The following is a 111,759-nucleotide window of genomic DNA, read 5'->3' on the forward strand; positions in this document are numbered from 1 at the left end:
AAACGGCTGAAAGCCTCGGGCTTCAGACCGTTCGGGCAGAACAGTCGCCCGGCGGTGAAGACTTTGCATTATATCAAGAAAAAATCCCCGGCTTCTTCGTCTGGATGGGAACAAACGGAACAGAAGAATGGCACCATCCCGCCTTCACACTCGACGAAAAAGCGCTCCCGGCAGCGGCTGAGTTTTTCGCCCGGCTTGCCGTCAATGTATTGGAGCAGACGGAATGAATACGGAAAATCTGACGGCCGGACTTGCTCAGGCCGTCATGTCGTCTGTGCCGGAAACATCCGCTGAAGCGATGAAAGAAGCGCGCAAAGGACTGCTTGATTTTACAGCGGCAGCTTTTGCGGGGAGACGGGATAAAGGAGTTGAAAAGCTGGTAAAACTGGCCGAAGAAGAAGGCGGGGTGCCGATAGCGCCGCTTATCGGCAGAAATCAAAAAACCACGCCGTCCCAATCCGCGCTCATTAACGGATTCATCGCACATGCGCTTGATTTTGACGACGTTCATTCTGATGTAAGAGGACATCCGAGCGCAGTCATCCTTCCGGCTTTGATTGCAGCCGCATCAGCCGGCCGTATAGACAAAAGCCGTTTTCTCGGTGCTTATGTGACGGGAATTGAAGTGATGGCGCGGCTCGGCGAGTCAGCTGGAAGGCATCATTACGAGAAAGGCTGGCACAATACAGGAACGTTAGGTGCCATTGCGGCCGCATGCGCCGTCGGATTCGCGGAGAATCTGAATCAAACCCAATTGCAGAAAGCAATCGGGTTTGCGGCTGCCCGTTCCGGAGGCATGAGAGTGCAATTCGGGACAGAAATGAAGCCGCTCCACGCCGGACTGGCCGCTCAAGCCGGATTGTTCGCCGTGCAGCTTGCCAAGGCCGGTTTCGGCGGCTCAGTTCATGCGCTCGACGGGGAGAAAGGTTTTTTCGGACTGTACGGCGATCTTGAACGGGCAGAAACCCTGCTTGTAAACGGGTGGGGAACACCTTGGCGGATTGTGAGCCCGGGACTTTGGTTTAAGGTTTATCCGTTTTGCTCGGCGGCTCATCATGCGGCGGACGCCATTCTCAAGCTGAAGGCCGAACATGGTCTCACTTTCGGCCAAACGGAACGGATCGACGTGATTTATCCGCCGGGCGGTGACGCTGCATTGACAGAACGGCGTCCGAAAACAGGCGAAGCGGGAAGATTCAGCGTGGAATATGTGATCACCTTAGCTTTGCACGGTAAGGATTTTTCAGTTGAACATTTCACATCCGAGCCGATTCCGGAATCCCTTCAAAAAGGATTTGAGCGGATTCACCGCAGCTGCGATGATCAAATTCAGCCGGCTGACAACGCCGTTCCGAAGGGCCGTTTTACAATTGTACGGGTCACGGCTTCCAGCGGTCATGTTTATGAAACACGTATCGACTGTCCGAAGGGAGCGCCGGGAAACGGTCTTTCTGAAAAAGACATTGAAGACAAACTCCGGCTCGCTTTACCGGGAGAAGAGAAAAAGGCGGAAGAATTGATCAAAGCAGCCGGACAATCAAATATGGACCGTTATTTACAGCTGATATAAATAAAAAGAGCGGGGGGATGCAGCCCTCGCTCTTTTTACGTTCACTTCTATTGAATAGGGGGATATAGGGTGCGCCCCTGTCTGCGCTGGCAGGGGCGCGGTATCAGGAAACGGCCGTGCCGTTTTCTTTAACCGTGAAACTTCCTCTTGATAAGCGGATGTTGATATCCGAAACTTTGGCAATTTGTTCGTCGTGCGTAACCATGATGACGCATTTGCCGTCTTTATGCGCCAGATCCTGAAAGAGCCGGACGATTTCCTTTGACGTATCCTCGTCGAGATTTCCCGTCGGCTCGTCCGCGCAAATCAAATCCGTGTTACAGCAGAAAGCCCGCGCAATTGAAACGCGCTGCTGCTGTCCGCCGCTTAATGTCAGCACCCGCTGACGGGCCTGCTGTTCGGTGATGCCGACTTTTTTCAGCATGCTGAGCGCGAACGCATCTTTGTTGTTCTCCTTAGAGTCGGTGATCTCCATCGCCGTTGTGACATTCTGGAGCGCCGTCATATACGGGATCAGATGATAAGATTGAAAGACGATAGAGACATATTGATTTCTGAATTTGGTTAATCCGATTTTGGAGATGTCTTTTCCGTTATAAAGGATGCTTCCCTCTTTAGGTGTGTCAAGGCCGCCAGCCAGAGACAGAAACGTTGTTTTTCCCGTTCCGGAGGCGCCGACAATTGTATAAAACTTCCCTTTTTCAAAGCTGATCGTTATATCCTGAAACAGCGGCTGTGATTTATCTTGGTACCAGTAGCCGGTCTGTTGAAAGGTTAATAGGCTCATTATGCTGCCTCCTCTTACTCCTGCTTGGTCAGGATCGTTTTAGGGTGAAGCCGCATGACTGATACAGACGGCAGTAATGTGGCGATGACGGCAATTGCGACGCCGATCCCGCCAAGAATCAGAAGGTCATTCAGTGAGACGTTTACCTGCATTGTACTGATGACATCCGCGCCGGATGAATGCTGACCGAACAAGCCGCCTCCCCGCGGCATTTCTCCTCCGCCCCAGCCGCTTGTTTGCTGCTGTGAATCATCGGCTGAGCTGACCTGCTGGGAAAGAAGCTGATTTCCGAGCTGATTCGCCACAAGGCTGCCCGTGACGGATGCGATCCCGATGGCAATAACGGCGACAACCAGAATTTCCGTTAAGAATTGTCCGATGAGCTTCCAGCGCTTTTCGCCGATCGCCATCAAGACACCCATTTCATACTTGCGTTCCCTGATCGACATCATCACGATCAACCCGAGAATGACCGCGCCCGCGATGGATACAAGGTATACCACGTTTTTAGAAAATGACGCGACATTTTCAATCGGGCCGGCCATTTGCTGATACACCTGATCATTTGTCGTCAGCGTGTAGGTTTTATCAACTATGGATGTTTTTTTCGCAGCCGCAACGAATGAGTCAATATATTTTGCATCATCCATATAATAAACGGCTGAGCTGATTTTGTTTTTGTAATCAGACCCTTTTAACGCCGCCGCGGCGGTGTAAGGCGTATAGATTTTATTGTCAGGATTTAAGAATGAAAAATGCTGTGCCTGATCGTCTCCTGATGATGTTGTTTTATAGATTCCCACAATTTTAAGCTTCGTTTTCACAGAATCATCCGCTGCTGAGGAAACGGTAATGGAGCCGCCGACCTTCAGCTTGTTTTGATCTGCCAGCGTTTCATTAATCACGGCGACTTTTGCGTCCGCATCTGTCTTTGTGATGGCGCGGCCGTCAGTGATTTTTGAGCTCCCGCCTGTGAAATCATCAAGCAATGCCGTAGAGAGCACGCCTTCGATCGAGATATCAGCTGAAATCATCTGTCTTCCGCCGCCTTGAAAACGGCCGGCGCCGGAACTGTTATCGGCTGATTCGCCTGAGCTTTTTATCGCATCAAAGCTTTCTGCATTTGCTGACGCTGTCGTGAGGAAGTTGTAATTTTTAACATGCTGTAAAGATGTAAGCTTCTTGGCATCTGAGACGGAAATCGGCGTTGATTCAAACGTCCTCTTTTCACCGTCTTTTTGCTGCTGCGCCATTTGCTTTTGGCGGTCAGCCTGGAGTGTGACGCTCCCGCCGAGCTGCTGCCTTGCCAGTTCGCTTGATTTCTTTGCTGCTGACTGGATCGTAAGACCGGACAGGACAAAAATGCAAATCACTGAAAACACAACCAGCTGCAAAAATGTTTTTCCCTTTTTTGCCTTCATGCTCCAAAAGGCTCTTTTTATAAAGTTCATGTCTGTTCCTCCGTGTGGGTGTCAGATCTTGTAAAACCGGCCTTCTTTAGCACCGGCCATCCGATATGTATATAGTAGGAGAAATGTATGAAAAAAATATGAACAAACTATTTCCGGATGATGAAATAAAAACTAACAATTGTGAAACCCGAAAACACCCGGGTAAAATGGTGCTATTATAAGAAAAAGCGTGAAGATAAGCGGAGGAACCAATGAAGATATTAATGATAGAAGACAATATAAGCGTATGCACCATGACGGAAATGTTCTTTTTTAAAGAAGGATTTGAAGCCGAATTTGTCCATGACGGAGTGGAAGGCTATCAGCGTTTCACGGAAGAGGACTGGGATTTGGTCATTCTGGACATTATGCTTCCATCAATGGACGGAGTGACGATCTGCCGGAAAATAAGAGAGACGAGCAGTGTGCCGATTATTATGCTGACCGCAAAGGACACGGAGTCTGATCAGGTGATCGGGTTTGAAATGGGAGCCGACGACTATGTCACCAAGCCGTTCAGCCCGCTGACACTAGTAGCGCGGATTAAAGCGGTGATCAGAAGATACCGGGCGACGGGGCAGGCCGTTAAAAGCGACGACTTGATCGAAACGGCGTGTTTTTCAATCAATAAGAAGACGCGGGAAGTGTTTCTGCACGGAAAACCTGTCGAGAATCTGACGCCGAAGGAATTCGATCTGCTCTTTTATCTCGCACAAAACCCGCGCCAGGTTTTTTCGAGAGAGCAGCTGCTTGAGCAGGTGTGGGGCTATCAATTTTACGGCGATGAACGTACGGTTGATGTTCATATTAAACGGCTGCGCAAAAAACTGTCCAGTGAGGAAAAACCGTTTTTATACACGGTGTGGGGGGTAGGATACAAATTTGATGAGGATTAAATACTTATATCAGCTGCTGTTAAGCCATGTCAGCATTTTGATTTTGGCCTTTTTCATCATCATTTCCCTGTTTTCGCACTTTGTGAAAGATTTTGCGTATCAAAATAAAGTGGATGAGCTGTCTTCTTACGCGCAGCAGATCACTAGTGAGCTGAACGGCCGCGATCTTGATCTGCGCCGCCTGTATCCGTATCAGGACATGTTAAAAACGCGCGAGACCAGGTTTATTATTTTTGATGAACATCAGCGCCCTTACTTTTTTCCTGACGATATGCCGCCGCGCGAGAAGCTGAAAAGTAAAGAGTGGCACATGCTGAAGCAAGGGAAAACCGTTCAGATCAGAGCGGAGATGAACCGTTTTAATACGGAAGGCTTGGAAGTATCGCTTGTCGCAAAACCGCTTTTTATCAACGATCAATTTAAAGGCGCGGTGCTGCTCGTGTCTCCCGTCAGAGGGGTCGAGCAGATGATCAGCCAGGTCAACCGCTATATGATTTACGCGATCATCAGCACCCTTATCATCACGATTCTGCTGAGCTGGCTTTTATCTAAATTTCACGTCAAGCGGATTCAGACATTGCGGGATGCGACCGGAAAAGTGGCATCCGGTGATTACGATATTTCGCTCAAGAACAGCGGCGGCGATGAAATCGGCATGCTGGCGTCCGATTTCAACATCATGGCCAAAAATCTGAAGCAATCGAGAGAGCAGATTGACCGCCTTGAAAAACGGAGGCGCCAATTTATCGCCGATGTCTCCCATGAGCTGAGAACGCCTTTGACGACCATTAACGGACTTGTGGAGGGGCTTAACAGCAACACCATCCCGGAAAAAGATAAAGAGAAATGCTTCTCGCTGATCAGCGAAGAAACGAAGCGGATGCTCAGGCTCGTGAAAGAAAACCTGGATTATGAAAAAATCAGATCCCAGCAAATCAAACTGGACAAGCTCAGCCTGCCGCTCATCGAGGTGTTTGAAATTATTAAAGAGCATCTCAATCAGCAGGCGGAGGAAAAACAAAATCAGCTGCGGATTCAAGTGGAGGACGGCGTCAAAGTGTTCGCCGATTATGACAGGCTGATCCAGATTCTCGTCAACATCACGAAAAACAGCATTCAATTTACGCAAAAGGGAGACATCACACTGCGCGGGTATGAAGGCTATAAAGAAACGGTGATTGAAATCGAAGACACCGGGATCGGCATCTCCAAAGAGGAAATTGAGCATATATGGGAGCGGTTTTATAAGGCGGACGTGTCCCGGACGAATACGGCATACGGCGAATACGGACTCGGCCTGTCCATCGTCAGGCAGCTCGTCGAAATGCACAGGGGTACGATAGATATTGACAGCGAAAAAGGAAAAGGCACGACCTTTACAATCCGCCTTCCGCTGAATACGAAAAATGAATCATCTTGAAACCGGCGGTCCCGTCTGGCCGCCGTCTGTTTTATCTCCACTCGGAAAATTGCGCTCTGCCGAAACAAAGTTTGCGTGTTTTTCGGGATGGAAAGAGACGGAAACGTGATAAAATAACTGGTAAACAGGTCTTGGATGGGGAGGGTGAAGGAATGAAGAGCGGGTTAATTCCTTCTTCAGCAGTCGGGCAGAAAATTAACGAGTGGTATCGATACATCAGAACATTCAGCGTGCCGGATGCGGAGATCTTGAAGGCCGAGATCAAACAAGAGCTTGACCATATGGAGCCTGATTCGAACTTAGTGCTTTATTATTCCCTCATGGAATTTCGCCATCAGCTGATGCTGGACTACTTGGAGCCGCTGGAAAAACTGAAGATAGAAGACCAGCCGACCCTGTCGGAAATTCTTGATAACATTGATAACAGCCAGGCCGGCCTCAAAGGGCTTCTCGATTATTACGTCAACTTTTTCAAAGGCATGTTTGAATTTGATAAAAGAGAATTTATCTCAGCGATTACATATTATAAACAAGCTGAGAAAAAACTGGCCTTCGTATCGGACCACGTGGAACGGGCGGAGTTTTATTTTAAAGTGGCCGAAGCTTATTATCATATGAAACAAACGTATTTTTCTTTGATACATATAAAAAACGCTTATGAAATTTACGTAGAGCAGGACACATATAACGTCCGGATCATTCAATGCCATTTTGTATTCGGCGTCAATTTAATGGATGAAAGGCGCTTTGAACAGGCGGCCAAACATTTTCAGCACGCTCTGCAAATGGCCGAAAAAGAACAAAAAGCGCAGCTTGTCGGGAGGGCGCTGTATAACCTCGGACTGTGCTACTACAATCAGGACCGCATCGGCGAAGCGATTCCATACTTTGAACGGGCGGTCGATACATTTGAATCACAAAGAATCGTCAATTCTCTTCCTCAAGCATATTTTCTAATCACACTCATTTACTTTAAACTCGGAAAAAAAGAAAAAGCGTCGGAATATCACAAGCGGGGATATGAATATGCTAAAGAAACAGACGATCCCGTTTACACGGTAAAATTCGAATGGCTGCAGGCTCTGTATCAGGCGAAACCGGATGAGGAAACAATCAGTGCGTGTTTCCGTTACCTGGAAGATAAAAATTTATACGCCGATATAGAGGATTTAGCACTAGAAGCAGCTAAATATTACTATGAACAAAATTGCTTTAAAATTTCTTCTGACTATTTTCTGAAAGTCGAAGAGGCAAGGAAACAAATACAAAGGAGTGAGGGTTTGTATGAAATTGAAATCTAAATGGTTTGTTATTTGTTTAGCAGCCGCCGCGATTTTTACAGTGACAGGTGCAGGCCAGACAGATCAGGCTGACTTCCATGTAGCTGAAAGAGGAATGACGTGAGAAGAAAATAGCCTGAATAAAGGAAAAGACTGCATGGGAATGTTCCCGGCAGTCTTTTTTTGCGCGGCCGGACTCGGACAGCGGCGGAAAACAAAAGAAAACGCCGCAGGTCAAAACCCGCAGCGTCCTCATATAGACGGAGTGATGCTTAGAAGCCGCCAACATAGGCAGTACCTACAATAACCAACAGGATAAATAAAACAACGATCAAAGCGAAAGAGCTGATTCCAGAATATCCTGACATGAGCTTCACCTCCATATTGTCTATACCATACAATATGTAAAAGAAGCTGCTTTGTAAGGGATATTAGTGGACAAGAGAAAAAAGAGGCGGTGTCCTATGAGAGTAAGACTCCGGCGAAAAATTCGTCATACAGTGCCCGCACCGCGTGTCTTTCCTGTTCTTCTTTCACTCCGAACATCATGCTGACTTCCGATGACCCTTGATTGATCATCTCGATGTTGACGCCGGCTTCCGACAGTGCTTTGGATGCCCTGGCGGTTGTGCCGACATTATGGCGCATCGCTTCCCCGACGACCATAATCAGCGCCAGATTGTGCCTGACTGTGACTTCATCTGCTTGAAGTTCCTGCTTCAGACGGGTGACGAGCCTGTGTTCCAGTTCTGAGTCCATCTGATTGTGCCGAAGGATGATCGTGATGTCGTCAATGCCGGATGGAACGTGTTCATACGTCAATCCTTCTTCCTCCAAAATGTGAAGGGCTTTGCGGCCGAAACCGATTTCCCGGTTCATTAAATATTTGCTTATGTAAATGCTGCAAAAGCCCGTGTCGCTTGCGATGCCGATGACTGGCCCGTTCGTATTGTCACGGCTGCTGACGACGCGTGTTCCTTTCGCATCCGGATTATTCGTATTCTTAATCTGAACGGGGATGCCGGCCCGAAATGCGGGAATCAGCGCTTCATCATGAAAAACGGAAAATCCGGCATAGGAGAGCTCACGCATTTCCCGATACGTCAGTTCGTTAATTTCTTTCGGATGCCGCACGATTGACGGGTTGACGGAATAGACGGCGTCCACATCAGTAAAGTTTTCGTACAGGTCGGCTTTTAAGCCGCTGGCGAGGATGGAGCCGGTAATATCAGAACCGCTCCGGGAAAACGTCACAATCTCATGCTCCTTCGTGTAACCGAAAAATCCCGGAAAAATGATCAAGCCTTCACGGTTTCTCAGACGGTACAAATGACCATAAGACTCAGGGAGCACCTGCGCGCTTCCGGGTTCATTCGTCACAAACAGCCCCGCTTCTTTCGGACTTACGTATTCCGCTTTCACGCCCTGCCGTCGGAAGTAGGCTGCGATCAGCTTCGCGTTGTTGTCCTCGCCGCTCGCCTTCACCGCATCCATATATTGTTCGGGATTGGTTTTACAGCTGTTTAAAAGAGCGAATAGGTCACTGCGGATTCTTTCTATAATAGAGAAATCCAGGTTCAGCTCACGCGCGATGGCGGCGTACCGTTCAATGACCGTTTCGGCAAGCTCGGGCGCTGCACCTTTTTGCAAATAATGCTCCGCACAGCGGATTAACAGATCCGTCACCTTTGTATCGTCCGAGAAGCGTTTTCCCGGTGCCGATACGACGACGGCTTTCCGCGCGGGATCAGCCGTCACGATTTGAAACACTTTCTCAAGCTGGGCTCCTGACGCAAGAGAGCTGCCTCCGAATTTTACAACTTTCATGATTTACATCCCCTAATATTTAAATTTTCTCACAAATTTAATTTTTATTATCTCTCTTTCAAACATGTAAATCAAGGATTTTTTCTACGTGGGAAGAACATTTGTATTTTCGTGGAGGAATTTTGCCGCTGTTTGTCAGATTTGTTTCCCTCAAGCGTGTCATCATGTGCAAAAAATGATAAGCAGCCAAATGTAGGTTATAGAAAATCCTGCAAATTCTTGATAGACTGATTGTAAGACAATTTAGTGTACGGCCCGCGGATGACCGCTTTTGAAAGCAAAACTGTATTGACTGCGCTTGGAAAGATGATAAGATTATAATTGTCGTTGATAATGATAATCATTACGAGTGGGATATATGGGAGTTGTTTGGCAATCAGTCATACCGTTTGTGATGGGTGCAGGGAGGCAGCATGAAGCTACGTTACTTACTTTTGCTACTGGCGGTTTTGGCGTGTACTTCTATATTTATCGGTGTAGAAGATTTGTCGCCGCTGGATATTTTTCATTTAAATAAAGAACAGGCGGGTACATTGTTTGACAGCCGGCTGCCGCGTTTGGTGAGCATTATCATCGCCGGCATGAGCCTGAGCATCTGCGGATTAATCATGCAGCAGATCAGCCGGAATAAATTTGTATCGCCGACGACTGCGGGAACGATGGATTGGGCAAGGCTCGGAATCTTGATTTCATTAATGCTTTTTACGTCAGCGAGTCCGCTTGTGAAAATGTCTATCGCTTTCGTTTTCGCGTTGGCGGGAAATTTCCTTTTCATGAAAATCCTCGAGAGAATCAAGTTCAATGATGCGATTTTTATTCCTCTCGTCGGTTTAATGCTTGGGAACATCGTCAGCTCAATCGCCACGTTTATCGCATATAAATATGACCTGATCCAAAACCTGTCGTCTTGGCTGCAGGGAGATTTCTCACTGGTCGTCAAAGGCCGGTATGAGCTTTTATATCTGAGTATCCCGCTTTTGATCATCGCTTATGTGTATGCGGATAAATTTACGGTGGCGGGAATGGGAGAGAGCTTTTCCGTCAATCTCGGCCTGAAATACAAACGCGTCGTCAATATCGGTCTGATTATCGTGTCGCTCATCGCTTCACTGGTGATCCTGACCGTCGGGATGCTGCCGTTTCTCGGTTTGATCATTCCCAATATGGTGTCGATTTACAAAGGGGACAACCTGAGGAGCAGCCTGCCTCACACCGCTCTGCTGGGCGCTGTTTTTGTGCTGTTTTGCGACATTTTGGGAAGGGTGATCATCTTCCCGTACGAAATTTCCATCGGCCTGATGGTCGGTGTTATCGGCAGCGGCATCTTCCTGTATATGCTGTTAAGGAGAAAAGCATATGAGTCATAATAAAAAAATTACGCTGCTGGCGGCGCTCGCCATGATATGTATCGGATTCTTCCTGTTCTACGGACTGGGCAATTGGGAATACTCCCTGCCGAGACGATGCTTCAAAGTGCTTGCCATGATGCTCACCGGAGGAGCGATCGCGTTTTCAACGGTCATCTTCCAGACGATTACAAATAACCGCATACTGACACCGGGCATTTTAGGCCTCGATTCCCTGTATATGCTCATTCAGACCGTCATCGTGTTCCTGTTCGGTTCAATGAATATCGTCATGATGAACAAAAATCTTAATTTCGTCATCTCCGTCGGGCTGATGGTGCTCTTGTCACTCGTTTTGTATCAGCTCATGTTTAAAGGCGAGGGGCGGAACGTGTTTTTCCTTCTGCTTGTCGGCGTCGTGTTCGGCACGCTGTTCAACAGTCTGTCATCCTTTATGCAGATGCTGATTGATCCGAATGAGTTCCAGGTTGTTCAGGACAAAATGTTTGCCAGTTTTAACAATATCAATACCGATCTTTTAGGGTTTGCCGGTGCTGTCTTTCTTCTGACGGGCATTTATGTCTGGCGGTTCACGCGGTTTTTTGACGTGCTGTCGCTCGGCAGGGAGCACGCCGTCAACCTGGGGATTGATTACGATAAGCTTGTGAAACAGATGCTCATTGTCGTTGCCATTCTTGTGTCTGTCTCTACGGCTCTTGTCGGGCCGATTATGTTTTTAGGACTGCTTGTCGTCAATCTGGCGAGAGAGTTTTTAAAAACCTACAGGCACACGTATTTAATCGCGGGTTCTGTCCTGATCAGCATCGTCGCGCTCGTCGGGGGCCAGTTCGTCGTGGAGAAAGTGTTCACGTTTTCCACGACGCTGAGCGTCATCATTAATTTTGCCGGCGGGATTTATTTTATCTATCTGCTGTTAAAGGAGAATAAATCATGGTAGAGGTCAAAAATGTAAGCAAACAATACGGAGGGAAAACCGTCCTTGAGAAAACGTCTCTATCCATTCAAAAGGGCAGGCTCACCTCATTTATCGGTCCGAACGGCGCGGGAAAAAGCACGCTGCTGTCTATCATGAGCCGGCTGATTAAGACGGATTCCGGGGAAATTACGGTCGACGGGCAAGAGATCGGGGCCTGCAAAAGCAACGATCTGGCAAAAAAAATCAGCATCCTGAAGCAGACGAACCAAATCAATATCAGGCTGACGATTAAAGACCTGGTCAGCTTCGGCAGATTTCCGTATTCCCAGGGGAAACTGACGGATGAAGATTGGGTGCATATCAACCAGGCACTCAGTTATATGAAGCTGGATGACTTAAAGGATAAATATCTCGATCAGCTCAGCGGAGGCCAGTGCCAGAGGGCGTTTATCGCGATGATCATCGCTCAGGATACGGACTATATTTTTCTCGATGAGCCGCTGAACAATTTAGATATGAAGCATTCCGTTGAAATGATGAAGCTGTTGAAGCGGCTTGTGGAAGACTTCGGAAAAACGGTCGTCGTAGTGATTCACGATATCAACTTCGCATCCGTATATTCAGACCATATCGTCGCACTGAAAAACGGCCGGATCGTCAAAGAAGGGCCGGCGGAGGAGATCATTGAAACCTCCGTGCTTGAAGATATTTATGATATGACCATCCCGATTCAAGAGATTGACAGTCAGCGGATCGGTGTGTACTTTTCTTAAAAACCAGATGAGGTGAAAGTCATGAAAAAATTCGCATTGCTAATCATTGCACTCGTTACGATTTTTGTTGTTTCTGCATGCGGAAACGGGGACAAAACATCAGGCAAATCAAAAGAAACAATCACAATCAAAGATGACCTGAACAAAGAAGGCGTCAAAGTGCCGAAGAATCCGAAAAAAGTCGTCGTATTCAACTTCGGAATGCTGGACACGATGGATGAACTCGGTTTACAGGATCATGTGGCGGGACTTCCGAAACAAAACCTTCCAAAATACTTATCTTCATATAAAAGTGATAAATACGCCAATACAGGCGGTTTAAAAGAACCGGATTTTGAAAAAGTCGCGGATATTGATCCGGATTTAATCATTATCGCCCACAGACAATCTGATTCTTTTAAAGAGTTCTCAAAAATCGCTCCGACGATTTATCTTGATGATGACTATACAAACTACGTTGACAGATTCAAGCACAACACCGAAGTGATCGGCAAAATCTTTAACAAAGAAAATGAAGTGAAAGATAAGCTTGCGAAAATTGACAAATCCATTGCGGATCTGAAGAAAAAGACAAGCAGCACGGATAAAAACGGGTTAGTGGTGATGGCGAACGACGGCAAAATCAGCGCGTTCGGATCTAAATCAAGATACGGCTTCATTCATGATGTGTTCGGCGTCAAACCGGCTGACAAAAACATCGAAGCCTCATTGCACGGACAAAGCATTTCCTATGAATATATCGCCAAAACAAACCCTGATTACATGTTTGTCGTTGACCGCGGAACAGCGATCGGCACAAAATCTTCAACAAAACAAGTGGTTGAAAATGATTATGTAAAATCGGTGAAAGCCGTGAAAAACAACCATGTTGTCTACCTTGATTCAGCTACATGGTATTTATCAGGAGGCGGCCTGGAATCCATGGCGCAAATGGTGAAAGAAGTAAAAGACGGAATCGAGAAGTAAAAAAAGAACCCGGTCACATACGTGATCGGGTTCTTTTTGGTTTACCGCGTAACGGCCTGCTGCTGCTCGGGCTGACGCGGTTTTTTCTTCAATATAAAAGATAGGAGGAAGCCGGCCAGCGCGATGCAGGCGGCTACGACAAATGCCGCATTCATGCCGTGCAGGGCGGCGTTTGCCGGAGTTGTCGCATTTGCGTGCGCGGCCTGGCTGCTCATCACGGAAACTAGCAGCGCCGTACCGATAGAACCGCCGACTTGGCGGACGGTATTGTTCATGGCTGTGCCGTGCGGAATTAAGTGGCGCGGCAGGGCGTTGATTCCCGCTGTCGTCACCGGCATCATAATCATGGCTGTTCCCAAAAGCCGCGCGGTATAAACGACGACAATCCAAATGAGAGACGTCGAGTCCGTCAGATTCATAAACGGCAGGGACGTGAGCAGGATGATGAAGAATCCGGTCATCGCAAGGCCCTTTCCGCCGATTTTGTCAAACACCCGGCCGATAAACGGAGACATCATCCCCATCACAATCGCGCCCGGCAAAAGCATTAATCCGGTATCAAACGCGGATACGCCCCGGACTTTTTGCGTGTAAAGCGGGAGAATGGTTTCCGTTCCGATCAGCAGCGCGAAAACAAGCGTTCCGAGCAGGGTGGTCAGGCTGAAAATCCCGAAAGAAAACACGCGGAATTCCAGCATCGGTTTTTTGAGCTTCATCTGTCTTGCGATAAAGAAAATCAGCGCGACCGCTCCGACAAGCAGCGAAGTCAGCACTTCAGCACTGGTCCACCCTGATGAACCGGCGCTTGAGAAGCCGTAAAGCAGACCGCCGAATCCGAGGGTCGATAAGACCACGGATAAAATATCAATCTGTGTTTCTCGTAATGTCGTGACGTTTTTCATCAGAATAATCGCTAAAAGCAAATCGATGACTGCGATCGGGAAGATGATATAAAACAAAGACCGCCAAGAGAATGCTTCGACCGCCCATCCGGAAAGCGTCGGGCCGATCGCCGGCGCGAACGAAATAACTAAGCCGACCATACCCATGGCGCGGCCGCGCTTTTCCATCGGGAAAATCGTGAGAAATACCGTCTGCATGAGCGGCAGCATAATTCCGGCACCGGCCGCCTGGATAATCCGGGCCGTCAAGAGCACCGGAAAGTTCGGTGCGAATGCGCCGACAATGGTGCCCGCCGTGAAAATACTCATGGCGGAAATCAAGAGGGTGCGGCTTGTGAATTTCTCTATTAAAAACGCGGTAATCGGAATCAAAATCCCGTTCGTCAGCATAAACGATGTTGTCAGCCATTGCGCTTTGTTGGCGTCTATATTGAAGTCATTCATAATGTGCGGCAGCGCCGTGATAAGCAGTGTCTGGTTCAAAATGGCGACGAACGCTCCCGCCAAAAGAATCCCGACAATGACAGAGCGGTTGTATGGTGCAGTTTTAATACTCTTATTCAAGCTGATTCCTTCTTTCTTTATAGTTTGAGCAATGTTTTAACGGCTGCAAGCGGCTGGTGCAGCGGTCCGGCCTGCTCCAAATAACCGATGAGCGCTTTGATGAGAAAATCCCGCGGCTGTTTGTCCGCTGATTCTTTCTCCAGCATAGCCGCCGCGGAAGCGAGTCCTGCGGCGTCATATTTTTCCTCCGGAAGGGCTGAGACGGCTTCTTTCAGTTCCTTCAGGCTTTCAGCCAGCAATACGGTTTTGTCTTTCGGCTCAAATGAGGAAGCGGAGACGATATAAAGGTCAATCATCTCCTGAGGCAAAGCGGTTTCGGTTGTCCTGTTTTCGACGATGAGATTGAGGTGGCGGATGATAAACTCCGTGAGCGGCTCCAGGGCGAGCGGTTCTTTTTCCAGCTTAATCAGCGTGATGCATTCTCTCAGGAGCCCTTGCAGGACGATCACCAGCTCCCATACATAAGGAATAATGTCTTCGCCGTACGTCTGAATCAGTGAATCGCGATGCCAGCAGATAAAGGTGGAGCGGGCCCTGTGAATATGCCGTTTTACCCGCTCATTAATGGAAGAGGGGCTTCCGTACATCAGCATATTAAAAAACTGCTGATTGCGCCTGAAGCCTTCAAGCTCAGCCATCAGTTTTTTGGCAAACCGTTCCTCAGGGGAGAGGCTTGTTTCTTCATTCAATAATGAAGCGGCGGCTACCATCTGTTTCTGGTTAAAGTCGAGCAGCTCCAACAGCAGGTCTTCCTTTGATTCAAACAGCTTATATAAAGATGCTTTGGAGACTTTGCACTCCTCTGCGATCGCCTGCATCGAAACCGACGAAAAGCTTTTCCCGGAAAAAAGCTTCCTTGCCGCCAGCAGAATATCCGTTTTCTTATCATTCATAAGCCCAGATTCCTTCTTTCGTCACAATAGAAAACCCATCGGTTCACAGAAAACCAATGAGTATATGATGAAAATATTAACAAAAATTTTTACATAGTGTCAACGCTTTTGTTTGAGGAACAGAAAAAACCTGCCGGAGTGTTCCGGCAGGCTGATCCGCTTATTTATCCGTCTTAAACCCTTGTTTTTCAAGCATTTCACGAATGTGAGGATAATAAAGCTGCTTATAGTAGGAGGTGATGCCTTGTGACCAGTTTCTCGTTTCCTGTCCGTCGGTGCGTTTTTTCATGTATTCGGACATCTGCTTGTCATAGGCCTCGATATGTGTTCTTACATCTTCTTCTTGATACGTTTCATGATGCAGAACGGCTGCTTGCGGCAGACGCGGTTTTTTCGCGGAGCGGTCTGCCGGATGGCCGATGACGAGACCGGAAACCGGGAAAACGTATTTCGGAAGTTTCAGCAATTCAATGAGTTCGTCCGGCTTGCCGCGCACGGCGCCGATCGGCACAGTGCCGAGTCCCATTGATTCAGCCGCAGCCGTTGCCGTACCCAGCGCAATCCCGACATCTACGGCTCCGACTAGAACGGACTCTAAACCGTTCGTGATCTCAAGCGGTGTATCATTATATTCTTCAAGCGCAATTTTGGCGCGGTTAAAATCAGCGCAGAATAAAAGGAAAACCGGCGCTTGGTCAATCCACGGCTGGCCGCCAGCCAATTCGGATATTTTTTTCTTCCGCTCCTTATCTTTCACCGCAATAACGGTAAATTGCTGGCCGTTAATGGAAGTGGGCGCTGCCTGAGCGGCTTGGATGATAAGGTCCAGCTGTTCATCCGATACGGGTTCATCTGTGTAGCTGCGGATGGAACGGTGGTCTGTTAATAATTGAAGGACTTCGTTCATGTCATTCATCCTTTCGTTACTCTGACAGTTCTGTGCGGACGACGTCAAGCGGCGCACTCAGCACTTCTTTTGCTTTTGCCACGAATCCTTGGAAATGGTCAGTTGCGTTGTGGAATTTCATCGCTTCTTCATCTTTCCATTGTTCAAGCATGACGAATGTATTTTCCTCACCGACTTTTTCGAAAAGGTCGTATTGCACATTTCCTTCTTCTGCGCGTGAATGCTGAACAAGTGATTGCGCTTCTCCTAAAAATTCCTCGCGTTTATCCGCTTTTACTTTCATGTAAGCCTGTAAGACGATCATGGTTATTCCTCCTGATTGGGTTAATTTGTTATAGTTCGAATATTATCGAACTAACTGTAACATGTTTCGCTGCGAATGGTAAAGGAAAAACCCTCACCGCCTAAATTGTCACCCGCCGATGATCTGTGTTACATTTGACTCATGAACATTCCAAACCATCCTGAAACCGAACGCTTACAGCTGACAAAGGTTCTTCATGCTCTGAGTGATCCGCTCCGCTTAGAGCTGGTCAAACAATTGGCGGAAACAACAGAAAAAACGTGCGGAACCTGCGCTGATGTCCGGGTCGCTAAATCAACGCTGTCCCATCACTTCAAAGTGCTGCGGGAAGCGGGGGTCGCCCAAGTGCGCATAGACGGGAAGCACCGTTATTATTCCCTGCGCAAAGATGATTTACATGAGGCGTTTCCCGGCCTGCTGGAGGCGATTTTGCAGACAGAACCGGACCGCTGGTAAATAAGTCCCCGAATTCCGGGGGTTTTTTTATGCGCCGAAAACCGCCCGGTAAAGCCTGTGGACGCCTTCTTGAATATCGCTCTCCTTCAGGCGGGCGAACCCCAGAATGAGCTGCGGTTTGTTTGAATCGCCTCCCGCTTTCAGACGGAACCGGCTCATCGCAAACAGATCGAGCTGTTCTGCATCCGCCCGTGCCAATATCTCTTTTTCTGAACGGGCGCAGTCAAACTCAGTGACAAAATGAAGTCCCGCATTGGCGCCCTTTACACTGATTCTTTCTCCGAATGTTTCTTCCAAAGCCGAAATGAGGCGTTCCCGCATGTTCTTATAATGCTGCTTCATCTTTTTAATATGTTTCTGATATTCACCGGATTCGATAAATTCTTTCAGCGCGAGCTGGGCAAGCGTGCTGCACGTATGCAGGTCATACGTTCTCTCTTTGAACGTCCGCAAAAGCCCGGGCGGCAGAACCATATAGCTGATGCGCAGACCTGGGAAAAGGGATTTTGAAAAGGTCCCCATGTAGATGACATTTTGAAACCGGTCAAGGCTTTGAAGCGCCGGTATCGTATCGGCGTCATATTTAAATTCACTGTCATAATCATCTTCAATGATGAAGCGGCCGTTCTGTTCGGCGGCCCAGTTTAAAAGCTGAATCCGCCGGGAAGCCGGCATGATCACGCCTGCGGGGAATTGATGGGAAGGCGTGGTGATCAATACAGAGGGCCGGCGTTTTTCGATTTCGTTCATGGACATGCCTTTTTCATCAAGGCTGATCGTCGCCGTCTTTTTCCCGAGGTTTTGCAGCAGCCGGTACATCCTCATATATCCCGGGTTCTCCATGGCGTAGAGCGCGTCTTTTGGCAGCAGTTCCGTCAGCAGCTGCACCAGCAATTGCGTGCCCGCTCCGAGCACGATTTGTTCCGGGCGGCATGTAACGCCCCTTGTCAGGGAAATAAGCCGCGAAATTGTTTCACGGACTTCATATAAACCTTGCGGATGGACGAGTTCTCCGAGTGTATGAAATGAACGGGCGGCTGCTTTCTGCTCACAGCGGAACCAGCTTTTCAGGGGGAAATGCGCCGTATCCACGCTCATATGAGAAAACGAAATCCAGCCGCTTTTATCCGTCTCCCGCTCTTTCAAATTATCAGGCAATGAGAGCGAAGGCGTTTCTTCATGATAAACCGTATCAATTTCCTCCACGAAAAAACCTTTTCTTTCGACTGCATATAAATAACCTTCTGAAAGCAGCTGCTGATAAGCTGAATTCACTGAATTCACGCTGACCTTGAGTGTCTCGGCAAGCTCCCGTTTAGACGGCACCTTTGTATGAGGCATCAGGCTGCGCTTCAAAACGGCCGCTTTTATGTGCTGATAGATCTGCTGATAGATATAATCCGCCGTTTCCGAATGGTCAATGGAAATCGTCAGCATCCAGACTCTGCCCCTTTCTGATACCATGGATAAATTGATTTTGGTACTTTTCATCATACCAAAAAGAAGTCAGAATGATAAGAAAACAATGCAGGGGGATGGAATCTATGAGTCGAACAGCATCATCGGAAGTGACAACTGCCCAGTGGCAGCAAAAACGGGATCAATTCGTTTCCAAGGGGGTCGGCAACGGAAACCGCAGCATGGCGGTAAAAGGGGAAGGGGCGCTTTTGTACGATTTGGACGGCAGACGATTCATTGATTTTGCCGGAGCGATCGGAACGCTGAATGTCGGCCATTCCCATCCGAAAGTGGTGGAGGCCGTGAAGAAACAGGCGGAGGATCTGATTCACCCGGGATTTAACGTCATGATGTATCCGTCTTATATTGAGCTGGCCGAAAAACTTTGCGCCCTTGCGCCGGGAGATCATGCGAAAAAAGCGATTTTTCTCAATTCGGGGGCGGAAGCGGTGGAAAACGCCGTGAAAATCGCCAGAAAATATACGAAGCGCCAGGCTGTCGTGTCATTTACAAGAGGGTTCCACGGCCGCACGAACATGACGATGAGCATGACGAGCAAGGTGAAGCCTTATAAATTCGGTTTCGGCCCGTTTGCCTCAGAGGTGTATCAGGCGCCGTTTCCTTACTATTATCAAAAGCCGGCCGGCATGAGCGACGAGCAGTATGACGACTTTATCATCAGCGCTTTTGAGGATTTCTTTATCGCCGCAGTTGCACCGGAAACCGTCGCCTGTGTCGTCATGGAGCCGGTTCAGGGAGAAGGCGGCTTCATCATTCCGTCAAAACGTTTCGTCCAGCACGTCGCCGCTTTTTGTCAAAAACACGGCATTGTTTTTGTAGCGGATGAGATTCAGACCGGTTTTGCCAGAACGGGAACGTATTTTGCGATTGAGCATTTCGGAGCCGTTCCGGATTTGATCACCGTATCCAAATCACTTGCGGCCGGATTGCCGCTGAGCGGCGTCATCGGCCGGGCGGAAATGCTTGATGCCGCCGCGCCGGGGGAACTCGGGGGCACATATGCGGGAAGCCCGCTCGGCTGTGCGGCTGCGCTTGCGGTCTTGGATATTATTGAAGAAGAAGGGCTGAATCAGCGTTCCGAGGAGATCGGCCGGATCATCGAGCATCAAGCGCTCGAGTGGAAAAAAGAGCATGCCTGTATCGGAGAAGTGCGCAGACTCGGCGCGATGGCGGCCATCGAAATTGTCAAAGATCCGGACACGCGGGAACCGGACAAAGCAAAAGCCGCGGCGATCGCCAAAACGGCGAACGAGAACGGACTGCTGCTGCTGACGGCCGGCATTAACGGCAACATTATCAGATTCCTGACGCCGCTTGTCGTGACGGATGAGCAGCTCAAAGAAGGCCTTTCCATTATCGAAGCAGCTCTGTGAGTTCAATTATTGGAATGCCGGCGGATGTGTCTGCTATCATGAAAGTGTAAGATACATCAACCAGCATTCAATGGCTTTACTATAGCAGAGAAAGGAATGTTCAATATGCCAGAACAATTAACAGTGTACAACCCGGCAACGGGAGAGGCGATCGAAAGCATCCCCCAGCAGACGGCCGAAGATGTTGAAAAAGCGATTGAACGTTCACATCAAGCGTTTCAATCATGGTCCAAAACATCAGCGGGAGAACGTGCCTCACTTTTGAGAAAATGGTATGAGCTGATTGTTGAAAATAAAGAAGAACTTGCGGAATTAATTACGAAAGAAAACGGCAAACCGTACGAAGAAGCGGTCGGAGAAGTTTTATACGGCGCCGGCTATATTGAATGGTTCGCCGAAGAAGCAAAACGGATTTACGGCAGAACAGTACCTGCGCCGACAACGGGCAAACGGATTGTCGTCACCCGTCAGGCGGTCGGCCCGGTAGCCGCGATCACGCCGTGGAATTTCCCGAATGCGATGATTACAAGAAAAGCCGCGCCCGCTTTGGCGGCAGGCTGTACGTTCATCATCAAACCGGCGGAGGATACGCCGCTTTCCGCTTACGCCCTTGCGCGTCTCGCATATGAAGCGGGAATTCCGAAGGACGTGCTGCAAGTGGTAATCGGTGACGGAGCCGAAATCGGAAACGTCTTCACCAGCAGCCCGAAAATCCGCAAAATTACCTTTACCGGCTCAACGCCTGTCGGCAAAATCCTGATGAAAAACAGCGCCGACACCGTAAAACATATGTCAATGGAGCTTGGCGGACATGCGCCGCTGATCGTGGATGAAGACGCTGATCTTGATCTGGCAGTAGCCCAAACAATGGCCTCTAAATTCAGAAATGCCGGCCAAACCTGCGTCTGTGCGAACCGGCTGATCGTACACGAATCCGTAAAAGACGAGTTTGCGAAAAAACTGAGTGAAGAAGCTGCGAAACTCAAAGTCGGAAACGGTCTTGAAAAAGGCGTAAACGTCGGCCCTGTCATCAACAAAAAAGGCTTCGATAAAATCGTCGGCCAAATTAATGACGCCGTGGAAAAAGGCGCAAAAGTGCTCACGGGCGGAACGTATGACCAAAACGATGAAAAAGGATGCTATTTCGTGACACCGACCGTGCTGTCAAATGTAGATACATCCATGAACATCATGCATGAAGAAACATTCGGCCCGGTTGCGCCGATCGTTACGTTCTCAGATATTGATGAAGCGATCAAGCTTGCGAACGATACGCCGTTCGGGCTTGCGGCTTATTTCTTCACAGAAAACTACCGCCGCGGCATCTATATTTCTGAACAGCTTGAATACGGCATCATCGGCTGGAATGACGGCGGTCCGTCCGCGGTTCAAGCGCCGTTCGGAGGAATGAAAGAAAGCGGCATCGGCCGTGAAGGCGGTACGGAAGGCATTGAGCCGTACCTGGAAACCAAATACATGTCTATCGGACTTTAATGAGCCGAAAAGAAAGCCCCGCTTCTAAGCGGGGCTGTTTTTATTGAGCAGTCTGCCGGTGAATATCGCCGGCAGGCTTTTTTGATCTTGCGGGAATAATCGGTTCGATTCCAGACAAAATAACAGCAAATACGATTGAAAGAAGGTCGCCATCATGGATATATTACTGGCTCTTCTCCCGGCTTTATTTTGGGGGAGCATCGTGTTATTTAACGTCAAATTAGGCGGCGGGCCTTACAGCCAGACGCTGGGAACGACAATCGGGGCGCTCATCGTTTCGTTTGTGTTGTATCTGTTTGTCCACCCGGTGCTTTCTGGCCGCATTTTTATTGTCGGCATCATCTCGGGGCTGTTTTGGTCGCTCGGCCAAAGCAATCAGCTTAAAAGCATACAGCTGATGGGCGTTTCAAAAACGATGCCGATATCTACGGGAATGCAGCTCGTCTCGACTTCTTTGTTCGGTGTGATCGTATTCAAAGAATGGTCAACCCCGATCGCGATTACGCTGGGTATTCTCGCCCTTATTTTTATCATCATCGGGATTGTGCTCACATCTTTAGAAGATAAAAAGGGGCGGGCGGACGGAGAACCGGGAAACTTAAAAAAAGGCATTGTCATCCTGCTGATCTCCACGCTCGGTTATTTGGTCTATGTCGTTGTGGCCCGGCTGTTCGGCGTATCCGGATGGTCAGCGCTCCTGCCGCAGGCGATCGGGATGGTCATCGGCGGACTGCTCCTGACGTACAAGCATAAACCGTTTAATAAGTACGCCCTCAAGAACATTCTGCCGGGAATCATCTGGGCGCTCGGGAATATGTTTCTGTTCATCTCACAGCCGCGCGTTGGAGTTGCGACAAGTTTTTCCCTCTCTCAAATGGGGATCGTCATCAGCACGCTCGGCGGAATCTTCATTCTCCGTGAGAGCAAAACGAAGCGTCAGCTGGTCGCCATTGCCATCGGGATTATCCTGATCATTGTGGCCGCGGTATTCTTAGGCGTTGCGAAATCAAATTCATAACAAATGCAGGAGGTTTGAACATGTACACGGATTTAAAAGGAAAAGTCGTTGCCATTACGGGAGCTTCATCAGGATTAGGAAAAGCGATGGCGATCCGCTTCGGACAGGAGCAGGCGAAAGTCGTGGTTAACTACTATAGTAATGAAAAAGACGCCCAAACCGTTAAAGAAGAGATTCAAAAAGCGGGAGGCGAAGCGGTCATCGTTCAAGGAGACGTCACAAAAGAAGAAGATGTCAAAAACATCGTGCAGACCGCGGTGAAGGAATTCGGGACATTGGATGTCATGATCAATAACGCCGGCATGGAAAATCCGGTTCAGTCACATGAAATGCCGCTTAAAGACTGGAACAAAGTCATCAATACCAATCTGACCGGCGCTTTCTTAGGAAGCCGCGAAGCCATTAAATATTACGTAGAGAATGATATTCAAGGAAACGTCATTAACATGTCAAGCGTACATGAAATGATTCCATGGCCTCTGTTTGTTCACTACGCGGCGAGTAAAGGCGGCATCAAATTGATGACGGAAACGCTGGCGCTTGAGTACGCGCCGAAGCGCATCCGTGTCAACAACATCGGGCCGGGAGCCATCAATACGCCGATCAACGCGGAAAAATTTGCGGATCCCGTTCAGAAAAAAGATGTGGAAAGCATGATTCCGATGGGATATATCGGTGAGCCGGAAGAAATCGCGGCTGTCGCCGTCTGGCTTGCTTCAAAGGAATCAAGCTACGTAACCGGCATTACGCTGTTTGCTGACGGGGGAATGACCAAATATCCGTCATTCCAGGCAGGCCGCGGATAAGAAAAAAAGCGATCGCAGGCTCTTTAGAGCCGGATCGCTTTTTGCTTACGCGCGTTTTTTCTTTACAAGCGCCGCGATGGAAAGGATAATCGCCGCAGCTGACAGAACGATGGCTGCAATATCAAGCGCTGATACGCCGGATTTGCTTTCTTCGTTTGACTGTTCAGCTCCGTGCGCATCCGTCACGCTGGCCGATTTCGTGATTTTCGTAATCGAGTGAGGCGTGTCGGCTTTCTCATCACCCGTCCATTCTACAATGCTGCCGTCTTTGTAATATTGGTAAGCGTCCCAAGCGGCATCTCCGCTCTTTTCAGGATTTTTCGCAACGAACGTGAACTGCTGGAATTGGCCGGGCTGGATGCCGCCGTCCTTTGCTTCCCAAGTGACGGAGACCGCTTTGTCATCATGTTTGGATACGGATGTTTTCCAGCCCGGAATCGGCTGATATTGCTGAAATTCAACGCCGGCGGGCATTTTCAGCACGACTTTCGTTGTCGGCTCATTCTTTTCCACAGGCACTTTCATCGTGTACGTTTCCCAAGAACCGGCCGCGGATTCCGCGGGTTTGACTGAGACGTGGGCGCTTGCTGCCGCCGTAAAACCGACGAGTGACAGGGTCACGGCGGATATGAATAATAAAGCCTTTTTTTTCAACATGAGATACACTCCTTAGTTTGTCGTTGAGAATATTTGGTTGATTTCATTAAAATCGTTTGTCAGCCCGTGGACTTTGATCTTCCAGTTTCCCTTTTCGGTGATGGACAGGTTGGCGGCTTCGAATGTGCCTTCCTTCGTCTTCTTCAAATCAAAGGTGCTTTCATGCTGTTTGCCGCTGAAGCCCGTCTGGTAAACAGTGACCGTAAATTGCTGAATGTCTTTTACCAAGCTGCCGTTGTGATCGGTGACAATGACTTGAAATTCATTTTTACCCGGCTGGTTCGGCGTAATGTGCAAGGACAGGGTTTCCCCGTTTCCGATCGTTTCTGAACCGTTAAAAGGCAATGGCGCAGGCGGCGGCGGGCTGGGCAGGCTTGTGAAGACGGCGGTTGTAAATAACACCGCAATGCCTAGTGCCCATTCGGCCTTTATCGTTGCGCTGATGCTCCTTTTTCTGCTGAACTTCGTTATCCATACGTGAACGGCGCCGAGCACAAGCATGATGACAAACAGTCCGATTTTCAAAAGGAGCGTCTTACCGTAAGCGGTGTGAAAGAGTGAATCAAACGTGCGGATAATGAAAAATCCGTTCAGCACACCTGAAAATAACAGCACACCGACAGAGGCGAACGCCCAAGGAGAAAACCGTCTGACCGTTTCCCAAGCGATGGTTTTATCGGGTTTTCTCCACTCTGATGAAAGCAGCAGCACAAGCGCGGCGATACCGCCCATCCATACAGACGCGGCCGATAAATGGAGAAAGTCCATCGCGATGCCGACCGCTTTTTCGTCGATAACCGCCGCATGCCCGGCGAATGCTTTTGCCAAAAGCGAAGCGAAGAAGAACAACAGCGGCGCCGTCCAGTACGCAAATGACCGGAATGCTTTCTTCTTCAACAGCGGGATCATGGACAGGGCGAGCAGGATAAATAAGCTGATCTGGATCATCCAGACGTACCCGCCTGCCGTTTTCAGAAGCGTTTCTTTTACATAGTCCGGCTGGAACGCGGCGCTCCAAGCGCCGCCCGCGTTTTCTTTCGTCTGGATCGGGAGCTGGCAGATAAGCGCGAGCCCCGTTACACATAAAGAAATCACGAGCAGCTTTACAGTTCGTTTTGCTTTTGATGAATCTTTATTATTTCTGTACCAAAACAGATGGAAAAAAGCCGTGCCGATAAACAGGGAGAGAGCGGTGTACAAAATACCGCGGTCGATGGCCGCTTCGGGATGAAGCGCCGCTTGCGATGATGTCTGCTCCTGAAGTTCTCCGCCGGCTTTTCCGACACTGAAAGGGATGACGCCGGATACCGGATGTCCGTCGGCCGATACCGCGTTCCATTCCGCTCTGTAAATATCATGCGGCAGATTTTTTTTCAATGCCGCGGTCATGATGCGGGCATCATTTTTTTGAATCACCGTTTTGCCCGCGTCAACCCGTTCGCCGGATGAATTATAGACCTTAATGGAGTGGAAGCCTTCTTCAATCTGTTCATTAAACTCAATTTCAATCTGCTTCGGCGCTTGTTTTAATTCGCTGTTCTCACCCGGATTTGAGTTTGTGATGTAGGCGTGGGCGAAGCTTGTTTTCGGAATCAAAACAAGGAACAGCAAAAAGATGAGCCAGCGTTTGTTCTGTCTCATGGATGATGACACCGCCTTCCGGTTGGTTGTTGTTATGTCTTGCTGCAGGTGCATCCCTTCTGCCTGTCGTGTAAGATGATGTCCGCCGCCTCGTCAAAGGTGCAAATGACCCCGCCGAATCCTTTTTGAAACCGTTCTGCGTAATCAAGCGTTGAGAAGGGAATCGCCTGAGGCCGGCAGCAGTGAAGGTCAATATCGGCATGGACTAAAAAGTATGCGGAAGCGGCCGTCAGCGTCGTCTGGAGAAGAAAATCTTTACAAATGACGTGGGACACTTCTTCCTTTTTATCCTCATACCGCAAAATCGCGCAATGAATGCAGCACATCTGCTCAACGGCTTGTGAAACGGTAATAAGCTGAACAGAATACGAATGCTGAATCGGCCGCAGGCAATAGCCGCATTGATTGGCGCTTCGTTCTGAATCGGGAGGGAGCGTAATGCCGCCGGGTGTCCGGATAATCCGGTTTGCATCCGCCAGCTGATTGACGTCTCTGTACACGGTCATCTCGGAGACGCCGAATCTCTCGCTTATGTCAGAGATTTTCAGCGCGCCCTCTTCTTTCAGCCATTCAAGCAAGGTTTGCTGTCTGTGAATCGGAAGCAATTCTTCATCCTCCTTTTTATGCGAATGAGTGATGAACCTCCCTCTAAGAGTAGATGTTTTCACAAATGCACACAAGAGCCTGATGATAAAATATGTGAAAAAATGTTGAACAATCACAAATGTAAAAGACGTAGTCAGACTCTGTTATAATAGAAGAGTTGAATGGAGGAATAAACATGAAAGAAACGACCTGCCCGAACTGCGGCAAGCCGATTACAGGCGACATGGTCAGATCATCCATGATCCCGTGCCAGTTTCAGTGCGGGCATTGCCATGTGAAATTGCGTGAATATAAAGTATCAGCTCCGATTATGGCTGCGGCCATTGCGATTACGGTGCTTTTGATTTATCTTGTGCAGATGGCCAGAACCGCCGTCATGCCGATGTTTCCGGCAGCGCGGTATGTGCCGGCCGCCATTTTCGCGCTCGTATGTGCGTATCCGGTGTTTATTGTCAGTGAGCGGCTCATTGCCAAACTCGTCGTCACAAAAGGACACATTATATACAGAAAGCGGTAAGACACCTTTGATGAGGTGTCTTTTTTTTGTTAAGGAGTTGTCACAGTCTCCGTGCCAAACTCCTCTTTACTTTTCATTGAATGGGGATTGTAAGCGTTTTATGATGAAGACACAGGGGAGAGAGAAACCCCGTGTCTTATTTATTTTCATCTGAAGGCAAGCAAACAGGGAGGGAATGAACATGCAGCAAGAACAGCAAGCTGGCATGAAAGTGAAGATACAGCGGTTCGGCAGTTATTTAAGCGGTATGATCATGCCGAATATCGGCGCATTTATCGCATGGGGAATTATCACCGCGCTGTTTATTCCAGCGGGATGGTTTCCGAATCCGCAGCTGAATACATTGGTAAGCCCGATGATTACGTATCTACTGCCGCTTTTAATCGCATATACGGGCGGAAAAATGATTTACGATCACCGCGGGGGAGTCGTCGGAGCGACGGCCGCCATCGGAGTCATTGTCGGAGCGGACATTCCGATGTTCTTAGGGGCAATGATTATGGGGCCTTTGGGCGGTTATCTCATTAAACAATTAGACCGTGTGTTTAAAGATAAAGTCAGACAGGGTTTTGAAATGCTGATCAACAACTTCACGGCGGGAATTATCGGAGCTGTGCTGACGATTATCGCGTTTTATGCGATCGGCCCGGTCGTCCTGTCTCTTAACAAATTGCTGGCGGCGGGTGTGGAAGTCATTGTCCACGCGAATTTGCTGCCGATTGCAAGCGTTTTCGTAGAACCGGCGAAAGTCCTGTTCCTGAATAACGCGATCAACCACGGCATTTTAAGTCCGATCGGAATCGAGCAGGCCGCCAAAGCGGGTAAATCCATTCTGTTCTTAGTGGAAGCGAACCCCGGGCCGGGACTCGGTATTTTACTGGCATATATGTTCTTTGGGAAAGGCTCTTCAAGATCGACGGCTCCGGGAGCGGCGATCATTCATTTCTTCGGGGGGATTCATGAAATCTATTTCCCTTACATTTTAATGAAACCGATGCTGATCCTCGCGGCGATCGCCGGGGGAGCGAGCGGACTGCTTACATTCTCGATCTTTAACGCGGGTCTTGTCGCCGCATCATCTCCGGGAAGCATCATCGCCATTTTAGCGCTGACGCCGAAAGGAAGCTACCTCGGCGTGCTGACGGGCGTCATCGTTGCCGCGGCCGTATCGTTTATCGTCTCGGCGTTTATTCTGAAATCGTCTAAAGCGGGCGAAGAAGATTTGACAGCCGCGGCGGAAAAAATGCAGGAAATGAAAGGCAGGAAAAGTGAAGCGGCGGCCGCGTTGGCAGACAAAGAGGAAGAGCCGGAAAACAGCGCCGCTGATATTTCCGCCGACCAAGTCAGCCGCATTATCTTCGCGTGTGACGCGGGTATGGGATCGAGCGCTATGGGCGCCTCCATTTTAAGAAACAAAGTGAAAAAAGCAGACCTGGATATTGATGTGACAAATACGTCGATCAATAATCTGCCGAATGACGCGGATATCGTCATTACGCATAAGGACCTGACTGACCGCGCGAAAGCGAAGCTGCCGCAGGCGGTGCACATTTCGGTTGATAATTTCTTGAACAGCCCGAAATACGATGAACTGATTGAAAAGCTTAAAAACTAATCAAACAGAAAGAGGGATTTTCATCATGGAAGTATTGGCTAAAGCGAACATCAAACTGAACCAGACAGTGAACTCAAAGGAGGATGCCATCCGCCTCGCGGGACAGACATTGATTGATAACGGCTACGTGAAGAACGGCTATGTGGAAAAAATGTTCGAACGTGAAGAAACATCATCCACGTTTATGGGGAATTTCATCGCGATCCCGCACGGCACGGAAGATGCAAAGGATGAGGTGCTTCATTCAGGCATTTCCGTCATCCAGATTCCGGACGGTGTGGAATACGGTGAAGGCAATACGGCAAAGGTCGTTTTCGGTATCGCCGGAAAAAACAATGAACACTTAGACATTCTGTCAAACATCGCCATCATCTGCTCAGAGGAAGAAAACATCGAACGGCTGATCAGTGCAAAGACGGAAGAAGAACTGGCCGCTATTTTCAGCGAGGTGAACTGACATGATTGCCCTTCATTTCGGAGCGGGAAACATCGGGCGGGGCTTTATCGGCGCCCTGCTCCATCATTCCGGCTATGAGGTAGTTTTCGCTGATGTGAATGAAACGATGGTCAGCCTTCTCAATGAAAAGAAGGAATATACCGTGGAGCTTGCCGACGGCGGCCGGCAGACAGAAATCATCGGCCCCGTTTCAGCCATCAACAGCGCGGTGCAAGAACAAGAGCTGTACAGGCTGATCAATGAAGCGGCGATCATTACGACGGCGGTGGGCCCGAACGTTCTCAGACTCATCGCCCCGTCCATCGCGGAAGGGCTGAAGCGCAGAACGTCCTCTGAGCCTCTCAATATCATTGCCTGTGAAAATATGATCGGCGGCAGCAGTTTTCTGAAAAAAGCAGTTTTCGGACATTTGACGGAAGCGGAGCGGGAACTCGTGAACCGGACGGTCGGCTTCCCGGATTCGGCGGTGGATCGGATCGTGCCGATTCAGCACCATGAAGATCCGCTGAAAGTATCTGTAGAACCGTTTTTTGAATGGGTCATAGACAGAACCGGCTTTGCCGGCGGCCAGCCGGTACTGGAAGGCGCGTTGTTTACGGATGATCTTACACCTTTCATCGAGAGAAAGCTGTTTACCGTCAATACCGGTCATGCCGTTACGGCGTACGTCGGCTATCAGCGCGGATTAAAAACCGTCAAAGAGGCCATCGGCCATCCGGAAATCCGGCGTGTCGTGTACGATGCACTTTCAGAAACGGGCGAGTACTTAGTGAAAGCGTACGGCTTTAAGCAAGCCGAACACGAGCAGTACATGAAAAAAATCATCGGCCGCTTTGAAAATGAATACATCACGGATGATGTGACAAGAGTCGCCAGATCACCGCTCAGAAAACTCGGAGCGAATGATAGATTAGTAGGGCCGGCCAAAAAAATAAAAGAACCGAACGCGCTGGCAGAAGGCATCGCCGCCGCCTTGCGTTTTGACTATCAGGATGATCCGGAAGCGGTTGAGCTGCAAAAGCTTATCGCGGAAAAAGGCACGAGCCGCGTTCTTCAAGACATTTGCGGTATTCAGCCGCATGAACCGCTGCACGGCATCGTGCTCAAAAAGCTCAATCAATAAAAATGAACCCGCGTCGGGGGACGCGGGTTTTTTCTTGCGTTATAATAAGAGGGAAGGGAGGCTGCGTGATGAATCAGAAGCTATTGCCACATCGTTATCCGTTTCTTTTAATTGACGGCACGACGAACAGTGAAGCCGGAAAATGGGCGGCTGCTTACAAAAACATCAGTGAAAATGACTGGTTTATAACTGAATCCCAAAGAGAGATGCCATTTTCGCTCGTCGTTGAAGCAATGGCCCAAACGGCGGCTTGCGCGGGAATTACCGGCGGTGACAGCCTCGGTCTCTTATCCGCGGTGAAGAAAGCGGAAAGGTTAGGTGCTGCTTTGCCGGGAGACCGTCTGGATCTTTTGTTTGAGGTCACGCGGATCAGGCGCGGTTTTGTGTTCGGCCGGGCGAAAGCGTCCGTTGCCGGGAAGCCTGTGGCGGAAGCTGAGCTCAGCATATTTATCCAGCCATCGTAAAAAAAGCCGCCTCCATCGGCGGCTTTCGGACAAGTCTGTTATTTTGTATCATAATCTCTTTCACTTTGTGAATTGTCCCTTTGGTCATGTTTGTGTTTTTCGTCATTGGCGTTTTCCTTCAGCTCTTCCAGCGGAATCGGATCGGTTAAATCATGATGTTCAGGATTTTCATTCGGTTTGTTCTTTTGTTTTCTTTCTTTCATCCTCCATCACCTCAATATTTCTTTTCCTCAACGTTCTCCCCGCCAAACGCAGGAAGCGGTTTTTTGTTCCTGTGGGTCATATGTATTAAAATAGAGACGACTACATTATAAAAAGTGAGGTACATATATGCCGATACAAAGAGAAGACGCAGATATTAAACTGATCGCGATTGATATGGACGGAACCCTGCTCAATGACGAGCAGCTCATCCCGGAGGAAAACCGGCGGGCGATCAAGGAAGCGGAGGCGAAAGGAATTCACGTCGTCATCAGCACAGGACGCACGCTGATGACCTGCCGCGAACTGGCTGAGTCTCTCGAGCTGTCATCCTTTTTAATCACGGCAAACGGCAGCGAAATCTGGGATTCCGACTTTGAGCTGGTTGAGCGCAAGCTTCTTCATACCGATCATATTCAAAAATTATGGGATCTGAGGAATAAGCACAACACGAATTTCTGGGCCTCTACCGTCGATAGAGTGTGGAGAGGGGAATTCCCGGAAACGATTACGGATCATCAGTGGCTCAAGTTCGGATTCGAAATCGAGGATGACGAAGTGCGGAATGAAGTGCTGAAAGAGCTCAAGGAATACAAGGAGCTCGAGATCACAAACTCCAGTCCGATCAACATCGAAGTCAATGCCCTCGGTATCAACAAAGCGGCTGCGCTGGCGAAGGTATCGGAAAAACTCGGCTTCACGATGGAAAATGTGATGGCCATGGGTGACAGTCTGAATGACATTGCCATGATTGAAAAAGCGGGTGTCGGCGTCGCCATGGGGAATGCGCAGGACATTGTGAAAGAAACAGCTGACTGGGTGACTGATGTCAACACGGAAAACGGGGTCGCCAAAGCGATCCGCCACTGGGTGTTATAATAGAAAAAAGAGAGAGTCTCAGTATGAGGCTCTCTTTTTTTTGTTTTGTCAGATTTGTGACTAGGTCCATGGTAGGTTTTCTGACAAAAGGATGTTCAAACCTGTCAGAAATAAATATAATGAAGAGAAATCCAACAATTCGGAATAGTCATTCCGAATAGCGGAATGATAATCATATAAAACGTTTACAATACAGGAGGGATCTTATGTTTCAGATTGACATCAATTGTGATTTAGGAGAGAGTTTCGGTGCTTATAAAATCGGGCTGGATGAAGAGATTTTGGATTATGTGACATCTGCAAACATCGCCTGCGGCTTTCATGCGGGTGATCCCAGCGTGATGCGCAAAACGGTTGCGCTTGCGGCGGAAAAAGGCGTGAAAATCGGCGCTCATCCCGGGCTGTTCGATCTGCAGGGATTCGGGCGGCGGCAGATCGCGATTACACCCGAGGAAGCGTATGATCTGACGCTGTACCAAATCGGCGCGCTGTCAGGGTTTTTAAAAGCAGAAGGTGTCGAGATGCAGCATGTGAAGCCGCACGGCGCTTTATATAATATGGCCGCCGTCAATCCCGGCCTGTCAGAAGCCATCGCTCAGGCGGTCTGTCATTTTGATCCCGGGCTTATTCTTTTCGGGCTTTCCGGAAGCGAGCTGATTAAAGCGGGAGATCGAATCGGACTGAGGACGGCAAGCGAAATGTTTGCGGACCGCACCTATCAGGAAGACGGCACGCTGACGCCGCGTTCAGAGCCGGATGCGCTGATTCAGGATGACAAAAAAGCGGTCGGTCAAGTGATTCAAATGGTGAAAGACAGCACGGTGACATCACGTAAGGGACAAGCTGTAAGCCTGAAAGCGGACACGGTCTGCATTCACGGAGACGGAGCCCACGCCCTCACATTCGCAAAAACAATCAAAAAAGAATTAAAAGCGGCAGACATTCAAATCAGCGCACTTTCAAAAGACTGAGCAGCAGAGGGAGGAAGACAGCATGGAGCAAAAGAAAAAAACAGCCGGAAAGGCTTCCGGCAAATGGTCGCTTCTTTTAGGCGCGACATTTTTGATGGCGACATCATCAATCGGGCCCGGCTTTCTGACGCAAACGGCCACGTTTACTAATACATTGGCGGCAAGCTTCGGCTTTATCATTTTAATTTCTATTATTTTGGACATTTTCGCGCAAACCAATGTATGGCGGATTATCGCGGTTTCCGGAAAGCGCGGCCAAGAGATTGCCAATATGGTGCTTCCGGGCGCCGGTTATGCCATTGCTTTTCTGGTCGTGCTCGGCGGACTTGCGTTTAATATCGGAAACATCGGCGGCGCGGGTCTCGGTCTTCAAGTATTATTCGGGATCAAACCGGAGATCGGCGCTTTAATCAGCGCAGCGGTCGCGGTGCTGATTTTTGTCATAAAGGAAGCCGGAAAAGTCATGGACCGTTTTATGCAGATCGCCGGAATCGTCATGATCGTATTGACTGTGTATGTTGCCGTAACGACGGCTCCGCCGGTCGGACACGCCGTTGTGAAAACTTTTATGCCTGATCATATCAGTGTGCTGGCGATCGTGACGCTTGTCGGCGGCACGGTCGGCGGATACATTACATTTGCCGGCGGCCACCGTTTGCTTGATTCAGGCATCCAAGGGAAGGAAGTCCTCCCTCAGGTTACGAAAAGCTCCATCACAGGCGTTCTGATTACATCGATTATGCGGATTGCCCTGTTTCTCGCCGTGCTCGGCGTCGTCTCAAAGGGCCTGAGCATTGATCCTGATAATCCGGCGGCTTCTGTATTCCGGCTTGCGGCGGGAAATGTAGGCTATAAAATTTTCGGCGTCATCATGTGGTCTGCCGCTATCACGTCTGTCATCGGCGCCGCCTATACATCGGTATCATTTTTCAAATCATTTTCAACAAAAATCGAAAAGCACTCACATGGCGTCATTATCGGTTTTATCATCGTATCCACTCTTATTTTTGTTACGATCGGCCAGCCTGCCAAAATTCTGGTCGCGGTCGGTTCGCTTAACGGCTTAATTCTGCCGCTTGCATTAGCGATGATACTGTTGGGCGCTTATAAGAAAAAAATCGTCGGCGATTACAAGCATCCGATCTGGCTCACGATTGCAGGGGCGATCGTAGTGGTTGTCATGGCGGTTATGGGCATCTATACATTATTCACGCAGATGCCGCAGCTATGGAGCTGATGATATGAAAAACCATATGAGTGACATGAGCCCCGAAGAAGTCAGACAGCTGATCAGGAAGGGGCAGATGACCGGGCCGACGGCGGGGATGGCCGCTTCTTACGCACAAGCCAATCTCGTCGTTTTGCAAAAGGATCTTGCCTTTGATTTTCTCTTATTCTGCCAGCGCAATCAAAAGCCTTGTCCGGTGCTTGATGTGACGGATGCGGGTTCACCCGTTCCGGCAATAGCTGCGCCGGGAGCTGATATCCGGACGGACTTTCCGAAATACAGGATTTATCGGCATGGCGTGCTTACTGAAGAGGTAACGGATATTACGCCGTATTGGAAGGATGATGATGTCGGGTTTTTAATCGGCTGCAGTTTTTCATTCGAGCAAGCCCTTATTAATCAGCACATTCCAATCAGGCACATCGATGAGGGTGTGAATGTCCCCATGTATAAAACAGACATTGACTGTGTTCCCGCCGGCCCGTTTTCTGGAAAGATGGTCGTCAGCATGAGACCGATTCCGGAAAGGCTTGCAGTCCGCGCGGCGCAGGTCACGTCACGTTTTCCCGCCGTGCACGGCGCCCCCGTCCGCATCGGAAATCCGCAAAGCATCGGTATCAGCGATTTGCATCAGCCGGATTTCGGAGATGCCGTAACGGTGCGGGAAGGTGAAGTTCCCGTATTCTGGGCTTGCGGCGTTACGCCCCAGGCGGTGATCATGGAAGCAAAGCCTGACATCGTAATAACACATTCACCGGGGCACATGCTGATCACCGATATACGAAATGAATCGCTTGCTGTCCTGTAAGTGAGAAAGAATACAACGAGGTGATGACAATGATGCAGTATAGCGGAAATACAGCGCTTGATATACAGCCGTACGGTGATTCCGCCGTTATCATCCGCTTTGGCGGGCACATCAGCGAAGAGGTCAACAGCCGGGTGCATGCGGCGGCAGCCTGTATGGAAGAACGGCCGTTTCCGGGCTTCGTTGAATGTATTCCGGCATTCACAAGCTTAACGATCTTTTATGATGTGTATGCCGTCTCAAACATAAAAAAAGGCGTCTCTCCTTTTGCCCTGGTCAAGAAAGAAGTGACAGAACGTCTCAGCCATATAATGACCGGCCGCAAAGAAGAGCGCCGGGTGATGGAAATCCCCGTTTGCTACGGCGGTGATTTCGGTCCCGATTTAGAAGAGGTCGCTGAGATGAACGATCTGACCCCGGAAGACGTCATCCGCATTCATACTGAAGGCGAATATCTCGTTTATATGCTCGGATTTGCGCCGGGATTTCCGTTTTTAGGAGGAATGTCTGAGCGGATCAGAGCGCCGAGAAAGGCGTCGCCAAGGCCGTCCATCCCGGCCGGTTCAGTAGGAATCGCGGGAATGCAGACCGGTGTGTATCCGATATCCACTCCCGGCGGCTGGCAGCTGATCGGCAGCACCCCGCTCCGTCTTTTCAGGCCGGAAGAACATCCGCCGAGTCTTTTGAGAGCGGGCGATACGGTGAAATTCGTCCGGATCACGGCAGAGGAGTACAGCCGCATCAAGGAGGGAGCCGAATGAGTATGAAAGTGGTAAAGCCCGGTCTCTTGACGACGGTTCAGGACAAGGGGCGGACGGGATATCAGAAATACGGTGTGCTGGGAAGCGGCGCAATGGATACGATCTCACTGCGCATCGCCAATCTTCTTGCCGGAAATCAAGAAAAAGAGGCGGGACTGGAAATTACGCTCATGGGGCCCGGGCCTTCCTTTGAATTTTCAGAACCTGCGGTTATTGCTGTCACGGGAGCTGATTTCGCCCTTCATATTAATGGGGAGCCCGCCCCTCTGTGGAAACCAGTTTTGATAAAGGAAAACAGCGTCGTCTCATTCGGGCCGTGCAAGATGGGGAGCCGCGCTTATCTCGCCGTCGCGGGGGGATTTGACGTGCCCGCCGTCATGGAAAGCAAAAGCACGTATGTCAGAGCGGGGATCGGCGGCTTTTGCGGAAGAGCGCTGCAAAAAGATGATGAGCTGCCGCTCGGCCGTATGACGCCATGTTCGGAATCAATCGCGTACCGTCTGAGCGATTCTTTCGGACAGCATGGTTTCTCAGCGCCTGATTGGTCTGTCAGCAGCAGAGGATTTCTGCCGCTGAAAAAAAATCCGGTCATACGAGTGCTTGAAGGCGCTCAATTTCATGCTTTTACAGAAGAAGCAAAATTACGTTTTTACCAAGAGTCATATACGGTCACGCCTCAATCCGACCGAATGGGCTACCGGCTGAAGGGCGCTCCGCTTGAATTGCGGGAGCCGCTGGAGATGGTATCAGAGGCCGTGACGTTCGGAACGGTGCAGGTGCCGCCGGACGGCAATCCGATTATTCTGCTGGCTGACAGACAGACGACGGGGGGCTATCCGCGGATGGCGCATATCATATCCGCCGATCTTCCTCTCGTCGCCCAAACGATGCCGGGGGAACATATCACGTTCCGGGCCGTTTCGCTGGAGGAAGCGGAAATGCTGCTTTTAGAGAAGGAACAGCAGCTGAAGGAGCTGAAAGCAAGGCTCAAAATGGAATGGCTGATCTGACAAAGGGGCTAAAGATCATGGAAAACAAAAACAAAACCGTCATCAAATCAATGGAACTGCTTCATTTGTTTCTGACTGAACCGAGCCTGAGCTTAAATGAGCTGGTTTCTCTATCGGAAATGCCGAAGACCTCGGTTCACCGGATGGCAAGCTCGCTGGAGGAAACGGGATTTCTCACCCGGGCAGCGGACGGCCGTTATCAGCTTGGTCTGATCTTTTTACAATTCGGCCAGCTCGTCTCTGAACGTCTGGACATCAGGAAAATAGCCAAACCGATTATGGAAGAGCTGTGCGGCGAAGTGGATGAGGCCGTTCAGCTGATCATGAGGGATGGAGATGAAGCCATTTACGTCGAAAAAATTGAAGGCACCCAAACCGTCCGCCTGTATACGGCAATCGGCCGCCGGTCGCCGCTGTACGCGGGAGCGTGCGCCAGAAGCATTCTATCGTTTCTGCCAAAAGAGGAGATTGACACATACATTCAGAAGACAAAGCTTGCCGCAATCGCCTCAGGCACGATGACGGATCGGGCTGAACTGCTTCAATCCATTGAAAGGTCCTTACAATCAGGTTATACGATCAGCTATTCGGAATTAGAAGATTACACGGCGGCGATCGGGGCGCCGATTTTCAATCACGAAGGTAAGGTGGCTGCCGGAATCAGCATCGCCGGCTTCGAAGCCCGGTTTTCAGAGGACAGGCTGCCGTATTTAACCGAAAAGGTCAAAACCGCCGCACAGCATATTTCTGAGAAATTGGGTTATTGACCGAGCCAATTTTTCTTCACTCGCGTACATTACAATATCGATAGTAACGAGTGGAGGAAAGTAAATGGGACTTGTTTATACGGCGCTGGGGGATTCTTTGACGACGGGGAGGGGATCCGGGCCGTTTTCCGCCGGTTTTGTCCAGCGGTTCGGGCGTATGATGGCAGAAGATTTACAGACAAGAACTGACGTATCCATCTTTGCCAAATCAGGCCTTGAGACGGGAGAAATTCTCGGGCTTATGTCCTTGCCGTACATTCAGAGGCGGATTCAGGCTGCTGATATGATTACGATTACAGGCTGCGGCAACGATTTGATCGATTCGGTTCAGGCATATCAGCAAACATCGGACGCTTCGGTGTTCACCAGCGTGTCCAGTCACTGCCATGAGAACTTTGAAAAGATGATTGCCAAGATCGCTGCCTTAAAAGGGCCGCACCCGTCTCCTTATGAGATCCGCGTCTTCAATTTATACAATCCTTTCCCGGGAATCTCCATTGCAGAAAAATGGATATCCTCTTATAATGCGCACCTCAGCACACTCGCATCGGCGCCGCACGTCAAAATTGCCGACGTCCACAGCGCTTTCAAAGGAAAAATGAATGAATATCTCTCTCATGACCGCGTACACCCCAACAGCAAGGGGTATGAAGTCATGGCATGCGTCCTGCGGGGGCTCGGATACGGAAGCCTCGCCCGCTCATAACCGCGCGCTCCTTTTCATCGGGAGCGCGCTTTTCGTGCTCCTTAAAACAAACTTAAAATTGTCCGACTTTCGTTCTATCCGCGCAAAAAATACGCTAGAATAATGGGGGATAAAGACAGAAATAGAATTGTGTTCAAAAAATGATAACAGAAAGGATGGATTGCTTTGCTGCGCGCCTTAAAACTGTCACTCGCGATGCTGATTATTATACTTGCGGCCGCCGCATTTACGTATGCGGAACATACCTCTGTCATACAGCCGGTTATGCTCGTGTTTCTCGGTGCGGTCATGTTCATTCAGGGGCTGGAGGAAAAACGGAAAGAAAACGACGGCTCCGGGAAATTCAATATCTATACCGCCGTTTTTGTATGGTCGATCTCCTTAATCGGTTTTACGCTTCACGCGATCTGAGTCTGATAGATCCTGAAAATGCTCCACAACGGGAAATGGTGAATAAAAACGGTGCAGTAAGGCTTTCCATTCCTGATATTCCGGCGATCCGCGAAAGCCTTTTGTATGATCTTCTAATGTCTCCCATTCCACAAGCAGCAAATATTTATGCGTCTTTTCCATACATTTGGACAAGGAATGGGACAGATAACCTTTCATGCCCGCGATAATCGGCTCCGCCCGGCGGAATGCCTCTTCGAATTCCCCCTCAAGACCTTCTTTTACATACAGCATGGCTGCTTCTCTGGTCATCTGAAATTCCCCCTTTTTTTAATAGATACATTGTATAAGAATATGGCCCGTGACGGCAGGAGAAACAAAAAAATTTTAAATAATATGAGAAAAAAATCCTTGCCAGCCTGATTTGGTTTAGGAGAAAATAACAGTTGGAAGGCAGGGGAATAGACAGTGAAAAAAGGGTTATACCTATTACTTTTACTCGCAGGAATCATAGGTTTGATCGGCTGCTCGAAAACGGAATCGGCCGAAGACAGAATGAAAGATTTCGTAAAAGACTGGAACGGCGGTCATTACGATAAGATGTATCAAAGCCTCACCCAGGATGAAAAGAAAAAACGATCCAAAAAGGATTTTATAAAGCGATATGAAACCGTTTATGAACAAGCAGGGGTCAAAAATCTGAAAGTCACTGCCGAAAAACAGGACGAAGACGACAAGAAAAAAGATGACCTCCAGCACATCGATTATAAAGTCAGCATGGATACAAAAGCAGGGAAGGTCGCTTTTGAAAACACGGCCGTCCTGAAAAAAGAAAAAACAGACGATGGAGAATCATGGAACATCGACTGGAATCCTTCTTTTATTTTCAAACAGCTTTCCGATGACAAAACCGTGCAGATCGCAAATGAAGAACCGAAGCGCGGACAAATTTACGACAAAGATGGAAAAGGTCTCGCCGTGAATACCGAGGTGCCGGAAATCGGCATTATCCCTGGAAAACTCGGCAAGGATAAAGACAGCGTGATCAAAAAACTGTCTGAAAAACTGGACCTTTCTGAAGACGATATCAAAAGCAAATTGAACCAAGGCTGGGTAAAAGACGACTCCTATGTCCCGCTTCAAAAAATCAGACCGGATGATGAAAGCAAGGTCAAAAGCCTGCTCGCATTAGACGGCGTGACGAAAACGAAAGTCAGCTCCCGCTACTATCCGTACGGCGAAAAAGCGGCCCATCTGACCGGTTATATTAAAACCATCACAGCGGAGCAGCTGAAAAAAGCGAAAGACGGCCAATACAGCGATACTTCCAAAATCGGCATCGCCGGCCTTGAGAATGTATATGAAGACAAGCTGCGCGGCACGACCGGCTGGAAAATTTACGTCCCTCAAACAGGTGAGGTCATTGCTGAAAAGAAAGCCGAAAGCGGGCAGGATATTCATGTAACGATTGACATGAAAACGCAGACGAAGCTGTATGACTCTATGAAAGATGACAGCGGAGCGGCAGTCGCCCTCGAACCGCAAACGGGAGAGACACTCGCGCTCGTCAGCGCACCGTCTTATGACCCGAACGGCTTTATTTTCGGTTGGGGCGGCAAAGAATGGAAAAAGCTGAATGAAGATAAAAACAATCCGTTTTCAGCGAAATTCAACAAACTTTATGCGCCGGGATCAACGATTAAACCGATTGCCGCGGCAGTCGGCCTGACAAACGGCACATTGAAAGCGTCAGAAAAGAAAAAAATCACCGGAAAAGAGTGGCAGAAAGATTCAAGCTGGGGCGGTTACCATGTCACACGCGTATCAGAGCGCCTGAATGAAGTGGATCTCGAAAACGCGCTGATCACATCGGACAACATCTACTTTGCGCAAAATGCCATAGATGCCGGAGCGGACGCGTTTACAAAAGGATTAAAAACATTTGGGTTTGATGAAGAGATTCCGTACCAATTTCCGATTGAAAAGTCTTCAATCGCTAACGGCAAGCTTGATTCCGAGATCCTTCTCGGAGATACGGGCTACGGCCAGGGGCAGATGCTGATGTCTCCGCTGCACTTAGCTGCTGACTATACCGCATTTGTAACAGACGGAAATCTCGTCAAACCGACATTGATCAAAGACGGAGAAAAAACACCGCAAATCTGGCATAAGCAAGTGGTATCGAAAGCCAATGCCGAAGAAATCACAAAAGGGCTGAGAGGCGTCGTTGAAGATCCGCGCGGCTCTGCATATCAGCCGGCCGTAAGCGGCATTACCGTAGCCGGAAAAACCGGTACAGCCGAGCTGAAAACGTCTAAAGAAGATAAAGACGGCAAAGAAAACGGCTGGTTTGTCGGTTACGATTATAAAAAGAAAGACCTCTTGATCGCGATGATGATTCAAGACGTCAAAAAACGCGGCGGAAGCCATTACGTCGTTGAAAAAGCGAAAAAGCAGTTTCAGAATCATTAAATGACGATTTTTGCGGGCTGAAAGGAAAATCGGCCGCCGAAGCAGAATGAAACAGCATGGGCAATTCCTGAAAACAGAGATACAAGAGGCTCTAAGAAAAAGGGGGATTTCACATGCAGCGCATTCAATTGGCTGAAGACCTGGAATTTTCAAGAGTGATACACGGGCTTTGGCGTCTGAACGAATGGAATGTTTCAGACGGAGAGCTGCTGAATCTGATTGAATGGTGCATCAGCCAAGGCATCACCACCTTCGACCATGCCGATATATACGGCGGTTATACGTGTGAAAAGCTCTTCGGCGGCGCTTTGTCCCTTTCGCCTTCAATAAGGGAGCGAATCGAAATCGTCACAAAATGCGGGATTGTCATTGAATCACCGGAACGGCCCGGAAACAAGTCGCATCATTATAATACGTCGAAGTCTCACATTTTAGCGTCGGCGGAGCAGTCGCTTTTGAATCTGAATACGGATTATCTGGATGTGCTGCTCATTCACAGACCGGACCCGCTTATGGACCCGGAGGCTGTGGCTGAAGCGTTTCATGCGCTGAAAAGCTCGGGAAAGGTCAGATATTTCGGAGTATCGAACTTTAAAGCGCACCAGTACAGAATGCTCGAATCCTATTTGGATGATCCGCTCATCACAAACCAAATTGAAATCTCGGCGTACGAGCTGGAAAATATTCATGACGGCACGCTGGATTTCTGTCAGGAAAAACGCATTCCGCCGATGGCGTGGTCACCGCTTGCGGGCGGGAGCGTCTTTACCGGACAATCAGATAAGGACGTCCGTATCCGTGCCGCGCTTCGTTCCGTACAGGAAGAAATCGGCGCCGCTTCCATTGACGAAGTCATGTACGCATGGCTGTTCACCCACCCGGCAGACATCATGCCGATTGTCGGCAGCGGAAAAGAGAACCGCATTTCCGCCGCGGTGCGTGCATCCGCGTACAAACTCAGCCATGATCAGTGGTTCCGGATTTATACCGGTGTCCAAGGCTGCGATATTCCATAAACAGAACAAACGCCCGGAAGCTATCTTCCGGGCGTTTGTTTATGTGGTGTGCAATGTCTAAAAACAAGTAAGGTCACTTTGAAGTATAGCCGTGCGGATCAAGAGTAACAAGCGTCATGGCATATTATCTGACACATTTTTCTTTTTCAATACTGTCACACGGCCCAGTGCCAAATTGCCATTTGAAAATGGTTGAATAATCATTGAAAGCGTTTTATATTATAACTTACACCACTTTCCCCGGCAGCACTCCCCATATGACATACTTCTCACAACTAGAAAATCTGGAGGCGCGTTTCATGTATATGACAGCGAGAGAACAAAAATTAATGAAACATCTATTACTGCAGAACCGGTACGAGACAGTGCATGAACTGGCGGAAGCTTTACAAGTCAGCACAAGAACCGTTCACCGCGAGTTAAAAACAATCAAACCGATAATGGAATCATTCGGTCTGGCACTTGATAAACAGCCCGGCAAAGGACTGAAAGCGGTAGGAAACCCGGAGGACAAACAAAAACTCCTGTCAGACCTGTCCTATGAACAGCATGAATACAGCGCTGAGGAGCGGAAACTTTTAATTCTATGTTCACTATTAGAGTCTCAAGAGCCGATCAAGCTCTACAGTCTGGCGAACGAACTGCAAGTGACAAACGCGACGATCAGCTATGACCTGGATGAGCTGGAGACTTGGATTGCGCCCTTCGGCTTGACGCTGATCCGAAAAAGGGGCTTCGGCATTCAGCTGACGGGGCCGGAAAATGCGAAACGGAAAATCGTCGGCAATCTCATCGTCAACCGCCTTGATATTCAAAGCTTTTTGGAAGCGGTTGAATTGAATATTAAAGGAAAACCGGACGATGCTGAAAAAATGTTCGGCGTCGTAAATAAAGCGGAACTTTTGAAAATGGACCGGCTCTTAATTCAGCTCAAGGAAAAAATCGCGATCGCCTTATCTGACAGCTCATACATGGCGCTTGCGGTTCATTTAACCTTTGCGATGGACCGGATCAGGCTCGGAGAAACCATCACGATGGAGGCTTCGGAACTAAAAGCGCTGCAGCAGACAAAGGAGTACGGCTCTGCGCTGGAAATGGCAAAAGAGCTTGAAAAAGCGTTCGGCGTTTCAATTCCGGAAGCTGAGATCGGATATATCACCATTCATTTGCGGAGCGCCAACCGCAAATACAAAACGGAATTCAAACCGGAAGACATAGAGGTTGAAACGGCCTTGCAAACGAAGCAGCTGATCGGCTTCATTTCTGAAAAAATTAAAATTGATCTGACGGAAAACGGCTCTTTATACGACGGTTTAATCGCCCATCTGGAGCCTGCGATCAACCGGGTAAAAGAAAATATCGACATGTACAATCCGATGACCGAGCAAATTAAACGCGACTACTTTCTGCTGTACATGGCCGTAGAAGAAGGAATGGAAAAATTCTTTCCGGGGCTTCTTTTCTCTGATAATGAGATCGCTTTCATCGTTCTTCACTTCGGCTCCGCTTTGGAAATCAAACGGGAAGAGGCGAAGATCAAAGCGCTGATCGTCTGTTCAAGCGGCATCGGGTCGTCCAAAATGCTCGCATCCAGGCTGAAAAAAGAGCTTTCGGAAATCCGTTCCTTTGATATGTCTTCCCTCATCGAACTGAAGGATCGAGACATCACCGCGTATGACATGATCGTATCCACCGTTCCGATCCCGTATGAAAATATTGATTACGTCATGGTCAGTCCGCTTTTAAACGAAGAAGACGCTGATCAGGTCAAGCAGTACATCAAAAGAAAAATTCCGCTGATTCTTGACAAAAAAAGAAACGGTAAAAGAGAAGAGAAGCAGCCGGAGACGCCTGATATGCTGGAAGCGGCCGGCCGTATGGCGCATTACGCGGCGGTTATCCAAAGCGTGCTGCGGAACTTTTCGATCAAATCCATTGATTCAAACACGGCGTATGAGCTGTTTTTGAACCGTATGTTTGACATGCTGGAGCAAGAAGGATTGGTTCATAATGCCCAAAAAACCGCACAGCGCCTTGCAGAGCGTGAACGACAGGGCGGACTCGGCATTCCGGGAACGGCGATGGCCCTGTACCATCTCAAAAATGAAGAAATTGTCACGCCTTTTTTCAAAATTTATGATTTGACGGCTCCATGCAGTGTCAAAGGCATGGACGGAAATTCCCTGACCGTCGACCGCGCTTTGGTGATGATGGCGCCGGCTGATATGCCCGCTGAAGGGGCGGAAATACTAAGTGCGGTCAGCTCGGCCATCATCGAGTCCGAAGACAGTATAAAAGCCTTCCAGACGGAGGATGAGGCCGATTTATACAAACGTTTAAACAAGCTGTTTTATCATTTCATTCAGGAGAAAGGACAGCGGTAAACAGGAAGCGCACACCTCATGTGGGGTGTGTTTTTTTGTGCATGTATGAGGGTAAGGGGAAGGGAAGAAACTAAAAACACGGGACTATTGTATCATTCACTGATGGAATAGTTCTAAAACAAAATAGTTTTACAAGTTATATTTTTTGGTTTAAAATGGGTTGCGTGAGAAAGAAAATCTGACAGAGTTTTTTTGTGATTTATCATTATGGGAGATGAAAATATGGAGACATTACAGCATCTGATTCTGCATGACATTTCAAATAGCGAAGAGATCGAAGCTGTAAAAAGCGGTGCGCATACCCTGACCTACGCGGAATATCGAAAACGAATCAACCAGCTTGCACAAGCGCTTCTTGATAAAGGAATAAAAAAAGGCGACAGAGTGGCGATGCTTTGCAAAAACGGCCACGCGGCATCCATTGTCATGTTTGCGGCACTCGAAATCGGCGCGGTGGTTGTGCCGGTCAGCTGGCAATTAACACCTTACGAAATGAAAGGCATTTTAGCAGCCTGTGAACCGAAAGCTGTTTTTTACGGCACTGAATTTAAAGAGATCATGGAAGAAGTGCTTCCTGCGCTGGTATCTTCTCTTAAACTGAAGGTCGAGACCGGAACAGCTGCGGAGACAACGCCTCAGTTTGACGCTTTATTGACAGGCTCCGGTGATACACCGGATGTCGAAACGGTGTCTGAAAACGATACGGCATTGCTGATGTTTACCTCAGGTACAACCGGCAATCCGAAACGCTGCATGATCACTCACGGCGGCATATACAACTACGTAAACGCGACATTGGCATACACGGGGAGAATGCAGCATGTCCGCTTCTTAGCATGCCATCCGAATTACCATACGAGCGCGATTATCTGCCAGATGGTCGGCACGATGAGCGGAACGACATTCATTATGACAGACAATCAGGACCCTGTGGAAAACCTGAAGCTCATCGAAAAAGAAAAAATTCAAACCATCATGGCGCTGCCAGTCTATTTCACATACCTGCTGAAAGCATGGGAAACGCACCAGACTGACATGTCTTCTATCGTTTATATGATGACGGGAGGCACAAAGGTGCCAAGCAGCCTGATCCAGCAGTATCTCGACATCGGCATTCCGCTCATGCACGGATACGGAAGCACGGAAGCGTGGGGCATCAGCTCTTGGAATCCGCAAATGGGAATGGATAAAGCCGCTTCCGCGGGTAAACCGATGGAAGAAGTGGATGTCCGCGTTGTAGATCCGGAAACAGGTGAAGTCCTTCCGCAAGGCTCAATCGGAGAAGTCGTTGTGACAAGTCCGTTTTTATTCAAAGGCTACGAAGGTAACGAAGAAGCGACACGAAAAGTGCTGAAAGACGGTTGGTTCCATACCGGCGATTCCGGATATGTGGATGAAGACGGATTTATCTTTATCACCGGACGTTATAAAGATGTCATCATCTACGGCGGCGACAATATTTATCCCGACCAGATTGAAGAGGTCATTCAGCAAGTGCCGGGCATTCTCGAAACGGCGGTTGTCGGTATCCCTGATCCGCTTTACGGTGAAAAGCCGAAAGCGTTCATCGTGACAAACGGCAGAGAAGACCTGACAGAAGAAGAAGTGACCCGATTCCTTCAAGAACGTCTTGCCGCCTTTAAAATTCCGGAAATTGAGTTCGTCAGCGAACTTCCGAAAAACAACCTTGGAAAAGTGAGAAAAGACGTGCTCCGCAAACAAGCGGTACGTTCATAATTGAAAACAAAAACCCGGCTGCCAGCCGGGTTTTTTTCTTGCGTTCCATGTGAAACATTTTTCTCCGAAAACGTTTTGAACTGTCTCAATCATGTTTATCCGGAGGACTGCCGAGGTAGACAGGAAATATGAGATCGAACAAGAAGGAGGAACTTGACATGGAAAACTATCCGAAGGAATTCCCGGCGGAATCACAAAACCGCCAGCCGGGCATTGAAAGCGAAATGAATCCGGCGCCTGTTTATGAATACAAAGAATATAAAGGCGCTGATAAATTAAAAGGGAAAACCGCACTTATCACAGGGGGCGACAGCGGTATCGGACGCGCCGTAGCGGTTGCTTACGCGAAGGAAGGCGCAAATGTCGCGATCGTCTATTTTGATGAACACGGTGATGCGGAAGATACAAAAAAACGAGTGGAAGAAGAAGGCGTAAAATGTCTGTTAATCCCCGGCGATGTCGGTGAGGAAGACTTTTGCAATGAAGCGGTTGAAAAAACGGTTGAAGAATTCGGGCGTCTTGATATTCTCGTGAATAACGCCGCGGAACAGCATCCGAAAGAAAGCATTAAAGACATCACAAGCGAGCAGCTTCACAGAACCTTTAAAACAAACTTTTACTCACAATTTTATTTGACTAAAAAAGCGATTGATTACATGAAGCCGGGCAGCGCGATCATCAATACGACATCCATTAATCCTTACACAGGCAATCCGCAGCTGATTGACTACACGGCTACAAAAGGCGCGATTAACGGTTTTACGAGATCCATGGCGCAAGCGCTCGTCAACGACGGTATCCGTGTCAACGCCGTGGCACCGGGGCCGATCTGGACACCGCTCATTCCGGCGACATTCTCAGAAGAAACAGTCGCTTCCTTCGGTCAGACTACGCCGATGGGCCGGGCAGGCCAGCCTGTTGAACATGTCGGCTGCTATGTGCTCTTGGCCTCAGATGAATCATCTTATATGACCGGGCAGACGCTGCATGTCAACGGCGGCAAATTTGTAACCACATAAGGGGGCTGAAGCATGACGATATCGAAACATGATGTGAATGCATACTATCAAAAAGCGGGAATCGTTCTGACTGATAATGAAGTCGAAGACATTCAAATCATGGATTACGGCTTAGGCAAGCTTGAGGAAACCGGGCTTCAGCTGTTTATTTACGTGAATACCGACCGCTACTGTTCGAAAGAATTGGTGCTCTTCCCGCGCCAGACGTGTCCGGAACACCGCCATCCGCCGGTCGGCGGCGAGAAGGGAAAACAAGAGACATTCCGCTGCCGCTGGGGGAAGGTGTATCTCTATGTGGAAGGCGAAAAGACAGAGAACCCAAGCGTCCTCCCGCCGGAAGATGACAAGGAATACTACACCGTCTGGCATGAGATTGTGCTTGAGCCGGGCGGACAATACACCATTCCGCCGGATACGAAGCATTGGTTTCAAGCGGGAGAAGAAGGGGCGGTCGTCACGGAAATGTCATCGACAAGCACGGATGATCACGACATTTTCACCGACCCGCGCATTTAAGGATGAGGCTGCACGCCTCATCTTTTTTGTATGGAAAAAAATGAATTTACCTGTATAATGGCTAATAAAGGAAAGAAGGTGTGATCGTGTTTTCCTGTCAAATCCGGGAACATCTGACGATCAGATTGCTTGCCAAAGAAGATACGGACGAATTGTATTCTGTTATGAAGCGAAATCAAAACCATCTCAGCGAATGGCTCAGCTGGGCGGAAGACCTGGCTGATATCGATACGTACCGCGATGTGATCATCCCCGAATGGCGCTATAAATACGCGGAAGAAAATGGGTTTGACGCCGGAATTTTTGTGAAGGGCCGGTTTTGCGGCATGATCAGCATCCATAATGTCGATACAGCCAATCAAAAAGCAGAGATCGGCTACTGGCTGGATCGAGAGCATGAAGGATTCGGCATTATCACCGCAAGCTGCCGGGCGGTCATCACCCATGCATTTCAGGATCTCGGCCTGAACCGCATTATGATCAGCGCGGCTGAAAAAAACATGAAAAGCAGGGCGGTGGCGGAGCGGCTCGGATTTCAGAAAGAAGGACTGACGAGAGAAGGCATTTTCGTACAGGGCGCCTATCATGACACGGTGAACTACAGCATGCTGAAGCGGGAATGGAGCGAAGATCGGCAGAAGAGCACATTTCTTGGTTTAAATGTCTCCCCAATGTGGAAAAGTAAAAGCGGAGACGTTAAAAAGGAGTGATTCTTCATGAATCAAAATGAAATCAAAGAAAAAGTGCTTGAAGTACTGGATCATCATAAAGTCGGTTCGCTTGCGACGGTAGAGCAAGGCAAACCGCATTCACGCTACATGACATTTTTCCATGACGGCTTAACGATTTACACGCCGACGAGCAAAGACACTCATAAAGCGGAAGAAATTGAAAACAATCCGAATGTTCATATTCTGTTAGGGTATGACTGTGAAGGATTCGGAGACGCTTATGTGGAAGTGGCAGGAACCGCCAAGCTGAACAACTCAGCCGATTTAAAAGAAAAGCTGTGGGGTCCGAAACTGGAACGCTGGTTTGACGGAAAAGACGATCCGAACCTGGTGATTCTTGAAATTGACCCGAAGCAGATCAAGCTCATGAACGCAGGTGAAAAAACGCCGGCCGAGCTGGAACTTTAATAAATCATTTGATTATTCAGGGGCAATCTGTTATACTTAATTGCTAAGTGACAACATGCAAATAAAAAAGAAAGTAAACTTCTTTTTTCTGTTTTGATATAGAAGCTTCAGGCTTCAACGGACAGCTTGAAAAAAAGCTGAGCTTATTCTTTTCCTTCTGACATTCGCCCCTAACGAAGAGATGGAAAAAAGACTTTTTGTTTTACAATTCACACCGGCGCGGCTTCGGAGCCGCAGTGACGATTGAGAGGTAGGGCTTTCGTTGTCTTGTGTTCAAGAACTTCCATGGTGTTTACTTTCGAAGAATGATTCTGTCGGAACTGTTAATACGAATCACCCGCGGGCTAAGGCGGGCAACCATATATTATTTATTTGCGTAAGAAAAGAATAAGACAAAACCGCTCCGGACATCCGGGCGGTTTTTTTATGTAACCGGCCGAAACCTCGCCGCAGTCTGCAGAGTCTAATCAGTAGAAAAGATTTGGAGGAATCATACATTGCACGTTATTACTTCACAAGTACTGTTTATCTTCTGTTTTCTGCTGCTGATACATTCGATTGAAACGCTTGCCTATGCAACACGGCTTTCCGGCGCGAGAGTCGGTTTTATCGCGTCCGCGCTGTCATTATTTAATGTCATGGTCATCGTGTCGCGCATGTCAAACATGGTTCAGCAGCCGTTTACCGGACATCTGATTGATGCCGCCGGATCAAACGCCCTGTCTCTTGTGGGCGCCCAGTTTCGATTTTTAATATTCGGCTCCACGGTCGGAACGATGCTCGGCATCTGTCTTTTGCCGACATTCGTCGCGTTATTCTCCAGGGCGATTATACACTTGGCGGACGGAGGAGGCTCCGTCATGCAGGTATTTAAAAAAGGTTTTTCACTGAACGGGCTGAAGCATGCGCGTTCTTATATCAGACTGCCGTCAGTCTCCTATTTAAAAGGGCTTCAATTCCGAATGATTCCGAAACGCTTGTTTGTCATTAATATGGTCATTACGTCTATTTACACGATCGGTGTTCTGTCCGCTCTGTACGCCGGCCTTCTGGCGCCTGAGCACAGCACGACCGCCGTGATGGCATCAGGCTTAATCAACGGAGTTGCGACTATGCTGCTGGCTGTGTTTGTTGACCCGAAAGTATCCGTACTGGCAGACGATGTGGCGAAGGGCAAGCGCAGCTACGTCTCCTTAAAATGGACATCATTGACGATGGTGACATCAAGGGTGGCGGGCACGCTTCTCGCCCAGCTCGTATTCATCCCCGGCGCTTATTATATTGCCTGGGTGACGAAATGGATGTAACGCATGAAAAAAGCTCCTCTGCAGAAGAGGAGCCTTTTTATTGATAATGTCTCAGGCCGCGATCATAAATAAAATTACCGAACGGAATAAAGGCCGCAATAAAACCGGCGGCTGACCATTTCACATGCCATTTGACAGTAAACGCCGCATACGCCAGCACCGCCAGATAAATGATAAACAAACCGCCGTGAATGGAACCGGCAATGGTGACGGCGAGCGGATGATGAGCCCAATACTTCAGCGGCATCGCGATAAACAGCAGCACCAAAAGCGACATTCCTTCAATAAACCCCATCGTGCGAAGTCTGCCGATCGGCGTGTGTAACATACAGCTCCCTCCTGTCGGACATCTTTTTTCCTCTATACTATAAGCAAAGGGCAGTCCTAATATGACCATTTCGCGTCTGTTCCTGAAAAAACCTTCATGATTTCAGCCTGTTGTTCTTGTCATTTTTCGGATTTCTCTTGATAATATAGCCAAAAGGGTAAGGAAGGACTACAGTCATGAAACTAGATAATGTGGATCTGAGCATCATTAAAGAGCTGCAGCGGGACAGCCGCCTGTCCATGCGGGAACTGGGCAGAAAAATCAAATTGTCAGCTCCGTCCGTCACAGAGCGTGTCAGACAGCTTGAATCCTTCGGCGTCATTAAGCGCTATACATTGGACATTGATCAAAAAAAGATCGGGCTTCCTGTTTCCTGCATTGTCGAAGCGACAGTGAAAAACGGAAAATACGATCAATTTAAAACCTACATTCAATCCATTCCCAACATTGAATTTTGTTTTCGGGTCGCCGGGGCGGCGTGTTATATGCTGAAGATGAACGCGGACAGCCTGGAAACGATCGAACACTTCATTAACCGCACCTCTCCGTATGCCCAAACCGTGACCCATGTCATTTTCTCAGAAATTGACACAAAAAACGTCCTCGATTAGAGAGAGCGTGAGGAAGTCTGTTATAATAACAGGATGATTGTGAAAGAAAGAGAAGTGAAAAGCATGTCAAAAACAGTTGTATTAGCTGAAAAACCTTCAGTCGGCCGGGACTTGGCCCGCGTGCTGAAGTGTCATAAAAAAGGAAACGGATATCTTGAAGGCGACCGCTACATCGTCACATGGGCGCTCGGACATCTGGTAACGCTCGCTGACCCTGAAGGATACGGCAAAGAATTTCAATCATGGCGGCTTGAGGATCTGCCGATTATTCCGGAGCCTTTGAAGCTCGTCGTCATTAAAAAAACAGGAAAACAGTTCAATGCGGTCAAAGCTCAGCTTGTCCGGAAAGACGTCACCCAGATCGTAATCGCTACAGACGCAGGACGGGAAGGGGAGCTTGTGGCCCGCTGGATTATCGAAAAGGCAAACGTCCGCAAACCGATTAAGCGGCTGTGGATTTCCTCTGTGACGGATAAGGCGATTAAAGAAGGATTTCAAAAGCTCCGCAGCGGCAAAGAGTACGAAAACCTGTATCATTCCGCCGTTGCCAGAGCGGAAGCGGATTGGATCGTCGGCATCAACGCGACCCGCGCGCTGACCACAAAATTTAACGCGCAGCTGTCATGCGGACGCGTCCAGACTCCGACATTGGCGATGATCGCCAAGCGTGAAGCGGATATTCAGGCGTTCAAACCCGTTCCTTATTACGGTCTCCGCGCGGCGGCTGATCAGATGACGCTGACATGGCAGGATAAAAAAACAAAGCAGACAAGAACATTCGATCAGACGGTGACCGGCCGTTTGGCAAAAGACCTGCAAGGAAAGCCGGCAGTCATTTCAGAATTGAAAAAAACGGCGAAGAAAAGCTTCGCTCCCGGTCTTTACGACTTGACGGAATTGCAGCGGGACGCTCATAAGCGCTTCGGTTTCTCCGCAAAAGAGACGCTGTCCGTGCTTCAAAAGCTGTATGAACAGCATAAGCTTGTCACTTACCCGCGGACGGATTCCAGATTCCTTTCCGCAGACATCGTGCCGACTTTAAAAGACCGTTTAAACGGCATGGAAGTTAAGCCGTACGCGCAGTACGTCAATCAAATACTGAAGCGGGGCGTCAAAGCGCATAAAGGATTCGTCAATGATGCGAAAGTATCGGATCACCATGCCATTATTCCGACAGAGGAGCCGCTGATCCTTTCAAGCCTCAGCGACAAAGAACGAAAGCTTTACGATCTGATCGCCAAACGTTTTCTCGCCGTGTTAATGCCGGCGTTCGAATACGAGGAAACAAAGGTCACAGCCAATATCGGCGGCGAAACATTTACCGCAAAAGGGAAAACGGTTCAATCGCCTGGCTGGAAAGCCGTGTATGATATGTACGAGGATGACGACGATCATGAGGAAGACAAAGACCAGACGCTCCCGGACCTTCAGCAGGGTCAGCGCCTCACTGTCTCATCACTGAAAGAAACGAGCGGACAGACGAAACCGCCGGCGCGCTTTAATGAAGGCACGCTGTTATCCGCGATGGAGAACCCAAGCGCCTTTATGCAGGGAGAAGAGAAGAACCTTGTGAAAACATTGGGTGAAACCGGCGGACTCGGAACAGTCGCCACCCGCGCTGATATCATTGAAAAACTGTTCAACAGTTTCTTGATCGAGAAAAAAGAAAAAGATATTTTCATTACGTCAAAAGGGAAGCAGCTCTTACAGCTCGTCCCGGAAGATTTAAAATCACCGGCATTAACCGCTGAGTGGGAGCAAAAGCTCTCCGCCATCGCAGCGGGCAAACTGAAATCCGCCGTCTTCATTAAAGACATGAAAACATATGCGGGCAAAACGGTGAAGGAAATCAAAAACAGCAGCCAGACTTTCAGACATGACAACATTTCAGGCACCGCCTGCCCTGATTGCGGCAAAATGATGCTTAAAGTCAACGGCAAACGCGGCACGATGCTCGTATGTCAGGATCGTGAGTGCGGCAGCCGGAAAACGCTGGCAAGAAAAACAAACGCCCGCTGTCCGAACTGTCATAAGAAAATGGAGCTTCGCGGCCAGGGCGAAGGCCAAACCTTCGCATGTGTATGCGGCCACCGGGAGAAACTGTCCGTCTTTGAAAAGCGCAAGGCGAAAGATAAATCCGGACGCGCATCCAAGCGGGACATCAACTCTTATATGAAAAGCCAAAACAAAGAGGAGCCGATGAACAACGCGCTGGCAGAACAGCTGAAAAAACTCGGCCTGGATAAATAGATCAGAGAAAGGCAGCATTTGTAAAGAAATGCTGCCTTTTGTTGTGTTTTTAACTGTAATGGGAATACGATCCAGACGAAGAGGGAAAAGGTGAGCAGACGGCGCTCCCATTTAAAATTTCCCAATGTGAAAAAATGCTAGTATTCTTTTATCGTTTCCTATATAGTAAAAATACTTTGTGAAAAAATAAGATATGGGTCTAAAAAAGGGTTTATAAAATAGGAGGATAGACTGTGAAGCAATTCGTTTTTCGTCTGATGATCCTTTTGATTTCGATCGTTCTGACGGCGGGGTGCGCGGAGGCCGGCACTGAAAAACAGGCGGCGGCCGAACCGTCCGGACCGCTTCAGCCCGCAGAGCATTTTATTTATCATAAATTGATGAACGAGCGGGGGATGATCCGGACGAACATATCCGGTGAGCCGGAATATTTATCAGAGTCTCTCGGACTATGGATGGCATTTTTGCTGAACAGGAATGATGAACGGCAGTTTCAAGCGCAATATCAGCTTCTCACCGATTCGTTTCTGACGAAAAACGGGCTCGTGTCGTGGAAGATTGACGGGAATAAAGCGAGCGGCGCCAATGCCTTAATTGACGATTTCAGAATTATGAACTGTCTGAATGAGGCCGGAACCCTATGGGGAAACAGTGAATACGGGAAAACAGCGGTGCAGATCGGGAAGGCGCTGGAAAAATACAATACGAATGACGGGTATTTTACGGATTATTATGATGCCGCTTCAAATGCCGCGTCAAAGACCGTGACGTTGTCCTATGTCGACCCCGGCGCCTTACAGATGCTCAGAGAAAAGGGGATTATCGATGAGAAAACGGAAAACCGGAACCTTGATGTTCTCAATCTTGCGCCCTTGAAAAATGGTTTTTTGCCGAAATCGTTCAATACCGAAACTAAGGAATACAAATATGACAGCGAAGTCAATGTCATCGACCAGCTGTACGCCGCCGTGAATCTGAAGCGGGGCGATGGCAAAGCCGCTGTGCTGTCGAAATGGATGATAAAGGAATTTAAGACGCGCGGACAGCTGTACGGACGATACAGCGCAGACACGAAGGAGCGGGCGGTTCAATACGAATCACCGTCCGTTTACGCCCTGGCCGTTCTTTTTTTAGCAGAACAAAAAGCTGATCCGGCTGTCATCAAGCCGCTTTATGAAAGAATGACTTCATTTGAAACACTGGACACGCTGAAACCTGATTACGGCGGCTATATGAGCGGGGGCGATACACATTCTTTCGATAACCTGCTGCCGCTTCTGGCTGAAAGGAAATTGTTTAATGAAAATATCATTCAATGAATCACAAAAACTGTGCAGCTACACAGCAGTTATGCTGGTGCTGCTGTCTTTTTTTATTTACTATGCGTCTCAGCAATCCGCAGGGCTTCTGATAACCTGCATCACATTGCTTGTCACGGGAGCCGGCATATGGTTCGGGGCAATCTACGCGCTCGTCATCACCTTACTCGTCTTATTTGTTCTCGGCAGCCTGCTCCTGTGGTTTCAGACCGGGAGCTTTATGGCGTCTGCCGTTGCCGAAAGTCTGCAGGTGCTGGTCATTTGGGGGATTGCGCTGCTGCTCTTTTCTTACATAGCGGGAAGGATTCACGAGTTGGCGAAGGGGCTTGAGCGCTCAGTGAAACAGCTGCGTGAAGAGATTACGAGCTTTGTTGCCATCGACAGGGTGACCGGCTTTGACAACCATCTGCGGATGAAGCTGGAGCTTTCTGAGGAAATCAAGCGGGCGGAACGCTACGGCAATTCCTTCGTCTTTTTGCTGCTGCACATGCATTATTTCAAGGAATTCAAATCCCTCTACGGAGAAAAAGAGACCGACCGCCTGCTGGCATTTATCAGCCGCCAAATCCGGTCAAGCGTTCGGGAAACAGACAAAAAATTCAGGCCGTCCGCCGAACGGTTCGGCATCGTGCTGACCCATACGCCAGAAGAACACATGCCGGCCGTTCTGGCGAAGCTGAAAAAGGAATTGGATACGTACCGGCTGCAAAACGGTAAATACGTCTCCATCACCTTCCGTGTATGTTACTTGGCGTACCGAAAGGATTTACAAACGGCTGAGCAATTTTTAAATGAACTGGAAAACGAGATGATGATGAATGAACTCTAAATGGATACGTCTCTTACTCTCGGCGCTCTTCATGATTTCGGCGGTTTATGTTCCCCTTACGGCGGAAGCAAAAGACAAAAAGGACGGCATTCTCATTATTTATACAAGCACGGACGGCAAAGAAACCGCTGAGGTCAAAATGCTTGATCTGACCGCGGGCCATTTCTCATCCGCCGTCACCGTGAAAAGCGACGGAGACATCACAGCCGCGGACCTCAAAAAGAATCGGCGCGTCATCTATTACGGCGTCACGAAAAAAAAGCTCAGCACATCATTTGTGTCTCTGATCAGCAGTATGCCGCAGCAGCTTATCAGCATCGGCTATAACGCCGGACAGTTCCGCCAATTTGCGGGTTTGTCCCTGACAGAGAAAGAAACGGTATACCGCATTTACGGCAAAGAAGAAAAAACAGACATGCCGCTTGAAAAAGGGATGTCCGTGCTCGGCGTATCGGGAGTAAAAGGAAAGCCCCTTTATACATACCGGTCCGGTGACGGCAGCACCCGCCCTTTTATGTGGAAAACGGCGCGCTCTGACTATTATTTCGGTGTGACGAGCCTGTTAAATGATTCGTTTCTGACGGCGAAAGCGCTGCGCAGCGCATTCGGAGAATCAGCGGGCGGCACCCTCCTTTATTTACGGCTTGAAGACATCAGTCCGATGTCAGATGAAACATTGCTTTACGAAGCGGGCGCTTACCTGCATAAAAGACACATTCCGTTTATTCTGGCGGTCATTCCGGTCTATCTCAATCCGGAAAACGGAGAAAAAGTATACTTGGCGGACAAGCCGAAAATGGTCAGCGTCCTGAAAAAACTTCAGCAAATGGGCGGCAGCATCATTATTCACGGCTACACGCACGCATACCGATACAGCGAAACGGGAGAAGGCTTTGAATTTTGGGATGCCAAAGCGGATCAGCCGATTACGTCAGAAAATGCGGATGATACTCCGGTCAAGCTTGAAAAGGAACAGGATTTTCCGAATGAAAAAGCGTACCGGGCGTATGTGAAGCCTTTCCGTGAAAAAGAAAACATCTACACGAGAACGAAGCTGGAGCAGGCGATTGACGATTTGACAGAGCTCGGCCTTTACCCGCTGTCATTCGAAGCGCCGCACTATACGATGTCTGAAGAAGGCTACAAAATCGCATCTTCTTATTTCTCCAGCATTTTCGGACAAGTGCAGCTCAGCGGCACGACGTGGAAAACCTCGGGCGCCCCTCCGTTCGTCTCAAAGCCGGCTATGCTGGACGGGATGACGCTGTACCCTGAAACAATCGGTTATGCCGATAACTCAAAGGAAAATCCGCTCGGAGATATGGAGAATCATATTTCGCAGATGATTGATTTCGGCGGCGGAGTGGCGGGCGGTTTCTACCATCCGTATCTCGGCATGAAATACCTCCCCGAGCTCGTCAATCAGATGGAGCGGATTCCCGGCGGCGAGTGGCTCGATCTGAAGAAAACGAAGCAAACGGTAACGTCGGACAGCGTCAGGATCAAAACGGACGGAGACGGAACCATTCATGTGGAAAACAAGATTCATCCGATAACGGCCTTTTTCAATCACCATCAGCAGACGCCTCTGGAAAAAGCGCTTTGGATTCTCTCCGGCGTGGTGTTATTATTTATCATCATGTTCGCCTGCTACGTTCTTTATTTGCGCGCCACATTAAAAAAACGAATCTTTAAGGAGAGAAGAAGCCTTGAGTAACATTCTGTTTTTTATCTCATTAAGTTTAATATGGGTGATGCTTCTCTATCACATGTTTCTGATGCAGGGCGGATTCAGGCATTATATGACCTACGAACGGAACATTCCGAAATGGCGCGCAAAGATGGGGGAGCTCCCGAAGGTCAGCGTGCTCATTCCCGCGCATAATGAGGAGGTCGTCATCAGGCAGACGCTGAAGGCGATGGTGAACCTGTATTATCCGAAAGACAGGCTTGAGATCATCGTCGTTAATGATAATTCCTCCGACCGGACGGGAGACATCGTCAATGAATTTTCCCGTCAGTATGACTTCATTAAAATGGTCATCACAAAGCCCCCGAACGCCGGAAAAGGAAAATCTTCGGCGCTGAACTCAGGGTTCGCGGAATCGAACGGAGACGTGATCTGCGTGTATGATGCGGACAACACGCCGGAAAAAATGGCGGTGTACTACCTGGTTCTCGGTCTGATGAATGATGAGAAAGCGGGAGCGGTTGTCGGGAAATTCCGTGTCATCAACGCGGCCAAAACGATCCTGACGAAGTTTATCAATATTGAAACCATCTGCTTTCAGTGGATGGCGCAGGGCGGCAGATGGAAATGGTTCAAAATCGCCACCATCCCGGGGACGAACTTCGCGATCAGGCGGAGCATTATCGAACAGCTCGGCGGCTGGGATGATAAGGCGCTGGCGGAGGATACCGAGCTGACCATCCGCGTCTATAATCTCGGCTATCATATCCGCTTTTTCCCGGCGGCTGTGACATGGGAGCAGGAGCCTGAGACATGGAAGGTGTGGTGGCGTCAGCGGACAAGATGGGCGCGCGGCAACCAATACGTTGTTCTCAAGTTTTTATCCCAATTTTTCAAGCTGAAACGCAAGCGGATCATCTTCGATCTGTTTTATTTCTTTTTTACGTATTTTTTGTTTTTCTTCGGTGTGATCATGTCAAACACGATTTTTATCATCAATCTTTTTTACGACCTGCATCTGGCTGTCGGGTTTTTGGCGATGATTTTGTGGATACTGGCCTTTTTCCTGTTTATGACTGAGGTCATGATTACTTTAAGCATTGAAAAAACAGAAATGAACAAACAAAACTTCTTTATCGTATTTCTGATGTACTTTACATACTCCCAGGCTTGGATCGTGCTCGTCATCTGGTCATTATTCACAGAGATCAAGCACCGCTTGTTCAAGCAGGAAGTCAAGTGGTACAAAACGGAGCGATACAATCAAAATAAAAGCGGGTGACCTTTTTGAAAAAAGCAATCATATTGATAACTGGCCTTTTGCTATTGATGTATAACGGGCAGGCGGCCGCGGCCCGGGAACTGAAAACGGACGGTTCCGCCCTCGGAACAAGCGCCGGCGCAAAAGAGCAGCAGGCGCTGACTGGCGATCTGATGACACTGTACGGGGCGAAAGACAGCGCAGAGCTGACCTATCAGATTCCTGCGGGAGCTTCGAATGCCGATCAGTCGCTTCTGATTGATTACGAGGCGTCAAACTTATTAATTGCCCCGTCTTCTTTAACCATCGCCATTGATGATGAACCCGTCAAATCCATAAAGCTTGACGGCAGTTCCAAGCGGAAAACGGTGAAGCTCAATCTCAGCAAAAGCCAATCCGCCCAAGGCTATCACAATGTATCATTACGATTTTACGGCGTATTAAAAGAGGGCGTCTGCGTCAGGCAGGATACGTCAGGCAACTGGATAAAAATTTACCCGGACAGCCGCCTTGTGCTTTCAGAAGCAAGCAAGTCAAAGGGAGCGGATCTCGGCCATTTCCCGTATCCGTTTGCTCAATCAGGCAATACGGGTGAAGAAACATATATTATCCTTCCTGACAAACCGACCTCGGCGGAAGCTGAAGCCGCAGTCAAAACAGAAGCATTTCTGAAAACGGCAGACAGCAGGCTGAAGGTATCCTATGTAAAAGAATCCGACGCCGGCAAAATCAGCAATCCGTCAATTGTCATCGGCGCTGATCAGCATTGGAACGGGAAAATAAAAGAGCTTTTCGAACGCGGGAACATCAAAGCGGAAGACAACAAACTTCTTCTGGCTGAACGGGTTCTGACATCAGGGGACAAACGGCAGCCCGTCCTGTTTGTCACGGCGCAATCAGCCAAAACGCTGGCGGATAAAATCCGCGTCATTACAGACAGCGCTTATTCAAGCCAGCTGGGCGGAGATACTTTGACAATCGGCCGCCTTCAGCCTGCTGCGGAAAAGACAGGCAATAAACTGACACTAGAGGACTTCGGCGCGGGAAATGTAACGGTCGGATCAAACAAAACGGCGTCAGAGCACTTCTTTTACCCTGCGGCGGCCGCTGTTGATAAAGACGGTAAGGTCAAGCTTTCACTTACATTAAAAACGTCGGAATCGATCCGGACGAAGGCGGATTCAGCAAATGACGCCGAGAGAGCGGAGCTGAACGTCATGGTCAACGGACAGCCGAATGCGGTGCGTCTTGATGATCTCGGTAATAAAGATAAAGACGGCTTTTACCACGTCTCCATCCCGATTGATCCGAAGCTTTTGCGAAGCAGCAGGTACATTGATCTGCAATTTGTCACATCAGGTTTGAAACATAACAATCCGTGTATCGACCGTGACGAAAACAAATGGGTCTATATTGATAAAAGCAGCACGCTGACGTATCCGGTAAGCGATGCGGCGCAGAAAGCTGATTTCGGGCAATGGCCGCTCCCGTTTGCGGGCGGCGGGAAAGAGAAAACAGTGATCGTCATCCCGGATGGCGTAAACATACAGATATTGAAAGAACTTTCTCTGGTGGCGGATTCATTCGGAAACGGCTTTACCGTAAAGACGGCATCAGACATGAAGGAAGCGGATGCCAAAGGCCGGAATGTTGTGTTTATCGGAGGCCTGCCGCAAATCCCGCTTTTAAAGTCAAACGCCTCTAAGCTTCTCGTGCCGTCAGACCGCAGCGGAGCTTACGATGTTTCTTCGTTTCAGATGCTGAATGAGACAACGAAACAAGTCGCGTTTACCCAGGAATCACCTTGGGACGCCGGCCGGAGCATCGCTGTTTTTGCTCCGTTATCAGGAAGCGGTGCGTCTGTCACAAAAGAGCTGATCAGCTTTTTAGACAGCACAAGCGATGCCGCAACCGTCATTAACGAAACAGCCGGCAGGCAGCTGTTTTCAAATCATCAGCAAATCAAGTCCGATGACAGCAGTCCGGCGGCTGATACGAAGAGCCGGTCCGCAGCACTGAACGTTACGTATATTGCTGTTTTCGCGGCGCTTATGATCATTGCGGCCGGTCTGATCTGGCTGACGGCAAGAAGGAAAAAAAGAAAAACGGATCATGAAAAAAGCGAAGAGTAATGAAGGTAAAAGAGGCCGTTAACAGGCCTCTTTTTTTGTATTTTTATTTCCATTTTTGGCGGTGATTTTTTTATTTTTGAAACAGCATAAAAGCCCCTTTACAACTGAACGGGACGGGAGTATGATCTCTTTTATAATCTATATCGCTTAATCTGTAATCAGAGCGGGGGAACCAATTTGCGGCGCGTGATGCCGCTTGGGGTGAATCCTTTTTCAGGTAGGGCCAACTCTCATCAGCCCGAATCCGACAGCTAACCTCGTAAGCGTTCATGAGAGGAGATGAATGAAACCTGTGCACGATTATGGCGCAGGGGCATCCGTTTGCCTCTGTGTCTTTTTGCTGTGCTGAAATATGGCATGCAATCAGCATTCGGAGACATCATAGCAGTAAGGGTTTGTAAATCAAACGGAAAATGAAAAAAAGGGGAAGACAACAAATGTACCATTCAATCAAAAGATTTTTGATTGGGAAACCGCTGAAATCACAGGCGGCCGGAGAGCAAAAACTCACGAAACTCAAGGCGCTCGCCATGCTTTCTTCAGACGCGCTATCATCAGTTGCTTACGGAACGGAACAGATTCTGATCATTTTGGCTGCGGTAAGCGCGGCCGCGTTTTGGTATTCCATTCCGATCGCAGCGGGTGTTCTCATTTTGCTGCTTGCTTTGATTCTGTCCTACAGACAGATTATTTACGCTTATCCGCAAGGCGGAGGCGCTTATATGGTTTCTAAAGAAAATCTTGGTGAGAAGCCCGGCCTGATTGCGGGCGGCTCATTGCTTGTTGATTATATTCTGACGGTGGCGGTAAGCATTTCTGCCGGAACTGACGCCATTACATCGGCATTTCCGGCTTTGCACCCGCATCATTTGCTCATTGCTGTTTTGCTTGTGATTCTGATTATGATTTTAAATTTGAGAGGACTGTCAGAGTCGGCGTCCATTTTGGCGTATCCCGTCTATCTGTTTGTGGCGGCGCTTGTCCTTTTGATCGTCGTCGGGCTGTTTAAGCTCATGACGGGCCAGGTTCATCCGGCCGAGCATACACCAATCGGCACGCCCGTGGCGGGCATCACGCTGTTTTTGCTGCTGAAGGCCTTTTCTTCAGGGTGTTCGGCGCTGACCGGTGTTGAAGCCATTTCAAACGCGATCCCGGCCTTTAAAAATCCTCCGGCAAAAAACGCGGCCCGCACTTTGGCCATGATGGGGATTCTGCTGGCGATCTTATTTACGGGGATTACGGTGCTGGCGTACGGCTACGGCACGGGTCCGAAGCCTAACGAGACCGTTATTTCACAAATCGCCGCGGAAACCTTCGGACGGCATACGGTGTATTATTTCATTCAAGGCGTTACATCATTGATTCTCGTGCTTGCGGCGAATACGGGCTTTTCTGCATTTCCGCAGCTGGCGTTTAATTTAGCGCGCGATCAGTATATGCCGAGAATGTTTACGGTCCGAGGCGACCGATTAGGCTTTTCAAACGGAATCATCTTTCTCGGTATCGCGTCCATCTTGCTCATTCTTTTATTCGGCGGCCGCACGGAACATTTAATTCCGCTTTATGCCGTCGGCGTGTTCATCCCGTTTACGCTGTCGCAGACGGGAATGTGCATCAAGTGGATCAGGCAGAAGCCGAAGGGCTGGGCGGTAAAAATGCTGATTAACTCATGCGGCGCCGCCATTTCATTTATGGTGCTGTGTATTTTATTCGCGACGAAGTTCAATCTTGTCTGGCCGGTGCTGTTATTCATGCCTGCTGTCGTCATGCTGTTTTTCGTCATTAAAAATCACTACACCGCGGTCAGCGAACAGCTGCGGGTCGTTGATCAGCAGCCTGAGGAAATCAAGGGAACCGTCGTCATCGTGCCTGTCGCCGGTGTCACCACCGTCGTCCAAAAATCGATTCAGTATGCGAAATCATTATCAGATCAGGTCATTGCGGTTCATGTTTCCTTTGACAGAGAAAACGAAAAAAAGGTGGAAAAGCGCTGGGAAGAACTTCATAACGGCGTCCGCCTCGTCACCCTGCATTCCTCATACCGCAGTCTGGTTCATCCGTTTGATAAGTTTTTAGAAACGGTCGAACAGAAAGCGAAAAAAGAACAGTTCTCCGTGATGGTGCTGTTTCCGCAATTTATTACGAAAAAACGCTGGCAGACCATCCTTCACAACCAATCAGCCTTCTTGCTCCGCGTCCGGCTGTTTTGGAAGAAGGACATCATCGTCGCCACCCTGCCGTATCATTTTAAAAAGTAACGGAAAGACCGCAGGCTAAAATGCCGCGGTCTTTTTTGTAAAGGAGGACGACATGGCACAAGGCGCTTTTGTCATCATACAAAATGACGGGCGGGACATATTGCTCGTAAAACGAAAAGACATTCCACTATGGGATTTGCCCGGGGGCAGGATTGAAGAAGGTGAAACACCTGAAGCCGCAGCCGTCAGAGAGGCCTTCGAAGAAACCGGGTATAACGTGACCATCCTGCAAAAATCCGGTGAGTATGAAAGGCCGGCATTTGAAGATACACAGCACGTTTTCATCGGAGCCATTACCGGAGGAACACCGCTGATGAACGGATCGGAAACCGCCGCTTTACGCTGGTTTTCCCCAAACCGGCTGCCGCTGTTCATGGTGCCGAACAGAAAACGGCAAATAAAAGACGGACTCAATGGGGCGGCAAATCGTAAGGCAGTCCTTAAAGACCGAAATCTGTTATCCATCCTTGATCTGCTAAGAAAAAAGCTGAGAGTATAGCCCGTGTTTCAACCCGTATGAAAAAGGGGATGAATACAGGTAAAAGGAGGATGCAGTATGCCAAGTAAAACAGCAGGACACGTAATGACGGAGCTGCTTGAACAATGGGGAGTCGGTCATATATACGGCATTCCCGGAGACAGCATTAATGAATTTATCGAAGAACTGAGACATGAACGAAATAACCTGACATTTATCCAAACCCGGCACGAAGAAGTCGCAGCCCTGGCTGCCGCGGCTGAGGCAAAACTGACCGGGCAGATCGGTGTCTGCCTTTCAATCGCAGGACCGGGGGCCGTTCATCTGCTGAACGGTTTATATGACGCCAAAGCGGACGGCGTTCCGGTGCTGGCGATTGCGGGACAGGTGGCTTCCGATGAAATCGGCCGTGACAGCTTTCAGGAAATCAAATTAGAGCAAATGTTTGAGGACGTGGCGGTATTCAACCAGCAAGTACATACGGCAGAAGCGCTGCCCGATCTTCTGAATCAGGCGATCCGCACGGCTTACAGCAAAAAAGGCGTTGCCGTTTTAACTGTTTCTGATGATTTATTCGCGCAAAAAATCAAACGGGAGCCGGTTTACACATCGCCGATATACCTCAAAGCTGATATAGAGCCGAAAAAAGAACATCTCGTGACATGCGCGCAATATATTAACAACGCAAAAAAACCGGTCATTCTCGCCGGCCAAGGGTTAAAATCAGCAAAAGAGGAGCTGCTCGCATTCGCCGATAAAGCGGCCGCTCCGATTGTCATTACCCTTCCGGCAAAAGGCGTCGTGCCTGACAGCCATCCCCACTTTCTCGGGAATCTCGGGCAAATCGGCACAAAGCCCGCCTACGAAGCAATGGAGGAATGCGATCTGCTGATCATGCTCGGCACATCGTTCCCATACAGGGATTATCTCCCGGATGATACGCCCGCCATTCAGCTTGATTCGGATCCGGCGAAAATCGGCAAGCGCTATCCCGTCAATGCGGGAATCGTCAGTGATGCGGCTCTGGGGCTGAAAGAGCTGACGGAATACATTGAATATAAAGAAGACAGAAGATTTTTGGACGCCTGCACCGAGCACATGAAGCATTGGTGGAAGGAAATCGAAAAGGATGAAACCGAAGCGACTCATCCGCTCAAGCCGCAGCAGGTCATTGCCCGGCTTCAGGATGCGGCCGCAGAGGACGCCGTCCTGTCAGTGGATGTCGGAACGGTTACGGTGTGGATGGCCCGCCATTTTAAAATGAAAAAGCAGGACTTTATCGTCTCAAGCTGGCTCGCCACGATGGGATGCGGGCTTCCCGGAGCGATTGCTGCAAGCCTTGCCGAACCTGAGCGGCAGTCCATCGCCATTTGCGGAGACGGCGGATTTTCAATGGTGATGCAGGATCTGCCGACAGCTGTTAAATATAAACTGCCGATTACGGTTGTCATATTAAACAACGAAAATTTAGGCATGATTGAATATGAACAGCGGGTCAAAGGCAACATTGACTACGTCACCCAGCTGCAAAATATGGATTACGCCGCCTTTGCAGAAAGCTGCGGAGCAAAAGGCATCAAAGTGACGAAACACGAGGAATTGGCTCCTGCTTTTCATGAAGCGCTCAACTCAAATGAGCCGGTCGTCATCGACGCCGTCATCGGCGACGAGCCGCCGCTTCCGGGAAAAATCACTTACGGCCAAGCGAAGGGCTTCAGCAAATACATGCTGAAAAACTTCTTTGAAAACCAAAAAATCGAAATGCCGTCACTCAAGAAAAGCTTAAAACGGCTGTTTTAAGAAGCAGGTGGTTATAAAAAATAAACAGGCAGCATGCCTGTTTATTTTTTTGTTTGTTGAGCGAATGGTTTGCATATAGCCGTCCTAAACAAAAACGGAGATTGTGAAAAGTCACGGCTGGCGAGCGATGGCTGATCAAAAAACTTATGAAGGACCAGTGCTCAGTGCAATTCATCTCAAGAACAGCCAGAGAGCGGTCACAACAGCGATCATAAAGTAATCTCCCTCATTCAGTGTAGTTCCATTTTTGACAAATACACGTGCCGTCCGGTTTGTCTTTGTCCCTTTCGGGGTTTTAAGCGCAATGTTCTTCCCTATATTGTAATAAACAATTTTAAACAAATAATATGCCAGCGAACAGAGTAAAAAGAGCAACATGAACTTGCCAATAAACAATATCATGTTTCATTACTCCCTATTGCAGTTTTTTCGTATGAATATATGACGGAAAAGTCAGGATGTTATATAAAAGGAGAAGTATTTTACAGAGGCTGGTGTTATTCATTAATGAATGGCTCACCATAACATCTCCAGATCCGGAATCATTTCAAAACGAAAGAGAAGCCCGAGGATTATTAAAAAACAATCCCTAATTTGTCCGCTTTTTTTTGAACATTTGATCTAAGATGAACATAAAGAGGGTGAATAAGAAGGACACCGTAATCATATCTATCAGAAATATATTAGAGGTTCTTTTTATTAATAGCAGCCATACCACCTGCAAAACTAAAGAAATAGAAAAATAGGATATATATGTCATGATTCTCATATTTGTTACCCCCTTAGCCTAATTTCTCTTTTGTGATCTTATCCAAATTAGTGAAAAGGATATCCAATCCCGAAAATAAGAAAGTGATGAACAATGAAAGAAGAATTTCTCCACCTTGAAATATAGATATGTTCTCAATGATATGATTGGAAACGTATTGGATTGAGAAGTAAACAGCAGCCCATGCAAAAATGAATTCAAGTATATAGGCTGACCAAGCAGGCAATGTCAAAACATGAGTCATTCCTTTTACAATTGCCGTAAGGATTAGCATATAAACTAAAGCTAAGATACTTACGACGACAGAAAATATGTATAAGTCTGAAAGTGAACCATAGATGATATATTCTCCGAAAAAATGATTTACAGTTATAGCTGCAAAATACATAACTAGGCTAGGTACAGTTATAGCGAAGAACAGGGAGAATCCAATAAGTACGATGAATGCTGCATGAGCTAAGCGGTTTGGCGGTGTATCCACGATCTCTTTTTTTAATAGAATCATAAAAATAAGAGATGAAATCACAAGGCAGCATAAGAAAGTGAGCAAAACAGTAAAAAAGACAGTCATTTTGACATCTCCAATGAAAAAGTGCTATTAGAGTGAATCTAACAGCACTTTGCATTACTTCATACATATTTTCCTGATGATCATTTATGAATGATTTTAAAATGCTTTCATTGCTAAAGTTGTCAAATGAGCGAGGTTTTTAGCCTGGCTGTCAGAAAGTCCGGACTTTTTAAGTGAAAGATAAAGATTCTTTTCCACGTCAGTCCAGCTTAAGGCGACATACTCGTTCAGCATTTTCTTTAAAACCGGTTCTATGTGTTCATTGAAAACGGATTCGAGTTCATTTCTTATTTTCTTTCCTGCTAATTTTTCAACAAGATTGAATAATTTTGTTTTATTTTTCAGCACTTCTCTGATTACATCTTTGACTGGTTTTGACACAGATGCATCGCTTTGTGCTTTAAGTCCGTAGGAAAATTGCGTATCAGTCTGATAAAAAAATGATTTGGTCGTTCCAGTGGCATTGGCAGTATTATTATGATTTTCTTTAGCTAAGGATGCGGGGACAAAAGTAGTAGTTACAAGGGCTAAAGATGCGGCAAACAGAATGCCTTTAGCTGCGTGTCTAATGGGAAATCCTCCTTTAGAAATGTAGTGTAGAGAGAAATGAAAGACTATGTATTTAGGCGGGACCGATATGATCCGCTTTGAACATTTTCCCCTCTCAGATACCATTCTATCAATAGGTATTTTTGGGGTAAATAGGATTTTAATACAGTATTTTTCTTATAATTCAAAATCTTCTTTAGTAGGATTCATTTTGGCTGCAGTTTCGATGAGATGGGACATGGGCTGGAGCCTATATAACACATGTACAGGCTGATTGAGGCGGAATCACATTATCGGAGCGGTTTTATAATTTAGGGTTAATGAATAAAAATAAACAGGCGGCATGCCTGTTTATTTTCGTTTGCGTGAAAGAGCGAAGAAAAACGGGAAGGCGGAGCCGGCCAATAACGTACCGAATAAAAACATGCCCCCGATGAACACATGATAGTTCACCCCGCCGATCCAAAGCCCCGTGATTAAGGAAACGATGCTTAATGCGATCATCAAAAAGCCGGGAATCAGACGTTTCTTACCCGTTGTCCGATAAGCAAAAAGAGAACAGAAGATGCCGATGACAATCGGCACAATCCACAGATAAAAAAGGATAAATACTGACATAAGCAAAACTCCGATTTTTCTTCTATCATACCAAAAACGCCCGGAAAAAGATACGAACGGCACCCGGCGTCAAAAGAAAAACCGGCCGCAATGGCCGGTTTTTTTCTAACGGAATGAATCGTAGATCACAAACAGATTAAGCGCGATCACCAAAACCGCAATCAGCCAGGCGAGAGCCGTCACCCATTTTCGGTTCGTCAGGGCGCCCATCAGGCGTTTGTTGCTTGTAAACATAATCAGCGGCACGAGCGCAAAGGAGATGCCGAATGAAAGAACGACCTGGCTCCATACGAGCGCTTCTGTGGCGTTGACCCCCGAGATAATGATGATCATCGGCGGAATGATGGTAATGAAACGCCGCAAATAAAGCGGGATACGGTAACGGATGAAGCCCTGCATGATAATATCGCCTGACAATGTGCCGACAGAAGAGCTTGAAAGCCCTGCGGCCAGCAGCCCGATCCCGAAGAGAATGGCTGAAGCCGGTCCGATATAGTGGCCGAATTGCTGATAAGCCACGTCTAAATCTTCTACATACAGCCCGTTCTTGAAGAAAAGCGCGGCAGCGACGATGAGCATGCTTGCGTTAATCGCCCCGGCGATCACCATCGCGATGAGAATGTCAATCGTCTCGAATCTAAAAATCTTTTTCCGCTCACTATCCGTTTTTCCGACGACACGGCGCTGTGTCAGTGCGGAATGTAAGTAAATGGCATGCGGCATCACGGTTGCGCCGAGTATCCCGGTTGCCAGAAGCACACTGTCCATTCCGTCAATTTTCGGGATAAACAGCCCCTCGAGAACGGAGGCGGCGTCAGGTTTGGCAAAGAAGGTTTGCAGAGCGAAGGCGATCACCACGACGAACAGAAGTCCGGCAATGCCCGCTTCCAGCGCCCGGTAACCCCGGCGCTGCAGCTCTAAAATCGCGAATGATCCGATCGCCGCGATAATGGCCGCTTCAACCATCGGTATGCCGAACAGCAGGTTGAGTCCGAGCGCCGCCCCGATAAATTCTGCCAGATCAGTTGCCATAATCACCAGTTCACCCTGTATCCACAGCCCGGCTGATACCCATTTCGGATACCGGTCTCTAGCGATTTCCGGAAGGTTTTTACCCGTGGCAATGCCGAGCTTCGCGGAAAGAACTTGAATTAAAAAAGCCATCAAGTTTGAAAAGAGGATGACCCACAGCAGCATATACCCATACTTCGAACCAGCTGAGATATTCGTAGCGAAGTTTCCCGGATCAATGTAGGCAATCGCCGCGATAAAGGCGGGGCCTAAAAAAGGCAGAAGCCGCTTGAATCCCTTGCTTTTGCCGTCAAGTGCATCCTGCACGGCTTTTGCTTGCAGTGATTGTGCTGAGATGTCTTTGCTCATTATGTCTCACCTAAATTCCGATAGATTTTTAGCTAAATAACAAAAAGTTTCCTAGATGCAAATTATTTTATCTACATCATAAATCCGCTATTATAAGATGTCAAGTTCTTTATGTTCAATAAACCGGCACATTGATGCCCTGTTTTATCTATGATATGTATCCCGCCGAAGAAAGGTCCGAAAATGAAAACGACATCGTTCCGGGAAAGAAGCGATGCCGTTCGCAAAGCGTGTTTCCGCGTCGGATCATGCGCGGATGCGTGGAGCGTTCTTTTAAAAAGGTGAAAAGAGGACACTTGCCCATATCACTTCACAACTTTCTGTCCGCCCAACTGATTTGAGAAAAAGACGCTGTATTTCCTCCGTTTTCCCGGGTAAATAGAATAATAATGTTTCTTTCCATTGGAAGGTAAAACCTCTCTGTACCATTCAAATGACCTCCGGAAAAACTCCGGCCGCTCTGAATAAACGTTTGAATCAACGATATATCAGTGATTCCAGTCCAATAAACCGCTGTTATCTATCAAAAAAAGAATCGGCATGGTCACTTGCGAAGAAAAGAAGTTGGAGCATTAGACTTATTTCAGTCTCCCGGGCGAAAAAGTATAATAACGTCAGGAAAGCTTTCCGGCCATATGATAAAAGAGGGGGAATTTTCTTGGTGCGTCGTTTGTCGATCATTTCTTTAGCCATGATTTTTGCTGTTTCTTTATTCGCTTTTGGCGGCTCTGCATCAGCAGCAGCTTTCAAACCTAAAGCTGAACCGGACGTTTCCATTTTAGCCAGCGGGGGCACAGTCGGTATTTACGGTGCTAATATGCGCTCATGCTCTAAGGTCAGCTGTTCAACGATCACAACATTCTCAAGCGGTAAAAAAATTACAGGTTCTTGGGTAACCGGAGAATATGTTCAAGGCCACTACACCAATTCTAATAAATGGCTGAAAGTCACGTATGCAGGAGCGACAGGCTACGTTTCAGTCACCACGCTATCTTATTATTACGGTTTATAATCAGAAAAACCTCGTTCTCTTGAGAGCGGGGTTTTTCCTTTATTCCGATTCAATTTCCGCGTTTCGTTTCATCATCGTGTTTCATCAGCTGATCGATTTCTTCCTTAGAAGCGTTTTTTTCCACTCTTTCGCCTGACTTGTTGCAATGGGAATGGCCCGTCCTTCTTCATAACCCTCATCTACCATCGCATTCGCGATTTCGATCGCTTTTTTCTTCACAGGTTCCTCGAGATTCTTCAATGATTGCGGATAATCCTTCATAGACCAAGGCATGTCTATCACTCCTTTATGAAAAGTGTTTCCCGCCTGAAGAAAAAGAAAACCGCCTTATCAAAAAGAATGACAGCTATTTTTACGAGAGACCAGCAATTTCCGAATAAAATATAAAGGATAAAGAAGCAAGTACAGATTGAATGCCCACCACATAAGATCAAAATCACCGATAAATACCCAAAAGGCAATCGCTTGCAGGCCTGAACAAAAGGTCAGTACAAGTGATATTAATGCGAAAGGGCGCCATAACGCATGTTTCCGTTTATAAAGAAACAAGCTGTACAGCCCGGTTATCGAAATGAAAATATCTAAGGGAAAGAATGACCAGTTCCAGGCCATGATCATGGCGTTATCATAATCTTTAAACACCATGTTTTTTGGAATCCACTCAAAAAAAGTAACAATCCAATAAACGATAAATCCAATATCTGTAATGAGAAAGAGAACCTTTAACCCTTTCATCATCTGTTTCTGTCCGTATGAACGCTGATGCCGTTTGATGACGTTTCACTTTCAGAAATAAAGTTTAAGGAAACGACACCGATGATGATCAGAAGAACAGAGACGGCTTTTATGACAGAGAACTGTTCATGAAAGAAAAAAATTCCGATCACGGAAATCAGCACGATCCCCATCCCCGACCAGACCGCATACGCGATGGAGACACTTATATATTTCAAAGTCAAAGTAAGAAAACAAAGGCTGCCGATATAAAACAATAACAATAAAATACTTGGGACAAGTTTTGTAAATCCATTTGATAATTTCATGCTGACCGTACCCAATACTTCAAAAATGATCGCTAAACTTAAATAAATCCATTGCATTCAACATTCTCCTTCAATCGTATTATTCAAAATTATACAATATACAGAATTTGAAGAAAATTAAACAATGGGATGTTTTCCGGATAAAAAATCCGTCGGTGTGTAAAAAGAAAACGCCATAAAGGTATACTATGAACAAAGAAATCAGAAAGGACGTGCAGGACGGGTGACAGAAGAGCGGACAGACCTGGAAAGACAACTGAGAGACATTCAAAAATGGGAAAAGGCGCAGCAGAGGGTGATGTTCTGGCAAACATTCACCCGCTTGCCGTTTCAGCTTTTGGACAAGCTGACACCGCAATTTATTCAGAGGAAAATCGGACTCATTCTCGATGAAACGGGAACGTTTATTCAGTCAGGCGGACAGTACCTGACATCAGAAAAGCGCATCATGAAAAAGTTTCAAAAACGGCTGCCGCACGGTACATGTCAAACGCTTCACGACATCCGCAATGCGCCGCTTGCCGTCATGGACGAAATCGCAGAAGCCATAGCGCGTACAAGCGTAAAGGCCGCGACGGTGCAGGGAGCCGCAACGGGAGTCGGCGGCGTATTCACGCTGGCGGCAGACATTCCGGCGATGCTCGGCCTGTCCTTAAAGACGCTGCAGGATATCGCGGTTGCTTACGGCTTTGATCCGAAAGACAAAAAAGAACGCGTGTTTATCGTCAAATTGCTCCAGCTTGCATCCAGTGACGTCATCGGAAAAAAAGCGATCCTGCAAGATTTACGGCAATATGATCAAAACGACCGCGCCTATCAGCGCGTCGCCTCGCAAATCCAAGGCTGGCGGGAAGTCGTTTACAGCTATCGCGATACGTTCGCAGCGAAAAAACTGCTGCAAATGGTTCCGGCCGCAGGTATCATCTTCGGCGCGTCCGCCAACCGTTCAGCTTTAGAAAGCATCGCGGAAACAGGCATCATGCTTTATAAAAAACGCCGGATTCTAAAACGCATGAAGGATACAGAATGATAAAAAACCGCCCGAAAACACATTCAATGTGTTTTCTTTGTTTAGCAGTTCTGAAATCGGGAAACCAACAACCAACACCAATTAAAGGAGGAATTCAAAAATGGCACAAGATAATAACAAAATGAGCAGAGAAGAAGCAGGTCAAAAAGGCGGAGAAGCGACAAGCAATAACCATGACAAAGAATTCTATCAGGAAATTGGTCAAAAAGGCGGAGAAGCCACAAGCAAAAATCACGACAAAGAATTCTATCAGGAAATCGGTGAAAAAGGCGGAGAAGCCACAAGCAAAAATCACGACAAAGAATTCTATCAGGAAATCGGTGAAAAAGGCGGAGAAGCCACTAGCAATAACCATGACAAGGAATTCTATCAAGAAATCGGCCAAAAAGGCGGAGAAGCCACAAGTAAAAATCATGACAAAGATTTTTATAAGGAAATCGGCCAAAAAGGCGGAAACAGACGAAGCAGCTAATAAAAGCATAAAAGGCAGACAACCTGCAGATCAAAAGCGATCCGGCGCATCAGCTGGATCGCTTTTTATTTTGGAAAAATCTTGATCTGAGCCGCCGTTGCGATACAATAAAATGAAAAAGGGGTTTTTCACTCGTGTCTGACATGCTGAATTTGCTCGCTATCGCCAATAAAGTCAAAGAAAAACACGACAATTTTTCAATCGCGGAGATCAATGACCACTGTGTGCGCCTCGCAGTGTTTACGGGAGAATATGACTGGCACCATCACCCTGACTCAGATGAATGGTTCATCGTTCTGGAAGGTGAGCTGCTGATCGATTTTAAGGACAAAGAAACCGCAGTGCTCAAAGCAAATGACAGCCTGCTCATCCCGAAAGGCACGATTCACCGCACCCGCTCTTACGTCAGAACCGTCAATCTTTGTGTTGAGCATACGCGTGCGAAAACAGTCATCACAGAGGAACGTCATGCTGATCAAAAAGATTGTATGTGAAACAGACGCTGCAAACGCTGAAGCATTTGCGCAAGCACAGTCAAGGTGGGGAGCATTATCATGTGTAAATGGCTTCGTCAAACAGGCCGGCGGGTGGCGGAAAAACGCAGACGGCCTGTTCATCGCAGAGATCATCAGCGTTTGGGAGAACAGACAGGCCTATGATGATTTTATGGAGAGCGAACATGACCGCCTATACGAAGAAAACGAGCAGAAGGCTGCGATTCTTTCAATAGAAGTGATGCTGTATGAAGAGGATGAACCTGTCATTCACGAGCTGTTACATCATCCGGACATCCGATATGAACCGGACTGGACGGTTCTGAAGGCATAATGAAAGCCCAAAACAGTTTGTTTTGGGCTTGTGTCTTTACTCGCGTCCGGGAAGCGTGTTGTGGACATACGGCGGGACGGGATCCAGCTTAGCTATTTCGCCGTGCGCTTTCGGTTCCTTTTCGTATTCAAATGGTTCTCCGTCCGGCGCTGTTTCCTTCAGCCAATTTTGTTCAGCGCTTTCTCCGCCATCTGAGAAATGAATAAGCTTATGGGAGAATGACTGTTTTTCCAGCGCCTTCGGGAATGTGGAAGGAACGATCGGGCCTTCCTGTGCTTCTAATTCTTTAATGGCCGCAAGCCATTGGTTTTGATGCATGGTATCGCGGGCCAATAAAAAGCTGAGCATATCTTTCACGCCTTTATCATCGGTCATTTCATACAGGCGTGCGACTTGAAGCCTTCCTTGTGATTCGGCGTTCAGATTGGCGCGGAAGTCTGCCAGAAGGTTTCCGCTTGCGACGATATAGCCTGCGCTCCACGGAACGCCCGTGCTGCTCTCCGGCATTGCGCCGAGTCCTGAGACGATCGCATGATGCGGATTCATCCCACCTAAAATGGACCCGATGACCGGGTCATCAGCCGCTTTTTCCTGCTCTGCCAGCGGGGCGTCTTCTAACAATCTCGCAATCATCGTCGCGATCATTTCGACATGGCCGATTTCTTCCGTCGCGGTATCCATCAGAAGATCCTTATATTTTTCATTGCCCCGTGTATTCCATCCTTGGAACAAATATTGCATGGCGACGGATATTTCCCCGTATTGTCCCCCTAAAATTTCCTGCATCTTTTTGGCGAACAGCGGGTCAGGACGATCCGGTTTAGCCGGATGCTGCAGTTTTTTCGTATGTGTAAACATGTCTCCATCTCCTTTTTTTGCTCTGTCCCTATTTACTTCCCCGGCGGGAAAAGGGATGAAACGGAGATGGGCGTATTGGTCCTGCTAAGGCTCGCGGCGCAAGGATAACAAATCCTGCACAAGCCCGCGGCCGATCACCTGTTCATATTGTCTGTAAATCGGGTCGAGGCGTTTCATCCATGTGTTCTTTTCCGCTTTGCTCAGCACATGAATATGAATGGATGAATTCTTCTTTATCTCTTCAAGCTGGTCTTTATTCATTTTCTCAGCGGAGGCTTCGTTCCATTCTGTCGTTTCTCTCATCGCCTCCGTTAAGATGGCTCTCGTTTTTTCTGTCTGCGAATTCCAGAAATGCTCGTCGGTCATCACGGCATAACCGAGGTACCCGTGATTGCTGATTGTCAAATAATCTTGAACATTATAAAATTTTTTAGAATAGATATTTGAAATCGTATTTTCTTCTCCGTCTACGAGATTGCTTTCCAAGAGCTGAAACGTGGAATTAAAGGAATCCTGCCGCGGGTGCGCGCCGAGCAGGCGGTACTGGTCTTCGATCACGCTGCTCGGCATGATCCTGAGCGCCTGTCCTTTCAAATCGTCCGGTGTGAAGATCGGCCCTTTATTTGACGTAAGCTGCTTAAACCCGTTCGTCCAGTACGCCAGTCCTTTCAAATGATGCTTTTCTAATGAAGCGAACAGGCGTGTGCCGATTTTGCCGTTGAGGCCTTCTTGCACGGCTTTATAGTTTGTAAACGCGTACGGCAGATCCAAAACACCCCATTCGGGAGACAGTGATCCGAGCTTTGAGGTGGAGGGAGCGATGAATTGCACGTCCCCGTTTTGGAGGGCGTTTATTTCTTCATTATCTGAATAGAGGCTCCCGTTTGGAAACACCTCTACTTTAATGGTGCCGCCGGACTTTTGATAGACCAGGTCGGCAAACTTATTCGCCGCCCGCCCTTTTGGCGTGTTCTCAGCAACGACATGGCTGAATTTGAAAACGATTTGATCTTTCAGGCCTTCCTGTTCGTCATCATAATACGGTTCTTCCGTTGAGAAACGATCATGAAAGCCGATGAATAAAGCGGTTCCGATACCGAGTACCATCAGGCTGAGACAAGTCAGCAAGCTTTTCATCGAAAACCCCCTCCGCCATTTTCTATAACAAGCATAATCGGGCGGGCCGTTTTCGTAAAGAGACGGAAAGGAAGAGGCCAATGACGAAAAAAAAGCTCACCATCCGCTGGAAAATCACCATACTTTCGTATATCGTCGTGCTTTTTACCTTTTTGATCGTCGGCATCGTGCTGATCGGCAATATTCAGCATACAGAGGAGCGCGAGCTGAAAAAACGGCTGATGAATACCGCGCGGACGGTATCTGAGATGACCGATGTCAAACGCGCCCTCGAGCAGAAAAAACAAAGGGAAGACGTGCGCCATGCGGTCGAAGAAATAAGGATCATCAATGAAGCGGACTACATCGTCGTCATGGATATGGATCATATCCGCTATTCACATCCCGTCAGCACAATGATCGGAAAGCGTTCAAGGGGTGAGGACGAAGCCGCGGCGTTCGCCGAGCACATTTATTTTTCCGAAGCAAAGGGAGAAATCGGCACCGCCGTCCGCGCTTTTTATCCCATCAAAGACCGGGATTTGAATCAGATCGGCGTCGTTCTGGCCGGTAAAACGCTGCCCGGATTCGGTGAAATTCTTCTTCAGCTGAAACATGAAATACTGTTTATCGTTCTGCTGGCGCTCGGGTTCGGACTGGCCGGCTCCTTTTTGCTGGCCCGCCATATCAAAAAACAAATGTTTTGGCTGGAGCCCCATGAGATCGTGAGAATGTATGAGGAACGGACCGCTACGTTTCATTCAATGAATGAGGGCGTCATCGCGATCGATAATCAGCATCACATCACCATTTTTAATGAAAAAGCGAAGCAGATATTCAATGTCAGACAAGAGACCGATGGCAGGCTGATCTGGGACGTGTTAAAAGATTCGCGCCTCCCTGAGATCGTCGAGCGGAACCGAGCCGTATATAATGAAGAAATCCAAGTCAGCGGAAAGGTGATCATGAGCAGCAGAATTCCGATCGTCATGAAAAAGAAGGTCATCGGAGCCGTCGCCATTTTTCAGGACAGGACGGAAGCGGCGAAAATGGCGGAAGAACTGACAGGTGTGAAAAATTTTGTCGATGCGCTCAGAGTTCAAAATCATGAACATATGAACAAGCTTCACACCATCGCGGGACTGATTCAGCTCGGAAAATCAGAAAAAGCGCTCCAGCTTGCTTTTAAGGAATCATCAGAACAAGAAAGCGTCACCGATTTTCTTCATCAGGCCATTCAGAATGACGCTGCGGCGGGACTGCTGTTAAGCAAAATCAAAAGAGGAAAAGAGCTTGGCATTTCTGTGAAAATTGATGAAAACAGCAGTTTCTCGGCATTTCCGGAGCATGTCGACCAGCATGACATTGTCGTCCTGCTCGGCAATTTAATTGAAAATGCGTTCGGCGCATTCGAAACAGCGGACACGGAGGACAAACATATTGACATCAGTATCGAGCAAAATGATGAAGTGCTTGCTATATTAATAGAAGACAACGGAAGCGGGATTTCCGATCAGCACATCCCGCACCTTTATGACAAAGGGTTTACCGTCAATAAAACGGGAGGAACGGGATATGGCTTGTACCTCGTCAAACAAATCGTCGACAAAGGGATGGGCGTTATTGAAGTCGACACACGGCAGGGACAGGGAACGGCATTTTCTATTTTATTTCCGATGAAGGGGGAGGAATCATTCGATGGACATCAAGGTGCTGCTTATTGAAGATGATCCGATGGTGCAGGAGGTGAATAAAGAATTTATCACCGGTGTTTCGGGGTTCAGCGTCATCGCCACAGCCGCTGACGGAGACGAGGGAATCAGGCTTATTAAAGATCTGCGGCCCGGGCTCGTGGTATTAGACGTATACATGCCGAAAAAAGACGGAATTAAAACGCTCCAGGAAATCAGAAAACAAAAGCTCGAAGTGGACGTCATCATCGTCTCGGCCGCAAAAGACAAAGAAACAATCCAGCTTATGCTGCAAAACGGTGCGGCCGACTATATTTTGAAGCCGTTTAAGCTGGAGCGGATGAGACAGGCGCTCGAAAACTATAAACAATATAAACGGAAAATTGAAGAGCATGACACCATGTCGCAAGAGCAGCTTGACATGCTGCTTAAAATTCCGCAAAATCCGTCCCGCGATCTGCCGAAGGGGTTAAATCATTTTACGATGAATGAAATTTTGACCTATATGAAACAGCAGACGGAGCCGCTTTCAGCTGAAGAAGCCGCCAAAGCGCTCGGAATCGCCAGGGTGACAGCGCGGCGTTATCTTGATTTTCTTGAAAAAGACGGCCAGATTAAGCTCGACATTCAATACGGGGGAGTGGGCCGGCCGGTTAACCGCTACAAATTCGTCCGCTAGCCGAGACCAAAAAGACCAAAATGTCCGTTATGATCATAAGCTTCCCCTCTTTGTTTGAAAACGCTATCATTTTTGTATAGACGCAGCGAGAGGCAAGGGGGAGTAGGGATGAAAATTTTCAAAAATCTTACGGTGCAGGTCATCACGGCGGTTATCATCGGCGTCATTGTCGGACTCGTATGGCCTGAGGCCGGGAAGCAGATGAAGCCGCTCGGCGATACATTTATCAATGCGGTAAAAATGATTATCGCACCGATCATATTCCTGACGATCGTGCTTGGCATCGCCAAGATGGGAGACATGAAAAAAGTCGGCAAAGTCGGGGGAAAAGCATTTATTTATTTTGAAGTCGTGACCACCATCGCCCTTATTATCGGACTTCTGGTCGTCAATATCATGAAACCCGGTGAGGGGCTTGATTACAGCAAGCTTGAAAAAGGGGATGTCTCTCAGTACACGCAAAACGGGGGACAGGGGATTGACTGGATTGAATTTATCACTCACATCGTTCCGTCAAATATGGTTGACGCTTTCGCAAAAGGCGACATTCTTCAGGTCTTATTCTTTTCTGTTTTATTCGGTGTCGGCCTGGCGGCGCTCGGTGAAAGAGGCAAAAGCATTATTGATTTCTTTGATAAACTGTCGCATGTTTTTTTCAAAATCATCGGCTACATCATGCGCGCGGCGCCGATCGGCGCATTCGGAGCCATGGCCTATACGATCGGGCACTTCGGCCTTGATTCCATCAAGCCGCTGGCGAGTCTGATGCTGTCTGTATACGTTACGATGTTCCTGTTTGTATTTGTCGCTTTGAATATCATTTGCAAACTATTCGGTTTCAGCTTGTGGAACTATCTCCGTTTTATTAAAGATGAACTGCTCATCGTTCTCGGCACAAGCTCTTCTGAGTCCGTCCTTCCGCGGATGATGGATAAAATGGAGCGTTACGGCTGTTCCAAATCGGTTGTCGGCCTTGTCATTCCGACGGGATATTCTTTTAACCTGGACGGCACCTCGATTTATCTGTCCATGGCGACGGTTTTTCTGGCGCAGGTGTTCGGCGTTGACCTTACCATCGGCCAGCAGGTTACGATCATTCTCGTGCTGATGCTGACATCAAAAGGCGCGGCGGGCGTAACCGGAAGCGGATTTATCGTGCTCGCCTCCACTTTATCGGCGCTTCAGGTTATTCCGCTGGAGGGGCTGGCGCTGCTCCTCGGCGTCGACCGCTTTATGAGTGAAGGAAGGGCGATCGTCAACCTGATCGGAAACGGAATCGCCACCATCATCGTAGCCAAGAGCGAAAATGAGTTTGACGAAGCGAAAAGCACACAGGCCGTTAAAGAAATGAAAACGGCGGTATAAAAGGAAAGGAACGGCATGCATCGGGCATGCCGTTCTTTTTTTCGGCCGCCATGAGTAAAAAAGATAAATTTGTTTAAATTTATTAGGAGGTGGACAAAGACCTTAGCGTCATTTTGTTATATAATTTACAATTAGAGAGTGAAAGATGAAATCTAAGGGCTTTTTGTCCTAGCAGGAGTGTATAAATGGCGGCTATTTTTAAATTTTTTCAGCATCCGGGTGTCAGACGTTTTTCCGTTTTTCTTGTTTTGACTGGGGTGTTAGTTGTATTCCGAAGTATGATTAATTTGATTTTGCTTACGTTTATTTTTACTTTTCTGATGGATCGGCTGGAGACTGTCATCCGGCACGTGTTGAACCATTTTTTCCGGATCAGCCAGAGGGTGGTCATCACCGTTTTATATATTGCGCTGGCTGTCGGGGCGACTGTCGGAGGCTTTGTCTTTTACCCGATTGTTGCCAAGCAGATTGAACAGCTGATTAAGCAGATCAAGCACATCGCGTATCATCCCGATGTCATTCCGTTTTATGATGAGATATCGAGCGTGTTCGGCGATATCAATATCGGTTCCTATGTAAAAGAAGGTTTTAATGTACTGTATACATACTTGGCCGATATCAGCACTTTCGGTTTGCAGGTCGTGATGTCACTGATTCTCAGCATGTTTTTCCTGTTCGAGAAAAAGCGGCTCACGGAGTTTATGAAAAAATTTCAGCACAGCAAGCTGTCTGTTTTTTACTGCGAACTTGCTTATTTCGGCAGCAAGTTTGCGAGAACATTCGGCAAAGTGCTTGAAGCCCAATTTATTATCGCGCTGGTGAACTGTATCCTCACCTTGATCGCATTGGCGATTCTGCATTTTCCGCAGCTGTTCGGCCTGTCAATCATGGTCTTTTTCCTCGGGCTCATTCCCGTTGCGGGTGTGGTGATTTCGCTCATTCCGCTCAGCATCATCGCATATACGACGGGCGGCGCAGCGTATGTCATCTACATCGTGCTGGTCATTTTCGTCATCCATGCGATTGAGACGTACTTCCTTAATCCGAAACTGATGTCAGCGAAAACGGAACTGCCGATCTTTTTTACCTTTACAGTTCTGATTTTCTCGGAACATTTCTTCGGCATTTGGGGTTTGATTATCGGAATTCCGATTTTTGTGTTCCTGCTTGATATTCTGGATGTCGTCAATAATGAAGAGAAGGAAAAAAACGGACCGGTCCCGGATAAGACATAACGTCGGCTCCGGCTCTTCACGAATATATGACTAATGTTATAATGCAGACAGTGCCTTTGTACGGGCACTGTTTATTTTTTGTGAAAAAGGAGGAAGGCTGTATGACTGAGCCGATTTTACATATTGAAGGCCTTGACAAAACAATAGGCAAAAAGCACATTTTAAAAAACATCAGCATGGATGTCAGGCAGGGCGAGATCATCGGTTTGCTCGGTCCGAACGGGTCGGGAAAAACCACACTTATCCGAATCATCGTCGGTCTTTTAAAGAAAAACAGCGGCACGATTACAATTAACGGCTTTCAGCACGATGCTGATTTCGAAAAAGCGCTTGAATCCGTCGGAGCGATCGTGGAAAATCCTGAATTCTACCCGTACCTGACGGGGTGGGAGAATCTGAAGCACTTTGCCAACATGCACAAAAACATCAAAGAGGACAGGCTTCAGGAAGTCATCGAACGGGTCGGGCTCACCAATGCCGTTCATGACAAAGTTAAAACGTATTCCCTCGGTATGCGTCAGCGTCTCGGGATTGCGCAGGCCATTCTTCACCGTCCGAATCTGCTCATTTTAGATGAACCGACAAACGGGCTTGATCCCGGCGGAATGAAGGATTTCCGCGATCACTTAAAGGAACTCGCGGAGCTTGAAGGGACGAGCATCCTTTTTGCGACGCATTTATTGCGTGAAGTGGAGGACCTTTGCGACCGTGTTATCATCATTCAAAAAGGTGAGATCAAAACAGAGGTTGTTCTGCGCGGCGCTGAGGAAAAAGAAGAAAAAGCCGTCCTCGACATTCAGCCGGCTGACGAAGCATTCGAATGGCTGTCCCAACAGCAATTTGCTCCGGAGAAAAACGGCGGGGGCATTACCGTCACCGTAGCGAAGAAGGACATCCCGGCATTAAACCGTGCGCTCGTCGGACAAGACTTTCTCGTGTATTCCATCATGCCGTATGCGGAATCGCTGGAGGATGAATTCATGAAAGTGACGACGGCGCTTCAAGAGGAGGGGGAGACGAATGTTTAAATTGACAGCGAATGAGCATATGAAACTCTTTAACCGAAAAGTCTCATTAGTGGCGCTGATTCTGATGGCCGTTCTCCAATTTATTATGGCGCTTGTCATTAAACGGCTTGTCATCAGTTCCGGAACGGATGAGAATTTCATCGGCTATATGGCGTACGCGCCCGGGCTGAATATTCTGCTTGAGGCATTAACGATCGTGATCGCGGCAACGATCATTTCCGCTGAATTTGATAAGAAAACGATCAAATTTTTATTAATCCGCCCGGTAAAGCGGGAGCGGATTTTTGTATCTAAACTCATTACCGTATTTTTGGTCAGCTTGTACCTGTATGCGGCGTACTATATTCTGTCTCTGCTGTTCGGCATGGCTTTCTTCGGCGTGTCGGTGACATCTGAATCAGGGACGCTTCTTATGAACACCCTGAAAGTAATCGGCACGAACTGGGTCGAGGCGTTTGCGATGGCATGCTTTGGCTTGTTGTGTTCTTCTGTATTCCGAAACAGCGCAACGGCCGTCATTTTGTCATTTATCGTGCTGTATGGCGCAAAATCACTCGTGACGATTATGTCGCTCTTCCAAAACAAATGGGGAAGTTTTCTGCTGTTCGCAAATACTGACCTGACGCAATATATGAGCGGGGCGAAACCGCTGTTTGCGGGAATGACGCCGTTATTTTCCGCAGGCATTATCATTATCCATATTGTATTCTTCTTAGCCGTCGCTTGGTGGAGCTTTTGCAAACGCGATGTTCGGGTATAAAGTAAAGGAATGACATTTTTGTGAAAAAGATCACGATAAATCAATAATTTATGCTATTTTGATTTATAATAAAGGTAATGACGGAGGTGCTCACTTGAGAAATTTTATTACCGCATTACCGATTGTGTTATTGCTTGGTTTTTCCTTTGTGTCATTCATGTTCCAATTCGAACATCTTGTTTATTTCAGGCTTGCGCTGGGTTTGTTTTCTACAGTGGGGCTGTTTCTCTTATATAAAATGAAGTCGGGATTCCGTTATTTCATCATCTACCTGTATGCAAGCTGGATCGTGCTTGCGGCAGTTACCGCGTTTGAAGAGCCGATTTTTTCTAGCTTTTTCTTTGGCGGGCTTGTGATGACGATGGGTTATCTCACATATATGCTGATTTATCTCGGGCTTAAGCAGGACCGCGGCCCGGAAGCAGTCTGAACGCGCTATTCCATGGAATAGCGTGTTTTTTTTGTACAGCCTCACAGTTGCGAAACGAGACTTGAATCTCTATAATACTTATTAACTTTATCGGAATTATAATGGGGGGATTCCAGTGTCTTTATGGATACAGAATGAACGGCAGAGGGAATGGATGGAAAAAATCGGCCTGCTTGCAGACGAATTTCAAAAAACAGCCGCGCTTGATGATGAGGCGGGCCGTTTTCCTACGGAGAAAATTCAAAGACTGCGCGACGCGGGATATACGGCGTTAACGGTACCTGAGGTATTCGGCGGTGCAGGCATTTCCGTTTATGATATGGTGCTGTTTCAGGAACGGCTGGCGCGGGGAGACGCGGCCGTTGCTCTCGGAATCGGCTGGCATTTATCCGTCATGGGTGAGCTCGGAGAAGGAAACAGCTGGGATGAAGATGTCTTTTCATTTATCACAGAAGAGGTGAAAAAGGGAGCTGTCCTGAACAGGGCAGCGACGGAACGGCAGACCGGCAGTCCGACGAGGGGAGGAAGACCCGGCACCTCCGCTGTCAAAAAAGACGGAAAATGGGTGCTGAACGGCCGAAAAACCTTTACAACCCTTTCGCTGACTTTGGATTATATGCTTGTGACGGCATGGATTGAAGAAAAACAAACGACCGGTGTTTTTCTCATTCATAAAGATCAGTCAGGCGTTTCAGTCCAAGAAACATGGGATATGATTGCCATGAAGGCGACCGGAAGCCATGATCTCCTTTTAGATCATGTCACGGTCAGTGACGAGCGGCTTGTGGAGCTTATCAGCGGGCCGAGAGCGGCGAAAGTGAATGGCTGGCTGCTTCACATTCCCGCTGCTTATCTGGGCATCGCTCAAGCGGCAAGGGACTATGCCGTCCGGTTTGCATCCGAATATTCGCCGAACAGCCTGAACGGACCGATTAAAGACGTGCCGGCCGTTCAGCAGCGTGTCGGGGAAATGGAGCTTGAATTGTTAAAAGCGAGACAGTTTCTCTTCACGGCGGCGCAAATGTATGATGACCCGAAACGCCGCCCTTTCATCAAAAGCGAGCTCGGCATCGCAAAACATATTGTGACAAATGCCGTCCTTTCTGTTGTTGATAAAGCAATGAGAATCACCGGCGCAAAAAGCCTGGAGCGAAATAATCCGCTTCAGCGGTATTATCGGGATGCCCGGGCCGGCCTTCACAATCCGCCGATGGACGATGCGGTCATCGGCAAATTAGCGGCGGAAGCCTTTGAGCAATAAAAAAAAGAGCCTGAAAAAGGCTCTTTTTATGTATGGCTGTTGTGCCGGAGCAGTTTTTGATGCTTGCGGTCAATTCTGTCATAGATCACATTCATCAGCTTTTGATTATTCATAATGGCCGCCTTGTTTTCTTTTATCAGCTGTTCGTATGTTTTTATTTTACGTTTCGCCATGAGCCCGCACCTTCCTTACATATTTGTATTCGCTTTCTAATTCTCCGAGCGATAATTCATATAAATGCCGTTCCGACTTTTTGTATATTCCGTTATTGATCAGCAAATGGATCAGATGTTTTTTTCGTCCTTCAACTGATGATCTGAGCTGAGGAGAAGACCTCATGATTACCCTCCTAAACAAATGATATTGAGAATCATTATCAGTTAATGAAAGTATACAATGGGCATATTCATATGTAAAGGGAAAATACCGCCAATTTTTCGACAAAAAGTTTCCCGGGGAATAATGCTGTCGAATATTGCATTTGCTCAGATCAAAGCTGCTATTTTTCCGCTTTTCCATCCATACTATGAATGAGAATGGAGGAGTCCTTACATGAATGATCAAACGGCAAACTTAAAACGGGGTGAGAAAGGCGCGATTCTTAATATCGGCGCGTACCTCATCCTTGCCGCCGTCAAACTGGTGATCGGTCTTATTTATCATTCCGAAGCGCTCAGAGCGGACGGGTTAAATAATGCCACGGATATTGTCGCATCACTGGCTGTGCTGATCGGGCTCCGGATTTCCCAGCGCCCCGCGGACAGTGATCATGCCTACGGACATTATCGGGCTGAAACAATTTCTTCATTAATTGCGTCTTTTATTATGATGGCGGTTGGTTTTGAAGTGCTGATCGGAGGGGCAAAGGCGATTGTCAGCGGAACGGAGGCCGAGCCGAGCTTCATTGCGGCATGGACGGCGCTCGGAAGCGCGATTGTAATGTACGGCATGTATGTATATAACAGCCGTCTTGCGGATCGGGTTAAAAGTTCTGCGCTTCATGCGGCGGCGAAAGACAGCCGTTCTGACGCCTATGTCAGTATTGGGGCGTTTATAGGCGTCTTAACCGCCCGGCTTCATCTGCCGTGGGTTGATCCGGTCATTGCTTTTCTGATCGGAATCATCATCTGTAAGACGGCATGGGACATCTTCAAAGATGCTTCCCACTCATTGACGGACGGGTTTGATCTGAAAGATTTGGAGCCGTATAAACACACGGTGAAAGAAATAAAAGAGGTCAGCAGGCTGAAGGATGTGAAAGCAAGGTATTTAGGGAGCACGGTTCATGTGGAAATGGTCATTACGGTAGATCCGGGATTGTCTGTGAAAGAAGGCCATGAAGTAGCCGATGAGGTCGAATATGCAATAAAACATGAACATGATGTGACTCATGTCCATGTTCATGTAGAGCCTGAAGTCATAAACAAAGATCGTGAAACGAATTAAATATGCTGTGATAAAAACTCTGTGACTTCTTCGGGCGTTTTCGCGTTTGCGCTGTGAAGATGCGCTTTCTTTTCGCCGTTTTTAAAGATCAGAAGGCTCGGTATGCCCATTACCTGATATTTGTCGGCAAGCTCAGGGAGCTCGTCTCTGTTCAGTTCATACCAATCATTTTGATTATATTCTTCCAAAATATCGCCGATGAACATATTCATGCGCGTGCAGTCAGGGCACCAGTCAGCGAAAAATTTCACGATGATTTCCTTGTCGGATTGAATAAGTTCATTAAATTGTTCTGTTGTACTGATTTTTTTCATATGACACATCTCCTTTTCCATGCCATTTTAATATAAAATAAAAAGGAATTACATACAAATGCTTTCATATTCAGAATGCCCAAAAATAATTAGATCATTTTCTGAGGAAAGTGATAAGATAGTAAAGATGAATTGTTGTGGGGGGAATATCCATTGAAAACAAGTCTAGGATTGGTGTACGGCGGAAAGTCAGCCGAACACAATGTATCGCTGCAGACAGCATTAGCTGTAACAAAAGCGCTTAATACTGAGAAGTTTGATATACATCCGATTTACATCACTGAAAAAGGAGAATGGCAAAGAGGCCCGCTGCTGACTGAGCCGGTTTCCAACGTGAAAATGCTCCAGCTGGAACAAAACGGTGAAAGTTTCGCTCTATCAGCATTGAACCGGGAAATGTTTCCTGAAGCGTCGCCTGACGAAAAGGCGCCGATCGATGTCGTATTTCCGCTTCTCCACGGACCGAACGGTGAAGACGGCACCATTCAGGGTCTGCTGGAATTGCTGAACGTTCCTTATGTCGGCAACGGGGTGCTTGCATCATCAGCCGGCATGGATAAAGTCATCATGAAGCATTTGTTCGCTCAAGCGGGGCTTCCGCAGGCGAAGTACGCCGCTTTCTTAAAAAAGGACTGGAAACAGACGCCGGACAGCTGCTTACAGCAGGTTGAAGAGGAGCTGGGATATCCGTGCTTCGTCAAACCGGCGAACCTCGGATCAAGCGTCGGAATCAGCAAATGCCGAAACCGTGAAGAGCTTGAAAAAGCCTTCGAACTGGCTTTTGAGTATGACCGGAAAATTGTGGTGGAAGAAGGAATCGCCGGCAGAGAAATCGAAATCGGCGTACTCGGAAATGACGAACCGAAATGCTCCGCCGTCGGTGAAATCGCGCCGAAAACCGACTTTTACGATTACAAAGCGAAATATGAAGACGGCGACACGGATTTAATGATTCCCGCGCAAGTGACGGATGAACAATATGCGGAAATCAGCGAAATGGCGATTAAAGCCTTCAAAGCGATTGACGGATCAGGCCTTGTCCGCGCCGATTTCTTCCTGACCAATGACGGTCAAGTGCTCATTAACGAAGTGAACACAATGCCGGGCTTTACGCCATTCAGCATGTTCCCGCTGCTTTGGAAAGAAGCAGGTGTAGATTACAGTGATCTGATCGAACAGCTGGTTGAGCTGGCAAAAGAACGCCATGCCGAAAAACAGCTGATTAAACATACATTTTAATGAAGACGGACACTGCCTGAAGGGGCAGTGTCTTTTCCCGTAACAGACAACATTTTCAGAAAGCGAGGTGCCACCTTTGATAAAGCGAACTGTAAAACGAATCGCAGACATGGTCAAAGGCACACTGACAAATCCCGAATTTGAACAAACAATGATTGAGGGCGCCGCAACCGATACGCGGACTTTGGAAAAAAATCAGCTGTTCATTCCTTTAAAAGGCGAGCATTTTAACGGCCACACCTTTGTGCCGCAAGCATTCGAAAAAGGCGTTTCCGCGGTGTTGTGGGACCGCTCTGAACCGAATCCGCCGGAAGGGCGTGCTGTCATCCTGGTCGATGACACGCTGGAGGCGCTGCAAACATTGGCAAAAGCTTATTTGAAAGAGCTCGGCACAAGGGTTATCGGGGTGACCGGGAGCAACGGAAAAACGACAACGAAAGACATGCTTCACGCCGTTCTCGGCACGCAGTACCGCGTTCACAAAACCGCCGGCAATTTCAACAATCATATCGGCCTGCCGCTGACTGTGCTTGCCATGCCTGAAGATACAGAAATCGCCATTTTAGAAATGGGAATGAGCGCGAGGGGCGAAATTGATTTTCTGAGCCGTCTTGCTGAACCGGAAGCGGCCGTCATTACCAATATCGGCGAATCCCATATGCAGGATTTAGGCTCAAGAGAAGGAATTGCGGAGGCGAAACTTGAAATTATAAACGGACTTCGGGAAGACGGCGTTCTGTTTTATTTCGGGGATGAGCCGCTGCTCCGCCAAAAGACGTACACTTGCCGGACAACGACATACGGCGCAGGCGCGGACAATGATCTCCGCCTGAAAGAAATAAAACAAGCGGAAGAAGGCACGTACTTCAATATCGACGGGATCGACCGTTCTTTCTTTATTCCGGTTCTCGGCAGACATAATGTGATGAATGCCATGGCTGCATACGCCGCCGGCATCTATTTCGGCATTACGCCGGAAAATGCCGCTCTGGGACTGAGCCGCCTGAAGGTGACGGGGATGAGATTGGAACTGGTCAAAACGGACAACGGCATCTCGATCGTAAACGACGCGTATAATGCGAGCCCGACGTCAATGAAAGCGGCGGTCGAATTAATCGAAACGATGAAAGGCTATCGGAAGAAAATGCTCGTGCTCGGTGATATGCTTGAACTTGGTGATGAAGAAAAAGCATTCCACGAAGAATGCGGAGCTGCGGTCAATCCGGCGGAAATCGACCATGTATTTACTTACGGCACACTCGGCGCATTCATCGCTGACGGAGCGCGTCGGCATTTTGAAGAAGGGCGCGTCAGCCATTATCTTGACAAAAAAGAACTGCTTCACGCCATACAGGAAATGGCCGCTTCCGGCGATCTCCTTCTGTTTAAAGCATCGAGAGGTATGAAGCTCGAAGAAATCGTTAAAGATTTATTAGAGAAGAACTGAAAAAATACTGATCAGCATTATAAAAATATACAAAAATGAAGAAACTAATTCAGGGTGAAATAATTCTGTCCGTATAAAAAAGAAAGACCGCCGGCTGGGAAATCCCGTCCGGCGCGGGGGCTAGCCTCGTTCGCGGGAAGAATCCGGTCAGGCCGCTTCCGGCCGCCTGACCATCTCGCCTTATTGAAAAACACATAGTGTAATGGTAAGATTAAACGTAAAGTAATTCGGGCTTTGTATACGTATGATCCTGTCCTTTGGATGAAAGGGCGGTTTTTAGTGGTAAATCACGACATTACTGAAACAGCAATCAGAAGGAGTTTGAATAATTTGACTATAACGTTTCAAGATTTCCAATTAAGTTCTGATCTCATGAAATCAATCAATCGTATGGGATTTGAAGAAGCAACACCGATCCAGGCACAAACGATTCCGCTCGGACTTTTAAATAAAGATGTCATCGGACAAGCGCAAACAGGTACAGGTAAAACAGCTGCGTTCGGTATACCCCTTGTTGAAAAAATGAACCCCGAGTCTCCTAATATTCAAGCAATCGTAATCGCGCCAACCCGTGAATTAGCCATTCAAGTATCTGAAGAGTTATATAAAATCGGACAAGATAAGCGTGCGAAAGTACTGCCTATTTACGGCGGCCAGGATATCGGACGTCAGATCCGCGCATTGAAGAAAAACCCGCATATCATCGTAGGTACGCCGGGGCGTCTTCTTGACCATATCAACCGCCGCACGATCCGTTTAAACAACGTGAATACGGTTGTCATGGATGAGGCTGATGAAATGCTGAATATGGGATTCATTGATGACATTGAATCCATTCTCTCAAACGTGCCGAGCGACCACCAAACGCTCTTATTCTCAGCAACAATGCCTGCGCCGATCAAACGGATCGCAGAGCGTTTCATGACTGAGCCGGAACACGTAAAAGTAAAAGCGAAAGAAATGACTGTGTCCAACATTCAGCAGTTCTACTTGGAAGTGCAGGAGCGCAAAAAATTCGATACGCTGACTCGTCTTCTTGACATTCAGTCTCCGGAACTTGCGATCGTATTCGGACGTACGAAACGCCGTGTCGATGAGCTTGCTGAAGCCCTGAACCTTCGCGGATATGCGGCTGAAGGAATTCACGGCGACTTAACGCAGGCGAAACGTATGGTTGCGCTTCGTAAATTTAAAGAAGGTGCGATCGAAGTGCTTGTAGCGACTGACGTTGCCGCCCGCGGACTTGATATCTCAGGCGTTACCCACGTTTACAACTTTGACGTGCCTCAAGATCCTGAAAGCTACGTTCACCGTATCGGAAGAACGGGCCGTGCAGGAAAAACGGGTATGGCGATGACGTTTATCACACCGCGTGAGAAAAGCATGCTTCGCGCGATTGAACAAACGACAAAACGCAAAATGGACCGTATGAAAGAGCCGACGCTTGACGAAGCATTAGAAGGACAGCAGCAGGTGACGGTTGACCGTCTGCGCACGGCGATCAGCGAAAACAACCTGAACTTCTACATGACGGCAGCTGCGGAATTGTTAGAAGATCATGATGCAGTGACAGTTGTGGCTGCAGCCATTAAAATGGCGACAAAAGAGCCGGACAGCACGCCTGTACGCCTCACTGATGAAGCGCCGATGGTCAGCAAACGCTATAAAAACCAGCGTACTTCTAAGCGCAGAGACGGCCAAGGCGGCGGCTACCGCGGCGGCAAAGGGAAAACCAACAACCGTTCTTCCTACGATAAAAAACGCTCAAGCGACCGCCGTTCTTCAGGTGACAGACGCCAGAAAAAATCATACTAAAACACAGGAAGCGGACCCTTTTACGGGGTCCGCTTTTTTTTTGATATGCCGGAAAGTGAATCTTTTTTGCAAATCAGCCGTATTTGTATGTATGATAAAAAATGGGAGGTAGGTATGTTGAGAGCACAGCCAAAAAATCGAATCAGTCCAAGCGGCTTAAAAGTCTGGCGTCTTCAGGAAATCATCCTGTCCGCCTTCTGTCTTCTGGCCGTTATAGCAGCAGCTGTTTTAAGCCATTTCTTCCATTGGCCGTATTGGATCACCGGAGTCCTCGGCATCATTTGGATCTTCGGTTCAGTGATATCCGTCTATGCCATACCGAAAATCAGGCACAGGATCTGGCGCTATGAAGTCCATGAAAATGAAATTGATATTCAATCCGGCATTTTTATTGTCAAACGGGTCATTGTGCCGATGGTGAGGGTGCAGCACGTAGATACTTCACAAGGCCCGCTCCTCAGAAGGTACCGTCTGGCCTCAGTCAAAATCTCCACGGCGGCAACCGTTCATTCCATTCCGGCGCTTGATATGGAGGAAGCTGACCGGCTGAGGGATTCCATTTCCCGTCTGGCAAGGGTGACGGAAGATGATGTCTGAGCCGAAACATCTGCACCCGGCGGCCGTGATTTTGAACTTATTCCATATTATTATCGAAACCATTAAAAACATTATTCTGCCATTTTTTCTCGTCTATATTGTAAACTCCAACCACTTCATCCGCTTTTACGGAGGCATTGCGCTCGCCGTCCTGCTTATCTGGCTGATTACGGCTAGTGTGATCGAGTGGAGAAAATTTACATACCGGATTGAGGACGGAGAATTCAGAATTGAAGAAGGCTTGTTTTTTACGAAAAAGAGATACATCTCCATTGACCGGATTCAATCAATGAATACGAGTGCCGGCATCATTCAGCAGCTTTTTAAGCTTGTTAAGCTTCAAATCGAAACGGCCGGCGACGGGAAAAACGCCGAGGCCGTCTTATCCGCCATTACTGTGGAAGAGGCGGAACGGATCAGAGCGGCTGTTTTTCAGCAAAAAGCGGAGCAAGAAGAACGAGGGGAGACCGCAGCGGAGCAGGAGCCGATGCGCGGGGAAGATGTGCAATCCGTTTACCGACTGTCTGTAGGTGAGCTGCTTATGGCCGCCTCAACATCCGGGGGAATCGGTGTCATCATCTCAGCGGTATTCGCCCTCTTTTCTCAGATTGATGAAGTACTTCCGATGGACTGGCTCTATGACAGGTTTTCTTTTCTCAAGCATGCGAGCATCGGTATATACGCCGTGATCATTTTCATAGGATTGTTTATCGCCTGGCTGTTAAGCATCGCCGGTATGATGATCAAGCATGCCAACTTTAAGATAGAAAAAAAGGAACACGAATTGGTCATTACCAGAGGAATTATTGAAAAACATCAAGTGACAATCCCGCTCCGTAAAATCCAAGCCATTAAAATGAAAGAAAATGTGATCAGGCAATTATTCGGATACGCGACGGTTGCGATTGTCAGCGCCGGCAGTGCGGGGAATGAGAAAGAAGGAGCACAGACGATTCTGTTTCCGATCATCCGCAAATCAAAGCTCGGAGTGATGCTGAACGGTTTCACACCGGATTACGTGCTGGAAGAAAACCGAAATCATTTGCCGAAAAGGGCGCTGCGCCGGTATTTATTCCGATCCATAATCTTCTCGGTTTTCGTGATCATCCCGCTTTGTATTCTGTTTAAACCGTGGGGATATGCATCGCTCCTTGTGCTTCCCGTCGAACTGGTGCTTGGATATGCCTCGTTTAGGACAGCGTCATGGTGCATAAACGGCGGCAGGCTTCAGATTACCACGAGGCTGGTCGGGAAGACGACCACGATTATGCTGAGAAGAAGAATGCAGATGTTTGAAGTCAGCCGCTCCTTTCTGCAAAAAAGAAGGCGGCTCGCATCTGTGGCTACCGCAGTGAAATCAGCTCACCACATGGAGCATGTCATGCTGAAGGATGTCAGCGAGGAAGATGCCGAACGCATCGGGCGCTGGTATTCATATGAAAAAGCGGACGGTTAATACCGCCGCTTTTTTTGCTGCACGCATAAAAAGGAAAGCAAAAATCCGCCTGCCAGTCCGAACAAATGCGCCATAATGTTAATATTAGAGTTGATAAACGTCGACAGCACCGCGATGATAAGCAGGGTCATAATCATTTTCGACTGATCCCGGCCGATCAGCTCCTTGCGGAAAACAGTCAAAAACACATACACGCCGAAAAGTCCGAAGATCGCGCCGGATGCGCCGACATGCACATAATCAAGCGGTTCGGCAAGATACGTGCCGATATTGCCGATGATGCCCGATGCGATGTACACAATCAGAAAACGGACTTTTCCGAGCATCTGCTCAAGCGGGGGCGCGAATAAAAAGAGAGACATGGAGTTAAACAAAAGGTGAGTGAAATTCGCGTGTAAAAACATCGGTGTCACCAGCCGCCACCATTCTCCCGAGGAAACGCCGTAATTATAGCCGGTCACAGCATCTGACCACATCATGACGGAATGAAGCGGCATACTGAAAAACAGCCACAAGAACGCCTGCAGCGCCAAGATACAGCTGACGGCCGGATAACGTCTGATAAAAGTCTGGAAATTTTCCGTTCGTATAAACATCGCAAGCCCCTTTGCATCTGATTTGTTACATATATAGTAACACGTTTATGACATAAACCGTTTTTTAGTACGGACTTTTAGGAGGAATTCACATGATTTTCGGAATCGGAATCGACATCGTTGAACTGCACAGAATTGAAAACATGCTCAGCCGGCAGGCGAGGTTTCCGCAAAGAATATTGACGGAAGCTGAATATGCCCGTTTTACATTGCTGTCGGACAAAAGGAAAATTGAATTTCTCGCGGGAAGATTTGCGGCAAAAGAAGCCTTTTCGAAAGCATACGGCACAGGTATCGGCAAAGAGCTCAGCTTTCAGGATATTGAAACCGGAAACGACAAAGCGGGAAAGCCTGTGCTGGCCTGCGCCAAGCTTGACGGCGCGGCGGTTCACGTCTCCATTACCCATACAAAAGAATACGCCGCGGCACAGGTCGTGATTGAAAGGTTGTCACGCTAGTCTGCATATTAGCCGGAACCCCTTCATATATTTGATAGTGCATTAAGGGAGACAAGTTGTTTGAGGCTTTTATGGTACGCGTCCGTCCGTTCAGGGCGTACCGTTAAAGTCAAACAAGCGATTTCTTCCCTTTACATCAATTGAGAAGAAGGGGTTGAAAAAAGGTGAGAAAAAGCTTTGTTTTGCTTTTAACGGGACTGCTTGCCGTCCTTATTCTTTCGGCCTGCGGCCAAAAATCACAGGAAGATATCGTGAACGGTTTAGATAAGAAGGCGAAAGAATACACCTCGTACAAAGCGAAAGCCAAAATGACCATTGAAACGGGGAGTGATCCGCAAGTATACAATGTGGAAATCTGGCATAAAAAACCTTCCCTGTACCGGGTCTATCTGGAAAATCCGAAAAAAGACCAAAACCAAGTCATTTTACGGAACGCCAACGGAGTCTTTGTCCTCACGCCGTCTCTAAATAAGAGCTTCAGATTCCAAAGCGACTGGCCGAATAACAGCAGCCAAGTATATTTGTTTGAGTCACTTGTAAAGGACGTGCAGCATGACAAAGACGCCGTCTATTCCGCCAAAGATAAAAAGTACACGTTTGAAACAAAAACGAACTATCAGCACAACAAAATGCTGCCGACTCAGGAAATCACTTTCAACAAAAAGGACATGAGCCCGTCGCTCGTCAAAGTCATGGATACAGACCGGAAAGTGATGGTAAAAGTCGAATTCAAAAGCTTTGAATTCAACAAGCCGTTTGATAAAGACTCTTTTGACGAGAAGAAAAATATGACGCTCTCCCAGATGGACGTCGCCACAAGCGCCAAGCCGTCTGATTCATTTGCGGTCAAAACACCGCTTCAAGTGCCGGCCGGCGTCAAAAAGCTTGAAGAGAAAGATATTTCAACGGCGGACGGCAAACGGATCGTCATGACTTACGGCGGAGAAAAATCATTCACCCTTATTCAAGAAAAAGCCCATATCGCAAAAGCCGCCTCTGCCGTCACGCTGAAAGGCGAACCGGTTAATCTCGGCTTCACGGTTGCGGCATTATCTGATACGTCTTTAACGTGGACATATGACGGAGTGGATTATCTTCTGTCATCACAGGATCTGACAAAAGATGAAATGGTGGCCGCCGCCAAAAGCATGCAGGGACAGTCGTCAAAATAACGTCAAAAAAGAGGCCGCTGCTGTCGGTCTCTTTTTTGATTCCATTTCACTTTGCAGAATAATTTTAGTATGATAATAACAATATGAATTGAAAATAATGCTAGGAAGTGTATCGAATGAACACAGCATCCTTTTACAGAGAAACGTGGGCGGAAATCAACCTGTCCGCGATTAAAGAAAATGTCACGCATATGAAAAAACACATCGGGCAAAACGTCCATCTCATGGCGGTTGTAAAGGCGAACGCTTACGGCCACGGAGATTTGGAAGTTGGGAAAGCCGCGCTTGAAGCGGGTGCCTCTTGTCTTGCCGTAGCCATACTGGATGAAGCAATTTCATTGAGAAAACGGGGCATTACAGCGCCGATTCTCGTGCTTGGCGCCGTGCCGCCCGAATATGTACAAGCAGCTGCGGAGTATGACGTAACACTCACGGGGTATTCTGTTGAATGGCTTCAGGAAGCTGCGCGCCACCTCGGAAGTGAAACAGTGCCGTTTCATCTGAAAGTCGACACCGGCATGAACAGACTCGGAGTCAAAACGGAGGAAGAAATTCAAAGCGTGTTAAAAATCCTCAGCCAAAATCCCGGTTTAGTCTGTAAAGGCGTATTCACCCACTTTGCTACCGCGGATGAGAAAAACAGAGATTATTTCCTCTTCCAGTTTGACCGCTTTAAAACATTGATCGCTCCGCTTCCTTTAAAAGAATTGATGGTGCACTGCGCGAACAGCGCTGCCGGACTTCGTCTTAAAAAAGGCTTCTTTAACGCGGTTCGTTTCGGCATCAGTATGTACGGGCTTCGTCCTTCTGCTGACATCCAAAGCGAAATTCCGTTTCAATTAAAACCGGCTTTTGCGCTGCACTCTGTTTTATCCCATGTGAAAAAGATCCGCAAAGGGGAAAGCGTCAGCTACGGCGCAACATATACGGCAGAGAAGGATCAATGGATCGGAACGGTTCCCATCGGCTATGCGGACGGGTGGCTCCGCAAGCTGAGCGGCACGTCTGTGCTGATCGGAGGCAAACGGATGAACATCGCGGGAAGAATCTGCATGGATCAATTGATGGTCGAATTAGATCAATCTTATCCGCCGGGCACCAAAGTCACCCTGATCGGCAGCCAGAAGGGAGAAACGATCACGATGGATGAAATCGCAGGGCGGCTTGGGACGATTAATTACGAGGTCCCTTGTACCATTAGTTCCCGCGTTCCCCGTATGTTTTTGGAAAATGAGAGTATAATGGAAGTAAGAAATCCTTTACTGCAAGATAATACAAACAAGTAGCCGTCATCCGGAAAAAGAGAATTTATAAAACAGCTTTGCTTGACGTTTGAATAATGGTATCATTATGTCTGGATGGATGAATTGGTCGTATCCGTAAGTTTGGTGGAGGTGTATGTTTTTTGTCTGAATCCAGCGCAAGAACCGAAATGAAAATCAGCTTGCCTGAAAACTTAGTAGCTGAATTGGATGGTGTAGCGATGCGGGAGAAACGAAGCAGAAACGAACTGATATCACAAGCAGTGAGAGCGTATGTCAGCGAACGGACAACTCGCCATAACCGTGATTTGATGAGACGCGGGTATATGGAAATGGCGAAAATCAACTTGAATATCTCTTCTGAGGCTCACTATGCTGAGTGCGAAGCAGAAACGACCGTTGAGCGCTTAGTCAGCGGAGGATAATCATTTTGATTGTAAAGCGCGGCGATGTTTATTTTGCTGATTTATCTCCTGTTGTTGGCTCAGAGCAAGGCGGCGTACGCCCGGTTTTAGTGATTCAAAATGATATCGGAAATCGCTTTAGCCCGACTGCTATTGTTGCAGCCATAACAGCCCAAATACAGAAAGCGAAATTACCAACCCACGTCGAAATTGATGCAAAACGCTACGGTTTTGAAAGAGATTCCGTTATTTTGCTGGAGCAAATTCGGACGATTGACAAGCAAAGATTAACGGATAAAATAACTCATCTGGATGATGAAATGATGGATAAGGTTGATGAAGCCTTGCAAATCAGTTTGGCACTCATTGATTTTTAGTCATATTTTGGTTGCTCTTAAAGAGCAACTTTTTTTGTTTTCGAAAAACATAAGCGCTATAATAAAGAGATAATCAAACAAAATTTGTTGTTTTGTGTCGGGAGGTCAGTGAAACCCATGTCGAATCAGAAAGTGTATCAGTTCATCATTGATCAGCATGATGAACTGCTTGATACTTGGACAGCCAAACTAAAAGAAGTAGGCAATCAGGAAGACTATCAGCTTACGAATCACATATGTGAAAATATTTGTAAAGACTATATAGACATTCTTTTATTATCGACTAAAAATGACGAGGCCACGGAAGAGCAGATCAGTGAACTCGCACTGCGCGCCGTTCAGCTGGGCCTGTCACTGAAACTTCTTTCAGCCACCCTGTCAGAGTTTTGGAAACTGCTTTACGAAACGATGGTCGACCTTAATATGGCCGATCAGGACAGAGCAGATTTGATTTTGGAAATAGACAGCTTTTTCAATCCGATCAACACAGAAATCTTAAATCAGTATTCTATCTCCTGGGAAAAAACGGTTACTTTGCAAAAAATCGCGCTTCAGGAATTGTCGGCTCCGCTGATCCCGGTATTTGAGCATGTAACGGTCATGCCGCTTGTCGGGACGATTGATACGGAGCGCGCAAAGCACATTATGGAAAATCTGTTAAACGGCGTCGTGAAGCACCGTTCACAGGTTGTATTAATTGATATCACGGGCGTGCCGGTCGTTGATACGATGGTGGCGCACCATATTATCCAGGCATCGGAAGCGGTGCGGCTTGTCGGCGCGAAATGCCTGCTCGTCGGAATCCGTCCGGAAATCGCGCAGACGATCGTTAATCTGGGAATTGATTTGTCGCAGGTTATTACGAAGAATACCCTTCAAAAAGGAATTCAAACAGCGCTTGAAATGACAAATCGAAAAATCGTTTCATTGGGGGAATAACATTGTGAGACATCCAAAAATCCCGATCCTGAAACTGTATAACTGCTTATTGGTATCCATCCAATGGGAGCTTGACGACCAGACAGCTTTGCATTTTCAAGAAGATCTGCTGAACAAAATCTATGAAACCGGCGCAAACGGGGTCGTCATTGACCTGACATCCGTTGACATGATCGATTCATTTATCGCGAAAGTGCTTGGCGATGTCATCACCATGTCTAAATTGATGGGCGCAAAGGTCGTATTGACGGGAATTCAGCCGGCTGTGGCGGTCACATTGATTGAACTCGGAATCTCACTTGAGGAAATTGAAACGGCGCTCGATTTAGAGCAAGGGCTTGAGACATTGAAGCGGGAATTGGGGGAATAGCGATGAACGACCAATCCTGTGTGAAAATCATGACAGAATGGGATATCGTAGCCGCAAGACAGCTTGGCCGCAACGTTGCGAAGGAATTAGGCTTCGGCACGGTGGACCAGGCCAGAATCACGACGGCTATCTCAGAATTGGCCAGAAACATTTACTTATATGCAGGCAAGGGCCAGGTCAGCATAGAACAAGTAAACGACAGAGGGAAAAAAGGCCTTAAAATTATAGCAGAAGACAAAGGACCCGGAATCCCCGACATCCGTAAAGTGATGGAAGACGGCTTTTCAACGTCAGGCGGACTGGGAGCGGGACTTCCGGGCGTCAAAAGGCTGATGGACGAATTCAGCCTGCAATCTGTTGCAGAGGAAGGAACAGAGATTCAAGCCGTGAAATGGCTTCGGTAGGAGGTTAGAACGTGGATTTCAGGGAGGTTATAGAGCAGCGGTATCATCAGCTGCTTAGCCGATATATAGCCGAATTAACAGAAACATCTTTATATCAAGCCCAAAAATTCAGCCGAAAAACGATTGAACATCAGGTTCCTCCGGAGGAGATTATCAGCATCCACCGAAAAGTAGTAAAGGAACTGTATCCGGATCTGCCGGAAGATGTTTTTCATTCGCTGGATTTTTTAATAGAAGTCATGATTGGCTACGGGATGGCTTATCAGGAACATCAAAGTCTGAGAGATATCCAGCAGGAGCTTCGTTCAGAAATTGAAATTGCCGCAAATGTTCAGCAGACGCTGCTTGGCACAAAAATTCCTGAAGAAGAAGATCTGGATATCGGGGCGATCAGCGTCCCCGCCAAACAGATGAGCGGGGATTATTATCACTTTGTCAAAGACAAGGAATCGATTAACATCGCGATAGCCGATGTCATCGGAAAAGGAATACCCGCCGCATTGTGCATGTCGATGATCAAGTATGCCATGGACTCTCTTCCGGAGATCGGCATTCACCCCTCCCAAGTGCTGAAAAATCTTAACCGCGTTGTAGAACAGAACGTGGACTCAAGCATGTTTATCACCATGTTTTACGCAAACTACAATACGAAAAATCACCAATTTACATATGCCTCTGCGGGGCATGAACCGGGCTTCTACTACTCTGAAAAAGAAAAAAAGTTTTATGATCTGGAGGCAAAAGGATTGGTGCTGGGAATTTCTCAGGATTTTGATTACAGCCAATATGAACAGCACATGGACGAAGGAGACATGATCGTTCTTTTTTCTGACGGCGTCACCGAATGCCGTACCGAAAACGGTTTCTTAGAACGCAGCGACATTCAGCGCATGCTGGAAGAACATATGGACTGCTCCGCGCAGGATATGGTCAAAAACATTTACGACAGCCTGCTGAGACTCCAGGACTTTCAGCTTCATGACGATTTTACGTTAATTGTTTTAAAAAGAAAGGTTTAAAAAAACAGCAGCACGGGTAAAAAGCCATTAGCACGAGTAAGGATAACTTTCAGAGGTGATACGATGAATTTAACGGTAGATATGAAGGAGAATCTTTCAGATATACAAATCAATATCGCTGGAGAAATCGATGTATACTCAGCTCCGGCGGTTCGTGAAAAGCTGATGCCCCTGGCAAACGAGGGGAAGGACATGAGAATCTGCTTAAAAGATGTAAATTATATGGACAGTACGGGTTTAGGCGTTTTTGTAGGCGTGTTTAAAACGGTGAGCAAGGAAGGCGGCTCTCTGAAGCTTGAGAATCTTTCCGACCGGCTCGTCCGTCTGTTTGAAATTACGGGGCTTAAGGACATCATCGACATTTCGGCAAAGTCAGAAGGTGGCGTGCAATGAGTACATCAGTTGATTATATAGAGATGAAAATTCCGGCCGAACCGGAATATGTAGGAATCGTCAGGCTTACGTTATCAGGGGTCGCAAGCAGAATGGGCTATACTTATGATGACATTGAAGATTTAAAAATCGCTGTCAGCGAAGCTTGTACAAACGCTGTCCAGCATGCATACAACGATGAAAATAAGGGAGAAGTATCCGTGCGGTTCGGTGTGTTTGAGGATCGGCTGGAGGTTATTGTCGCCGATCAGGGAGACAGCTTTGATTTTGATCAGAAGCAGCAGGATCTCGGGCCGTACACACCTTCGCACACAGTCGATCAATTGTCAGAAGGAGGGCTCGGTCTGTATTTAATGGAAACGCTCATGGATGAAGTCAAAGTTCAAAGCAACTCTGGCGTAACCGTGGCGATGACAAAGTATTTAAATGGGGAGCGAGTTGATCATGGCACAACCATCAAAAACTACGAAACTAACTAAAGATGAAGTTGATCGGCTCATACGCGACTTTCAAACACATGATAATAAAGAAGCCCAGGAAACACTCGTCGAGGTGTATACCAATCTCGTCGAAATGCTGGCAAAGAAATATTCAAAAGGAAAAAGCTTTCATGAAGACCTCCGCCAGGTCGGAATGATCGGACTTCTCGGAGCCATTAAACGGTATGATCCCGAGGTCGGCAAATCCTTTGAAGCATTTGCGATTCCGACCATCATCGGCGAGATCAAACGCTTCCTCAGAGATAAAACATGGAGCGTACACGTCCCGAGACGGATTAAAGAACTCGGGCCGCGCATTAAAATGGCGGTGGATCAGCTGACGACAGAGACGCAGCGGTCGCCGAAAGTCGAAGAAATCGCAGCCTTTCTCGATGTGTCAGAAGAGGAAGTGCTTGAAACGATGGAGATGGGAAAAAGCTATCAGGCGCTGTCTGTCGATCACAGCATCGAAGCGGATGCGGACGGAAGCACCGTCACGATTTTAGATATCGTCGGTTCGCAGGAGGAAGGATACGAACGCGTCAACCAGCAGATGATGATCAAAAGCGTGCTTCATGTGCTGTCCGACCGCGAAAAACAGATTATCGATCTAACATTTGTGCAAAATAAAAGCCAAAAAGAAACAGGGGACATTCTCGGAATATCTCAAATGCACGTCTCGCGCCTGCAGCGGAAAGCGGTGAAAAAACTGAGAGAGGCCTTGATTGGAGATCCCTCCATGGAGCTAATGTAATGATTCAGGTTGAAGAAAATGAACATGTTCAAACTCTTGTATACCAATTAAATAAAGAAGGCAAGTCCATATGCGGCGACAGCTTTTTTATGAAGGCGAATGAAGAAGAATTAGTTTGCGCGGTAGCGGACGGTCTCGGCAGCGGATCTCTTGCCAACGAATCCTCGTCAGCCATTAAAGACATCGTGGAAACGTATGCGGATGAGGATGTGGAAAGCATCATTGAGCGCTGCAATCAAGCGATGAAAAACAAAAGAGGGGCGACTGCCTCCATTTTAAAAATCAATTTCATCAAAAGGGAATTGACATACTGCTCGATCGGCAATGTCCGTTTCTTCCTGCACTCCCCATCAGGCGAAGTCTTTTATCCGCTGCCGATTTCGGGTTACCTCTCAGGCAAACCGCAAAGATACAAAACGTATACGTCATCATACGAAAAAGGGGCGAGGTTCATCATCTACACGGATGGGCTTGAGGTCCCGCATATCCGCACCTGCTTAAAGCAGGGACACTCAATAGAAGATATATCAAAATCACTTCATCCGTACACAACATCCAGACGTGATGATTTGACCTATATTCTAGGGCAGCTTTTATCGTAAGGCTGCTTTTTTTATGTTCCGCCGTTTTTTGATACACTAGAGAAAGAATGAAGAGATGGAGGCTTTTGTGATATGGAAACGTTAGCCCTTTTGAAAAAACAAATTGCTGAAGAAACAGCGTTATCCCAAAAACATGTCGAAAGTGTCATCCGCCTGCTGGAAGACGGCAATACCGTCCCGTTTATTGCGCGGTACCGAAAAGAGCAGACCGGCTCAATGGACGAGGTGCAGATTCAGGCAATCTCCGAGCGGTGGCAATACATACAAAACCTGACGCAGCGGAAAGAAGAAGTCATCAGATTGATCTCTGAGCAGGACAAGCTGACGGAAGGGCTGAAGCAAAAAATCGAACAAGCGGTCAAGCTTCAGGAAGTCGAGGATTTATACCGTCCCTTCAAACAAAAACGGAAAACAAAAGCCACCGTCGCCAAAAACAAAGGTCTTGAACCGCTTGCGGACTATATTCTTTCTCTCCCGAAAGAAAACCGCCTTCACGACATCGCTGATCAATATATCAGTGCAGAAAAAGAAGTCGCTTCAAGAGAGGAAGCCATTGAAGGCGCGAAGCACATCATAGCCGAGCAAATCTCGGATGATCCTCATTTCAGAAAGTGGATTCGCCAGGAAACGTATAAAAAAGGAATTCTCACTTCCGCGGCAGGCAAGTCAGCCGCAGATGACGAGAAAAACGTCTATGAAATGTACTACGAGTACGAAGAGCCGATCCAAAAGGTCGTTCCTCACAGAGTACTTGCGATGAACCGCGGTGAAAAAGAAGGCATTTTAAAGATTGTGATCGAACCGCCCGCCGATCAGATAAAAGCTTATTTAGAAAAGCAAATCATCAAACACCGTGAAACGCCTGTGAAAGAAACGCTGAAAGAAGCCATTGAGGACGGGTACAAACGCCTGGTCCAGCCGGCTATTGAGCGCGATATCCGCAAAGAGCTGTCAGAAAAAGCAGACGCGCAGGCGATTCATATTTTCGCTGAAAACCTGCGTAAGCTCCTGCTGCAGCCGCCGATGAAGGGGAAAGTTGTGCTCGGCGTCGATCCGGCCTTCCGTACGGGGTGCAAACTGGCAGTTGTTGATGAGACGGGAAAAGTGTTGAAAATCGACGTCATTTACCCGCACGCTCCCGTAAAAAAGACAGCGGAAGCCCGGAAAAAAATCAAAGAATTGCTGGACCGGTACGAAGTCGAGGTTGTGGCGATCGGAAACGGCACGGCATCACGGGAGACAGAGCAATTCGTCGTTGATATGCTGAAAGAAACAGAGCGTGACATTTATTATGTCATTGTCAATGAGGCCGGAGCAAGCGTGTATTCCGCCTCAGAAATCGCCCGTGAAGAATTTCCGGATTTTCAGGTCGAAGAGCGCAGCGCCGTCTCCATCGCGCGGAGGTTGCAGGACCCGCTGGCCGAGCTTGTAAAAATTGATCCTAAATCCGTCGGCGTCGGGCAATACCAGCACGATGTCAGCCAAAAGCAATTAAACGAATCTCTCCGTTTTGTCGTAGAGACCGTCGTCAACCAAGTCGGGGTGAATGTCAATACAGCATCAGCCGCGCTGCTTCAATATGTAGCTGGGTTATCCAAAACCGTTGCCGGCAATATCGTCAAAAAAAGAGATGAACTAGGCAAATTTACAAATCGCAAAGAACTGAAAGAAATCCCGCGTCTCGGCGCAAAAACATATGAACAATGCATCGGCTTTTTGAGAGTGCCCGGAGGACAGGAACCGCTCGACCGCACCGGGATACACCCGGAAAGCTATAAAGAGACAAAGGCGCTGCTCAAAAAACTGCAGCTCACTGCGGATCAGATCGGAAGCGCAGACGTAAAAGAGAAAGTCAGCGCATTGCCGCTGTCTGAAACGGCTGAAGAGCTCGGTATAGGGGAAATTACGCTTGCGGATATTTGCGGGCAGCTGACAAGGCCGGAGCGCGATCCCCGTGACGAAGTGCCGAAGCCTTTGCTGAAAAAAGACGTTCTGCAGCTTGAGGATTTAAAGGAAGGAATGGAATTGCAGGGCACCGTCCGCAACGTTGTAGACTTCGGCGCTTTCGTCGATATCGGCGTCAAGCAGGACGGGCTTGTGCACATTTCAAAACTGAGCAATCAATTCGTCAAACATCCTCTCGACGTCGTATCGGTCGGAGACATCGTCACCGTATGGGTCGAAGGGGTGGACGTGCAAAAAGGCAGAGTGTCGCTGTCTATGGTAAAATAAAAGCACTGCTTACGAGCAGTGTTTTTTTCTGTAGAAATACCAGCACTGATTCAGCAGTTTGATTTGGTAATTGTCCTTTTCTAAAAACGCTTTTTGCATTTGTTTCATCAGCCAATTCGGCATGGCTCATTCCTCCTCAGCTTTTAGTTAGAGGTCGGTTTTAACTCATTGTATGCGAACGGTGAATTGTCCCGTTCAATGTTTTTAAAGCGGGGTGCACTTATGGATAACGAACAACTTCAAAAGCTGACGGAAGACATCTCTGCACAGGATTTCGGAAAACCGTTCCGTCACCGGGCCTTTTTCAATGACCGGCTGAAAACGACAGGCGGCCGGTACATGCTGTCTTCCCATAACATCGAATTAAACCGAAAATATCTGCTCGAACACGGCCGGAGCGAGCTGGAAGGCATCATCAAACACGAGCTGTGCCATTATCATCTTCATCTTGAAGGAAAAGGGTACAAGCACAGAGACAAAGACTTCAGAGAACTGCTTCAGAAAGTCGGAGCGCCGAGATTCTGCACGCCGCTGCAAACAAAAAAGACACAAAAGAAAACATATATGTATAGATGCGCGGCCTGCGGCCAACAGTATATAAAGAAGCGGGCAATGAATCCGGAAAGATATGCCTGCGGAAAGTGCAGAGGAAAAATCAAAAGAATTTTTTAAAAAGGCTTGACTCATTTTAATGTTCTATGTTAAATTATAAAAGTCGTTGAGAGACAACGATACATTCTCAAAAAAATAAATGTTGCTTCTTGACACAATATGTCGCATCATTTATAATGAAGAAAGTCTGATTATTCCACAGTAGCTCAGTGGTAGAGCTATCGGCTGTTAACCGATCGGTCGCAGGTTCGAATCCTGCCTGTGGAGCCATATGGAGAAGTACTCAAGTGGCTGAAGAGGCGCCCCTGCTAAGGGTGTAGGTCGCGTAAGCGGCGCGAGGGTTCAAATCCCTCCTTCTCCGCCAGATAAGTTCTCAACCAGACGGCCCGTTGGTCAAGCGGTTAAGACACCGCCCTTTCACGGCGGTAACACGGGTTCGAATCCCGTACGGGTCACCATTTACCTTCGTTGGGCTATAGCCAAGCGGTAAGGCAACGGACTTTGACTCCGTCATGCGTTGGTTCGAATCCAGCTAGCCCAGCCATTTTATTTAAAGATTTTGAATCACTTTTAGAGCGAGCCATTAGCTCAGTTGGTAGAGCATCTGACTTTTAATCAGAGGGTCGAAGGTTCGAGTCCTTCATGGCTCACCACTTGTCACGCGGGTGTGGCGGAATTGGCAGACGCGCTAGACTTAGGATCTAGTGTCTTACGACGTGGGGGTTCGAGTCCCTTCACCCGCACTTTCTTTTCAAAGTGCTGATCATCATCACTAGCTTATATGCTTAGTGGAAAGACAGCTTCATAGCACGCGGTCGTGGCGGAATGGCAGACGCGCTAGGTTGAGGGCCTAGTGGGTGAATAACCCGTGGAGGTTCAAGTCCTCTCGGCCGCATCAATGATACCAAGGGTTTTGACGCCCTTGGTATTTTTTTGTGTTTATTTTTAAATGATTTACTGCCCACAAACTGCCCACTTACCTAAAGTAAGTCATCTAATTTATCAGCCATTTCCTTTTGCTTGTTTGGATATAGGTGTCCATAAACATCAATTGTTGTTTTTACAGAACCATGTCCTAAACGCTCTTTAATCGTTATGTAATCTTCTCCTTGGTGTATTAATAGTGCAACGTGTGAATGTCTAAAATCATGTAAACGTATAGGAGTTAGATCGCTATCCTTGCAAAAGTATTTAATCTTCCGACTGAAAATATCTTTTCTTGAAGGTGTATCTTTATATTGAAAGATATAGGTATCATGCGAATGTCTAATACCTAATTCATTAAACAACTCTTCTTGTGCTTCTCTCCAACGTTCTAGTAGCTTAAGCAATTTTTTATTGATACTAACTCGCCGAATTGAATTTTTGGTTTTTGGGGTAGTAACAACGAATTGACCATCAAGCCAGGTACACGATTTATGCACATCTATTTCTAATAAGATTTTGTCAATATCTTTCCATTGCAGGGCGAGCATTTCACCACATCTTAGTCCAGTTAAAAAAGCAACAGTATAAAAGGTTTTAAACAATAATTGATCTTGAGGAATTAAGCTAATAAATTTTTTGAATTCTTCTGGTCTCCAAAACTTCATTTTCTTTCTTGTTAAGGGTAATCGTTTAACATTGTCACACGGATTTCTTTTTAAGATTTCTTCATGTACAGCTGTATCAAAAATTTTGCTTAGACTAGTCATTATATTATTAACCGATTTATTGCTTAGACCTGTTTCCATTAAGTGTTTTCTGAAATCAGTTATTTCTCTATGTGTGATTTTTTGTATATCAGATTTCAAAAAGTAATCAGATATATGTTTGTTTATAATGTATTTCTGATTCTGATAATAGTTCGGTTTGCTATCTATTTCACAATTTGCTAAGTAAATTGAAATTAGAGTCGGAAAGCTTACTGACCTGGACTTTCTTGCTCTTTCCTCTTGAAATTCTCTTCTTAATTTTGCTTCTAATTCTAGAGCCTCTTTTCTAGTTGACGTTATTGGTCTTGTCCGAATTCTTTCTCCAGTAATCGGGTCAAATCCAAAGCTAACGTCAACTTGATATTGACCATTTTCAAGTTTTTTTACAGACATTTTACTTCTCCTTTAACCAAAAGCGCTTATTTCGTGTGAGTAGATTCTGTTATTAAATGAGCCAATTTGAGAAAGCTTATAATCAGTAACAAATGACGGTACGTTGAAGTATGCTGCTATTTGTTCTTTGCTATAACCCTGTATATATGGAAGGGCTTCATTAAGCATTTTATCAGTCAGTATTAATTCTGATGCAAATAGGCTTGCTTGATGCTCAAGTTTATCTTTTAGAACTTTAGAGCAATTCACAACTTTAAAAGTGTTCAATCTTTTATGGAGAAAGTAATGCCCTAATTCATGGGCTATTACAAATTGTTGATGTTGAAGGTTCTCGTTGATATGAATTAAAAATTGATCTGTGGCTTTGTCATGTTGTAGTAAACCGTTTGCTTGTCCAAGGTCATTTTTGAGTATATATATGTTTTGGAGGTCACAAATTTCATAGACATTATTTGTACCATGTGTCTTAATTACTGATTGGACTTTATGTTTAATTCCTTTGCTTGTATAAATTGGTATCACTCTTTCTTCTTTAATTCGTCAATGAATTTAATTCCGTTTTTTAACGCTTTTTTAACAAGGCGTGCAGTTTCCTCATCGAATTCACCATCATTCATAAAAAGGAGTGTATCTTCATCCTTTAATTCCTGTATGGCTTCATTAATTGTTTTATTAAGTAAATCAGTTTCATCCTTCTTGTTTACTTCATCCTTTCCTAATAAATAATCTGTAGAGACATTATATAAGTTGCTCAATTTTAGAAGTGTATCTGTATCGGGATCTCTGTAATCTCTCTCATAATTAGATAAATTATTGTTACCGATATTAAGTTTCTCCGCGGCTTCTTTCTGAGTATATCCAGCTTTTCGTCTCGCTTCTTTTAAACGTTTGCCTAGGCTCATTTTTATCATCCATTTCACAAAGAGTTGATTTTTATTAAAATGATAACAACATTTTTTTGGAAATTCATCACTTTCACCTATAAGTTAAACAGTTACTTATTAATTCTCCTTTAAGGAGATGTTTTTTCTTCTTTATGGAGAGTTTAATTATCAATATTTCCATATGTTTTTAAAAAAATACACTTTAAGGTGAATTTTGTGTTGACTTACACGAAAAGGAGTTTTATAATAAAGTTAAATCACAAAGAGTTGAGTTAACGAGGAGGTGATATTGTGGGAGGGGAGTTTTTAACTGCACGAGATATTCAAAAAATTCTTGGAGTTAAACAGGCTAAATCTTATGACATTATTAGAACTTTGAATGCTCAAATGAAAAAAGAAGGTTATATGGTCATTCAAGGTAAGGTGAGTAAAGCTAAGTTTGAAGAGTGTTATTGTTACAAAGGTCCAAAATCTCAAACGGGGTGATTTGTATAAACATTGATATAACAAACTCGTTTATGAAAGAAGCTGTTCCGTTGGCAAGACAAATGGAAGGTGATTGGGCAGCACGAATGAAAATCGCTCTGAATTCAGTCATCATAAATCATTATTTGAACCTTCCCTTAACATTTGAAAATGTTAATGAATTATTGCGAAAAGGCGTTTCATATCGCAGGATTTGTAAGCATTACAGCATTGGGAGAAAAGACATTGAAAAGCTGCGGCAATCATCCATAGTGTGACGTTATATACCACTATAGGGAGCCGTTAAAAATCCTTTGAAAGGGGGGGTGCGATGAAAATAAGGGTGAATGCAACAATCATCACTGATGTTGAAGCTTTAAAGGCTGATAAAGACTTAAAACATTTTAAAGATTATGTGATTTGTGAAACTTTTGTTGTCGATGAAGATAATTATTTAAGGGCTAATGAACAAGTATCCGAGCAGTTAAAAGGTTGGGATTGGTGGTGTATCTGGTCCACTCGTCCGTTGAGTAAGAAGGATAATCAAGTGTTTACTTTATATAACGATGAATTGTATAACTTATGTCGCTAGGGGTGTTTGTTCTTTGAAAACTATATACAGACAAAAAAAGCGCCTTGACGAATGATCATCAAGAACGCCGGCAAATAAAAACTAGACACTTTTATTATACGGCATTCATGCTGAAAAGTCATGCGTGAGTATTTGAGTGATGAACAGCAATCACTTTAAATGCTGTAGCAGGCTAGAATAAGCGTGCGGAATAGCTGTAGTCAGCTTGATGGCTATAATTAGCCTACTAGGTTGCCATGAGGACATAAAGTCGTTAGCAACTGATAAGCGCCAAGATGGATACAGAACCGGAGCGAATCCAAAATATAAAATCGAAATTTAACGATCTTTTGAAAATAAATAATAAAAAATGAAATGGGGATATGAAAAAATGAACTTAAACTTTATTGTACCGGATATCAATATGACTTTTGGTGAACTGAAATTTTTAGGTTTAAACCGTGAGCGCTATGCCTATGTGGATGGTAAAAGAACAGATACATTGGAATCAAGGATATATAATCTAGGGTCCAGTGTACAAGGCGGGCAGATTGAAGTGACAATTCCTGCTTATGTTGATTTAAAGGAATTTGAATTCTTTAAGGATGTTGAATTGAAAAATCCGAAAATCATGGCTTCTGCTAGAGCAAATGGGAATTTTGCTAATGTTAACTGGACTGTCGAAGCAGAAGATCTCGTATTAAAAGGCACTGCGTCTAGTCCTGCAAACAAAACAGTAACACCAGGAACTTCTGATAAGAAATAATTTATAAATCGAGTACAGTTATTTTGATTATGTTGAAGAAAACGGAGGTAATGGCGAAGTGAAGACCGTTAAATCTGTGTACTTTGAGAATGTCGTTATCCCTACAATTGAACTTGGCGAATGTCATTGTTGCGAGGAGGACAATGCCGTAGAGTATTATCAAGAAGAAGTTCCGAGAGGTTATGTGTGGGAAATGTATTGTCACTCTTGTAGAGAAAAATCATCGGGGTATGAATTCTAATGATCAATATGAGTGATTTCTTTAATAAAAGGTTTTGGAAGTACAGGGGCAAACGAATCCGCCCGTACATGAGAAACAACGTAAAATTAGCAGGCGCAATTATCTTTGTGCCTGTTTTTTTATTGTCTATGTTCCTCTTTTGGAGAGAACAACTCACTCATTTTGATTTATCTCAAGCGATAAAACATTTTGAATGGAATGTACCTTTAATCATTAAAAGTGTTTTATGTTCTGTGCTAATTGCAGTTGGAAGCATAGTTGCATCTTACTTTCTTTTGTTTGACAGCTATAAGAAAATCCTTCACAGGCAAAAGATTGCTAAAATGATTTTCTCTAACAAGTTTTACGAAAAAGAAAATGTGAAAGTAAGAAAAATCTTTTCAAATGAAACTGACTCAAAGGAAAAGATCACATACTTTCCTAGAATGTATTATCAGGTCAAAAACAACCACATCTATATTCGTATTGCTATGGACATGAGCCGTTTTCAGAATCGCTTCCTAGACTTAGGAAAGGATTTGGAAAACGGCTTATTTTGTGACTTGGTTGATAAGCAAATGGAAGAAGGTTTTGTGTGCTTTAAGCTTCTTTACGATGTCAAAAAGAATCGTATTTCAATTGATGATGCAGTAGCTGAGCATGGAGTCCTTCCGTTAATGAAACATATTTCATGGCATTTTGATAAGTTGCCGCACATGCTTATTGCGGGTGGTACAGGTGGAGGAAAAACGTACTTCATGCTAACGATCATTAAGGCATGTGTTGGGCTGGGGGCAGATGTAAGAATACTAGATCCTAAAAATGCAGATTTAGCAGACTTGGAAGAAGTACTTCCGAAAAAGGTATATTCCCAAAAGAACGGTATTCTTATGTGCCTGAGAAAGTCTGTAGATGGCATGATGGAGCGAATGGATGAAATGAAGCAAATGCCTAATTATAAGACAGGTGAAAACTATGCCTATTTAGGCTTAAAACCTGTTTTTATCTTCTTTGATGAATATGTGGCATTTATGGATTTGTTAGATATGAAAGAAAGAAATGAAGCCCTTTCTTACATGAAACAATTGGTCATGTTGGGGAGACAGGCGGGTTACTTTCTCGTTTTAGGGGCACAACGTCCAGATGCAAAATATTTGGCTGATGGTATCCGTGATCAGTTTAGTTTCCGTGTGTCATTAGGTTTAATGTCCGAGACGGGTTACGGAATGATGTTTGGCGATGTGGATAAGGCATTTGTTAATAAGAAAGAAACAGGGCGAGGCTATGCCAATGTTGGCACAGGTTCTGTGTTGGAGTTTTATAGCCCTATCGTGCCGAAAGGATATGATTTTATGTCGTCTATTAAAAAGTCGCTGGTTGGAGTCGAGGGAGCGCAGGCGACGGCAGTCGCCAGCGGCAGCGTAAGCGACCAGACGGCCAGCGGCGAAGGAGTGAGCGAAGCGAATGGATGAGCTAAAACAACCCCCCCACGCTAACAGGGGGGTAGTAATCGTAAAAGAAAAAAATGAAACCGTTGAAAGTCCTTTGGTATCAATGGTTGACTATATTCGAGTTTCTTTTAAAACTCATGATGTTGATCGAATTATTGAAGAGGTTCTTCACCTTAGCAAAGACTTTATGACTGAAAAGCAATCTGGTTTCTATGGCTACGTTGGCACTTACGAACTGGACTATATCAAAGTCTTTTATTCTGCGCCAGATGATAACAGAGGTGTTTTGATAGAAATGTCCGGTCAAGGTTGCCGTCAGTTTGAATCGTTTTTAGAATGCCGAAAGAAAACATGGTACGACTTTTTTCAAGATTGCATGGCACAAGGCGGTTCATTTACTCGCTTCGATTTGGCTATTGATGATAAAAAGACGTACTTTTCCATACCGGAATTGTTAACGAAAGCCCAAAAGGGCGAATGTATTTCACGCTTTAGAAAATCCGATTTCAATGGCTCATTTGATCTATCTGATGGAATTACAGGTGGAACGACAATATATTTCGGTTCTAAAAAGTCAGAAGCGTACCTTTGCTTTTACGAGAAAAACTATGAACAAGCAGAAAAGTATAACATTCCGTTAGAAGAACTAGGCGATTGGAATCGTTATGAACTGCGGCTTAAAAATGAACGTGCACAAGTTGCGATAGATGCTTTATTGAAAACAAAGGATTTAACCTTAATCGCTATGCAAATCATTAATAACTATGTAAGGTTCGTTGATGCTGATGAAAACATCACTAGAGAGCATTGGAAAACGAGCCTTTTTTGGTCTGATTTTATAGGTGATGTTGGGCGACTTCCTTTGTACGTCAAACCACAAAAAGACTTCTATCAGAAATCAAGAAACTGGCTTCGTAACTCTTGTGCTCCCACTATGAAAATGGTGCTTGAAGCTGATGAACATTTAGGGAAAACCGATCTGTCAGATATGATTGCAGAAGCTGAACTGGCAGACAAACATAAAAAAATGTTAGATGTGTACATGGCTGATGTTGCTGACATGGTCGTTTAAAAACAAGCTGTTAAACCTTTATAAACACAGGTGATGCGATTAAACGTATGTGTCAACGGTACCGGAACGAAGTGAGGATAAGGAGTTGACATATTCAGCGCTACCCAAACCCTCTTGGCATTGAACAAACAACCGTTTGTTCCTGCCTACCGGCGAGGGAGTCCCCCGATGATTCGGGGGAATAGGGGGCTAGATTAACAGCAATCCAACCAAATGCGCCAGTTTGAGGAATAGTACCTTATAATAAAAACTGCTGAGTGCTACCTAGACTGAATACTCCACCCATGTGTTTTAAGCTTTTTTATATAATCTTCAACACTAATTTTTTCAACTTCAATTGCTAACGGCGTCAGTGAAACAAGGCA

General features: G+C 47.1%; 122 protein-coding genes, 7 tRNA genes, 1 pseudogene and 1 riboswitch (2 of these 131 cut by a window edge). Of the genes and pseudogenes, 96 read left to right on the top strand and 34 right to left on the bottom strand.

All coding sequences use genetic code 11. The annotated features are described in order from the left end of the window. A protein-coding gene (locus tag NSQ37_RS07280; protein ID WP_007410263.1) for a M20 peptidase aminoacylase family protein crosses the window boundary here: on the top strand, positions 1-227 show its 3' end. It extends 925 nt beyond the left edge of the window; the window shows 227 of its 1,152 coding nt (coding positions 926-1,152); the start codon falls outside the window, past its left edge; the stop codon is at positions 225-227. After that, positions 224-1,570 (top strand): MmgE/PrpD family protein, encoded by a 1,347-nt coding sequence (locus NSQ37_RS07285; RefSeq protein WP_099566392.1) that lies wholly within the window; start codon positions 224-226, stop codon positions 1,568-1,570. Before NSQ37_RS07280 ends, NSQ37_RS07285 begins: the two co-directional genes overlap by 4 nt. Positions 1,571-1,673: 103 nt before the next feature. Here NSQ37_RS07285 and NSQ37_RS07290 read toward each other — a convergent pair whose 3' ends face one another. Together NSQ37_RS07290 and NSQ37_RS07295 are read right to left on the bottom strand one after the other, a co-directional pair. After that, positions 1,674-2,357 (bottom strand): ABC transporter ATP-binding protein, encoded by a 684-nt coding sequence (locus NSQ37_RS07290; protein ID WP_326146242.1) that lies wholly within the window; start codon positions 2,355-2,357, stop codon positions 1,674-1,676. Positions 2,358-2,371: 14 nt separating this feature from the next. Beyond that, positions 2,372-3,808 (bottom strand): ABC transporter permease, encoded by a 1,437-nt coding sequence (locus NSQ37_RS07295; protein ID WP_059366585.1) that lies wholly within the window; start codon positions 3,806-3,808, stop codon positions 2,372-2,374. A 212-nt stretch (positions 3,809-4,020) separates the two neighbouring features. Between NSQ37_RS07295 and NSQ37_RS07300 the strand changes: the two genes are divergently transcribed. The 4 genes from NSQ37_RS07300 to NSQ37_RS07315 all read left to right on the top strand — a co-directional run bounded on the left by NSQ37_RS07300 (position 4,021) and on the right by NSQ37_RS07315 (position 7,528). Then, positions 4,021-4,704: a response regulator transcription factor gene (locus NSQ37_RS07300; RefSeq protein WP_007410267.1), complete on the top strand. Its 684-nt coding sequence runs from the start codon at positions 4,021-4,023 to the stop codon at positions 4,702-4,704. Beyond that, positions 4,691-6,124, top strand: a complete 1,434-nt coding sequence (locus tag NSQ37_RS07305) for a sensor histidine kinase (protein WP_161936390.1) — start codon at positions 4,691-4,693, stop codon at positions 6,122-6,124. Before NSQ37_RS07300 ends, NSQ37_RS07305 begins: the two co-directional genes overlap by 14 nt. 152 nt (positions 6,125-6,276) lie before the next feature. Next, the gene (locus NSQ37_RS07310) at positions 6,277-7,425 is read left to right on the top strand and encodes a Rap family tetratricopeptide repeat protein (protein ID WP_007410270.1); all 1,149 of its coding nucleotides are present in this window, start codon (positions 6,277-6,279) and stop codon (positions 7,423-7,425) included. Then, positions 7,409-7,528: a PhrC/PhrF family phosphatase-inhibitory pheromone gene (locus tag NSQ37_RS07315; protein ID WP_033575081.1), complete on the top strand. Its 120-nt coding sequence runs from the start codon at positions 7,409-7,411 to the stop codon at positions 7,526-7,528. The genes NSQ37_RS07310 and NSQ37_RS07315 overlap by 17 nt, the downstream gene beginning before the upstream one ends. 148 nt (positions 7,529-7,676) lie before the next feature. Here NSQ37_RS07315 and NSQ37_RS07320 read toward each other — a convergent pair whose 3' ends face one another. Both NSQ37_RS07320 and NSQ37_RS07325 read right to left on the bottom strand, forming a co-directional pair. Further along, positions 7,677-7,787 (bottom strand): YjcZ family sporulation protein, encoded by a 111-nt coding sequence (locus NSQ37_RS07320; RefSeq protein WP_369719092.1) that lies wholly within the window; start codon positions 7,785-7,787, stop codon positions 7,677-7,679. A 79-nt stretch (positions 7,788-7,866) separates the two neighbouring features. Continuing rightward, the gene (locus NSQ37_RS07325) at positions 7,867-9,231 is read right to left on the bottom strand and encodes an aspartate kinase (protein WP_059366589.1); all 1,365 of its coding nucleotides are present in this window, start codon (positions 9,229-9,231) and stop codon (positions 7,867-7,869) included. A gap of 413 nt (positions 9,232-9,644) precedes the next feature. Between NSQ37_RS07325 and NSQ37_RS07330 the strand changes: the two genes are divergently transcribed. From NSQ37_RS07330 to NSQ37_RS07345, 4 genes are read left to right on the top strand one after another with little or no spacing between them, the layout of a single operon-like run. Further along, positions 9,645-10,598, top strand: a complete 954-nt coding sequence (locus NSQ37_RS07330) for an ABC transporter permease (RefSeq protein WP_059366593.1) — start codon at positions 9,645-9,647, stop codon at positions 10,596-10,598. After that, on the top strand, positions 10,588-11,535 hold the full coding sequence (locus tag NSQ37_RS07335; protein WP_007410274.1) for an iron chelate uptake ABC transporter family permease subunit: 948 nt from the start codon (positions 10,588-10,590) through the stop codon (positions 11,533-11,535). The genes NSQ37_RS07330 and NSQ37_RS07335 overlap by 11 nt, the downstream gene beginning before the upstream one ends. Further along, the gene (locus NSQ37_RS07340; protein ID WP_003156330.1) at positions 11,529-12,287 is read left to right on the top strand and encodes an iron ABC transporter ATP-binding protein; all 759 of its coding nucleotides are present in this window, start codon (positions 11,529-11,531) and stop codon (positions 12,285-12,287) included. The genes NSQ37_RS07335 and NSQ37_RS07340 overlap by 7 nt, the downstream gene beginning before the upstream one ends. A gap of 21 nt (positions 12,288-12,308) precedes the next feature. Beyond that, a complete protein-coding gene (locus NSQ37_RS07345) occupies positions 12,309-13,253 on the top strand; it encodes a siderophore ABC transporter substrate-binding protein (protein ID WP_095352402.1) in 945 nt (314 codons plus the stop codon). 41 nt (positions 13,254-13,294) lie between these two features. Here NSQ37_RS07345 and NSQ37_RS07350 read toward each other — a convergent pair whose 3' ends face one another. The 4 genes from NSQ37_RS07350 to NSQ37_RS07365 form a co-directional block, all read right to left on the bottom strand. Next, a complete protein-coding gene (locus NSQ37_RS07350; RefSeq protein WP_025284231.1) occupies positions 13,295-14,719 on the bottom strand; it encodes an MDR family MFS transporter in 1,425 nt (474 codons plus the stop codon). A gap of 17 nt (positions 14,720-14,736) precedes the next feature. After that, complete coding sequence (locus tag NSQ37_RS07355; protein ID WP_160222848.1) at positions 14,737-15,612, bottom strand: TetR/AcrR family transcriptional regulator; 876 nt, start codon at positions 15,610-15,612, stop codon at positions 14,737-14,739. A gap of 160 nt (positions 15,613-15,772) precedes the next feature. Next, entirely contained in the window at positions 15,773-16,519 is a 747-nt protein-coding gene (gene nfsA, locus NSQ37_RS07360) for an oxygen-insensitive NADPH nitroreductase (protein WP_014416908.1), read from the bottom strand. Between the two features lie 16 nt (positions 16,520-16,535). Continuing rightward, entirely contained in the window at positions 16,536-16,823 is a 288-nt protein-coding gene (locus NSQ37_RS07365) for a putative quinol monooxygenase (protein WP_003156323.1), read from the bottom strand. Positions 16,824-16,964: 141 nt separating this feature from the next. Here NSQ37_RS07365 and NSQ37_RS07370 point away from each other — a divergent pair, with 141 nt between their 5' ends. Next, positions 16,965-17,279 carry an ArsR/SmtB family transcription factor gene (locus NSQ37_RS07370; RefSeq protein ID WP_043021404.1) on the top strand — a complete coding sequence of 105 codons (315 nt, stop codon included), beginning with the start codon at positions 16,965-16,967 and terminating at the stop codon, positions 17,277-17,279. Positions 17,280-17,306: 27 nt separating this feature from the next. Here NSQ37_RS07370 and gabR read toward each other — a convergent pair whose 3' ends face one another. Beyond that, the gene (gene gabR, locus NSQ37_RS07375; protein ID WP_341123484.1) at positions 17,307-18,716 is read right to left on the bottom strand and encodes a MocR-like transcriptional regulator GabR; all 1,410 of its coding nucleotides are present in this window, start codon (positions 18,714-18,716) and stop codon (positions 17,307-17,309) included. Positions 18,717-18,823: 107 nt separating this feature from the next. Between gabR and gabT the strand changes: the two genes are divergently transcribed. The 4 genes from gabT to gdh all read left to right on the top strand — a co-directional run bounded on the left by gabT (position 18,824) and on the right by gdh (position 23,449). Continuing rightward, on the top strand, positions 18,824-20,131 hold the full coding sequence (gene gabT / locus NSQ37_RS07380; RefSeq protein WP_023356706.1) for a 4-aminobutyrate--2-oxoglutarate transaminase: 1,308 nt from the start codon (positions 18,824-18,826) through the stop codon (positions 20,129-20,131). A 105-nt stretch (positions 20,132-20,236) separates the two neighbouring features. Then, positions 20,237-21,625, top strand: a complete 1,389-nt coding sequence (gene gabD, locus NSQ37_RS07385; RefSeq protein ID WP_007410282.1) for a succinate-semialdehyde dehydrogenase — start codon at positions 20,237-20,239, stop codon at positions 21,623-21,625. A gap of 154 nt (positions 21,626-21,779) precedes the next feature. Continuing rightward, positions 21,780-22,643: a RhaT/GlcU family sugar-proton symporter gene (locus tag NSQ37_RS07390; protein WP_003156317.1), complete on the top strand. Its 864-nt coding sequence runs from the start codon at positions 21,780-21,782 to the stop codon at positions 22,641-22,643. A gap of 20 nt (positions 22,644-22,663) precedes the next feature. Continuing rightward, entirely contained in the window at positions 22,664-23,449 is a 786-nt protein-coding gene (gene gdh, locus NSQ37_RS07395; RefSeq protein WP_003156315.1) for a glucose 1-dehydrogenase, read from the top strand. 45 nt (positions 23,450-23,494) lie between these two features. On the opposite strand, the gene NSQ37_RS07400 is transcribed toward gdh, so the two are convergent. Genes NSQ37_RS07400 through NSQ37_RS07410 form a run of 3 tightly spaced genes read right to left on the bottom strand, consistent with a single transcriptional unit; the run spans position 23,495 to position 26,352 of the window. Then, on the bottom strand, positions 23,495-24,106 hold the full coding sequence (locus tag NSQ37_RS07400; protein WP_012116813.1) for a YcnI family copper-binding membrane protein: 612 nt from the start codon (positions 24,104-24,106) through the stop codon (positions 23,495-23,497). 12 nt (positions 24,107-24,118) lie between these two features. Further along, a complete protein-coding gene (locus NSQ37_RS07405; RefSeq protein ID WP_169510073.1) occupies positions 24,119-25,747 on the bottom strand; it encodes a copper resistance CopC/CopD family protein in 1,629 nt (542 codons plus the stop codon). Between the two features lie 32 nt (positions 25,748-25,779). Further along, positions 25,780-26,352, bottom strand: coding sequence for a DeoR family transcriptional regulator (locus NSQ37_RS07410; protein ID WP_094032075.1), 573 nt, complete (start codon positions 26,350-26,352; stop codon positions 25,780-25,782). Between the two features lie 176 nt (positions 26,353-26,528). Here NSQ37_RS07410 and NSQ37_RS07415 point away from each other — a divergent pair, with 176 nt between their 5' ends. From NSQ37_RS07415 to NSQ37_RS07435, 5 genes are all read left to right on the top strand, one after another. Continuing rightward, positions 26,529-26,870: a hypothetical protein gene (locus NSQ37_RS07415; protein ID WP_003156306.1), complete on the top strand. Its 342-nt coding sequence runs from the start codon at positions 26,529-26,531 to the stop codon at positions 26,868-26,870. A 175-nt stretch (positions 26,871-27,045) separates the two neighbouring features. Next, a complete protein-coding gene (locus tag NSQ37_RS07420; RefSeq protein WP_124692592.1) occupies positions 27,046-28,485 on the top strand; it encodes a PTS mannitol transporter subunit IICB in 1,440 nt (479 codons plus the stop codon). A 25-nt stretch (positions 28,486-28,510) separates the two neighbouring features. Next, positions 28,511-28,942: a PTS sugar transporter subunit IIA gene (locus NSQ37_RS07425; RefSeq protein WP_012116817.1), complete on the top strand. Its 432-nt coding sequence runs from the start codon at positions 28,511-28,513 to the stop codon at positions 28,940-28,942. 1 nt (position 28,943) lies between these two features. Then, positions 28,944-30,065: a mannitol-1-phosphate 5-dehydrogenase gene (locus NSQ37_RS07430; protein WP_059368249.1), complete on the top strand. Its 1,122-nt coding sequence runs from the start codon at positions 28,944-28,946 to the stop codon at positions 30,063-30,065. A gap of 68 nt (positions 30,066-30,133) precedes the next feature. After that, positions 30,134-30,529 carry a 3-hydroxyacyl-ACP dehydratase FabZ family protein gene (locus tag NSQ37_RS07435; protein WP_032872906.1) on the top strand — a complete coding sequence of 132 codons (396 nt, stop codon included), beginning with the start codon at positions 30,134-30,136 and terminating at the stop codon, positions 30,527-30,529. Positions 30,530-30,567: 38 nt separating this feature from the next. On the opposite strand, the gene NSQ37_RS07440 is transcribed toward NSQ37_RS07435, so the two are convergent. Then, entirely contained in the window at positions 30,568-30,732 is a 165-nt protein-coding gene (locus tag NSQ37_RS07440; RefSeq protein WP_003156294.1) for a hypothetical protein, read from the bottom strand. A 127-nt stretch (positions 30,733-30,859) separates the two neighbouring features. On the opposite strand from NSQ37_RS07440, the gene NSQ37_RS07445 reads away from it, so the two are divergent. The 9 genes from NSQ37_RS07445 (at position 30,860) to NSQ37_RS07485 (ending at position 38,271) form a co-directional block, all read left to right on the top strand. Then, positions 30,860-31,609: a Cof-type HAD-IIB family hydrolase gene (locus tag NSQ37_RS07445; protein ID WP_007410293.1), complete on the top strand. Its 750-nt coding sequence runs from the start codon at positions 30,860-30,862 to the stop codon at positions 31,607-31,609. A 206-nt stretch (positions 31,610-31,815) separates the two neighbouring features. Continuing rightward, on the top strand, positions 31,816-32,580 hold the full coding sequence (locus NSQ37_RS07450) for a 5-oxoprolinase subunit PxpA (RefSeq protein WP_085341734.1): 765 nt from the start codon (positions 31,816-31,818) through the stop codon (positions 32,578-32,580). A 22-nt stretch (positions 32,581-32,602) separates the two neighbouring features. Beyond that, a complete protein-coding gene (locus NSQ37_RS07455; protein ID WP_007410295.1) occupies positions 32,603-33,817 on the top strand; it encodes an NRAMP family divalent metal transporter in 1,215 nt (404 codons plus the stop codon). Positions 33,818-33,821: 4 nt separating this feature from the next. Next, a complete protein-coding gene (locus NSQ37_RS07460; protein WP_015239163.1) occupies positions 33,822-34,616 on the top strand; it encodes a putative hydro-lyase in 795 nt (264 codons plus the stop codon). 29 nt (positions 34,617-34,645) lie between these two features. Beyond that, positions 34,646-35,377 carry a 5-oxoprolinase subunit PxpB gene (gene pxpB / locus NSQ37_RS07465; RefSeq protein ID WP_012116821.1) on the top strand — a complete coding sequence of 244 codons (732 nt, stop codon included), beginning with the start codon at positions 34,646-34,648 and terminating at the stop codon, positions 35,375-35,377. A 2-nt stretch (positions 35,378-35,379) separates the two neighbouring features. Then, positions 35,380-36,387 (top strand): 5-oxoprolinase subunit C family protein, encoded by a 1,008-nt coding sequence (locus NSQ37_RS07470; RefSeq protein ID WP_095532175.1) that lies wholly within the window; start codon positions 35,380-35,382, stop codon positions 36,385-36,387. 17 nt (positions 36,388-36,404) lie between these two features. After that, positions 36,405-37,154 carry an IclR family transcriptional regulator gene (locus tag NSQ37_RS07475; protein ID WP_007410299.1) on the top strand — a complete coding sequence of 250 codons (750 nt, stop codon included), beginning with the start codon at positions 36,405-36,407 and terminating at the stop codon, positions 37,152-37,154. A 64-nt stretch (positions 37,155-37,218) separates the two neighbouring features. Next, entirely contained in the window at positions 37,219-37,860 is a 642-nt protein-coding gene (locus NSQ37_RS07480) for a GDSL-type esterase/lipase family protein (protein WP_007609458.1), read from the top strand. 195 nt (positions 37,861-38,055) lie between these two features. Next, the gene (locus tag NSQ37_RS07485) at positions 38,056-38,271 is read left to right on the top strand and encodes a YczI family protein (protein WP_369719110.1); all 216 of its coding nucleotides are present in this window, start codon (positions 38,056-38,058) and stop codon (positions 38,269-38,271) included. Here NSQ37_RS07485 and NSQ37_RS07490 read toward each other — a convergent pair. Beyond that, a complete protein-coding gene (locus NSQ37_RS07490) occupies positions 38,242-38,562 on the bottom strand; it encodes an antibiotic biosynthesis monooxygenase family protein (RefSeq protein ID WP_341123491.1) in 321 nt (106 codons plus the stop codon). The genes NSQ37_RS07485 and NSQ37_RS07490 overlap by 30 nt on opposite strands. A gap of 156 nt (positions 38,563-38,718) precedes the next feature. Between NSQ37_RS07490 and NSQ37_RS07495 the strand changes: the two genes are divergently transcribed. From NSQ37_RS07495 to NSQ37_RS07535, 9 genes are all read left to right on the top strand, one after another. Next, entirely contained in the window at positions 38,719-40,722 is a 2,004-nt protein-coding gene (locus NSQ37_RS07495) for a penicillin-binding transpeptidase domain-containing protein (protein WP_122503712.1), read from the top strand. A 113-nt stretch (positions 40,723-40,835) separates the two neighbouring features. Next, positions 40,836-41,738: an aldo/keto reductase gene (locus NSQ37_RS07500; RefSeq protein ID WP_014416927.1), complete on the top strand. Its 903-nt coding sequence runs from the start codon at positions 40,836-40,838 to the stop codon at positions 41,736-41,738. Between the two features lie 299 nt (positions 41,739-42,037). Beyond that, entirely contained in the window at positions 42,038-44,122 is a 2,085-nt protein-coding gene (locus tag NSQ37_RS07505) for a BglG family transcription antiterminator (protein WP_341123494.1), read from the top strand. A 222-nt stretch (positions 44,123-44,344) separates the two neighbouring features. Then, positions 44,345-45,859, top strand: a complete 1,515-nt coding sequence (locus tag NSQ37_RS07510; protein WP_025284249.1) for a class I adenylate-forming enzyme family protein — start codon at positions 44,345-44,347, stop codon at positions 45,857-45,859. Positions 45,860-46,017: 158 nt separating this feature from the next. Further along, positions 46,018-46,878, top strand: coding sequence for an SDR family oxidoreductase (locus NSQ37_RS07515; RefSeq protein ID WP_007410307.1), 861 nt, complete (start codon positions 46,018-46,020; stop codon positions 46,876-46,878). A gap of 12 nt (positions 46,879-46,890) precedes the next feature. Further along, on the top strand, positions 46,891-47,394 hold the full coding sequence (locus NSQ37_RS07520) for a D-lyxose/D-mannose family sugar isomerase (RefSeq protein WP_025284250.1): 504 nt from the start codon (positions 46,891-46,893) through the stop codon (positions 47,392-47,394). A gap of 86 nt (positions 47,395-47,480) precedes the next feature. Continuing rightward, positions 47,481-48,104 carry a GNAT family N-acetyltransferase gene (locus NSQ37_RS07525; protein WP_015239168.1) on the top strand — a complete coding sequence of 208 codons (624 nt, stop codon included), beginning with the start codon at positions 47,481-47,483 and terminating at the stop codon, positions 48,102-48,104. 6 nt (positions 48,105-48,110) lie between these two features. Then, a complete protein-coding gene (locus NSQ37_RS07530; RefSeq protein ID WP_076425683.1) occupies positions 48,111-48,533 on the top strand; it encodes a pyridoxamine 5'-phosphate oxidase family protein in 423 nt (140 codons plus the stop codon). Positions 48,534-49,030: 497 nt separating this feature from the next. Continuing rightward, entirely contained in the window at positions 49,031-49,840 is an 810-nt protein-coding gene (locus tag NSQ37_RS07535) for a lipid II flippase Amj family protein (protein ID WP_012116831.1), read from the top strand. Positions 49,841-49,877: 37 nt separating this feature from the next. Here NSQ37_RS07535 and NSQ37_RS07540 read toward each other — a convergent pair whose 3' ends face one another. Next, complete coding sequence (locus NSQ37_RS07540; RefSeq protein WP_007410179.1) at positions 49,878-50,168, bottom strand: DUF3817 domain-containing protein; 291 nt, start codon at positions 50,166-50,168, stop codon at positions 49,878-49,880. 176 nt (positions 50,169-50,344) lie between these two features. Here NSQ37_RS07540 and NSQ37_RS07545 point away from each other — a divergent pair, with 176 nt between their 5' ends. From NSQ37_RS07545 to NSQ37_RS07590, 10 genes are all read left to right on the top strand, one after another. Beyond that, positions 50,345-50,779, top strand: a complete 435-nt coding sequence (locus NSQ37_RS07545; protein ID WP_007410180.1) for an Lrp/AsnC family transcriptional regulator — start codon at positions 50,345-50,347, stop codon at positions 50,777-50,779. A gap of 63 nt (positions 50,780-50,842) precedes the next feature. Next, positions 50,843-53,029 (top strand): DNA topoisomerase III, encoded by a 2,187-nt coding sequence (locus NSQ37_RS07550; protein ID WP_025284251.1) that lies wholly within the window; start codon positions 50,843-50,845, stop codon positions 53,027-53,029. Positions 53,030-53,262: 233 nt separating this feature from the next. After that, positions 53,263-54,348 carry a hypothetical protein gene (locus NSQ37_RS07555; RefSeq protein ID WP_012116833.1) on the top strand — a complete coding sequence of 362 codons (1,086 nt, stop codon included), beginning with the start codon at positions 53,263-53,265 and terminating at the stop codon, positions 54,346-54,348. After that, a complete protein-coding gene (locus NSQ37_RS07560) occupies positions 54,329-55,177 on the top strand; it encodes a diguanylate cyclase domain-containing protein (RefSeq protein WP_052827063.1) in 849 nt (282 codons plus the stop codon). Before NSQ37_RS07555 ends, NSQ37_RS07560 begins: the two co-directional genes overlap by 20 nt. Further along, positions 55,167-56,894, top strand: a complete 1,728-nt coding sequence (locus NSQ37_RS07565; RefSeq protein ID WP_167340485.1) for a DUF2334 domain-containing protein — start codon at positions 55,167-55,169, stop codon at positions 56,892-56,894. The genes NSQ37_RS07560 and NSQ37_RS07565 overlap by 11 nt, the downstream gene beginning before the upstream one ends. Continuing rightward, positions 56,887-58,149 (top strand): glycosyltransferase family 2 protein, encoded by a 1,263-nt coding sequence (locus NSQ37_RS07570; protein ID WP_015239174.1) that lies wholly within the window; start codon positions 56,887-56,889, stop codon positions 58,147-58,149. Before NSQ37_RS07565 ends, NSQ37_RS07570 begins: the two co-directional genes overlap by 8 nt. A gap of 5 nt (positions 58,150-58,154) precedes the next feature. Next, positions 58,155-60,260, top strand: a complete 2,106-nt coding sequence (locus NSQ37_RS07575) for a cellulose biosynthesis cyclic di-GMP-binding regulatory protein BcsB (protein WP_341123497.1) — start codon at positions 58,155-58,157, stop codon at positions 60,258-60,260. Between the two features lie 134 nt (positions 60,261-60,394). Next, positions 60,395-60,541, top strand: a riboswitch (cyclic di-AMP (ydaO/yuaA leader). Positions 60,542-60,697: 156 nt separating this feature from the next. After that, positions 60,698-62,518, top strand: coding sequence for an APC family permease (locus tag NSQ37_RS07580; RefSeq protein WP_012116837.1), 1,821 nt, complete (start codon positions 60,698-60,700; stop codon positions 62,516-62,518). Positions 62,519-62,570: 52 nt separating this feature from the next. Further along, positions 62,571-63,017: an NUDIX hydrolase gene (locus tag NSQ37_RS07585; protein WP_150940997.1), complete on the top strand. Its 447-nt coding sequence runs from the start codon at positions 62,571-62,573 to the stop codon at positions 63,015-63,017. Positions 63,018-63,074: 57 nt separating this feature from the next. Beyond that, positions 63,075-64,796 (top strand): pyruvate oxidase, encoded by a 1,722-nt coding sequence (locus NSQ37_RS07590; RefSeq protein ID WP_014416943.1) that lies wholly within the window; start codon positions 63,075-63,077, stop codon positions 64,794-64,796. A gap of 171 nt (positions 64,797-64,967) precedes the next feature. On the opposite strand, the gene NSQ37_RS07595 is transcribed toward NSQ37_RS07590, so the two are convergent. From NSQ37_RS07595 to NSQ37_RS07620, 5 genes are all read right to left on the bottom strand, one after another. Continuing rightward, complete coding sequence (locus NSQ37_RS07595; RefSeq protein ID WP_012116845.1) at positions 64,968-65,198, bottom strand: hypothetical protein; 231 nt, start codon at positions 65,196-65,198, stop codon at positions 64,968-64,970. Between the two features lie 380 nt (positions 65,199-65,578). Next, positions 65,579-66,136: a hypothetical protein gene (locus tag NSQ37_RS07605; protein ID WP_012116846.1), complete on the bottom strand. Its 558-nt coding sequence runs from the start codon at positions 66,134-66,136 to the stop codon at positions 65,579-65,581. Positions 66,137-66,232: 96 nt separating this feature from the next. Next, the gene (locus NSQ37_RS07610) at positions 66,233-66,811 is read right to left on the bottom strand and encodes a hypothetical protein (RefSeq protein ID WP_012116847.1); all 579 of its coding nucleotides are present in this window, start codon (positions 66,809-66,811) and stop codon (positions 66,233-66,235) included. A gap of 225 nt (positions 66,812-67,036) precedes the next feature. Further along, positions 67,037-67,303, bottom strand: coding sequence for a hypothetical protein (locus tag NSQ37_RS07615; protein ID WP_014416946.1), 267 nt, complete (start codon positions 67,301-67,303; stop codon positions 67,037-67,039). A gap of 105 nt (positions 67,304-67,408) precedes the next feature. Beyond that, entirely contained in the window at positions 67,409-68,686 is a 1,278-nt protein-coding gene (locus tag NSQ37_RS07620) for an Nramp family divalent metal transporter (protein WP_094032124.1), read from the bottom strand. Between the two features lie 655 nt (positions 68,687-69,341). Between NSQ37_RS07620 and NSQ37_RS07625 the strand changes: the two genes are divergently transcribed. Beyond that, complete coding sequence (locus tag NSQ37_RS07625) at positions 69,342-69,695, top strand: hypothetical protein (protein WP_007410203.1); 354 nt, start codon at positions 69,342-69,344, stop codon at positions 69,693-69,695. 58 nt (positions 69,696-69,753) lie between these two features. Here the strand turns inward: NSQ37_RS07625 and NSQ37_RS07630 are convergent. From NSQ37_RS07630 to NSQ37_RS07640, 3 genes and pseudogenes are all read right to left on the bottom strand, one after another. Beyond that, positions 69,754-69,968: pseudogene (locus tag NSQ37_RS07630) on the bottom strand (DUF2188 domain-containing protein); the annotation flags it as partial. 57 nt (positions 69,969-70,025) lie between these two features. Next, positions 70,026-70,433, bottom strand: a complete 408-nt coding sequence (locus tag NSQ37_RS07635) for a DUF5360 family protein (RefSeq protein WP_012116851.1) — start codon at positions 70,431-70,433, stop codon at positions 70,026-70,028. Next, entirely contained in the window at positions 70,430-70,795 is a 366-nt protein-coding gene (locus NSQ37_RS07640; protein WP_007410206.1) for a DMT family transporter, read from the bottom strand. Before NSQ37_RS07640 ends, NSQ37_RS07635 begins: the two co-directional genes overlap by 4 nt. A 166-nt stretch (positions 70,796-70,961) precedes the next feature. On the opposite strand from NSQ37_RS07640, the gene NSQ37_RS07645 reads away from it, so the two are divergent. The 4 genes from NSQ37_RS07645 to NSQ37_RS07660 all read left to right on the top strand — a co-directional run bounded on the left by NSQ37_RS07645 (position 70,962) and on the right by NSQ37_RS07660 (position 73,068). Continuing rightward, positions 70,962-71,768: an EcsC family protein gene (locus NSQ37_RS07645; protein WP_012116852.1), complete on the top strand. Its 807-nt coding sequence runs from the start codon at positions 70,962-70,964 to the stop codon at positions 71,766-71,768. A gap of 100 nt (positions 71,769-71,868) precedes the next feature. Next, positions 71,869-72,240, top strand: a complete 372-nt coding sequence (gene gsiB / locus NSQ37_RS07650) for a glucose starvation-inducible protein GsiB (protein WP_015416859.1) — start codon at positions 71,869-71,871, stop codon at positions 72,238-72,240. Positions 72,241-72,374: 134 nt separating this feature from the next. After that, complete coding sequence (locus NSQ37_RS07655) at positions 72,375-72,734, top strand: cupin domain-containing protein (protein WP_015416860.1); 360 nt, start codon at positions 72,375-72,377, stop codon at positions 72,732-72,734. Continuing rightward, positions 72,709-73,068, top strand: a complete 360-nt coding sequence (locus NSQ37_RS07660; RefSeq protein WP_160222855.1) for a DUF4937 domain-containing protein — start codon at positions 72,709-72,711, stop codon at positions 73,066-73,068. Before NSQ37_RS07655 ends, NSQ37_RS07660 begins: the two co-directional genes overlap by 26 nt. A gap of 36 nt (positions 73,069-73,104) precedes the next feature. Here the strand turns inward: NSQ37_RS07660 and NSQ37_RS07665 are convergent, their stop codons facing one another. Next, positions 73,105-73,926: a manganese catalase family protein gene (locus NSQ37_RS07665; RefSeq protein WP_032870326.1), complete on the bottom strand. Its 822-nt coding sequence runs from the start codon at positions 73,924-73,926 to the stop codon at positions 73,105-73,107. 84 nt (positions 73,927-74,010) lie between these two features. Continuing rightward, entirely contained in the window at positions 74,011-75,063 is a 1,053-nt protein-coding gene (locus tag NSQ37_RS07670) for a TRAP transporter substrate-binding protein (protein ID WP_160222856.1), read from the bottom strand. Positions 75,064-75,143: 80 nt separating this feature from the next. Between NSQ37_RS07670 and NSQ37_RS07675 the strand changes: the two genes are divergently transcribed. The 8 genes from NSQ37_RS07675 to NSQ37_RS07710 all read left to right on the top strand — a co-directional run bounded on the left by NSQ37_RS07675 (position 75,144) and on the right by NSQ37_RS07710 (position 83,491). Beyond that, positions 75,144-76,766, top strand: coding sequence for an ATP-binding protein (locus NSQ37_RS07675; protein ID WP_007410213.1), 1,623 nt, complete (start codon positions 75,144-75,146; stop codon positions 76,764-76,766). Then, positions 76,741-77,412: a response regulator gene (locus NSQ37_RS07680; RefSeq protein WP_003156219.1), complete on the top strand. Its 672-nt coding sequence runs from the start codon at positions 76,741-76,743 to the stop codon at positions 77,410-77,412. Before NSQ37_RS07675 ends, NSQ37_RS07680 begins: the two co-directional genes overlap by 26 nt. 108 nt (positions 77,413-77,520) lie before the next feature. Next, positions 77,521-78,777, top strand: a complete 1,257-nt coding sequence (gene dctP, locus NSQ37_RS07685; RefSeq protein WP_012116859.1) for a C4-dicarboxylate transporter DctP — start codon at positions 77,521-77,523, stop codon at positions 78,775-78,777. A gap of 185 nt (positions 78,778-78,962) precedes the next feature. After that, on the top strand, positions 78,963-80,012 hold the full coding sequence (locus NSQ37_RS07690) for an AI-2E family transporter (protein WP_072588808.1): 1,050 nt from the start codon (positions 78,963-78,965) through the stop codon (positions 80,010-80,012). A gap of 101 nt (positions 80,013-80,113) precedes the next feature. Continuing rightward, on the top strand, positions 80,114-81,040 hold the full coding sequence (locus tag NSQ37_RS07695) for an ABC transporter ATP-binding protein (RefSeq protein ID WP_012116860.1): 927 nt from the start codon (positions 80,114-80,116) through the stop codon (positions 81,038-81,040). Continuing rightward, a complete protein-coding gene (locus NSQ37_RS07700) occupies positions 81,033-81,800 on the top strand; it encodes an ABC transporter permease (protein WP_007410217.1) in 768 nt (255 codons plus the stop codon). Before NSQ37_RS07695 ends, NSQ37_RS07700 begins: the two co-directional genes overlap by 8 nt. Before the next feature lie 94 nt (positions 81,801-81,894). Next, entirely contained in the window at positions 81,895-82,230 is a 336-nt protein-coding gene (locus NSQ37_RS07705; RefSeq protein WP_007410218.1) for a hypothetical protein, read from the top strand. A gap of 115 nt (positions 82,231-82,345) precedes the next feature. Then, complete coding sequence (locus NSQ37_RS07710) at positions 82,346-83,491, top strand: acyl-CoA dehydrogenase family protein (RefSeq protein WP_341123499.1); 1,146 nt, start codon at positions 82,346-82,348, stop codon at positions 83,489-83,491. Positions 83,492-83,517: 26 nt separating this feature from the next. Here NSQ37_RS07710 and fbpB read toward each other — a convergent pair whose 3' ends face one another. Both fbpB and NSQ37_RS07720 read right to left on the bottom strand, forming a co-directional pair. Beyond that, positions 83,518-83,664, bottom strand: a complete 147-nt coding sequence (gene fbpB / locus NSQ37_RS07715; RefSeq protein WP_003156206.1) for a Fur-regulated basic protein FbpB — start codon at positions 83,662-83,664, stop codon at positions 83,518-83,520. Further along, positions 83,651-83,830, bottom strand: coding sequence for a Fur-regulated basic protein FbpA (locus NSQ37_RS07720; protein WP_003156203.1), 180 nt, complete (start codon positions 83,828-83,830; stop codon positions 83,651-83,653). The genes fbpB and NSQ37_RS07720 overlap by 14 nt, the downstream gene beginning before the upstream one ends. A 213-nt stretch (positions 83,831-84,043) precedes the next feature. Here NSQ37_RS07720 and NSQ37_RS07725 point away from each other — a divergent pair, with 213 nt between their 5' ends. After that, a complete protein-coding gene (locus NSQ37_RS07725; RefSeq protein ID WP_341123500.1) occupies positions 84,044-84,937 on the top strand; it encodes a cation diffusion facilitator family transporter in 894 nt (297 codons plus the stop codon). On the opposite strand, the gene NSQ37_RS07730 is transcribed toward NSQ37_RS07725, so the two are convergent. Further along, positions 84,934-85,251: a thioredoxin family protein gene (locus NSQ37_RS07730; protein WP_003156200.1), complete on the bottom strand. Its 318-nt coding sequence runs from the start codon at positions 85,249-85,251 to the stop codon at positions 84,934-84,936. The genes NSQ37_RS07725 and NSQ37_RS07730 overlap by 4 nt on opposite strands. A 153-nt stretch (positions 85,252-85,404) precedes the next feature. On the opposite strand from NSQ37_RS07730, the gene NSQ37_RS07735 reads away from it, so the two are divergent. The 5 genes from NSQ37_RS07735 (at position 85,405) to NSQ37_RS07755 (ending at position 91,805) form a co-directional block, all read left to right on the top strand. Continuing rightward, the gene (locus tag NSQ37_RS07735) at positions 85,405-86,490 is read left to right on the top strand and encodes a D-alanine--D-alanine ligase (RefSeq protein WP_003156199.1); all 1,086 of its coding nucleotides are present in this window, start codon (positions 85,405-85,407) and stop codon (positions 86,488-86,490) included. Positions 86,491-86,566: 76 nt separating this feature from the next. Next, positions 86,567-87,937 (top strand): UDP-N-acetylmuramoyl-tripeptide--D-alanyl-D-alanine ligase, encoded by a 1,371-nt coding sequence (locus NSQ37_RS07740; RefSeq protein ID WP_341123501.1) that lies wholly within the window; start codon positions 86,567-86,569, stop codon positions 87,935-87,937. Positions 87,938-88,267: 330 nt separating this feature from the next. Next, positions 88,268-89,752 (top strand): degradosome RNA helicase CshA, encoded by a 1,485-nt coding sequence (gene cshA / locus NSQ37_RS07745; protein ID WP_015239193.1) that lies wholly within the window; start codon positions 88,268-88,270, stop codon positions 89,750-89,752. 117 nt (positions 89,753-89,869) lie between these two features. After that, the gene (locus NSQ37_RS07750; RefSeq protein WP_007410226.1) at positions 89,870-90,349 is read left to right on the top strand and encodes a PH domain-containing protein; all 480 of its coding nucleotides are present in this window, start codon (positions 89,870-89,872) and stop codon (positions 90,347-90,349) included. Further along, on the top strand, positions 90,339-91,805 hold the full coding sequence (locus NSQ37_RS07755; protein WP_341123503.1) for a PH domain-containing protein: 1,467 nt from the start codon (positions 90,339-90,341) through the stop codon (positions 91,803-91,805). Before NSQ37_RS07750 ends, NSQ37_RS07755 begins: the two co-directional genes overlap by 11 nt. Here the strand turns inward: NSQ37_RS07755 and NSQ37_RS07760 are convergent. Then, the gene (locus tag NSQ37_RS07760; protein WP_003156193.1) at positions 91,802-92,401 is read right to left on the bottom strand and encodes a rhomboid family intramembrane serine protease; all 600 of its coding nucleotides are present in this window, start codon (positions 92,399-92,401) and stop codon (positions 91,802-91,804) included. The genes NSQ37_RS07755 and NSQ37_RS07760 overlap by 4 nt on opposite strands. 92 nt (positions 92,402-92,493) lie before the next feature. Between NSQ37_RS07760 and acpS the strand changes: the two genes are divergently transcribed. From acpS to NSQ37_RS07830, 14 genes are all read left to right on the top strand, one after another. Next, positions 92,494-92,859: a holo-ACP synthase gene (gene acpS / locus NSQ37_RS07765; protein ID WP_007410229.1), complete on the top strand. Its 366-nt coding sequence runs from the start codon at positions 92,494-92,496 to the stop codon at positions 92,857-92,859. A gap of 164 nt (positions 92,860-93,023) precedes the next feature. Then, positions 93,024-94,031, top strand: a complete 1,008-nt coding sequence (locus NSQ37_RS07770; protein ID WP_007410230.1) for a LolA family protein — start codon at positions 93,024-93,026, stop codon at positions 94,029-94,031. 116 nt (positions 94,032-94,147) lie between these two features. Continuing rightward, on the top strand, positions 94,148-95,317 hold the full coding sequence (gene alr, locus NSQ37_RS07775; RefSeq protein WP_327943966.1) for an alanine racemase: 1,170 nt from the start codon (positions 94,148-94,150) through the stop codon (positions 95,315-95,317). Positions 95,318-95,436: 119 nt separating this feature from the next. Continuing rightward, positions 95,437-95,718 carry a type II toxin-antitoxin system antitoxin EndoAI gene (gene endB, locus NSQ37_RS07780; RefSeq protein ID WP_003156188.1) on the top strand — a complete coding sequence of 94 codons (282 nt, stop codon included), beginning with the start codon at positions 95,437-95,439 and terminating at the stop codon, positions 95,716-95,718. Between the two features lie 5 nt (positions 95,719-95,723). Further along, a complete protein-coding gene (gene ndoA, locus NSQ37_RS07785) occupies positions 95,724-96,074 on the top strand; it encodes a type II toxin-antitoxin system endoribonuclease NdoA (RefSeq protein WP_003156187.1) in 351 nt (116 codons plus the stop codon). A 117-nt stretch (positions 96,075-96,191) separates the two neighbouring features. After that, on the top strand, positions 96,192-97,013 hold the full coding sequence (locus NSQ37_RS07790) for an STAS domain-containing protein (protein WP_003156182.1): 822 nt from the start codon (positions 96,192-96,194) through the stop codon (positions 97,011-97,013). 4 nt (positions 97,014-97,017) lie between these two features. Further along, entirely contained in the window at positions 97,018-97,383 is a 366-nt protein-coding gene (rsbS, locus tag NSQ37_RS07795; RefSeq protein ID WP_003156180.1) for an RsbT antagonist protein RsbS, read from the top strand. A 2-nt stretch (positions 97,384-97,385) separates the two neighbouring features. After that, positions 97,386-97,787: an anti-sigma regulatory factor gene (locus NSQ37_RS07800; RefSeq protein ID WP_003156178.1), complete on the top strand. Its 402-nt coding sequence runs from the start codon at positions 97,386-97,388 to the stop codon at positions 97,785-97,787. Positions 97,788-97,798: 11 nt separating this feature from the next. Beyond that, a complete protein-coding gene (locus NSQ37_RS07805) occupies positions 97,799-98,806 on the top strand; it encodes a PP2C family protein-serine/threonine phosphatase (RefSeq protein WP_007410233.1) in 1,008 nt (335 codons plus the stop codon). Between the two features lie 63 nt (positions 98,807-98,869). After that, the gene (locus NSQ37_RS07810) at positions 98,870-99,199 is read left to right on the top strand and encodes an anti-sigma factor antagonist (protein WP_033575044.1); all 330 of its coding nucleotides are present in this window, start codon (positions 98,870-98,872) and stop codon (positions 99,197-99,199) included. Then, a complete protein-coding gene (gene rsbW, locus NSQ37_RS07815) occupies positions 99,196-99,678 on the top strand; it encodes an anti-sigma B factor RsbW (RefSeq protein ID WP_007609591.1) in 483 nt (160 codons plus the stop codon). The genes NSQ37_RS07810 and rsbW overlap by 4 nt, the downstream gene beginning before the upstream one ends. After that, positions 99,644-100,432, top strand: coding sequence for an RNA polymerase sigma factor SigB (gene sigB, locus NSQ37_RS07820; protein WP_003156171.1), 789 nt, complete (start codon positions 99,644-99,646; stop codon positions 100,430-100,432). The genes rsbW and sigB overlap by 35 nt, the downstream gene beginning before the upstream one ends. Next, positions 100,432-101,034 (top strand): PP2C family serine/threonine-protein phosphatase, encoded by a 603-nt coding sequence (locus NSQ37_RS07825; RefSeq protein ID WP_332286506.1) that lies wholly within the window; start codon positions 100,432-100,434, stop codon positions 101,032-101,034. Before sigB ends, NSQ37_RS07825 begins: the two co-directional genes overlap by 1 nt. 72 nt (positions 101,035-101,106) lie before the next feature. Continuing rightward, complete coding sequence (locus tag NSQ37_RS07830) at positions 101,107-103,266, top strand: Tex family protein (protein ID WP_341123509.1); 2,160 nt, start codon at positions 101,107-101,109, stop codon at positions 103,264-103,266. 9 nt (positions 103,267-103,275) lie between these two features. On the opposite strand, the gene cmpA is transcribed toward NSQ37_RS07830, so the two are convergent. Continuing rightward, on the bottom strand, positions 103,276-103,389 hold the full coding sequence (cmpA, locus tag NSQ37_RS07835; RefSeq protein WP_003156164.1) for a cortex morphogenetic protein CmpA: 114 nt from the start codon (positions 103,387-103,389) through the stop codon (positions 103,276-103,278). A gap of 99 nt (positions 103,390-103,488) precedes the next feature. Here cmpA and NSQ37_RS07840 point away from each other — a divergent pair, with 99 nt between their 5' ends. The 8 genes from NSQ37_RS07840 to NSQ37_RS07875 all read left to right on the top strand — a co-directional run bounded on the left by NSQ37_RS07840 (position 103,489) and on the right by NSQ37_RS07875 (position 104,773). Further along, on the top strand, positions 103,489-103,938 hold the full coding sequence (locus NSQ37_RS07840; RefSeq protein ID WP_072588814.1) for a SprT family protein: 450 nt from the start codon (positions 103,489-103,491) through the stop codon (positions 103,936-103,938). Positions 103,939-104,073: 135 nt separating this feature from the next. Then, positions 104,074-104,148 (top strand) — tRNA-Asn (locus NSQ37_RS07845). Positions 104,149-104,151: 3 nt separating this feature from the next. Further along, positions 104,152-104,242 (top strand) — tRNA-Ser (locus NSQ37_RS07850). Between the two features lie 19 nt (positions 104,243-104,261). Next, a tRNA-Glu gene (locus tag NSQ37_RS07855) sits at positions 104,262-104,336 on the top strand. Between the two features lie 11 nt (positions 104,337-104,347). Beyond that, positions 104,348-104,422: transfer RNA gene (locus NSQ37_RS07860), tRNA-Gln, on the top strand. Positions 104,423-104,455: 33 nt separating this feature from the next. After that, positions 104,456-104,531 (top strand) — tRNA-Lys (locus NSQ37_RS07865). Between the two features lie 8 nt (positions 104,532-104,539). Continuing rightward, a tRNA-Leu gene (locus NSQ37_RS07870) sits at positions 104,540-104,621 on the top strand. A gap of 68 nt (positions 104,622-104,689) precedes the next feature. After that, a tRNA-Leu gene (locus NSQ37_RS07875) sits at positions 104,690-104,773 on the top strand. An 85-nt stretch (positions 104,774-104,858) separates the two neighbouring features. Here the strand turns inward: NSQ37_RS07875 and NSQ37_RS07880 are convergent. Genes NSQ37_RS07880 through immR form a run of 3 tightly spaced genes read right to left on the bottom strand, consistent with a single transcriptional unit; the run spans position 104,859 to position 106,867 of the window. Beyond that, a complete protein-coding gene (locus tag NSQ37_RS07880) occupies positions 104,859-105,965 on the bottom strand; it encodes a tyrosine-type recombinase/integrase (RefSeq protein ID WP_041904804.1) in 1,107 nt (368 codons plus the stop codon). Between the two features lie 12 nt (positions 105,966-105,977). Beyond that, positions 105,978-106,487: a metallopeptidase ImmA gene (immA, locus tag NSQ37_RS07885; RefSeq protein ID WP_167340492.1), complete on the bottom strand. Its 510-nt coding sequence runs from the start codon at positions 106,485-106,487 to the stop codon at positions 105,978-105,980. Next, a complete protein-coding gene (immR, locus tag NSQ37_RS07890; protein ID WP_032730566.1) occupies positions 106,484-106,867 on the bottom strand; it encodes a helix-turn-helix transcriptional regulator ImmR in 384 nt (127 codons plus the stop codon). Before immR ends, immA begins: the two co-directional genes overlap by 4 nt. A gap of 273 nt (positions 106,868-107,140) precedes the next feature. Between immR and xis the strand changes: the two genes are divergently transcribed. The 7 genes from xis to nicK all read left to right on the top strand — a co-directional run bounded on the left by xis (position 107,141) and on the right by nicK (position 111,394). Next, entirely contained in the window at positions 107,141-107,335 is a 195-nt protein-coding gene (xis, locus tag NSQ37_RS07895) for an ICEBs1 excisionase (RefSeq protein WP_032730569.1), read from the top strand. Continuing rightward, on the top strand, positions 107,332-107,592 hold the full coding sequence (locus NSQ37_RS07900; protein WP_167340978.1) for a hypothetical protein: 261 nt from the start codon (positions 107,332-107,334) through the stop codon (positions 107,590-107,592). The genes xis and NSQ37_RS07900 overlap by 4 nt, the downstream gene beginning before the upstream one ends. Before the next feature lie 53 nt (positions 107,593-107,645). After that, positions 107,646-107,906, top strand: coding sequence for a hypothetical protein (locus NSQ37_RS07905; RefSeq protein WP_167340493.1), 261 nt, complete (start codon positions 107,646-107,648; stop codon positions 107,904-107,906). 205 nt (positions 107,907-108,111) lie between these two features. After that, complete coding sequence (locus NSQ37_RS07910) at positions 108,112-108,228, top strand: hypothetical protein (RefSeq protein ID WP_167340494.1); 117 nt, start codon at positions 108,112-108,114, stop codon at positions 108,226-108,228. Between the two features lie 48 nt (positions 108,229-108,276). After that, positions 108,277-108,651 carry a YdcP family protein gene (locus NSQ37_RS07915; protein ID WP_167340495.1) on the top strand — a complete coding sequence of 125 codons (375 nt, stop codon included), beginning with the start codon at positions 108,277-108,279 and terminating at the stop codon, positions 108,649-108,651. A gap of 249 nt (positions 108,652-108,900) precedes the next feature. Continuing rightward, complete coding sequence (gene conQ, locus NSQ37_RS07920; RefSeq protein ID WP_167340979.1) at positions 108,901-110,343, top strand: coupling conjugation protein ConQ; 1,443 nt, start codon at positions 108,901-108,903, stop codon at positions 110,341-110,343. Further along, the gene (nicK, locus tag NSQ37_RS07925) at positions 110,336-111,394 is read left to right on the top strand and encodes a DNA relaxase NicK (RefSeq protein WP_167340496.1); all 1,059 of its coding nucleotides are present in this window, start codon (positions 110,336-110,338) and stop codon (positions 111,392-111,394) included. The genes conQ and nicK overlap by 8 nt, the downstream gene beginning before the upstream one ends. A gap of 260 nt (positions 111,395-111,654) precedes the next feature. Here the strand turns inward: nicK and NSQ37_RS07930 are convergent, their stop codons facing one another. Continuing rightward, positions 111,655-111,759 carry the end of a hypothetical protein gene (locus NSQ37_RS07930; RefSeq protein WP_041904602.1) on the bottom strand. Its footprint extends 198 nt past the window's final position, so only the last 105 of its 303 coding nucleotides appear in the window; its start codon lies beyond the right edge, outside the window; it ends in the stop codon at positions 111,655-111,657.

It is taken from the genome of Bacillus sp. FSL P4-0334 (genome assembly GCF_038004825.1).
In the GTDB taxonomy this organism is placed as follows: Bacteria; Bacillota; Bacilli; order Bacillales; family Bacillaceae; genus Bacillus; species Bacillus velezensis.

Excerpts from the sequence above, each read along its gene's own strand:
- NSQ37_RS07285 (WP_099566392.1), top strand. The coding sequence starts at position 224 with ATGAATACGGAAAATCTGACGGCCGGACTTGCTCAGGCCGTCATGTCG.
- NSQ37_RS07290 (WP_326146242.1), bottom strand. The coding sequence starts at position 2,357 with ATGAGCCTATTAACCTTTCAACAGACCGGCTACTGGTACCAAGATAAA.
- NSQ37_RS07295 (WP_059366585.1), bottom strand. The coding sequence starts at position 3,808 with ATGAACTTTATAAAAAGAGCCTTTTGGAGCATGAAGGCAAAAAAGGGA.
- NSQ37_RS07300 (WP_007410267.1), top strand. The coding sequence starts at position 4,021 with ATGAAGATATTAATGATAGAAGACAATATAAGCGTATGCACCATGACG.
- NSQ37_RS07310 (WP_007410270.1), top strand. The coding sequence starts at position 6,277 with ATGAAGAGCGGGTTAATTCCTTCTTCAGCAGTCGGGCAGAAAATTAAC.
- NSQ37_RS07315 (WP_033575081.1), top strand. The coding sequence starts at position 7,409 with ATGAAATTGAAATCTAAATGGTTTGTTATTTGTTTAGCAGCCGCCGCG.
- NSQ37_RS07320 (WP_369719092.1), bottom strand. The coding sequence starts at position 7,787 with ATGGAGGTGAAGCTCATGTCAGGATATTCTGGAATCAGCTCTTTCGCT.
- NSQ37_RS07325 (WP_059366589.1), bottom strand. The coding sequence starts at position 9,231 with ATGAAAGTTGTAAAATTCGGAGGCAGCTCTCTTGCGTCAGGAGCCCAG.
- NSQ37_RS07330 (WP_059366593.1), top strand. The coding sequence starts at position 9,645 with ATGAAGCTACGTTACTTACTTTTGCTACTGGCGGTTTTGGCGTGTACT.
- NSQ37_RS07335 (WP_007410274.1), top strand. The coding sequence starts at position 10,588 with ATGAGTCATAATAAAAAAATTACGCTGCTGGCGGCGCTCGCCATGATA.
- NSQ37_RS07340 (WP_003156330.1), top strand. The coding sequence starts at position 11,529 with ATGGTAGAGGTCAAAAATGTAAGCAAACAATACGGAGGGAAAACCGTC.
- NSQ37_RS07345 (WP_095352402.1), top strand. The coding sequence starts at position 12,309 with ATGAAAAAATTCGCATTGCTAATCATTGCACTCGTTACGATTTTTGTT.
- NSQ37_RS07355 (WP_160222848.1), bottom strand. The coding sequence starts at position 15,612 with ATGAATGATAAGAAAACGGATATTCTGCTGGCGGCAAGGAAGCTTTTT.
- nfsA (WP_014416908.1), bottom strand. The coding sequence starts at position 16,519 with ATGAACGAAGTCCTTCAATTATTAACAGACCACCGTTCCATCCGCAGC.
- NSQ37_RS07365 (WP_003156323.1), bottom strand. The coding sequence starts at position 16,823 with ATGATCGTCTTACAGGCTTACATGAAAGTAAAAGCGGATAAACGCGAG.
- NSQ37_RS07370 (WP_043021404.1), top strand. The coding sequence starts at position 16,965 with ATGAACATTCCAAACCATCCTGAAACCGAACGCTTACAGCTGACAAAG.
- gabR (WP_341123484.1), bottom strand. The coding sequence starts at position 18,716 with ATGCTGACGATTTCCATTGACCATTCGGAAACGGCGGATTATATCTAT.
- gabT (WP_023356706.1), top strand. The coding sequence starts at position 18,824 with ATGAGTCGAACAGCATCATCGGAAGTGACAACTGCCCAGTGGCAGCAA.
- gabD (WP_007410282.1), top strand. The coding sequence starts at position 20,237 with ATGCCAGAACAATTAACAGTGTACAACCCGGCAACGGGAGAGGCGATC.
- NSQ37_RS07390 (WP_003156317.1), top strand. The coding sequence starts at position 21,780 with ATGGATATATTACTGGCTCTTCTCCCGGCTTTATTTTGGGGGAGCATC.
- gdh (WP_003156315.1), top strand. The coding sequence starts at position 22,664 with ATGTACACGGATTTAAAAGGAAAAGTCGTTGCCATTACGGGAGCTTCA.
- NSQ37_RS07400 (WP_012116813.1), bottom strand. The coding sequence starts at position 24,106 with ATGTTGAAAAAAAAGGCTTTATTATTCATATCCGCCGTGACCCTGTCA.
- NSQ37_RS07405 (WP_169510073.1), bottom strand. The coding sequence starts at position 25,747 with ATGAGACAGAACAAACGCTGGCTCATCTTTTTGCTGTTCCTTGTTTTG.
- NSQ37_RS07415 (WP_003156306.1), top strand. The coding sequence starts at position 26,529 with ATGAAAGAAACGACCTGCCCGAACTGCGGCAAGCCGATTACAGGCGAC.
- NSQ37_RS07420 (WP_124692592.1), top strand. The coding sequence starts at position 27,046 with ATGAACATGCAGCAAGAACAGCAAGCTGGCATGAAAGTGAAGATACAG.
- NSQ37_RS07425 (WP_012116817.1), top strand. The coding sequence starts at position 28,511 with ATGGAAGTATTGGCTAAAGCGAACATCAAACTGAACCAGACAGTGAAC.
- NSQ37_RS07430 (WP_059368249.1), top strand. The coding sequence starts at position 28,944 with ATGATTGCCCTTCATTTCGGAGCGGGAAACATCGGGCGGGGCTTTATC.
- NSQ37_RS07435 (WP_032872906.1), top strand. The coding sequence starts at position 30,134 with ATGAATCAGAAGCTATTGCCACATCGTTATCCGTTTCTTTTAATTGAC.
- NSQ37_RS07440 (WP_003156294.1), bottom strand. The coding sequence starts at position 30,732 with ATGAAAGAAAGAAAACAAAAGAACAAACCGAATGAAAATCCTGAACAT.
- NSQ37_RS07445 (WP_007410293.1), top strand. The coding sequence starts at position 30,860 with ATGCCGATACAAAGAGAAGACGCAGATATTAAACTGATCGCGATTGAT.
- NSQ37_RS07450 (WP_085341734.1), top strand. The coding sequence starts at position 31,816 with ATGTTTCAGATTGACATCAATTGTGATTTAGGAGAGAGTTTCGGTGCT.
- NSQ37_RS07455 (WP_007410295.1), top strand. The coding sequence starts at position 32,603 with ATGGAGCAAAAGAAAAAAACAGCCGGAAAGGCTTCCGGCAAATGGTCG.
- NSQ37_RS07460 (WP_015239163.1), top strand. The coding sequence starts at position 33,822 with ATGAAAAACCATATGAGTGACATGAGCCCCGAAGAAGTCAGACAGCTG.
- pxpB (WP_012116821.1), top strand. The coding sequence starts at position 34,646 with ATGATGCAGTATAGCGGAAATACAGCGCTTGATATACAGCCGTACGGT.
- NSQ37_RS07470 (WP_095532175.1), top strand. The coding sequence starts at position 35,380 with ATGAAAGTGGTAAAGCCCGGTCTCTTGACGACGGTTCAGGACAAGGGG.
- NSQ37_RS07475 (WP_007410299.1), top strand. The coding sequence starts at position 36,405 with ATGGAAAACAAAAACAAAACCGTCATCAAATCAATGGAACTGCTTCAT.
- NSQ37_RS07480 (WP_007609458.1), top strand. The coding sequence starts at position 37,219 with ATGGGACTTGTTTATACGGCGCTGGGGGATTCTTTGACGACGGGGAGG.
- NSQ37_RS07485 (WP_369719110.1), top strand. The coding sequence starts at position 38,056 with ATGCTGATTATTATACTTGCGGCCGCCGCATTTACGTATGCGGAACAT.
- NSQ37_RS07490 (WP_341123491.1), bottom strand. The coding sequence starts at position 38,562 with ATGACCAGAGAAGCAGCCATGCTGTATGTAAAAGAAGGTCTTGAGGGG.
- NSQ37_RS07500 (WP_014416927.1), top strand. The coding sequence starts at position 40,836 with ATGCAGCGCATTCAATTGGCTGAAGACCTGGAATTTTCAAGAGTGATA.
- NSQ37_RS07505 (WP_341123494.1), top strand. The coding sequence starts at position 42,038 with ATGTATATGACAGCGAGAGAACAAAAATTAATGAAACATCTATTACTG.
- NSQ37_RS07510 (WP_025284249.1), top strand. The coding sequence starts at position 44,345 with ATGGAGACATTACAGCATCTGATTCTGCATGACATTTCAAATAGCGAA.
- NSQ37_RS07515 (WP_007410307.1), top strand. The coding sequence starts at position 46,018 with ATGGAAAACTATCCGAAGGAATTCCCGGCGGAATCACAAAACCGCCAG.
- NSQ37_RS07520 (WP_025284250.1), top strand. The coding sequence starts at position 46,891 with ATGACGATATCGAAACATGATGTGAATGCATACTATCAAAAAGCGGGA.
- NSQ37_RS07530 (WP_076425683.1), top strand. The coding sequence starts at position 48,111 with ATGAATCAAAATGAAATCAAAGAAAAAGTGCTTGAAGTACTGGATCAT.
- NSQ37_RS07540 (WP_007410179.1), bottom strand. The coding sequence starts at position 50,168 with ATGTTACACACGCCGATCGGCAGACTTCGCACGATGGGGTTTATTGAA.
- NSQ37_RS07545 (WP_007410180.1), top strand. The coding sequence starts at position 50,345 with ATGAAACTAGATAATGTGGATCTGAGCATCATTAAAGAGCTGCAGCGG.
- NSQ37_RS07550 (WP_025284251.1), top strand. The coding sequence starts at position 50,843 with ATGTCAAAAACAGTTGTATTAGCTGAAAAACCTTCAGTCGGCCGGGAC.
- NSQ37_RS07560 (WP_052827063.1), top strand. The coding sequence starts at position 54,329 with ATGAAAATATCATTCAATGAATCACAAAAACTGTGCAGCTACACAGCA.
- NSQ37_RS07565 (WP_167340485.1), top strand. The coding sequence starts at position 55,167 with ATGAACTCTAAATGGATACGTCTCTTACTCTCGGCGCTCTTCATGATT.
- NSQ37_RS07580 (WP_012116837.1), top strand. The coding sequence starts at position 60,698 with ATGTACCATTCAATCAAAAGATTTTTGATTGGGAAACCGCTGAAATCA.
- NSQ37_RS07585 (WP_150940997.1), top strand. The coding sequence starts at position 62,571 with ATGGCACAAGGCGCTTTTGTCATCATACAAAATGACGGGCGGGACATA.
- NSQ37_RS07590 (WP_014416943.1), top strand. The coding sequence starts at position 63,075 with ATGCCAAGTAAAACAGCAGGACACGTAATGACGGAGCTGCTTGAACAA.
- NSQ37_RS07595 (WP_012116845.1), bottom strand. The coding sequence starts at position 65,198 with ATGATATTGTTTATTGGCAAGTTCATGTTGCTCTTTTTACTCTGTTCG.
- NSQ37_RS07605 (WP_012116846.1), bottom strand. The coding sequence starts at position 66,136 with ATGACTGTCTTTTTTACTGTTTTGCTCACTTTCTTATGCTGCCTTGTG.
- NSQ37_RS07610 (WP_012116847.1), bottom strand. The coding sequence starts at position 66,811 with ATGGTATCTGAGAGGGGAAAATGTTCAAAGCGGATCATATCGGTCCCG.
- NSQ37_RS07615 (WP_014416946.1), bottom strand. The coding sequence starts at position 67,303 with ATGTCAGTATTTATCCTTTTTTATCTGTGGATTGTGCCGATTGTCATC.
- NSQ37_RS07635 (WP_012116851.1), bottom strand. The coding sequence starts at position 70,433 with ATGATGAAAGGGTTAAAGGTTCTCTTTCTCATTACAGATATTGGATTT.
- NSQ37_RS07640 (WP_007410206.1), bottom strand. The coding sequence starts at position 70,795 with ATGCAATGGATTTATTTAAGTTTAGCGATCATTTTTGAAGTATTGGGT.
- gsiB (WP_015416859.1), top strand. The coding sequence starts at position 71,869 with ATGGCACAAGATAATAACAAAATGAGCAGAGAAGAAGCAGGTCAAAAA.
- NSQ37_RS07660 (WP_160222855.1), top strand. The coding sequence starts at position 72,709 with ATGCTGATCAAAAAGATTGTATGTGAAACAGACGCTGCAAACGCTGAA.
- NSQ37_RS07665 (WP_032870326.1), bottom strand. The coding sequence starts at position 73,926 with ATGTTTACACATACGAAAAAACTGCAGCATCCGGCTAAACCGGATCGT.
- NSQ37_RS07670 (WP_160222856.1), bottom strand. The coding sequence starts at position 75,063 with ATGAAAAGCTTGCTGACTTGTCTCAGCCTGATGGTACTCGGTATCGGA.
- NSQ37_RS07675 (WP_007410213.1), top strand. The coding sequence starts at position 75,144 with ATGACGAAAAAAAAGCTCACCATCCGCTGGAAAATCACCATACTTTCG.
- NSQ37_RS07680 (WP_003156219.1), top strand. The coding sequence starts at position 76,741 with ATGGACATCAAGGTGCTGCTTATTGAAGATGATCCGATGGTGCAGGAG.
- dctP (WP_012116859.1), top strand. The coding sequence starts at position 77,521 with ATGAAAATTTTCAAAAATCTTACGGTGCAGGTCATCACGGCGGTTATC.
- NSQ37_RS07690 (WP_072588808.1), top strand. The coding sequence starts at position 78,963 with ATGGCGGCTATTTTTAAATTTTTTCAGCATCCGGGTGTCAGACGTTTT.
- NSQ37_RS07695 (WP_012116860.1), top strand. The coding sequence starts at position 80,114 with ATGACTGAGCCGATTTTACATATTGAAGGCCTTGACAAAACAATAGGC.
- NSQ37_RS07700 (WP_007410217.1), top strand. The coding sequence starts at position 81,033 with ATGTTTAAATTGACAGCGAATGAGCATATGAAACTCTTTAACCGAAAA.
- fbpB (WP_003156206.1), bottom strand. The coding sequence starts at position 83,664 with ATGGCGAAACGTAAAATAAAAACATACGAACAGCTGATAAAAGAAAAC.
- NSQ37_RS07720 (WP_003156203.1), bottom strand. The coding sequence starts at position 83,830 with ATGAGGTCTTCTCCTCAGCTCAGATCATCAGTTGAAGGACGAAAAAAA.
- NSQ37_RS07725 (WP_341123500.1), top strand. The coding sequence starts at position 84,044 with ATGAATGATCAAACGGCAAACTTAAAACGGGGTGAGAAAGGCGCGATT.
- NSQ37_RS07730 (WP_003156200.1), bottom strand. The coding sequence starts at position 85,251 with ATGAAAAAAATCAGTACAACAGAACAATTTAATGAACTTATTCAATCC.
- NSQ37_RS07755 (WP_341123503.1), top strand. The coding sequence starts at position 90,339 with ATGATGTCTGAGCCGAAACATCTGCACCCGGCGGCCGTGATTTTGAAC.
- NSQ37_RS07760 (WP_003156193.1), bottom strand. The coding sequence starts at position 92,401 with ATGTTTATACGAACGGAAAATTTCCAGACTTTTATCAGACGTTATCCG.
- acpS (WP_007410229.1), top strand. The coding sequence starts at position 92,494 with ATGATTTTCGGAATCGGAATCGACATCGTTGAACTGCACAGAATTGAA.
- alr (WP_327943966.1), top strand. The coding sequence starts at position 94,148 with ATGAACACAGCATCCTTTTACAGAGAAACGTGGGCGGAAATCAACCTG.
- NSQ37_RS07790 (WP_003156182.1), top strand. The coding sequence starts at position 96,192 with ATGTCGAATCAGAAAGTGTATCAGTTCATCATTGATCAGCATGATGAA.
- NSQ37_RS07800 (WP_003156178.1), top strand. The coding sequence starts at position 97,386 with ATGAACGACCAATCCTGTGTGAAAATCATGACAGAATGGGATATCGTA.
- NSQ37_RS07810 (WP_033575044.1), top strand. The coding sequence starts at position 98,870 with ATGAATTTAACGGTAGATATGAAGGAGAATCTTTCAGATATACAAATC.
- rsbW (WP_007609591.1), top strand. The coding sequence starts at position 99,196 with ATGAGTACATCAGTTGATTATATAGAGATGAAAATTCCGGCCGAACCG.
- sigB (WP_003156171.1), top strand. The coding sequence starts at position 99,644 with ATGGCACAACCATCAAAAACTACGAAACTAACTAAAGATGAAGTTGAT.
- NSQ37_RS07825 (WP_332286506.1), top strand. The coding sequence starts at position 100,432 with ATGATTCAGGTTGAAGAAAATGAACATGTTCAAACTCTTGTATACCAA.
- NSQ37_RS07830 (WP_341123509.1), top strand. The coding sequence starts at position 101,107 with ATGGAAACGTTAGCCCTTTTGAAAAAACAAATTGCTGAAGAAACAGCG.
- cmpA (WP_003156164.1), bottom strand. The coding sequence starts at position 103,389 with ATGCCGAATTGGCTGATGAAACAAATGCAAAAAGCGTTTTTAGAAAAG.
- NSQ37_RS07840 (WP_072588814.1), top strand. The coding sequence starts at position 103,489 with ATGGATAACGAACAACTTCAAAAGCTGACGGAAGACATCTCTGCACAG.
- NSQ37_RS07880 (WP_041904804.1), bottom strand. The coding sequence starts at position 105,965 with ATGTCTGTAAAAAAACTTGAAAATGGTCAATATCAAGTTGACGTTAGC.
- immR (WP_032730566.1), bottom strand. The coding sequence starts at position 106,867 with ATGAGCCTAGGCAAACGTTTAAAAGAAGCGAGACGAAAAGCTGGATAT.
- NSQ37_RS07905 (WP_167340493.1), top strand. The coding sequence starts at position 107,646 with ATGAAAATAAGGGTGAATGCAACAATCATCACTGATGTTGAAGCTTTA.
- NSQ37_RS07915 (WP_167340495.1), top strand. The coding sequence starts at position 108,277 with ATGAACTTAAACTTTATTGTACCGGATATCAATATGACTTTTGGTGAA.
- conQ (WP_167340979.1), top strand. The coding sequence starts at position 108,901 with ATGAGTGATTTCTTTAATAAAAGGTTTTGGAAGTACAGGGGCAAACGA.
- nicK (WP_167340496.1), top strand. The coding sequence starts at position 110,336 with ATGGATGAGCTAAAACAACCCCCCCACGCTAACAGGGGGGTAGTAATC.